Below are 115,095 nucleotides of genomic sequence, written 5' to 3'. Positions count from 1 at the left end.
CGCTATCTGCAGGCCTTGATCGCCAGCGGTTTCGCCGAGCAGAACACCGCCACCAACCATTACGGTCTCGGCCGTGAAGCGCTGCGCGTGGGCCTGGCCGCACTCAACAGTATGGACGTGCTGAAAGTCGCCGCCCTGCCGCTGGCCGAACTGCGCGACGAACTCAACGAAACCTGTTTCCTCGCGGTGTGGGGCAATCAGGGCGCAACCGTTGTGCACATCGAACCGGCGGTGCGCGCGGTGACGGTCGTGACGCAACTGGGCTCGGTGTTACCGCTGCTCAGTTCATCCACGGGGCTGGTCTTCAGCACTTACCTGCCGCATCGGGAAACCGACGAATTGCGCGAACAGGAAATCGCCAGTGGCGGCCATCCGCTGGCGGACGAAAAAGCCTATGCGGCGTTATGCGAACAGATCCGCGAACGCGGTCTGCATCATGTGCACGGTTTGCTGATGCCCGGCGTCGATGCCTTGTCGGCACCAGTGTTCAACGCCCTCGGGCAGATCGCGGCAGTGTTGACCATCGTCGGCCCGACCTCGCTGTTCCACGCCGACGAAAACGGCCCGGCGGCGCAGCGGTTGCTGGCGGCGACACGGGCCGTGAGTTGGCGGATGGGGTATCAGCCAGCGTGAATATTCAACGGCACAAACCGAGCACTCTCGCCCGCGCCACAGCGTGAGTCCTGCGCTCGACGCCCAGCTTCGCGTGAATTCGCCGGACATGCGTTTTGACCGTGTGCAACGAGATGAACAACGTGTCCGCGATTTGCTGATTGGAACTTCCCGACGCGATCAGCCCGAGAACTTGCGACTCTCTCAAACTCAATGAGCCTTCGTTATCCCCTTCATCAAAAAGTGGATCAGCGACCGTTGAGACGGGCCAGATACTGAGCGCTTGCTCATCAAACCTCTTCGACAACCGCTGCAAATTGATATGACTGGCCAACGTTCGCCCTTTATCGAAGTAATGCCGGGCTGACTCCCGATCATTGAGTATCCAGGCCACCTCGCTCATCGCCAACAGCAACTCGGCTTCAAGCACGATCATCCGGCTGGCGTGAGCCTGCTCGAGCAAAGACTGCAATCGCACCACTGGCTGTTGCGCCTGCTGCAACCGGGCCTCAGCCAGAATCAGCAAACACTCAATGCGCGGAATCAACTCCAGCGTCGCCGGCGGGGCTTGCCTTGCGTGCGGGCCGCGATAATGTCTGAGCACCCGGCTCAACGCCTCGCGAGCCAGTTCGGGTCGTCCTTGTTGCAGCCAGAATTCACTGCTGACCTGCAGCAGGACGCCGCGATAAACCGTGTCCGGAATCTGCCGCTGCTGCATCAACCGTTCAGCATCGCGCAGTCGCATGAAGGCGTAAGCGTAATCACCCTGATCGGCGGCCAGTTGCGCCTGACCGAGAAAGCCGTAAAGCACGCGCTTGTCAAAGCTGCGCAGACAGTCGTCGAGCCCTTGCTGAAAGAGTCCGGCCGCCCGGTCCTGCTGCCCCATGCTCAGTGCCAGCCGCCCGCGACGCAGGGCGATCCGCCCCAGCAGCGGCGTCGGTCGCTCGATTGACTGAACAAGCAGCTCATACAGATTGGCCAGTAGTTCTTCGGCTCGAGCCGACGCGCCACGTTGCTCCAGCAATTGGGCATGATCAAGTTCCAGCAACGCTTCGAACAACAGAGAACCCTCAGCCCGGGCCAGGCACAGTGCTTCACGATTGATCGAATGAGCCAACTCCAGATCACCGCACAGCAACGCCTGCTGAGTGCGACCCGACAGACAAAGCAGGCGTGCCGTCCAGGCCTGCGGCGGTAGATCGTTCAAGGCTTGCTCGAAGTGATCGCGTGCTTCCTCCATCCGTCCTTGCAGATGCGACAGCCAGCCTTGCTGAGCCTGCCAGCGGGCGATCAATTGCCGTTGCTGGTCAGCCGACTGTGCCGGCAAAAAGCGCGAAAGTTGCCCGATGCAATCTGCAGCCTGCGCAAATCGCCCGGCGAACAGCAACGCCGCCGTGATCAAACCGACCAATTGCGCAGAGCTCAGCAGCAGTTCTTCACCGCGTTGCTCATAAAGACGCAGCAACAGCACAACCGTCTGCTCCTCGAACAGATGCTCGAAACTGAAGTGTTGCAACAGGCTCACCGCGACCTCGTATTCCTCGGCCAGCAACGCCTGCTCGAAGGCGCATTTCCAATGCTGTCCGGCAGCAAACCACTGACAGGCCCGGCGATGCCAGGAACGTCCGGCAGGCCAGGGTTCGTCGCGCATCAAACGCGACAGCGGGGCACACACTTGCAACCACTCGGGCGAGTCTTGCCAGGGTTCAATAAAGCACCCGAGCGTTTGCAGACTGCGCATCCATTGCGCCCCGTCACCAGCACCGAACAGATGGTCGCAAAGGCCGGCATTGAACCGCGGCAAATGCGCCAGCACCCGCCAGGCCTCGGCCAGCTCCGGACTCAGACCGCTGAACAATTCGTGTTGCAGGTAGTCCAGCAAGGTGTCCATGCGTTGCTGCGGCAAGGTCTTTTGCGACCAGTCGCATTTTTGCATCAACAGCATCCGCACCCCGGCACACCAGCCGCCACTGCGCTGAAAGATACGCCCCGCCACACTGTCGGCCTGGGCGGGAGGCAAATGACGCAACACTTGTGCAATCTCGTCCCGGGTCAGTGCCAACGCCGCGCCTTCACATTCGTACAAGGCGTCATCGAGCAGCAGGCGCGGCCAATTGCAGGATGGGCGCCGGCGCGTGCCGATCCACCACGCCACGGCCGGACTGCTAATCGCCAGCATCCGGTCGAGCAATGCATCCAGCGCCGGCTCCGGGGATCGGCAGTAATCGTCGATCAGCACCCAGGTCACCGTAGACCGTCGCGCCAGTTCATACAGCAGTGACGCTTCGTCCGAGGTTGTCAGCCCCATTGCTTGCGCGAGTCGTTCGCAAAATTCGCCAGCGTTCAAGGATGCACCTGCCAGCGGCAACCAACAGACGGTGCAATTGACGGGTGCCTGCAGCAGGCATTCGGTGAGCAGCGCGGTTTTGCCGCTGCCGGCCGGCGCGCAAATCAGTTTGACCCGTGCCGTCGACTCAAGCAGTGCATCGCAAAGCCGCGGACGTGGCAGGTGATGGGAAGAAAGTCTCGGAAAAAAATCTGCTCGATCCAGACGGGGTGTCATGGCGGTCATCGGGTGCGCCTTTTTATCGTTGTGCGTTCACCCTAGCCCTCTCCCCGATGCTTGTTGACGAGTATTCAGTACGCTGATTGCTGCCCATAAAAAAGGCGACCAACCGGTCGCCTTTTGTCTCGCGAGTGTATCGCTCCCCTTACCGGACGCCCTCGGCGCGCAGGGCCGAAGGTGTGAAGTCGGCCGCCTTGGCTTCGAAGCCGAATTCGAAGCTGTGCTTCTCCTCGTTCTTCATGCCCAGGGCAATGTAGCGACCGGCGATGATGTCGTAGAGCGCTTCCAGCGTGTAGGCCTGGGCCTGGTGATCGTAGTAATACTGGGCATGCCCTTCGGCCACCCGCCACAACTGTCCGCGACCGTCGTAGTGATCGGCCAGCGCCACTTGCCAGCTGTCCTCGTCGATGTACATGTGACGCTTGGCGTAGATATGCCGCTCACTCGGCTTGACCGTGCCGATCACTTCCCAGACCCGGTGCAGTTCGTAACGGGTCAGGTCCTGATTGATGTGCCCGGCCTTGACGATGTCGTCGTACTTGAGCTTCGGCGAATCGAGTTTGTAGCTGTTGTACGGAATGTACATTTCCTTCTTGCCGATCAGCTTCCAGTCGTAACGATCCGGCGCGCCGGAGAACATGTCGAAGTTGTCCGACGTACGCAGGCCATCGGCGGCGGTACCCGGGCCGTCGTAGGCGACTTGCGGCGCACGGCGAACCCGGCGCTGACCGGCGTTGTAGATCCAGGCCAGACGCGGTTCTTTCACCTGGTCGAGGGTTTCGTGCACCAGCAATACGTTGCCGGCCAGACGTGCCGGGGCAGTCACGGACTGCTTGAAGAAGGTCAGCACGTTGGCGGCCTGCTCCGGATCCAGCTCCTTCATCAACTGCGGCACGGCGATCTCTTCCTCGAAGCGGATCGGTGTGTAGCTGCCGTTGGTCTGCGGGGTCACCTGGGTGATGATCCGGCGCAGGTTGCCACCGTGGTAACGGGTGATGTGGTTCCACAGCACCTCGACACCGTTCTTCGGAATCGGGAAGGCGTAGTAGCGATTGCCAGTGAAATTGGCCAGGCCGTTGCCGTCGTTGATCGAGGTCACGTTCAGTGCGCTGCGTTTGGCCGACTCATAGATTTCCGGCGGCACGGCGACGGTACGGTGGGTCGGGTAGACCGGAATTTTGTAGGTTTCGGGATAGCGCTTGAACATCGCCACCTGGCCTTCGGAGAGTTTGGCCTTGTACTGGTCGACGTTGGCCGCGGTGATAGTGAACAGGGGCTTTTCGCTGGCGAACGGGTCGGCGAGAAAACCTTTGCTGTCCACCGCCCCTGCGTTTTTCGGGATGCCGCCGGTCCAGGCCGGAATCGAGCCATCGGCGTTACCCGCCTTTTCGGCGCCCAGCGGCGTCAGGCTGGTGCCGAGTTTCTCGGCCTCTTGCGGCGACACCGCCGCGATCACGTTGGCGGCCAGCAGACTCAAGGCCAGGACACCGCATTGCAGAATCATCTTGCGCATTGATTTCATCCTTCTCGGGCAGATCAGAAGTTCACGCCGAAGCTCAGGGCCACGAAGTCACGGTCGGTGAGGACGTTGTAATCGCCGCCGAAAAAGTCGGTGTAACTGAGGCTCGCGGTGTAGGTGTTGCGGTAGTCGGCATCGACCCCGACGCTGATTGCCTTGGCGCCTTCGTTGAACAACCCGTTGGGGCCGTAACCGGAGACGTCGTGGGACCAGGACAGGTTGGGCTTGAGGTTGATCCCGCCGATCACGTTGGCGTAGTCGAGGATGGCCCGGGCGCGATAGCCCCATGAGGTCGAAGTGACGAAACCACCAGTGTCGCCGCCGAAACCGTACTGGCCGTACACCGAATCACGGCCGTAACGCAGCTTGCTGCGCGACTCCAGACCACCGACCCGGACCACCGCCGCCTCACCGACTACGGTCAGGCGTTCGGCACCCAACACCTGATCGAAGAAGTGCGTGAGCGTGCTCTGCAGTTGCGTCACTTCCTTGCGCCGGTAGCCTTTGTTGTCGGCCCCCGGCGACGTAGTCAGCGGCGACGCCGCGCCGCCGGCAATCGGGTTGAGCAAGGCCAGGGTCAGGTCGTTGGTGTTGACCTGCACCGGGGCGTTGGGGCGGTAGCTGAGTTCGCCGGTCCACGCAGTACCGGTGGGCAATGTGGTGGCGAAACTCGCGCCATACAGACGGATGTCTTCCGGGTATTCGAGGTAATACTGACCGCGTCCGAGCATCACGCTTTGCGCCAGCCCGGAACCGCTGCCGGGGGCCAGGCGATTGGCGGTGCTGACCATCCCCGGCAGCGCCGCCAGAGTCGACAGGCCCGCCGTGGTGGTGCCCACCGTGGGCGTACGGCTGTGGTAGTTGAGGAAATAGAGGCCATATTCGGTATCGTCACCGAGCCAGCGCAGCGCCGTACCCCACTGCCCGGAATCCCGTGCATCGCGATCACCGCCACGGGGCACGACGACGCCTTCGCGCGTGACTTCGATGGGTTGTCCGAAAGCGGCGGCCACCGGTGCCAGCGGGGCGATCGCCGGATTGGCGACGGTGTAACCATGGTTGCAACCATCCGCCGCGACGTCGACACCGAAGAAGGTGCCGCAGTTGTCGAGAACGGTCTGGTCCCACTCCAGCTGATAGAAGCCCTCGACCGAAAGTTTGTCCGTCAGGCTTTGCGAGCCGAACAGCATGTTCACCGGAATCAGGCCTTCCTTGATCTCCGCGCCGGGCCGGCGGAAGGCCGAGACGTCGATCGGGTTGATGCTGTTGATCGAGTTGCCGATGAAGGTACTTTCGCCCCAGCTCACCACCTGCTTGCCGGCACGCACGGTGCCCGGCAGATCGGCGATTGAATAGTTGTGATAGACGAACGCATCAAGAATCTGCCCGCCGGAAGACTTGGCGCCTTCCTTGCGGCCCTTGTCGCTGATGGGCTTGAACTCGCGGTCTTCGTCCTTGAGTTCGAAGTCGTACCAGTACTTGCCACGTACGAACACACCGGTGTCGCCGTACTTCAATTCAAGGTCGTGGATGCCCTTGAAGATCTTGGAAAAGGTCTCGCCCTTCTTGAAGTTCAAGCGCCCGTCATCACCGGTCGAAGACTGGCCCGTACCGCCATTGACCGTGCCGACCAGTGACTTGTCCGCATCGCGCATGCCCCAGCTCGCGCCGACCGACAGCGATGAGTCGAACGTGCCTTCGATTTCGCCGATGTTGAAATCGATCGCATGGGCCTGGGCACAGCAACCCAAGGCGACCGCAGCCGCCAGCGCCTGCGGTTTGAAGATGGCGCGCATTGTTGTTTTTGTCATGCGTCTTCCCCGGTGAGTGACAGAAGGCCCCACCCTACTGCCGCCACACGGGGACGATAAGCGCACCAAGGAGGTATTCGCGCTGTCGCCCGAAAGGATGAATCCCCGCCTGGAACGGGGCTTGCCGCGAGGCATGGGCAAGCTGGATAACCCATGATCAATTCAACGGATGATGCCCACCTCAAGACGCAGCACTGTTACATGCCCCGTAACAGTGCATGTCCGGAATCGCTATTTTTCCTTTGGCTTCAAGCCCTTATTCTGAGCGGGCTTTCAAGGCAGACCGCCACGAAGCACAAAGTCCGCGACCGAGTCGTCGGCAACCGATTTCTGATGGACCGAAGCGTTTTTCGCTCCATCGCCCTGGTGTTCACTGACGTTGATTTGTAGCTCCTTGATCCAACGTCTTACCTTGGCCGCTGCGTTTGCAGCGGCCTTTTTTATGGGCGATGGTTTATCGCGCCGAGTGAGCAATCAGTCACTCCCCCCGCCACTGTCAGATGCTTCCTGAATCCTTTTCGGAAACTTCCTTATTGAAATAACGAACAACTTCTATTCGTTATTTATCACCGAATTTTCTGCCGCACTCTTCTGTAACTGCCTACAGGACTCTCGGACCCGCGCCCGACGTTTCACCTGTAACTTCTAATGGCAGAACAACTCATCACTTTTAAACAGCGCACATTCAAAAGGATATGAATATGCAAAGGCCTCCAGCATGGGAGCTGACCGAGCCTGTCCACACGACAGCACCAGCGCCTCCCGGCTACAACCCGTTACCGGCAACGACATTCGATGTCAGCAGCAGCGGCGCCTTTCAAAGGCCGCCTGCCTTTGCGGGCAACGTACATATCGTGAAAGGCACCGCTCAAGTTCTGGATCAGGAGTTTCAGGCCAGAGCCAGTCAACTTGCACAAACCCTCGAACATGAACTTGCCGCCGCCAGACTTGAAGTTTCAACTCACCCTCTGCCGCCCGCCGAGGCAATCATTCGCGAGCTCGGTGTTCGCAATACGCTGATGGCACGCAAGACGGCCGAGTTTCATCGCCAGACCGCCTTGGGCAACACGTTTTATGGCAGCGATCCCCTGAACCGGCCGTTGAACGATTTCACCGCTCGGGCGCGAACGATGGAGCGCCCTCTCAAGCCTGATGGCATTGCCTTTCAGACCTGGTCGTTCTCATACCGGGCCGCTCACGAAGCGAGGCTGTTGTCGCAATCGTTGCAGATGCTCAACCAGCAACAAGTCAATGTGCTCAACTGGCTGGCGACCGTTCAGGCCAACGATCAAGCGCGAATCGCTGCAGAGCAACAAGCGCAGAGAGCTGCTGCCGAACTGGCGCGGATCAATGAACAAGCTCGACTTGAAGCACTGGCACAAGCTGCACGCGTAGTGGCCGAGCGAGAGCGCGTTGCCGCCGAACAACACCGTCAGCAAGCACTCGCAGAGGCGGCACGGCAGCAAAAGGAACAAGAGGAAATCCAGGCTCGTGAAGAGGCGCGCCTTGCAGCGCTGGCTGAAGCACAACGGCTTGCTGCTGAGCAGGCGCAAATCGCCGCCGACGCTGCCGCGCAACAGATTGCTGCCGAACAGGCACGTCTGCAAGCGCAAGCCGATGCTCAGCGCCGCATGGAAGAGCGCCGGCTGCTGGCTGAAAAAACACGGCAGGAAAAACAGCAGAAAGCGCTGCGAAAGGCACAGAAAAGACGCCGTAAAAAAGCGCGCAAGAACGCCAGGGAACAAGCCCGACGGCAAGCAGAAAACGCCCTGAGCGGACAATCTGCCGTCTTTGCCAATGCCGGATCGATGGCCGCATTCGGCCCGACCTTTACCGGGCCCCTCGGTGTTTTTGGCAACAACCCGGCAACCACGCTGGCACTCAGAACGTCGCTGCGAACGGCGGTGTCCCTGGCGATGGCGGCCATTTCCACAGCGGCTGCGCCAGTGATCGTCGGATTCGCCGCTTTGCTCGCCCCCTCGAAACTGGGCAACGGCGATCTTTACTCTGCCAGCGTTCCACTGTCAGACCTGGCACCCGACTTGAGCAGCGATGAGCTGTATCAGTTGGCCGCCATTGGAGGGGAAGTCGATCTGCCGGTCAGGCTCGGTTCGTCGACGATGGGCGACAAAATCGAGTTCGCTGTTGTCACCACGGATGGTCTGACTGTCCCTGCCAATGTGCCCGTCAGGGTCGCCCGTTTCGACGCTCGCACCAACACCTACGTTTCCACTGCCAGCGACGCCAACGGCCCCACGCTGACCTGGACGCCATTGGTCAATCCACTGAATCCTTCGACGGATTTACCGCAGGCCGATACGGATCTGCCGGTTTACGACGGAGCTGAAGTCGATCCTGCAGAGGGGCGGATCGATCCGTTTCCTGAACTGGATCGGTATGAGTTGGGTGGGTTTATCACGGTTTTTCCGATTGAGTCCGGGATACCGCCGCTGTATGTGGTTTTCAGCAGTCCTTATGACGGAGGCGTCGAAGATGGCGAGCACAGCGGCCGCGCATTCAACCCCAAAGAAACCGGCGGCTCAATTCTTGATTTGGCATGGACACCTGTAACTGCAACATCAGAAGGAGCAACTATCGTAAAACTGCACATATCCAGATTTCCTGAATCGGCCGCCAATAAGGTAATGATTGACCGCCTGGAAAAAATCATCAGCGGAGAGCTTGAAATAACGGACACAGACAAGCGCTTCTACACTCACGAGTTAAGGGAGCTAGAAAGATTCAGAGCCTTGGGGTATGGCGATACCGAGCGGCCTGATCCAGATTCACCTGTTTGGAACAATGTGCACACAGCAACATTGGAAGACTTCAAATTGAAGGATGACGCTTCTCTGCTCTATACACCTGAAGCGCTGGCAGCAGACGCAGAACAAGCAGAACGCGCATACCAACAGTTGTTGAAGGAGATGTGGAAATGAGCACCGTCGAACAGATCGTAAAAAACGAGTCTCTGGATGACATCGTTGCGGTATTCGCTTTGTTCAAACCAAATCCGCATCTGGACAGGATGATCAGACTCTACAACCGAGACATCATCAAAGAGTATGGCGCGCTAGAAAGCGCTTATTCCCGACTCTTCGCCGCCGGTGTATTGGCCGTTGGAGAGCACGGTCTGGCGATCAAAGGCCCGAACTGGTCACCTCCGAAATTCATGATCGAAAACAGATACTCCTGACCGGCCAATAGGCCACCAGGCTCCCGCCTGGTGGCCACTTCAAGCTACAACGAATACTTCTGCAAATTCCCCATCATTTCCTTCAGCGCCTCAATGTTGTCCTTCGGATGCGCCGCCCCTTCGAAATCACAGATCTGCTGCCAGTGCGCCGCCACCTCTTCCGGTGAGAACCCCACGCGCGGATCGAAACCGGCGCCCAGGCTGCGCTCCCAGCGCACCTTGCCCATCCAGCCGCCACCGACTTCGAACAGGCCCGAGGTTTCCTGGCATTGTTCGCTGGCCAGGTACACCACCAGCGGGCTGACCAGTTCCGGTTTGAGTTGTTCGAACACTTGCGGCGGGATCAGGCCTTCGGTCATGCGCGTGCCGCCAGTGGGGGCGATGGCGTTGACCAGGATGTTGTTCTTGCGACCTTCGATGGCCAGGGTGCGGGTCAGCCCGTAAAGACCGAGTTTGGCCATGCCGTAGTTGGACTGGCCGAAATTGCCGTAAATGCCCGAGGTCGACGCGGTGAAGATCACCCGGCCGTAGTTCTGCTCGCGCAGGTGCGGCCATGCGGCGCGGGTCACCTTGTAGGCGCCTTCGACGTGGACGCGATAGACCAGATCCCAGTCGGCGTCTTCCATTTTGTGGAAGGTCTTGTCGCGCAGGATCCCGGCGTTGTTGACCACCACGTCGACGCGGCCGAATACATCGAGGGCGTTCTGCACCAGTTTGTCGCCGTCGGTGACGGAATCATGGTTGGCCTCGGCGATGCCGCCGGCCTCGCGGATTTCCGCTACCACGCGGTCGGCGGCCGAAGCATTGGCGCCTTCGCCCTGGGTCGAGCCGCCGAGGTCGTTGACCAGCACTTTGGCGCCCTGTTTGGCGAACAGCAAAGCATGTGCGCGTCCCAGGCCACCGCCGGCTCCGGTGACGATCACGACTTTATCTTCGAAACGCACAGACTCATTCATCGAGGCAACTCCAGCAGGCCTGAGGGACAGTGTCCCTGAGTGTCAGGCACAGAGCGTGCGGTCACAACGAACACGGCTGAGGCTGAATGGTGCGCGATAAGGCTGGGGGATGATGAAACCGTGCAGAGGCGCAAAGCGCCTCCGCCCTGCGATCAGGAACACGCCACCTTGCGCGGCGGCAACACGAAGTGATCGCGAAATTCGAGGTAGTGCTTGAGCACCTGCACCGGCGCTTCGCTTTGCGGGTAATGACCGATGCCCGGCAACAGCACGGTGTCCGCGTCGGGTATCAGCTCGCGATAACGCTCGACCATGTGCGCACCGGAAATCGGATCGACTGCGCCATCGATCACCCGCAGCGGCACCTCGCCGCGCTGCATCGCCGCGACCCAACGATCACGCTGCACCCGACGCTCCGGAATATAGGTGATCAGTTTGTGCATGATTCGCGGCCCGCGATTGCACTCGATCAGGCTCCAGAAATCATCCATTTCACTTTCACTGGGCCGGGTGTCCGGGCCGAAGATCTGATGGAAACTCTTTACCAGCGCATCGCGGGTAAACGCGCGACCGATCATCCAGCCCAACGGGCTGAGCAACAGTTTTTGCGTCAGCAGCGGCCGATGGGTTTCCGGAAACAGACCACCGTTGAGGAACACGCAACTGGCGACCTCGATCAGGTCATCGTAATGCCGGGCCAACAGTTCCTGGGCAACGCTGTCGCCATAGTCGTGAGCCAGAATGTGCACTGGTTGCTCGACCTGCAGATGCGCCAGCAAGGCCTGTTGCAGATCGGCCTGCTCCAGCAGGCTGTAGGTGTGATTCAGCGGTTTGGCAGAGTCGCCGAAGCCGAGCATGTCGCAGGCAATCACCCGGTAGCGCTGGGACAGCGGCTGCCACAGGTAATGCCAGTCCCAACTGGCCGTCGGAAAACCATGGATCAGCAGCAGCGGTTCGCCCTGCCCGGCCGTCCAGTAGCGGATCGGCTGGCCACGAAAGACAAACGTCTGGCTGCGTTTGCGCCAGGCACTCAGAGGAATCTCGGCGAGAGGCATTACAGTTTATACCCCGGGTCTTGTTTATCGAGTTTGCGCAGCAGTGCCGGCCAGGCCAGTGCGCCGCCCATGCCTTGAGCACTTTTGGTGACGCCAGCGATCATCGCCTTGGCGCCTGCCAGAATCTGCGGTTCGATGGCGATCAGTTCGGCACCGCCGGTTTGCGCCATGACCTGGATGTCACAGGCACGCTGAAAGGTGAACATCATCAGGAACGTGTCGGCGATGGTGCCGCCGCAGGTCAGCAAGCCGTGGTTGTGCAGCATCAGGAAATTGTTTTCGCCGAGGTCAGCCTGCAACCGGGCCTTCTCTTCGTGATTGAGCGCCACGCCTTCATAAGCATGAAAGGCCAGGCTCGACAGCACGAACAACGATTGCTGACTGATCGGCAACACGCCCTGTTTCTGCGCCGACACCGCAACGCCGGAAGCGGTGTGGGTATGCAGCACGCAGGCCACGTCATGCCGCACTTCGTGGACGGCACTGTGAATGGTGTAACCGGCGGGGTTGATCTCGTAAGGGCTGTCCATGAGCTTGTTGCCGGCCTGATCGACCTTCACCAGACTGGACGCGGTGATCTCATGGAACATCAGGCCGAACGGGTTGATCAGGAAGTCTTCGGTGCCCGGCACCTTGGCCGAGATGTGGGTGAAAATCAGATCGTCCCAGCCATGCAGGGCGACCAGTCGATAACAGGCGGCGAGATCGACCCGGGTCTGCCACTCCGCAGCACTGACCTGGTCTTTGACATTCAAGGAAGAAGGGACGGGGGCTACGCTCACTGTATGCACCTCTGTTTTTGTTTTTTTCGGCAGGTGTCAGCAGTCTAGTCAGCCCCGGGGGATCGCGTAGTTGCATTGGCAGCCAGCTTGATGACTGAACGAGTCAGCCACGCCAGCCGCTTGGATCCATGTCAAAGCAACGACGCCAACAAAGGCGCGGCGAACAGATTGAGCAGCCCGGTGAGCACCATGACCAGCCCCGCCACCGAACCTTCTTCGCCCCCCACTTCATGGGCGCGACTGACGCCCGCACCATGAGCGCCAACGCCAAACAGGGCGCCGCGCGCCAGGGCACTGCGCAGCGGCAGCCACTTGAGCAACACCCCGCCCAGCATGGCGCCGAACACCCCGGTGAACATCACGAACACCGCCGTCAGTTCGGGCACACCGCCCAGATCCTGCGCCAGCGGCATGGCAAACGGCGTGGTGATCGAGCGCGGCACCAATGACAGCGTCACCGAACTGTCCAGCGCCAAGGCCCTGGCCAGGCCAAACGAAGTCGCGATCGACGCCGCACTGCCAGCGAGCATGCCCAGCAGCAACGCCGACCAGTGACGCACCAGCAGACGCCGCTGTTGCCAGATCGGTACGGCAAACGCGACGGTGACCGGACCGAGCACCAGCATCAGCCAATGGGTGTTGCTGGAGTATTCGGCGTAGGCGGTATGCAGCGGCACGGCGAGGGCCAGCAATAATGCGGGGACCAGAATCAGTGGCGACAGCACGTAGCGACCGGTCCGACGATACAGCCAGCGACTGAACAGGTAGGCCAGCAGCGTGAATGCCAGCCAGAACATCGGCATCAGTTCAAGCTTCATGGGACCGCCTCAGGCGCACGGCCAGCTCCACGGTGAACGCGGTCACCAGCATTACCATCAGCGTGCTGGCGGCGATTACCAACAGAATTCGCCAGCCGTCATCTCGCAGCAATGCGCCGTAATCCAGCAGGCTCATCAAGGCCGGAATGAAGAACAGCAGCATCTCGGCCATCAGCAGTCCCGCGCCCATTTGCAGCGCCGCCGGCTTGACCCAGCCGAACGCAAAAGCCAACAGCAGCAACGCCATGCCGATCACGCCGCCGGGGATCGGCCATGCCAGCCACGCAGCCAACTGGCAGCCGAGCAGATAGAGACCGAGCAGCACGGCCAGTTCGGCCAGCAGGCGAGAGAGATATTTGAATGTCGAGGCGTTCATGGGTGGGCTCCTTTCAGGGGCCTATTTTACGAACCGGACTGCCATCCCCGAAGCGAATTGTTAGACTCAAAGCCATTCCAATCTGGAATCAGGCCATGGAATTCAAACAGCTCAAAAGCTTCGTCGAAGTCATGCATCAGGGCGGTTTCACTCAGGCGGCAAAAAACCTGCACATCAGTCAGTCCGCCGTGAGCAAGCAGATCGCTCAGCTCGAACAGAGCCTCGGCACGCCGCTGCTCGAACGACTGGGCTCGCAGCTACGCCTGACCGCCGCCGGCAGCGTGGTGCTGCAACGGGCCGAAGGCATGCTGCGCCTGCGCAATGAATTGCTCAGTGAACTGGATGACCTCAGCCAACTGGCGCGCGGCGAGCTGCGTCTCGGTTTGCCCTTGCTGGGCAGCGATGCCCTGTTTGCCGGGCTGTTCGCCGAGTACCGGCGGCGTTACCCGAACATCAGCGTGCAGTTGCTCGAAGGTGGCAGCCGCAATATCGAACAGGCGGTATTGAGCGGTGAACTGGAACTGGGCGGCAGTCTGCGGCCGAAAGACCCACAGTTCGACTTCCAGCCCTTCTGCGATGAACCGCTCGATGCGCTGCTGCCGGTGGATCACCCGCTGGCGACGAAAGGTGAAATCAGTCTGGAGGAACTGGACGAGACGCCGTTCCTTTTGTATCAGCGCAGTTTCGTGCTCAACGATCGTTTGCTTCAGGCATGCCAGCAGATGGGCTTCACCCCGAAAGAAGGTGGCCGTAGCGGCCAGGCGGATTTTCTCGCGGCGCTGGTGGCCGCCGGGCAAGGCGTGGTGCTGCTGCCGAGCGTGGTGGCACGCGGTCTGGTGCGGCCAGGCGTGGTTCGCCTGACCTTGAACGCGCCGGATTACCTACGCTGGGACATCGCCTTCATCTGGCGCCGGGGCGCGTATCTGTCGAAGGCTGCACAAGCCTGGCTCGCGCTGTTGCGCGAACACGGGATCAGCCCTTGAGCGTGGCGATCAACTGCTCCAGCCAAGGCTCGGCGTCGGTTTCCGGGGTGACGCTCTCGCTGGCGTCGATGCGCAGCATGTCCTGCACTTCACGCACGCCGAGTTCGCCGAACAGCTCACGCATCTGCTCGCCGCCGCCGCAGAAAGTGTCGCCGTAACTGGCGTCGCCCAATGCGATCACCGCGCCAGGCAAGCCACGCCAGGCCGCCGGCAGCTGATCGCGGAGGGTCGAGTACAAAGGTTGCAGGTTATCCGGCAACTCGCCCATGCCCGTGGTCGAGGTCACGGCGAGCAAGGCTTCAGGGCCAAAGGCCTGGAGGTCGGCGAGGCTGGCGCGCGAGTTGTAGAAGGTTTCAAAACCGGCGGCTTTCAGCAGGCTTTGCGCGTGGCGAGCGACTTCTTCGGCAGTGCCGTACACCGAGCCGGAGAGGATGGCGACTTTCATCAATCTGATCCTGAAACTGAAAAAAAGAGCGGCGATAGTAACAGCCGGCGGCGCAATGTTGCGATTGGCTCTCGATAAGCGCTGATGGCCAGTAGACAGCGCCGATTGATCTTCTAGAATGCCTGCCACCGACACCCTTGAAAGGATTCAAAGATGATCAATGCCAGCCTGCTGCAGATGGTGATCAACGCGTCGAACGATGGAATCGTGGTGGCCGAACGGGAAGGTAAAGAGGACAACATCCTGATTTACGTGAACCCGGCTTTCGAACGCCTGACGGGTTACACCAGTGAAGAGATCCTGTATCAGGATTGCCGTTTTCTGCAGGCCGGAGACCGGGATCAGGACAACCTGCCCCTCATTCGAGAGACCCTGCGCAATAACGGCTCGTGCCGCGAAATCCTGCGCAACTATCGCAAGGACGGCACACCGTTCTGGAACGAGCTGTCGCTGTCGACGGTAAAAAACGCTGACGATGGACAGACTTACTTCGTCGGCGTGCAAAAGGACGTGACCGTTCAGGTCAAGGCGCAGCAGCGAGTGGCACAGCTGGAAGCCCAGGTCGCGGCACTCGAGGCAGAGCTGGCGGCCATCAAAGCGACGAACGGCGCAAACAAAACAGCGAACTAAGTGTCATTAACTACAATCACCAATGACTTTGTAATTATTTATTTCGAGCTAACCATGCAACGCGACGCCCTCCTGACCCAGGACGAGCTGGATTTTATCCAGACCATGCAACACAACCCGCAGCTCAATGTGCGGGATGCGACGTCGAGCCTGTTGGTCAATGGTGGTTCGCAAATCCGTGATCTGCTCACGCGCCTGGCGGCCCATGAGCAAGTCACCATCCAGGCCAACTTCGAAAACCAGCAGATGACCTTTCCGCTGCATCTGGTGGAAGACGAATTCCACGCCCTGCATTTGCGCCTGGGTGTGCCAAGCATTTATGAAGACGGGCCGATGGTTCGCCCATGGCGTCTGACCCTTGAAGAACCGGTAGCGCTGGAGAATGCCAAGGGTCAACCGGGCATGCTGTGGGTTCACGAGGTTTCGCACAAAGGCGTGTTGCTGGAAGTGCGCAACAAGACCAAGCCACCGAAGCATTTCGCCCTGTGGTTCAGCCCTTCAGGCTATGAGCGGATTTCCCTGCGCGGCACCTTCGAACGGGAAACCGAAAGTGGTTTCTACGCCTACGACTTGAGCCAGAGCGACGCCGACGAGACCGAGCGCCTGCGCCAGTTCATCCTTCAGCAACATCGCCTGACTCACCCTGCCCTGCATACCTGAGTCTCAGGTATCCAGCGTCCCCGCGAGAAACTGGTTCAGGCGCTGGCGCATGGTCGAACCTTCATTGCCCAGACAGCCCACCGATGAACCGGCCAGGCTGTCCTGTGCCAGATCCGACGCATCGCCCGCCAGCATCAACTGACAATCCAGGCTCAGGGCCAGGCGGTTCAGACGCCGGGGCAATTCGGTAGTCGGGGCGTGATTGGAAAACAGCACCAGCGCCTGCGGTTTGATTTTTTCGCAAACCAGCGTCAGCTCATCGAACGGCTGGCCGGTGGTCAACACACGAACGCCCGTGTCATTGCCACTGAGAAACAGCGCCGCCACCAGTAATTCGAGTTCGCGGCACTGCCCCGCCAGGGCGCTGACAATCACCTTGCGAGGATGCGAGCCACGCAACACGACAATGCGCTGCAGCACCCGCGCCCTCAGGAAACCATCAAGGAACAGCCACTCGCTGGTTTGCCCGAATGAATCCTGACGCTGCAACAAGCGCAGCCACAGCGGCATGAGGATGTCCTGGAACACCACAGGCAGCGTGTAGGAAGAGAAAATCTGCCCGTAGACCCGATCCAGTTCCTGGTCATCGAATGAACTGACCGCGCGCTGGACCTGATCCTGCCATTGCAGATAGTCGGCCTGCACCATGTCATTGGGAATGATGTGCGCCAGCGCCTTCATCGGCTCGGTCTTGGCCAGGATCCTGCCGACCTTGCTCACCGAGACACCACGATCAATCCAGTCGACGATGCTGCGAACGCGCTCGATATCGGTCATCGAATACAGCCGGTGCCCGCTTTCGGTGCGTGTCGGCTGGATCAAACCATAACGTCGCTCCCATGCGCGCAGCGTGACCGGGTTCACTCCGGTCAGACGCGCCACTTCACGTATGGGGAAAAGCTCCTCGCGCTCAAGCGCAACAGATGCCTGCGAAGCAGGGCGAACGTCTGTAATGACAGGCATGTGTGCGGGCACGTCCTTGTTGGCGTTGTTAGCGTAGTTGAATCCCATTCTACTCCGGATGCCCCTTGTCGGTTCAAGCTATGAAACGGGACGAAATTCTCTGGTTTCGTCACAATAATCAGGAATAATCCTTGCTTGTCGAAAAGCGCAGCCCTCTACCCCGGCGCTGCGTCAGGCGAAGTTCCTACCCGGAACGACGCAAACGTAATACGGAGATACACGATGTCTACTTCCCCCGTCACGCTGATGGTCGCGCGTCGCGTCGCCGATGGCCGCTATCAGGACCTGATCGCCTGGCTGCGCGAAGGCGAACAACTGGCCACCGACTTTCCCGGCTACCTGGGTTCCGGCGTATTGGCTCCGCCTCCCGGCGACGATGAGTTCCAGATCATTTTCCGCTTTGTCGACGAACAGACCCTGCACGCCTGGGAGCACTCGGCCTCGCGCACCGCGTGGTTGGCCCGTGGCAGTGATCTGTTTGCCCACCCGACCGAACATCGGGTCAGCGGCATCGAAGGCTGGTTCGGTGCAGCCGGTGTGCGTCCTGCGCGCTGGAAACAGGCCGTAGCGATCTGGCTGGCGTTTTTCCCGGTTTCCCTGCTGTTCAACTTCGTGCTCGGTCCGCTGCTCGGTGAAATGAGCCTGTTGCCCCGCGTGTTCATCAGCACACTGTGCCTGACGCCGTTGATGGTCTATTTCTTCATTCCACTGTCGACACGCCTGCTGGCCGGCTGGCTCAACAGTTCCCCGTCCCGTCCACTGCCTGGCGCGGCGTCCACGCAAAATCGCTGAAACCATCGCTCGCGTCGCTGTTATAGTTTTTGCTCTGACCTCGACGCGAGCCGTTCATGACCTCTTTTGCAGCTCCCATTCTCATCACTGGTGCCGGCCAGCGCGTCGGGCTGCATTGTGCGCAGCGGTTGCTGGAGGACGGTCACCGGGTCATCTTCACTTACCGCAGCGAACGTCCGGGCGTGAAGACGCTAAAGGACCTGGGCGCGATCGGCGTGTTCGCGGACTTTTCCAGTGAAAGTTCCATCCTGGCGTTCATCGCCGAACTGAAAACCCACACCGACAGCCTGCGAGCCATCGTCCACAACGCCTCCGAGTGGCTGGAGGAAAACGGGGACGACGAAGCCGAAGCCTTCACCCGCATGTTCAACATCCACATGCTGGCGCCGTACCTGATCAATCTGCATTGCGCCGACCTGCTGCGACGGTCGAACCCCGCCGATATCATCCACATCAGCGACGACGTCACCCGCAAGGGCAGCAGCAAACACATCGGCTATTGCGCCAGCAAGGCCGGGCTCGACAGTCTCACGCTGTCCTTCGCCGCGCGCTACGCCCCGTCAATCAAGGTCAACGGCATCGCGCCAGCCCTGCTATTGTTCAATCCCGACGACGACGCGGCATACCGCGCCAAGGCGCTGGCCAAGTCCGCGCTGGGCATCGAACCCGGCAGCGAAGTGATCTATCAGAGCCTGCGCTACCTGCTCGACAACCCTTATGTCACCGGCACGACCCTGACCGTCAACGGCGGGCGGCACGTCAAGTAAAACGCCCCCGCGAGGATGCTCCATGACCCGTTCCCTGCCCGAAAACTACCGCGAGATCCTGATCGGCCTCGGTGAAGATCCCGACCGTGAAGGCTTGCTCGACACACCGGTGCGGGCGGCCAAGGCCATGCAGTATCTGTGTCACGGCTATGAGCAGAGCGTCGACGAGATCGTCAATGGTGCGCTGTTTGCTTCCGACACCGACGAGATGATCATCGTCGCGGACATCGAGCTCTACTCGTTGTGCGAACATCACCTGCTGCCCTTCATCGGCAAGGCCCATGTGGCTTATATTCCGACGGGCAAGGTGCTGGGGCTGTCGAAGATCGCACGGCTGGTGGACATGTTCGCCCGCCGCCTGCAGATCCAGGAAAACCTCACCCGGCAGATCGCCGAGGCGGTCCAGCAAGTCACCGATGCCGCCGGTGTCGCGGTGGTCATCGAGGCCCGGCACATGTGCATGATGATGCGCGGTGTCGAGAAACAGAATTCGACCATGAACACCTCGGTCATGCTCGGCGCCTTCCGCGAGTCGAGCAACACCCGCCAGGAGTTCCTGCAATTGATTGGACGGAGCAAGTAAATGCCACAACTTCAACCGGGAATGGCGCGCATCCGGGTCAAGGATCTGCGCCTGCGCACCTTTATCGGGATCAACGAGGACGAAATCCTCAACAAGCAGGATGTGCTGATCAACCTGACCATCCTGTACGCCGCGCAGGAAGCGGTGCGCGACAACGACATCGACCACGCGCTGAACTACCGCACCATCACCAAGGCGATCATCGCCCACGTGGAAGGCAACCGCTTCGCGCTGCTCGAACGCCTGACCCAGGAATTGCTGGATCTGGTGATGGTCAACGAATCGGTGCTGTACGCCGAGGTCGAAGTCGACAAGCCGCACGCGTTGCGTTTTGCCGAGTCGGTGTCGATCACCCTCGCCGCCAGCCGCTGAGTGCGTCTAGCGCTTCAAGCGTCAGACTTTTATCATCCGCGCCACGATTTGACTGCACAGAGCCCATCATGACCGAGCAACAACGCCTCGAACTCGAAGCCGCCGCCTTCCGCCGGCTGGTCGCCCACCTGGACAGCCGCAAGGATGTGCAGAACATCGACCTGATGAACCTCTCCGGGTTCTGCCGCAATTGCCTGTCCAAGTGGTACAAGGCCGCCGCCGACGAGCGCCAGATCGACGTCAGCCTCGACGATGCCCGCGAAGTGGTTTACGGCATGCCGTACGCCGAGTGGAAAGCCCAATATCAGCAAGAAGCCAGCGCCGAACAACAAGCGGCGTTCGCCAAAGGAAAACCCAATGATTAGGCGCTTGCTAAGTGTTAACAACAAGCTAGTTTTATGAACTAGGAGTTGAGCTTCAGGCGCTATAGCTTAAGCCTCTGACTCTGAGGCCCTTTTCGACAAGGGCTCTCGATTCGTCAGAGTGAGGGCTGGCTGATGGAGCTTATTTGGGCTACTAAAGATTTAGTGATTGCTGGTCGTCCGTATCCCGGTTTTCCGATCCTGCTTTGGGACACGATGGAAAGCTGTGTTCCCGCCAATGATTTCCTTCGTCATTACCTACTTAGTGGGGCCATTGGCTCAGTGAAGTCCTGGCCAAGCACTGGTCGTGCTTTATATGACTACTTCAGCTTTCTGCAGGTGCATGAACTCGATTGGCACGACGTTGACGTTGGTGAAGCCAAGAGCATTGTCGCTGCCTATCGAGATTACTGCCTAGTTCAATGCAATTTGGCTCCATCAACGACGCGACAACGGATGCACTATATCTGCAAATTCTACGAATATGCACAAAGACAGAAATGGGTGTCCCGGCTGCCGTTTAGCTATGAAGAAAGAAGAGTTACGCGTAAAACTAGGTTTCTTGCACACGTAGATGCAAGTGGCGGCAAAGCCATGGCAAACGATTTGATGCCTCGCGTGCATAATTCGCTGCCAAAATTTTTGAGCAGCGACCAAATCAAGACGCTCTTGAAGTTTGCTGAAAATCCTCATCATCGAATGATGATTCGGTTTGCGCTTTGCACCGGCTTGCGTCGCGAGGAAATCGCTACCTTTCCTCTTGACTACGTCTTAGATCCAAACAAAACCCAACTCGGGCACAACATTCGGATTCATCTCGATCCCTACGATGGACATGGAATGCTTACCAAGGGCAGCAAAGCACGTGACATCTACGTCAGTCGACGCTTTCTCTCAGAGGTGTACCGTTACGTGATCCAGGCTCGCGGTGAACGGGGCTCTCTTAGCCCAACAAAGCACAAACCGCTGTTCCTCAATCAATTCGGAGAACCTTTCTCCAATGATGGAAAGGGCATAGAGCGCATCGTCAGTAATATTGGTAAAAAGGCAGGCATCAAAGTTTATCCTCACATGCTCCGCCACACTTATGCCACTCACACCTTGGTTACTCTTCAACGCAATCGTGGTGGCGTAGAACCTCTTATATTCCTGCAAAAGCAACTCGGCCACAACTCGATCCAGACAACCATTGTGTACCTGCATCTGATCAACGAATTGGCTGATAATGCGGTACTGGCTTACAACGACGAGCTGAATGACAGTCTGGAATCTGTCTAATGGGCAAGCACAAAGACTACGTCAGAATCGATCTGAGCACTCCGCAGATCGGAAAAGGCTTTGATTATCGTGGTGGTGAAGTCGTAGCTCCAGAGGCTATTCCTCCAGCAATTACCTTAGTTAAATTTGGTCGAAATACCACGACCTACCGGAGCTTCGATTTTGCTCCTTGGTACGGATTAGATATCGATCCGATCACCTATGCCTGCCAAAGACAAATTGAGCATTTCTTAGCCATTCCGAATAGTAATATCGAGGTCAGTACTGTGACTCGATACTGTACTAGTGGTTTGTGTCGCTTCTTTGATTTTCTTGCATTGCGCGCGACCGCACTCAGACGGGAACTGACCCAGGCGGACATTGACCGAGAACTGATTGACAGTTTTATCGGCCACCTCGCCGGGATGAGGGTAAGCGCTGTCTCCCAGAGGAACTACTACAACTCCGTAAAACCTGTACTTTTGGCTCTCGGCCAACTTGGGGTGATTGCCTTGGTCGATACAGGTGATACAAGTACCTTCCCACGCAACCCGTTTCCAAACAGCAACCGGAAAGTCAAAGGCGAGACCCCTCTGCCGAAAGCACAGCGTCAAGCATTCGCGCAGGCGCTAAAACAGGCAGTTATGCCGATCTGGTGTGACGACGTTCCTTTGACCAGCAAGCTGTTAACTTATGCCTTATTCATAGTCGCATTACACACGGGGCGCAACACCACCTCGCTCCTTGAGATGAAGATCGATTGTCTGCGTCCCCACCCCAAGGACAACACTGCCTTCCTAACGCTGTTAAAAAGGCGTGGGCACAATACCAGTAAAGTCATCCTGCGCAGTGAAAGCACGAATGAGCGTATTTTGGAGGTTACGCCGACTGTCAAGACAAACGTTGAACGCCTGATCCGACATGTCATCGCCCGTACCGAGCCGCTGCGTGCGGAGGCTAGCGATGACCTAAAAGCTCAAATATGGCTGTATCAGTCACGTGAACGCGGTGAAAAGAGAAGAGGTAAAATTACCGCACTTTCAAAAAATTCATTGTTAGGTCCCATTCAGGAGCTTGTGATTGAAAATAATCTGACTGACATCGATGGGCAGCCGTTAAAAATCAACATCTCACGTCTGCGTAAGACTTTCGCTAACCGCATTTTCGAGTTACTGGACGGTGACCTAGCGACCACTGCAATAGCGCTTGGTAACACGCCCACAGTAGCTGGCCGAAACTATTTATTGCCGAACGAGGATTCTAAGTGTAACTGGCGGTTCATGGGCGAGATCTTGGTTGAGGAGTTGCTGACTTGCACGATTGGCTCTACTTATAAGACTCCTATGGGCCACTGTAGTGATCCCGTGCACGGCCAATATGCCCCCAAGCGAGATGGCGCCAAGTGCATGAATTTCCTCCACTGCATTCGATGTCAACATTACGCAGTGACGGAAAATGATTTGTACAAGCTCTTCAGCTTCTACTTCCGCATATTCGAAGAGCGCAGCCGCATGGACAAACGGCGCTGGGCGCGAGAGTTTGCGCACATCCCTCGGCTAATTGACGACTACATCGTGGCAGAAGGACTTAGGCGGAGAGTTTTCAGGCTTACTGCGGTTGAAGCAGCACGCGAGCGTGCCCGCAAAAATCCACATCCCTTTTGGTCTACCGATATGGTCTCTCATTTGGAAATTTTTGTATGAGCACTAAGACCTCGATTCCAACGTCTTGGGCCTACGATAAATCGGAGCCATCAGATGTTCGCGACTTATCCGAGAACCAACGCAATGCTCTTATAGTGTGCGTGACTCAACTTGATGGACGTTGGGTCATTCTCAGTCGCTACGGCGACGACTATTGGCAGCTCTCCGATAGACCCACCAACATTCGCGACTGTCATAAACGTCTAAATTTCCTGAATGTGCCAATTGCCTTCAAAGGAATAATGAAACAGGTCATGTTCCGTTACTTACGACGCGGTCGGACCGGTCAACAACGTCCAAAAGGTGGGACGCTGAGTCAGTTTTTTAGAAATATAATGGGCTTCCTACACTATTTGGACGCGCTCTCGATCAGTCGTCTGTCATCGGTCACCCCCATCGCCTGTAAAGCTTACGCTGATAGCTGCCGGGAATACCGCCAATTCAAGCGCGAAGGCAAACCATTGTCTCAGGCTGGGCTTTATAATCGGTTTTCAGCCGTCGAAGCGCTCTACGAATTGAGTCAGTACACTCTCGATCCAATGCCCCAACATCCTTGGTACGGTAACTCTAGTCGAGGAATGGTAGGGATGACCGGAAGCGGTGCGCCTCATAAGCACGGGGCAAAGACACCGCTAATACCAGATGAAGTGTTCTGTTCTTTGTTCGAGAATGCCTACGCCCAAGTTCAAAGGGGACAGCAACTCCTCGACCTACGCGACGCTCTCACAACTGTTATTGAGGAGCAAAAGGTAAACCAGCCTAGGGACATCACTAAAGTCAAGAACCGACACCTTGCCGCCTTTGGCTGGGAGGGTGATTTGACTGCATTCAACAATGCACTTCTTAGTCTGCGCTCTGCCTGCTACATCGTGCTGGCTAGCATCTCCGGTTGTCGCAACCACGAGCTAGCTAACGTCCAATTAGGTGCACACCATCGCACGCAGGACGATGACGGTATAATCTTCCATTGGATGCGATCTAAATCGGAGAAGACCGATTCCGGTATACACGACTGGATGATCCCCGAAGCAGGAGTGAGGGCACTACGTGTGATGGAGCGATGGGCCATACCTTACCAGGCCATAATCGCCGCCGAGATCGTGGAGCGACGTAGGATTAACCCAAATGACCCTGAAATCGCCTTTGCTCAGAAACACCGCCATGCGTTGTTTCTAGGATTAAGCCCGCGGAAAGATGGCCAGGTTCGGACACTATCGGATGATTCGTGGGATCGTACGCTCAAGACGTTCTCTAAGAATGCAGGGCTTACTTGGTCGCTTTCAACCCACCAGTTCCGTCGAAAGTTTGCTAGCTACGTAGCTCACAGCAAATTCGGTGATCTACGTTACCTTCGTGAACATTTTGCGCATTGGAGCATGGATATGACCCTAGGCTATGCAATAGACGATGACTGGGGCGGGCATCTTGACTTAGAACTATGCAATGACATCCAAGCGGAGCTAGAAGACATCAAGTTCGCCACAGTTGACCGTTGGATTCGTGACGATCGTCTCGCTGGTGGTTACGGGCAATCGATAAAAGGATGGCAGCGCGATCCAGTAAACTTAGCCCTCTTCAAAGACCATAATGCAATGGTTGTTTCAATTGCGGAGAGCACAGCTATCCGCAGTAACGGTCACGCCTGGTGCACAGCCGATAGTGATGGCTGCGTAGGAAACACGCTGGAACGGACACGCTGCAGCGACTGCACCAATGCCGTGATCGGACAAGCCCATCTTGGCATCTACCGACAACTTTACAACAATCTTAAGGAGCTATTAACGTGCAGTGATATCGGCGAGACTGGCCGTATGCGCGTTATTCAGGGCTTAGAACGTTGTCGTTACGTATTTATGCAACTTGGTTGTGACCCAGAGAGTGACGCAGTATGACGATCAACCGTAAGTCCGCCGACGCCCGAGAAAAGGAATTACAACTCGCGCTCCGCCGGATTGAACGTGGCCGAGCAAAAACAGATGAAAAGAAGGTTAGCATCGCAGCAGTAGCACGTGAGGCTGGTGTTTCTGCTTCACTGATTCATAACCACTATCCGAAGATCGCCGAGGCTATCCGAGAGATTCAAGGACGATCTAGCCGCGCTCAACGCGATGAAAAGCACCAGGATCTCAGGGTTGAACGAGAGAAGAGCCGTGTTTTGCGTTTGGAAATTGAGGAGCTACGTGCCAAGGTCGCCAACCTTGCGTCTCTCAACGAAGTTTTGATAAACGAAAATCGGGTTTTAAAAGCTAAGCAGAACGACCCAAGAGTAGTCAGTCTCTCCTCGTGAGACGGGCAGACTCAGCGGCAAAAGCACGAATTCAGTGGCTCTCTAACTCGTCTCTATAATCGCTCTATAATTCCCTATAAACCCATAATCGTAAGCGATCGCCAACACAACGCCCGCATCGTTAGACTGCGCAGATCAGAAGCGCGCGCTCAACACACATTTTCAAGGGCCAAACCCTTAAGACTTACCCGAATCCATCATCTCGAGCAGCATCGGAAGTATTTCGGCGGCAGCCCCAATCAGCATGAACTCCTTCTGCTCACCCATTCCAACGTCAGCCTTGTTTACATGAATGACGGAAGCTCCAGATGCCAATGCAAGGTCGGGAATACCTGCGGCAGGCATGACAATGCCCGAAGTGCCTACTGAGATCAGAAGGTCGCAATCCTTCACTAGGTTGACCGCGGCCTTCCAAGCTTGGGGCGGTAAATCCTCTCCGTACCAGACCACTGCTGGACGCATTTTGCCGTTACAACGCTGACACCGAGGAGGTTCGATCAGAGCGCCATTATCCGGCACATCTGATTGATCTGGTGAAACCGCCGCAGGCCGATGGCAGGCGAAACACTTTGGCAACGCCAAACTGCCATGTAAATGCACCACATTTGACGACCCGGCTCGCTCATGAAGGTCATCAATATTCTGGGTAATAACAGAGACTTGGTGTTGTGAGTTAGCCAGGCGAGCTACCGCAAGATGTCCCGCATTTGGCTCCGCTTGCGCGACTCGGAGCCGCCGCCATAGATACCATCCCCATATCAGTGCTGGGTTATCTCGAAAGGCCTTGGCCGTCTCTAAGTCCCTCGGATCGTATCCTGTCCAGATTCCAGTAAGTTTTTCGCGGTACGTGGGGATACCGCTATCGGCGGAAATACCGGCGCCAGTGAAGAAGACCACGTTCTTGGCCTTCTGTAGTACGTCTACAGCTTGCTCTATGACCGTCATGGTACAAATCCTCTCCTACTGATCTGTTTTGCGCTTCAGGGAGCTGTCGTGAGCATTATTGAGCACATGGCGGTTCGTAAACGTCTAGTTCATAACCTAGCTTATGTCCTTAGGGCAATAGCTGTACTTCCACACAGACTGAGTAAGGCAAGATGAGGCGGTAGGAGACGTCGAGCCCCGTCGGAGACACATATGAATTGCTTCTACAGACTAGATTACCGTTAGCGTCAAAAGTGGTTTAGACACTAACGGGGGGCGCCATTTTGGCGGGGGGACACTTTCGGGAGAAATTTCGGTGCAGAAGAATATACGCATTCTTTTCCTTGATTTTGATGGCGTCCTACATCCTGACGCCGTGTACATGAGGCGCCAAGGGCCGACACTAAATACCGAAGGTACACTTTTCATGTGGGCGCCAATTCTTGCTGATTTACTTAACGATTTCCCTATGGTTGCGTTGGTTTTGAGCACCAGTTGGGTTCGCCATCTTGGCTATAAGCGAGCGCTTGGATATTTGCCTCCGGAACTGCAAGATCGGGTCATTGGTGCAACTTGGCACAGCTCTATGGCTAAAAATTGGATAGATGAAAACCTTTGGGATGGGAAGGCACGATACGACCAAATCTGCCGTTATGCTGCCCGCTCGCAACTTCAGCACTGGACGGCTCTTGATGATGATGCAGAAGGATGGTCAGAGGGCTCAGAACAACATCTAATTGCCTGTGCACCCGACATTGGACTCAGCTCCGCCAAGACTCAGACAGAGCTGCGGAAACGTCTGGGGGAAATATGCTCACTCCGAAGTTAGATTCGCGAACCGACTCTGCGGCTTTTAGAGCGGCAAATGTGAGATCTGCCGCGTGAAGGGCTTTCCTGTGGCGCACCTGACATCAATGAAATGTGTAATCAACCTCGGTCGCCCCCCCCACCGGTGGAGTCATTCCAGTGATGTAGGAGGTCTCATCGGATGAAGAGCTGCACAATTGCACTCCAGTTGACGACCAGCGTGAATTCCGGCCAAAAGCAATCACTGGCGACTGACCGCCAGGACGATAAGTTGGGTTGGACTGCCAACGTATTTGACCGAACATAGTTGCCTTGTATTGGACTGATGATCACAACGGCTGGAGGATTAAATGACAATGCCATTTGAACGAACCAGATCAGTCGCACAAACTCACGATTTCCTGACGGAGCTTGCATGCGACACGGAAGTGCCTGAGCGCATTAGACAAAATGCTCGATTCCTTTTGCGTCACTTTCCAACCAAGAACGAGGTTCTGCTGGCTGGGCGAATTGAAGAGGAAGCAAAAAAACTAGGCTTAGGCGCATTTAGTACAGTGTTTAGCTCTTCAACTGAGGACTGGTAGCCGCCCGTCCTAATAGGTAGTGAACGATGGGCAGATTAGGGTCGACTGCAGCCCATCGCGGCAGGCCACTATCGGCCTTGGCTGCGTAAAAACGTTTTCGATCTACAACCACGGACGAAAACAGCACAAAAATCACGTTCTTATGCTAATTTTAGGTCTGTTTACCAAGCGGGCGACGACTGATTTCACGCAGCAACACTAACTTCAAAATGACGAACGCGTTTTTAAACAGCCTGATCCAGAAGCAACCGGTCAGTACAGTCATTACCAGACAAAATCTGAGGTTTGGATCTGTTTATAAAACCCGGGCGATTCACTGTACCCAAATGAATCGACATAACCAACGCACGCCGGAAGTGCAAAGGAGTGGCGTTCAATTGTAGCAAGCATGGCAGCTCGAAAAAAAGATATCTATCGCAGGTCTAGCGCGCGAAATAGGCGTATCCGCTGCACTCATCCACAACTACTAACCGAAGATTGCCGAAGCGATCCGTGAAATACAGGGACCCTCCAGTCGCGCTTTGCGATGTGAAACACCAGGATTTGAGTGCCGAACGAGAAAGGAACCGGAAGTTACGCAAGGAAGTCGAGGAGCTTTGTGTAAAGGTCACCAGCCTCGCTTCTATTAACGAAGTGCTGATACACGAAAATCGGGATGTGAAAGCAAAAAAAAACAATCCCCGAGCGATCGACATGCACCAAAGCTGATAAGCATTCTCGTTACCCTATTCATATCGAGATGCGATGTGGCCCAGTGGTCAGCGTTGGATCGTGTTGGGCATGAACATCGGAGGGGACCTTCCTGAAGGAGGCGAAAAACTTTACTCAGCTTTTTGAAGCCGTGCTTTATTGGTGTTTGATTTTGTTTGCATTGGAAAACTAGCCAGAAGTCACCTACCATCCCTGGTGTAGGGTTCGGAGAGTAACTGTCCTCGACGCAATCGTACCTTAGTCAATAGCGAAACGTTCTGGTTCCAACCCTTTGAGTAATGTCAAGGAGGACGGAGATGGAAGTCGACAAATCACAGCCGGATGAGCTTTTGGCGCCTGGGCGGCGTCAGTTTTTTAAAGTCACACTGTCTCTTGCAGTTTTAGCACCGTTTGCAGGATATGTAACTTGGTCGGCGCTTCATACTCCCAGCCAACTACCATCATCTGGAAAGTGGCCGCGTTACTCGTTACGAAGATCCAGCGATGATTTGTTCCTTGAACTTATTGCTATTGGCTATGAAGAGCACAGATTTCTCTCGCGTCGTGTCATACAGAAGATTAAAGGTCGAACTGATTGCCGATTAGTTTTTCTGCTCCCCCCCCAGCATTACGCAGAGGGTGCAATCGAAAATTTACTTCAGCCGCCATTTGTAATCTCGGAAGATTTACTTTCTAAAATCGAACTCACTCCAAGCGCTCCTGCAGAGATAGTGCTCGTGGACAGCAGGGATTGCGTGTCACTGAAAATAGGTGAACTGCTAGATTGGTCGCGATCAGAAATGATTCTGCCAGACCTTTCTTCTGCGGCCTCAAGATACGATTTGAGCGTTTTCAGAACGTTGGGGGAGGCAACGCGGATCGAAATCCCTTGGGGGGTCGAACTAACGCCTATTAAACGCTCGAAACTGGATAACACAAAAGGAGACAGTAGCCTACGCTGGGAAACTTCTGCGCATCCGCATTTTGAAGATGGTTGGACTGAGATATGGACTGCCTCGCTTGCAGATGAAAGTACCGATCGAGCACGCACGCAGTTTGAAGTATTCAGTGTGCGAGGATTTAGGAGACTGAGTGAGTCTGGCTCAGTAATTGCGGGCGATTTTGTTGTGGAGTACACAGACAGCCTTGACGTCTCGCCACCAGACAGTAGCGGGCGCGTCACATCTCTTCGCTCAAGAGATCGTCTCGACCTCGCAACCAGCTTATCAAGGCGATTTCCCTACACTGGTAAACCTGCGCCGACATCGATCGAGTCAGCGTTGGTGCACTATCGCTCAGTAGATACGAAGACGGACACCTGTACCTTCGCTTGTTATGACAAGGGCCGAACTTTGGCCGTCACGCAATTTCATGTGAGTGCCCGAGGCGGCTGGCTTGAACTAGACAGCTCTTGGAAGGCATTCCCTGGGTGTGCATTAACTGGCTGGACGCACTCTGCCAGCCTTGGGCGTGACCAGAAGGTTGAGCTCATTGATGCTGGATATTTGTTTCCCTTCGGTACGCCAGTTGAGCTTGTTGTTTTGTCGGAGCGCGCATTTATTCTGGACGAATTTGGGAATTATGTTGCTCCGCAGTTGAAGCAAGCCTTTCTACAAGTTCCACAACCAAATCAGATTCGGCTTGGGCATTTGGAGACAGTGTTCGAATACATCTCAATTACCAGTATTAAGACCCCCCCCCTGGATTTGCCTCCTGGGGCCAAAGACAGCGGAGTGTATAGGGACTATGACTATTTCGTGCCTAAAGCTGGAGGCTTGCCTTTTGAGTTCGAACATTTAGGAACCGATTGGGCAGGAAATCAACATCGGTCTCGAATGCCAATGATTTATGTTAGCAATCGCGCACTCGGAGCAAACGGACTTATCTGGGAGCCTGGTTCAAATTGGAGTTACAAACAGAGTAACTCACCTTGTGCGGATCCGAAGGCACCAGGAACTGGAAACCAGATTCCGAAGGATGCGATGAGTGACGGTCTGCGTGTGCTCGATAAACTTTGGAATCAGGAGCCATATCGCTTCGCAAAATATGGGTCAGCCCAGATCGCACTCGCAAAACCTAACGAGGGGGGGGGGACGTCACAGCGCGTCGACTGGGTTGAGTGGGTACGTGGAGCTGTTCCAAAGTTTTCTGCGAGTGGTATTGCCGAGCAACCATTCGTACCGAGAGTGCGAACACTGAAGTTTCAATCCCCATCCCTGTCTCAACTCGGGGGCGAAGAACGCTGGTCCCTTGCGACGTTTCGCAATACTAGAACGACGGCAACCCCATTGCTTGATCCTGAACCCACATCTCCGGACCAGTTGTATAACATTAATATTCCTAATGAATTCGGCCCGCAGAATCTGCCCTATCTCTACATCCTTGAGACCCGCGAACTTGTCACAGAGCCCGGTCCAGTGCCAGAGGAAAATCCTGTAGCCAAAGCTAGCCGGATTTGTCGCCTCTATTATGGATTAAGTGGCACCAATCAAATGCCTTTAGCCTTATTCGAGAACATAAACAACGAGATCCGTTTCGGTATGAACTCGTCATCTGAGTCTACTGGTGGCATGTCTGTTCCTGATACTCATATCAGTACAGTGACTCAAAGCTCAGGGCCAATTGGCGATGCATCCTTTAACCTCGGCCGATGGAAAGGCTATACGACAGAAAAAAAATCTGCATTCATCGCAATGGGGCGCCGACTGGACTATGCCGCTTATCGAGCTGTTTATCGTCGGCAGATCGACCTAGAGCCCTTTGACAAGAGTAATAGTCTTTCAGAGATTACCGATGCTAGTAATTCGGCGGACACTCTCATGGGCTTTCCTCCACAGGTGGAACAACTCTCTCCGTTAATGTATCGACCAAATTCGAATCCCCCATATGTCCAACTTGGGGAGATGTTTGGCGCAGATGCGCAAATTCTCCCAGGATTAACATTTGCAGACCTATTTCGAAACATTATTGTCACCGATGGTGAAACTAACGCTGATGGTGTACGTATCGCCACAGAGCCCAACACTTCAGTTCCAATGCAGTGGTCCTTTAGGGTCGTCGGTATTGACGACCTTATGCGTGCATTAGGTACCGCGCCGGGACAGGTTAATCTCAAAGATCTTATCGAAGCTGCAAAGTCTGGTCAGGATGAAGAACTCTCAATTCCAGTAAAATTTGGAATTGAGGCGGGTTTAAACTGGACAAACCGAGCATTCGAGCCAGTGGACTTGGGGGCAGTGAAATTCACGCCAAAGGGAGATACCGTTCTTGAGTTGAATGCACTGGCTTCCATGGATTCCGGCTTCGATGGCTTGCCGCTAGATTTTTCGAACTTCAAGTTAAATCCAGCACGAGCAACCCTAACATCGCATGCACAGATGACGAACTTCACCGTAGAGGTGTTTGGTGCGATCGAGTTGGATTTTCGTAGCGTGTCATTCGAGATGGGCTCCGATGGACAAAAGAGTTTCAATACTGATATTGCCGACGTACGACTTATTGGGCCGCTAGCTTTCGTTAATCAGCTGTCGAAAGCGTTTGGTGGTCTGGGAGGCGGCTATGGGATTGATATTGATATTTCTCCAGCCAATGTGCGAATTGGGCAGACACTGCGATTTCCTAAGGAAGAAGGTCAGCCACTTTTTATTGGACCGGCGCAAGTTACAAATCTGACGCTCACTTGGGGGGTGAAGATTCCCCTCTCGGGAAGAGATGTACTTAGTGCAAGTTTTGCTCTTAGCTCACGTGAAAATCCGTTAACTATTTTTGTACCTCCCTGGTATGGAGGGCGTGCCTACATGTATCTGGAAGTCACAACTGGTGGCATTCGGTTACTGGAATTCTCCATGGAATATGGGGCATTGATTCCGGTTACGTGGGGCGGCATTGCCAAGGGAGAGGCTGGTGTAATGGCAGGTATTTTCTATTCTGTTCAGCGAACCGCAGTCGGTGGGAGCGTGACTTTGAGGGCCTTCGTTAAGGCATTTGCCAATCTGTCTGTTGCCGGACTGATTCATTTTTCGGGATTGATATATATCGCCTTGGAAGACTCAGGTGGCAAGTCACTCAAAGGTACCTGCACAGTTACAGTATCGATTAAGATCGGATTCATTCGCTACTCCTATTCGTTCACAGCTGAGAGAGAGGAAAAACAAGGCGGCACATCTAGCGAAAATATACTCCTACAATTTGATGCTACTGACGCACCTAATGAAATGCTTTCACCGGCCGCCTTCGCTCCCTTCCCTGAAGAAATGTCCGTTGAACGTATCAATGCATTCCACCGGATCGTAAGTGCTTATGTATAGGAGTTCTGTTCATGAAAGCTAGTTATTCAGTGATCTGCCTTCCGCTGGGATCGATTTCCGAAAAGGATGCTGGCGGAGAGCGTAAATCTTTTCCTGTTCGGCTAATTTCAAAACTTGTTCTCCCTCAGTCCTCAAAACTTTCCGATGATTTCCTTAACTTAGTTATAGACCAGCATCCTTTGCTTTCCAGGCCGGAAGATTCTCCCATACAAGGTGTTATTTGGAGGTATGAAGATTGGAGGATGAAGCCGATTGACCAGCGTGAAGTAGTTGCACACGTTGCGCTTAAAAAAAGGACTTTGCCCGACTCAAACAGTCAGAGGCAGGCACTCAAGGAGCTCATTGGATTAGGGAACGTCGAAGCTTCTGCGAGTTCGCTTTCCCATTCGTCTTACTTCGACAGCCTGGAAGCGGACCATTTCGTAGATGTAAACCGTACCGTGGACGGGCTCCATAATTTAATGCTAGGACTTTTTGGCTTTGCATCGAAACAAATAGGCTTTCAGCCGGAGTTTATAACGGATGGGGTTCTGCCTGAGTCTAAAGCATTGCTGAAATGGTTAGAAACACTCGACTTAGCGTCGGTCAAATGGCTTAACAGTTGTGTGCAGACCTCTGTTATCGAACTGCTCCGTGGCGATTCTTTTGATGATATAGTGTCGTTTATCAAGACTGCTGTCCCGTTCGAATTGGAAAAGAAAAACGATATTATACGGGCTCTACAGAAAATCGATCGTAGACAATTAGCGTCCGTGGCCATATCAGGGATATCTACTGGTGCCCAAGCTTCCACCGATGATCTGAATCTCGCACTTCAATCATGTTTAAAAAATGAACATCTCAGTAGAGCATGTGGAGCCGTAACAACATGGGACGTCACCGCAGACTCTTCGGTACCAGAGTTGGTGCCCCTTGTTCTTCAGCTCCAGTCGACTGATTTTTTTAGTGGCGACGCGATCACGATTGAACTCCTTTTACCAACGGCGTTTATCATAGATACTCATGTACACCCAATAGCATACGCTGATACTAACCGCCAGGGCCCAATTACTGGGGGCTATGCTCTACTGAACAAAATGCAAGCTGACACGCTCGAACCGAGATATTTAGCTTGCTCGGTTAATGCCGAACACCTTATTACAAAGCAAGTTCTGGTGCAGAGCACGAATAGCCTAGGAGCAACTGAAGGCTTTGCAGACCGAATGCCGTACGACGTATTTAGGGGGGTAGATACTCGTCCGCCCGATCAATTAAAGTTAGACCAATACGGGTTCTCTGCCTCAGAAACCTCTGGTGTGACTTTCTCCGCACCAGAAGATGACCTTGTTACTCCTGTAGATTTAAAAGCGGAATCGCCAGAAGACAGGGTAAAAAAACTGCCATGTCTGTTTCTAGAGGATCTGTGGATTGGATACCGACTCGATTTACGAAGCGATGACAATAGAGCTTTCACCAGCACTCATCAACTGCGCCAGCGCGTAAATCTGGCTGGTGGAGTGATATGGGAGGAGAACACCGAAGATTTTATTGATCGTGAACAGCCGGACGATCCTAAGGTTGGATACTCGAGCACTGAATTGACTGTTTACAATGGGTTCAGTAAAGGGCAGGCGCGCGATTATCTACTTACCATGGGGACAGCCCCAGAAAAACTCCAAATCGCCAAGAATAAATTCTTTGAAACCATGCCAATCGGATATGGCGCGACAGAGCCTCTCCAGTTTGGCAAGATCTATGAATATCGACTCCGAACAGTTTTTATAGGGGGTTGTAGTCTCCGTACGAACGAGGTCGATGATCGGTTTCTTGGTTCTTTGTATCAACAAAAATTTCCATTCTTTCGTACCGCGTCCCTCAAGGCCGGGGAGATTTTTAGCTGGGATGAAGACGCATCAAAAACCGGCGAGCAGGTAGATACGATTTATGTGAGTTCCGATCACTCTAAGGCCGAGTTCACTATTCTTCCAACGCCCATCGATGTCGAGATGGCGCGCTTCCATGGTGTGCTTTTTCGTAATAGTGATGAGCCAAAACGGTATCGTGGACGGAGGATTATTCGCGACATAGGGAAGGCGTTCACCACGAATCCCACCGATATCGACTACTTTTGTGACCCAGACGTCTACGGTGTTGTTATCCGCGTAAAATTACTCAATGGTGCGGAGACATTGCAGCCAACAGACAACATCGTAGTTGATGGTTCAAGCTGTGATCTAGTACCGCATATAATGCTACCAGCCGTGTCGGAGTATTATGGGGAGCCGGGCGCTTGGGAACAGTTTCGCCCGATTGTTGTTACGGTAGTAGCGATTCAGAATTCGCCACCAACGCTTAAACAAAAGGGGTTCTTTCGAGGCTGTCGTCACGTCGAGTTAGCTCTCCCCCCTGCCTTTCACGCCGAAATATCATTGCTCCCTATATTTCCGCAAAACCTTTTACGTCAGAATGCAAGTATGTTTCCTTCAAGTGGACGATACCTTGCCAGTTCAGTGTCTCCACAATTACTCGTCCCGACTCTGGCCGAACGAAAACTAAAAGCGATTCATGCTGTGCCGCAATCGAGGTTGCAGCCGGTACTACTACCGATGAGTGTTGGATCTCAGCTGATAACAGATCGTAAGACGCCGAGTTTGGCACGTAAATCGTTAGATCGTCCTGACATTGCCCTTATCTCAGGACGCATTGTTGTAGATGCACCCTCGACAAAGGAAGTCTGGCTTGAAGCCACATGGACAGATATTGTTGATTCAACATCGCTTAAAAACGCATACAGTCTTCAACCAGGAAACGCATCGACGGATCGCCACAATGTAATTTTTCGCCAATTTGAACCTCCTAGGCCGAGCTCAAGAGCATTGCTAAACTTAATAAAAGATACTTTTTCAAAAACCATTTTCACTGAGCAGTTCTCGTTGCAGTGTAGTGAATCACATGTATTTCTTGGTGAAGAACATACGACCTCAAAAGTAACTAAAATAGACGAATTAAGATTACCTGATTGTCGTCGGCGCGTGATCGATATTGTGGCTACCGCCGCTTGCCGTTTTGGAAATGAAGTTGCGGATCTAGAGAGATTACCCGCGACCAGCTCGCATCCACGCTCATTTGATGTGCCGAGTGCCGTATACATGACTCCTCCTCAAGTCGCCTACGTAGTTCCACTAAAACGGGAGTACAAAGATTTCAAAGGTCGTGGAAATCGCGCGGATTTTGCATTGAGGGTATACCTACGTGGACCGATGTTTCTCTCGGGGCCGGGCGAACGAATAGCGATTGCCTGCGCCGCGGATCTCTCACATACCATTGGAGCTGCATTTGAAACGCCTAAGCATGTGAGTCAGTGGGGGGAAGATCCAATCGAACGAGCTAAACTGATACAGACCAAACGTCTGCCAAGGGCAAGTGACTTCGTGCTGAACCAATCAAGTTCAAAGGTTGAGTCGCACTTTGATCCAAAGCTATATCCTTCAAATATTGTTGGCGGTAGTGCCGCCGTAATCTACCGTGATGGAGTGCGACTACCTCAAAAAAATTCTGATAGTACTTATGTTTCGCTCGCAGCCTATGCTGTACGTTTTAATCCGCGCAAAAAATTATGGTTTTTCGATGTTTCCATTGCCGGCGAGTTCTTTGGATGGTGTGGTTTAGCACTCTACAGGTATCAACCTCATGCTGTAGAAGGTCTAGAGTTATCTACTACAGCAAACTGGATATACGCCTCACTCCTATATGAGGAACCTGTGGCATGGGTCGATCAGCGAAATCAGCGACAAATAACTGTTGGCCCTGTCTACGACAAAACAGTATCATTTGAGCTGGATATGCTGCAATACTTAGATGGAGTAAGTTTAAACTTAGAGTCAGCACCTAACACCCGAGTAGCCCTTAAAGAACGTCGAGTTGGCAATGCGCGCTATTTTCATGGCGTAGCATTGGCTGATAGCCCGGATCTAAGTCTAGTCAGAATCAAGTTTGGGCATGCCATCCAATCCCGTCCCTTGAACAACACCTGACAAGGGGAATTTATCGTGAAAACATATTCGATAGTTATCAGAGTTTTGGCGACCATACTTGTTTTTTTCCAATGTTCGATACTCCATGCTGCTTGTTTCTCTCCTTTGGCTAACCCAAAGTCTAGCGATCCAAACGATTGGCAAGATTTGCTGAGTTTCTCACCAACAACGACCAATCCTGAAGTTATAGAAATTCAGCAACTGAAGTCGGGAAGTAGCGACAATGTCAACCTTGACTACTACAGCTACACATTTCGTCGCCATCCGAGTAAAACAATTCAAGATGTATTTCTCTACATGCGCAAAAAATTTCCAATGTATGCAAAGGGAGGTCGAGTAGATTCAGGGCAGTACTTCCTGCCATACAGAAAGTCGGCAGGACCTGATGAAACTCAAAAAACAAACGAGAAAGTTTGGCTTTCATCTAATCCGAATGGCGCTCTAATGAGTTTTGTTTTGGCGACACTTCAGCCTGTACTAACTCTGCATGCAACTTTAGGTACTCTTAAGCCGGTGCTTGAGCAGGGAGATGTTCTCGTAACTTGCGCTAGTGATTTAGATTTCATCTTCACCACAGTTAGGACAATTAAAGATGATTGGCACCCTGTAAGCGGCAATCGAGGGTTTGGGCTTCGGGATAATGGTAATGGTACTTGGACTTTTTTTACTAAGGCAACCGATAGGGCTGCACCTTATATAGGTGTGACGCTAGATAAAGCAGTTGTTAGGGCGTTTAATTTGGCGAACCCGTTTTCAAAAAATGCCCCAGACGCGGATGACCATATTTTCCAACTGGGCCACGAATTTTGGTTACGCTTTTTCGAAACAATGATTGACGACCTCGGAAAGCAAAATATGGAGTTGATCGAGTCAACCGTTAATAGTCGCCGTTACCCCTATAAATAGAATGATCGCAACTGAAATCGAGCATTTGCTGTCTATTTGCAGAAGTATCTTTGATTTTTTGCACGAGGTTAGCTGTTGCATACGGGGAACCATACAGATCCAGGATGGAATGAAACAAAAAAAACTTCCCAAGCAGATGACAACAGATATCTGACTTAATGATAAATACGTAAATACACAAGAAACAATATCGCGCTTCTAATGCCTGAGTCCTGGGCGTTATAGTATGAGCGGTATATTAGCTTCTTCGCTTCGCACTGAAAACTTCGCGATAACATCGTATATCATGGATCTGCTGTTTCGTCAGTTTTTGTAGATAAAAAAGGCTTTTCTGTATCTCGGCGTGAAAAGCCTTTTGATAAAACGGATATTCAGTTATTTCGGTTTTTGGTGTAATGGACCCTGGGGATCTGCTTCATCTTGCATCGATCGGTTGAATCCACAGTTATTCGCGGCCCTGGGTCGCAGGCAACAATCGGCCAATAGCTGCCTGTCGTCACAAGCCGAAATCGCCCCATAGCGGCCGTTTGCGGAGAGTGGCTCACAGTCATAAGGAGTCTATCCGGCAGAAGCGACCGGGGATTTTCATTCTTCTGTATCAGCTGTCTTAACTCGCGCTTGAGCTTCTCCTAGCGTGTTACTCGCGATTCGCTCTTGGACGATATCCGCAGCCTGCGTGTCTGACTGTTCAGCGACTTGTTCGGAAATTATCGATTCATCGATCGAGGACTCAACGGGCACAACACGGGCTAACAACGCCTCCTCGTCTTCGATGCTGTAAAGCGGTGCTCTGCGCAGATAGACAATCTGGGCGTTTAGGGGGCTTGACTGTTGCGGATGCTGAGCGTCGTCTTTGGCGCATATCAGTGAACACTTGATGAGCTCGAAGTGTGTATCCGTAAGCCCGTACTCACTCAACGACGAGAATCCTTTAAGGCTATGGTCTAGAAAATCACTGGGGCAGTCCGGATGCCGAAACAGAGGTTCAACCAAATGCATGATCAACTCCAGCATCATGGCAAAGGTGCACCTGCCGGACACATGCATCTGCTTGATGAAGCCGATGATAGTGAAGCTCGCCGATCGGAATTCCACGGTTGGTGCCGCGAGGTATGCCCGTAGGCTTTGGATGCCTGCGTTCGAGAAAGCCAAGCCTTGATCCATCATCCCTACTAGATCCGGGATGCCCACTGAGATGAAGCCGCGATGTGCGATGATCATTTTGATCAGTGTGCACGAGTATTCCACACGTCTCAGGGCACCGCTGTCAGCCATGCCTTTGAGTAGCATCTGGGGCGAGGCAGAATGCACATCCAGCACCGAGGCGAGTTGGCGTAGACGTGCATCCAGAGAGAGTAGGCCGGCCGCATACTCCTTGCATAGCATGAGAGTCGCATGCGCCTCCCTATCAAGTATGTCCCGAAGTCGCTGCAACTCGGGTGCGGGTTGAAGGGGGCCATATGCAGGTACAACGGTGCAAAAGCTGGCAATCGCGATGTCGATACTATTAAGGAATGCTTGCTCACGAGCATGCGTCTGCGCAGTTTCTTCATGAAACCCCAACTGCCCCTCGTGCGCGAAGATCGTGCCACTCTTGCGCAGTGTGGCTGATGATTCGATCTTCATGTCGAGTGCCTGTCGAGTGGCGGTGCTGACGTAAACCTTGGACAGATGACTGAGCACATCCAAAAGCCCGAACATGGCCAGCTCGGTAAGCATGGCCAGATCAACAACCCAGTTCGATGCGTGTAGCGGGCATGGGAGGATGTCATGAGCGGTGCCTGCCACCGTGGAGACTTCCAGGAAGGGGCCATCCAAGGGCCAGTCACGAACAAGATCAATAATATCTCGCCCCAATTGGCTGGCGACCAAATTGAGCGTGAGTGGATTCTGCTCATAAAGCCTAAGCAGGTCGGCGACCCTGGATTGATGTCGGTCGAGTTGCTGCAGAAAAACCGAAAAATCCATCTCGCCATTGGCGTTTGTCGGGATCGTCATCGCAACGAGGGACTTGCTGGGTACAACGGAGTCTCTGACAAGCTTATGTGACAGTTCCAGCAGCCGTTGATGAAGGGACATGATGTGCTTAATCTCCAGCACTTGGGTGCCCATCAGATTGTCGAAGGAAACTGTTTCTGACACACGCAGCCCCATCATTCTTGTAGCGAACTGCGAATCAGGTGCAATGAACTCAGCACCTGAGGAGGGGGGAGTCGCATCCGCAAAGTCGATGCTCACACGCTGAAGGTTGCCTTTTTCGTCGGCTAGTTCGATCGATGCTCCTGGCTCTACTGCCGCCGGTACCTGATGAACCTTTTCCATGACCTGCGTCGCTTCTTGCGACAAGGTCAACATCACCTGTATGTGAGTGGCGGCCAGCTCAACGTCGCCGAGATTGTTTCGTACAATGCACGCGATCCGGTTCAAGCCTTTCTCAACTTGACCATGACGCATTTCGATACTGGCCAATAACAACAGGTCTTTTGGGGCTCCCGCCAGATCGTGTGGCATGTCCGAGACGAGCGTATCCAGATCGAGTACGCCCTCACACGCCGCAACACGAATCAGCGTCAGCCAGGCGTTCGCGTTTTTACGGTTTTCGCAGACTGTCCTCTCTACGAGCTCCCGCATGCGCGCCCAGTCGCCGACACTGTTAAAGAGGAACAACGCCTGCTCTTGCGCTTGGGGTGAATCGCGCCAAGTTGCGGGCATCGATTCGAGGAGTTTTAGGGCTTGCGCCTGCCGGCCTGTCAGGATGTAACAGTGAAGCAAATCAATATGCAGAGGTGTAAACGCATCCGCTGGCAGCAGCTTTTCAAAAAGACCAATCGCATTTTCGTAGCGGTGGGCGCGCAGCATTGCTCGCGCTCCCAGTGCCAGCTCCTGCGGATCCGTGCATGCAGGGGCAAGTTCTGCAATGCGATCTACATAACGATTTTGCAGCGATTCATCGTCTTTATACGCCTGGGCCGCAAAGCACAAATCGATGACCGACGTACTGCGCGGTGTTATGCCGGCGTCCGACAGCTCCGAGCGAAGGGCTGTCGCATCGTCGTGCAGTAACATCTCCCAGTGAATGTGTCGAAGCATGACCGCTATGCGCGGTGCAACGTCCGACTCTTTCCGCCGCGCCACCTCATCGCGAGCGAGCTGCAGCAGATCTGGACGTGATTGTGCCATGCACGCTTGTCCGAACCTGAGTAGGGTCTCATCGGGTAATGTGTCGATCGCAAACTGGAAGCGGTCGGTCACGTCTGCCCAGCGATCGAGGTCGCACATCGCTTCGACTTCAACCCTTGTAATGACATCAGTGAAATGAATGTCCTTCATTTTTGCTTGCTGGATAAGCTCGATAGCTTCTGAGGGGCGCTGAAGCAGTAGCATTCCATAAGCCAGGTGAGCGATGACATCACTCACGACTTTAGGACTTTGAGACGACCAGATCGTGTTATCGCGGTCGTCGAAGCGAGACATCGCGTCTGATAAGACCTCAGCATGGCTGGGCAGCAGCGATCGGCAGTTCACTCGAACTTCATCCACCGTCGCGAGGCGAATGGCGTAGCGCAGATAAGACTCAAGGATGAAGAACGAGCAATCGGGTTTGTCCAGCGCTATGCGAATGACTCGTACAGCGGCGTCATCGTCGCCCCGCTCGCCGAGCGACGAAGCGACCAACTGCCAGGCAGCGGCTTTTTCTGCGAAAATGCTAGGTATTTCATTTTCATTCAATCGCTCGCCAACGAGCAATCGAGCGTTGGTTGCTACAGCCCAGACGGTATAGGACTCAGGAAACCTTTCCAGCATCGCGCGACCAATTTCCACTGCTGCCTGGCCCTCATTTCGCAGCATTCGAGCGCGCACCGCAGCCGCCGCAATTCGATCATCCGAATCGTAGAGGTTGGCAGCCTTATCGAAATCGTTTGCAGCAGCCTCATCGTTGCCTAGGTGCCACAGCGAAAGGCCACGCAGTAGATACCATCTGGCCTTCTGATGGGCGTCAAAATCATCCAAATCACTTTCAAGAAGATTGAGTTGCCCAAGGCTGTCCTTATACCGGTGCTCTCTCTGTCCTTCGGTGATTCGATCGAGTTGTCGTGAGATGAACGAATTGTCAGAAGCCGCGCTACCGGAGGGGAGGTCGTCCGTCACGAAAACGTCCTGGACGACTGCGCCGTTGCTTCGGTTAGGCTTCAGGATTTCTGCTATTTGGCTCTGGACTTCAGGGCTTAAAGGTAGGGCGGAGGTCAGCCTGCCGGTCGCACCATCCAGCCCCGCGCCTTGACCGGCATGAAAGCCATTCCAGATTAAACGAGTGAGTTGAAACTCCAAGACTAGCGCCCCTAGATGGCGCTCTGCAGTGTCTTCGCAAATTTGCCCAGCCGAGCTGTTCAGCTCAGCGCACACGGCCTGTAGCGTGGCCCACACATCGCTACTCTGACGGGAAAAAATTCGCTGACTTATAAGCTGTTTCTGGTTGTCGACCTCAATGCTGCGGTCAGAGTCCAGGTCATGTGGCATGAACTTAAGATGGAGCACAAAAGGGTACAGCTCTACCTTGTCCACCTCTGAGCCCTTTTGAAGCTCCACTGCGTGCTTGATCGCCGCGTAGGCTTTGCGGTTGCTCTCGTTGCTGAAGCTTTCCGCATGGACGCGCACGTGCCAATCTTCAGCGGAGCTGGAAACCATCGCATGACGCACGACTTCTACGGCACCCTGCATTGAGGTGATGCTAGCGGCGTAATAGACGATGAGCAGTTCGTCCAGGTTGCGTTGAAAATTAGGTTTGGAAAAATCCAACCAGGCGAGCCCGACCGCCTCATTGAAGATTTTATTGTTAGTGGGCTTTAGTGATCGCTTCATCTGCAAGCATTGCTTGGCAATTTGCCCGGTAAGGGGATGGCGCAGGAAAATGATCAGATCGTCCGTATCGTGATCGAAGACTCGACCCTGGAACAGCAAGCGGGTGATTAAGAATCCATCACGAGCACCGGGACACTGTAATCCCAGGCACATGGCGAGAAGGCGGACAGCTTGAACGCGGCGCTCGAATGAGCCGCCGCGATCACCTGTGGAGACAGGGCTTGCTACATTTTTCCGTCCGCGTTTTACAGTCGGGCTTTTCTGGGGTGGAGCCACCCGAGCGGACTTTTTCCTTGGAGCCTTTGCCATACTAGGTTCGCAATCCTGAATTACAGCGGCATTTTAGCGGGGAGACGCGTGCTATGCGAAGCCTGAAATTGGCGTTTCTTGCCCATGTGTGGAGTACGCGAAAGCCGCCAAAAACCTGAAGGATTCTTTCTGAGCGGTGAGCCTTGAACCTTCGATAAACGCGGTTTTTAGTGCCCGTTCTGCGCGTAACTTCTGCGCGGATTTATCGCGTGGGTGCTGTCGCCTTTTTCGCTACATCGATTTTGTACAGCACGAACGCCTCCACAGCGTAGATGATCCAGTAAACCGGTGCTGCCGTCAGACTGACCAAGAATAGCAGCCAAAAGCGGACTTTCTGCCAAGAGATTATTCCGATCAGTTATGTTTACTTGGTACGACTAAACGCCGGCATACTCACTATCGCTTGCGCTCGAATCTCCCGAGACTCAATGTTTTTACTGTTTCAAATTTGGAGATCGACATTATCGATTTTTTTGGCTCCAAGAAAAAAGAAATCACCAGCATGGCCAACGAAGCGGGTACTTTGATCCACCAAGGCGGCCTCTATCATGAGTTTGATCGAATGACGATGTCATGGTCAGCTGATGTAGCTTTTTGAAGCGTTCAAGCTCTCATCATCACGCGCAACAGAGCTCAGCGAGCGCTCTCAGGGAGTTCGTTTTCCTCTCCATAATAGCCAGCTCCCGTTGCACGCTCACTCTTCCAATACTGAATAAGCTCGTCGATGCTTTCAACATTATGAGATTCAATCTCCCAAAAATCGGATTGCCGCCAATCATCAAACGTTTGCTCTTGAAGTGTGATCGCGACCCTCTGATAGGCCATGTGAGGATCAATCAACTCCTCATGCCCCCGGTCTCCATTCAGCCAATCGTTAGGGCTGTACCCACTGGGCAAATTGCAAAAGCGCCACCAGCCGCGGTATGTCTCGATAGTTCTGCGAACGCAATCGGACCGAAAATCCGCCTCATTTTTTTCTAACCAAATGCCCCTTTCAATCATGGCATCGCGATATGCATCGCGATCCAGGAAAAACATTTCGTGCAGTTGCGGATTAAGTTTCGCCCAATCATAAAACTCGCAGTCGATGCCTGACCGTCCCCAACGCAAAACCGTGCGAATCACCGCAGCCTTGGAAGGGCCGAACACCCATTCATACTCGCGTAGAAAGATCGGCTCATCGGTGTTTTTTCCTTCACAGGCGAAGGGAAATTTTTCCCGATGCTTACTCCAAAACTCATCCAGCTCATCAAGCGTTCTCAATCGGACAAAACACGTTCCGTCTCCAAGCAACGTCCGCTGCGTCAGCTCGATGTGGACGGGCAGCCTTGATGATTTCGTTTTCATAAACGTATCAATCTCGCAACAGCGGTAACAGACAACGCCCATTGAATAAAAAATCAGAGTGATTCGCGAAATTATACTGCGCACAGTATAGAACAAAACTGCATTGACCGGCCTTATCGTTCCTTTTGCGAGAAGTACTCATGCGATTGGAACTCAAGCGGGCCATAGGTACCTCCATTAAGTCATATCGACTGAAAAGGGACATTCCCCAAGAAAGCTTAGGTCCAAGCCAGCCCTACATAAGCAACCTCGAAGCAGGAAGAGGCAGCGCTTCAATAGACAAAATCGAGCAGATGGCGGATGTTCTCGGGGTTCATCCAATGAGCATAATCGTCGCTGGCTACCTCACCTCAAGCGAGGATGCCAACAAGGACCATTTGCTCGAAAGGATTCGAATTGAGCTAGCCGAAATAGGTCTCTAACTGATCTCAGCTATCTGCAGCCGCTGAAAAAATGATCAGGTGTCCTCGCCTACAGAATCGCCGATTTCGGTCGGGCATCTCTGCGATGTTCTGATAAAGGCCATCGTAATAGCCTTGGTCGACTCAGCGACAGTAGTGGTAAAGACCTTGAACTTACTTGCTGGGGCATGACCGAAACGAGCCGAAAAAAGTTAAAAAGAGTTAGGATTTATAACTTTCTGATTTTGCTTAGGAAAAATTATGGTAACTGTTAATAAGGCACCGGAACTCATGAGTGATCTGAACACCCTGCGCGCCAGCCTCAAGAGCGGCGAACACGTTTTTGCCGACACCCTGGCGTTCGTCGCCGCCGGTTACGACTACCAGCCACAGGCGTTCAACAACGGAGGCGTGGAAAACGCGGCCGGGCAGAATGAAGGTTCGTGCAAGACGCTGGGTCTGGCGCTGCTGGAAGGCTTGAGCGATGAAGAAGCGCTGCTGGCGTTCGGCGAACACTACCGTTCGGTCGTGGCGACGCCTGAAGGCAGCGATCACGGCAATATCCGTGCGCTGATCCAGCACGGTCTGGCGGGCGTGAAGTTCGAAGCGCAGCCGCTGACGCGCCGTTGATTCCGAGCGAATCGCGAGCATGAAAAAACCGGCCAATTGGCCGGTTTTTTTATGTCTGCAATCTTAGAACGAAGCGTTTTGCAGATCGTCCAGGTAACGCTCGGTGTCCAGTGCCGCCATGCAGCCGGCGCCGGCCGAGGTGATGGCCTGACGGTAAACGTGGTCGGCCACGTCGCCGGCAGCAAAGATGCCTTCGACGCTGGTCGCGGTGGCGTTGCCTTCACGGCCGCCCTGAACGACCAGGTAGCCGTCTTTCAATTCCAACTGACCTTCGAACAGCGAGGTGTTCGGAGTGTGACCGATCGCGATGAACACGCCGTCGACCTTGATTTCGTCGAAGCTGCCGTCGTTGTTCTTCAGACGTGCACCGGTCACGCCCATGTTGTCGCCCAGCACTTCGTCCAGGGTCGCATTCAGTTTCAGCTCGATCTTGCCTTCGGCCACACGGGCGTTGAGCTTGTCGATCAGGATCTTCTCGGCGCGGAAGGTTTCGCGACGGTGGATCAGGGTGACCTTGCTGGCGATGTTGGCCAGGTACAGGGCTTCTTCGACAGCGGTGTTGCCGCCACCGACCACGGCCACCGGCTTGTTGCGATAGAAGAAACCGTCGCAGGTCGCGCAGGCCGAAACGCCTTTGCCCATGAACGCTTCTTCCGACGGCAGGCCCAGGTAACGAGCGCTGGCGCCGGTGGCGATGATCAGGGCGTCGCAGGTGTAGGTGCCGCTGTCGCCAGTCAGGCTGTACGGTTTGGAAGCGAAGTCCACCGCGTTGATGTGATCGAACACGATCTCGGTTTCAAAACGCTCGGCGTGCTCACGCATGCGCTCCATCAGCACCGGACCGGTCAGACCGTGGACGTCGCCCGGCCAGTTGTCGACTTCGGTGGTGGTGGTCAGTTGACCGCCAGCCTGCATGCCGGTGATCAGCAGCGGCTTGAGGTTGGCACGGGCAGCGTAGACAGCAGCGCTGTAACCGGCAGGGCCGGAACCGAGGATGATCACTCGCGAATGACGGACTTCAGACATGAACCTGTCTCCTGTTGACCGGCCAATACATCAGGCGCGGACGCCGGACTGCCGGCGAGAATAAAAAAGGACTGTGGATAACCTTGGGGAAGGCATGAGCTCGACAGTCCTGTAAAAAGTTGGGTGCAGCGTATCGAGGGGGGCAAGATTAAGGAAATACGGTTTAACAATCCAGCTCATAGGTGGTCTCTATGCCGACACACTGACGAGATGGACGTCTTTGTTACAGTGAATGTCGATCCCGCTGCCGCGCTTTCACAGGTTATGCAAAGTCGGTAAGGTCGGCGCGATTTCCCTTGCTCGGAGCACCTTATGCCCGCCCCTGTTCTCTCAGGCCCGCAATACCTGCGTGAAGGCCTGAAACTGGTCTTGAGCCCTGGCCTGCGCCTTTTTGTGCTGCTGCCGCTGGCCATCAACCTGGTGCTGTTCGTCGGATTGATCTATTTCGCCGGCCACCAGTTCAGCCTGTGGGTCGATACCCTGATGCCGTCGCTCCCCGACTGGCTGAGCTTTCTGAGCTACATCCTGTGGCCGCTGTTCGTGGTGCTGGTGGCATTGATGGTGTTTTTCACCTTCACCATGCTGGCCAACGTGATCGCGGCGCCGTTCAACGGCTTCCTCGCGGAAAAAGTCGAAGTCGTGGTACGCGGCACCGACGACTTCCCGGCCTTCAGTTGGGGCGAACTGATTGCGATGATTCCGCGCACCCTGGCCCGGGAAATGCGCAAGCTCGGCTACTTCCTGCCCCGGGCGATCGGCCTGTTCATCCTCTCGTTCATCCCGGTGGTAAACATCGTCGCCGCACCGCTGTGGCTGCTGTTCGGCGTGTGGATGATGGCGATCCAGTACATCGACTACCCGGCGGACAACCACAAGCTGGGCTGGAACGAGATGCTGGCCTGGCTTCGGCAGAAGCGCTGGCAGAGCATGAGCTTCGGCGGGATCGTTTACCTGGCGTTGCTGATTCCAGTGGTGAACATCCTGATGATGCCGGCCGCCGTGGCCGGGGCTACGCTGTTCTGGGTGCGTGAGCGCGGTGCCGAAAACCTCGTGACGCAACGCTGAAGTCGCGTTCACAAATCCATCATCCGAACGTCACAACCACGACATGGCCTCAGCCGACACTGAGGTCATGACGACAGCTCTACACATCACTCTGATCAGCGAAACCTTCCCACCGGAAATCAACGGGGTGGCCAATACCCTTGGCCGCTTGTGCGACGGTTTGCGCGCGCGCGGGCATCGGGTGGAACTGGTGCGGCCGCGTCAGGGTGACGATCCGCAGCGTAGTGAAGACGATGCGCTGCTGTTGTGCCGGGGCTGGCCGCTGCCGGGTTATCCGGGGTTGCAGTGGGGTCAGTCGTCGATGCACAAGTTACTGCGCCGCTGGACACGCCAGCGCCCGGATGTGCTGTACATCGCCACCGAAGGCCCGCTCGGGTTGTCGGCACTGCGAGCCGCGCGCCGCCTGGGCATCGCCGTAGTCAGCGGCTTCCACACCAATTTCCAGCAGTACACCAACCAGTACGGCCTCGGCCTGCTGACACGATTGCTGACCCACTATCTGCGCTGGTTCCACAATCGTTCGGCGCTGACCCTGGTGCCGAGCGTCAGCCAGCGCCTGGAACTGGAACGACGACATTTCGATCGTCTCGCGCTGCTGTCCCGAGGGGTCGACAGTCAGTTGTTCCACCCGACCAAACGCCTGAACGCCCTGCGTGAGCAATGGGGACTGAGCGAGCAGGACATCGCGGTGATTCACGTAGGACGCCTGGCGCCAGAAAAGAATCTCGGCCTGCTCAAGCGCTGCTTCGACAAGCTCGCCAGCGCTTATCCACAACGCAACCTGAAACTCATCATCGTCGGTGACGGACCACAACGGGTGGCCCTGGAAAAAGAATTGCCCGAGGCGATTTTCTGCGGCTCACAACGCGGCGAAGCGCTGGCAGCGCACTATGCGTCTGGCGATCTGTTCCTGTTTCCGAGCATGACCGAGACGTTCGGCAACGTCGTGCTGGAGGCGCTGGCTTCGGGTCTTGGCGTGGTGGCGTACGATCAGGCGGCGGCTGCGCAGCATATCCGCCACGGCTACAACGGCGTGCTGGCGATGCCGGGGGATGAAGAGGCGTTTTGCGATGCAGCGCAATGGCTGCTGGAAGAGGATGAAACCCTGCGTTGCGTCCGATTGAATGCCCGCCAGCATGCGAGTCGCCAGGGCTGGGCGGCCATCATCGAGCAGTTTGAAAACCATTTGCAGGGAGCCTGCCGCGACCTGCGCGACAAGCCCCCCACTGCAATCAAACCAGCGTCATCAACGCCTCACGGCTGAACGGCAGAATGTCCTGCTCGCGGCCTTCGCGCACTTTCTGCGCCCAGTCCGGGTCCACCAGCAGCGCACGACCTACCGCCACCAGATCGAACTCGTCGTTGTTCAGGCGCTCCAGCAGTTTTTCCAGACTGGCCGGTTGCGCGACCTTGTCGGTGTTGACCATGAACTGCAGGAACTCGCCATCGAGGCCGACACTGCCGACAGTGATGGTCGGTTTGCCGGTCAGTTTGCGCGTCCAGCCGGCCAGGTTCAGTTCGGAACCGTCGAATTCCGGCTCCCAGAAACGGCGCGTCGAGCAGTGGAAAATATCCACGCCAGCGTCGGACAACGGCTTGAGGAACTCGCCCAGCGCCTCCGGGGTTTGCACCAGACGTGCGGTGTAGTCCTGCTGCTTCCATTGCGAGAAGCGGAAGATGATCGGGAAGCCTTCACCCACGGCAGCGCGCACGGCCTGGATCAGCTCGATGGCGAAACGCGAACGGTTGGCCAGGCTGCCACCGTATTCGTCGGTACGCTGGTTGCTGCCTTCCCAGAAGAACTGGTCGATCAGGTAACCGTGGGCGCCGTGGATTTCCACGCCGTCCATGCCGATGCTCTGGGCATCTTTGGCGGCCTGGGCGAAGGCTGCGATCACGTCCTGGATATCCTGCTTGGTCATGCCGTGCACCACGACCTGACCGTCCTTGAGTTTCTCCGTCGGGCCGTAGCCCGGCACGCTGGCATCCGGCTCGGTGCCGATGCGACGAACGCTGCCGACGTGCCACAGTTGCGGGACGATCTTGCCGCCCTCGGCGTGCACCGCGTCGACAACTTTCTTCCAGCCGGCCAGTGCCGCTTCGCCGAAGAACTGCGGCACATTCGGGTAACCGTTGGAGGCTTGGTGGCCGACGGTGGTGCCCTCGGTGATGATCAGACCGACACCGGCCGCCGCACGACGACGGTAATACTCAATCACTTTGGAATTGGGTACGCCACCCGGAGAGAACGAACGGGTCATCGGCGCCATGACCACACGGGTCGGCAGTTCGAGGGCACCGAGCTGGAACGGTTTGAACAAGGCTTGAACAGGCATGGGAGGCTCCACGAAAAGGTCATCGACGGGCAGGTGATTCATATGACGGCGATAATATGCGGAGTTTCAACCAGCCGAAAGCATTATTGATCTGAATGATTAAGGGTCAAAAGACAGGCAAAAAAAATCGCAGCTCGATGGCTGCGATTTTCGCGTTTCAGCTCAGGGCTTTTTCAATCGCCGTAATCACCGAAGGATCATCCGGCGCCGTGCGCGGCGAGAAGCGGGCCAGTACACGACCGTCCTTGCCGAGCAGGAATTTCTCGAAATTCCAGGTGATGTCACCGGGAAATTCGGCACCCTCGCCCGCCAGCAGGCGGTACAGCTGATGGCGATCGTGACCGTTGACTTCGAGCTTTTTCGACAACGGAAAACTCACGCCATAGTTGAGGCTGCAGAATTCCTGAATCTCCTGCTCGCTGCCCGGTTCCTGACCGGCAAACTGGTTGCACGGCAGGCCCAGCACACTGAAGCCTTTGCCTTTGTATTGCTGATAGAGGTTTTCCAGCGCCGCGTACTGTGGGGTCAAGCCGCATTTGGAGGCGACGTTGACCACCAGCACGACTTGGCCCTTGAAGGGTGCCAGCGGTAGCTCCTGACCATCCAGGGCTGTCAACTTAAGGTCGTGAAAAGCACTCATGACGAACTCCAGATTCCCGTTTTCTACTCGAAACAGCCACTTGGCGAGGCCACCAAGGACAGCCGCGGACTAAAAAGGCGCCCTCGGGCGCCTCTCCAGTTCTCTGAGCTTAGCGCAGAAAATCAGTGGTGATGGCCACCTTCGCCATGGACGTGACCATGAGCGATTTCTTCCTGGCTGGCGTCACGGATGGCAACGACCTTCACTTTGAAGTTCAGGCGCTGACCGGCCAGCGGGTGGTTGCCGTCGACGGTGACGTCGTCGCCGTCCAGGTCACGAATGGTGACGATCTGCATCTGGCCGTCCGGCGCCGAAGCGTGGAACTGCATGCCGACTTCCAGCTCGTCAACGCCTTCGAACATGCTGCGGCTCAGGGTGCTGACCAGTTCGGCAGCGTATTCGCCGTAGGCATCTTCCGGCTCGACTGCAACTTGCAGGTCGTCACCGACGGTTTTACCTTCCAGGGCTTTTTCCAGGCCCGGGATGATGTTGCCTGCGCCATGCAGGTAAACCAGCGGAGCGCCGCCGGCGGAGCTGTCGATGACCTCACCAGCGTCATTGGTCAGGGTATAGTCGATGGAGACAGCCTTATTGGCGGCAATCAGCATGGGGCGAGACCTTTTGCATAAGAATATAGAAAGGCCAAGTTTAGCGAAGCAATCGCTCGAAAGCGAACACAACCCTGACAAACGGGATTCGACGATCACAGGCTTCCATCAGGACGAGGACGGTCACTGGGTGGCCGAACTTTCCTGCGGCCACACCCAGCACTTGCGACACCAGCCGCCGTGGCAGTCACGGGCATGGGTGCTGGATGCAACGCAACGTATTGAAAAAATAGGCCAACCCTTTGCTTGCGGTTGGTGCGCTCAAGGCTCGGTTAGCGCTAACCTTGACGCCTGAAAAACCGGTGGAAGGCCAGCCATAGGCCAACGCCCTTGCCATGCACCCTTAGAGAATCCGCATGCAAACTTTTTTTATCGCGCCCACCGATTTTGGTGTGGGTCTGACCTCCATCAGCCTCGGGCTGGTGCGTACGCTGGAACGGGCCGGGCTGAAAGTCGGCTTTTTCAAACCGATTGCCCAGCCGCATCCGGGCGACACCGGCCCTGAGCGCTCCACCGAGCTGGTGGCCCGCACCCACGGCCTGAAACCGCCGCAGCCACTGGGCCTGGCCCACGTCGAGCGGATGCTCGGCGACGGTCAGCTCGACGAGCTGCTTGAAGAAATCATCGCTCTCTACCAGCAGGCAGCCATCGGCAAAGACGTGCTGGTCGTCGAAGGCATGGTGCCGACCCGCAGCGCCAGCTATGCCGCACGGGTCAACCTGCACCTGGCCAAGAGCCTGGACGCCGAGGTGATTCTGGTTTCGGCGCCGGAAAACGAAGTGCTGACCGAACTCTCCGGCCGCGTCGAGTTGCAGGCGCAACTGTTCGGCGGCCCGAAAGACCCGAAAGTCCTCGGCGTGATCCTCAACAAGGTCAAGACCGACGAAAGCATGGACGCCTTCGCCGCGCGTCTGAAAGAGCATTCGCCGTTGCTGCGCAGTGGTGATTTCCGCCTGCTCGGCTGCATTCCGTTCCAGCCCGAACTCAATGCCCCGCGCACCCGCGACGTCGCCGACCTGATGGGCGCCCAGGTGCTCAACGCCGGCGACTACGAAACCCGGCGCATGACCAAGACCATCATTTGCGCGCGCACCATGCGCAACACCGTGGACCTGCTCAAGCCCGGCGTATTGGTAGTGACCCCCGGCGATCGCGACGACATCATCCTCGCCGTCAGCCTCGCGGCCATCAACGGCGTACCGCTGGCCGGCCTGCTGCTGACCAGCGACACCCTGCCGGACCCGCGCATCATGGACCTGTGCCGTGGCGCGTTGCAGGCTGGCTTGCCGGTGTTGTCGGTGAGCACCGGTTCCTACGACACCGCCAACCTGCTCAACGGCCTGAACAAGGAAATCCCCGTCGACGACCGCGAGCGCGCGGAGATCATCACCGATTTCGTCGCCAGTCATCTTGATGCCAACTGGCTGCACCAGCGCTGCGGCACGCCGCGAGAAATGCGCCTGTCACCGGCGGTGTTCCGCTATCAATTGATTCAACGCGCACAGGCCGCCAACAAGCGCATCGTGCTGCCCGAAGGCAGCGAGCCGTTCACCGTGCAAGCGGCGGCGATCTGTCAGGAACGCGGGATTGCCCGCTGTGTGTTGCTGGCCAAACCGGCAGACGTCGAAGCCGTGGCCCGGGCCCAGGGCATCGTGCTGCCGCCGGGGCTGGAAATTCTCGATCCGGACCTGATCCGCGAGCGCTACGTCGAACCGATGGTCGCCCTGCGCAAGAGCAAAAGCCTCAACGCGCCGATGGCCGAGCAGCAACTGGAAGACACGGTGGTGATCGGCACCATGATGCTGGCGCTGGATGAAGTCGACGGACTGGTCTCCGGCATCATCAACACCACCGCCAACACCATCCGCCCGGCCTTGCAACTGATCAAGACGGCGCCGGGCTGCACGCTGGTGTCGTCGGTATTCTTCATGCTGTTCCCCGAAGAAGTGCTGGTCTACGGCGACTGCGTGATGAACCCGCACCCGAGCGCCAGCGAACTGGCCGAGATCGCCCTGCAAAGCGCCGACTCGGCCGCCGCGTTCGGCATCACGCCACGGGTGGCGATGATCAGCTACTCCAGCGGCGAATCGGCCACTGGCGAGGACGTCGAGAAAGTCCGCGAAGCCACCCTGCTCGCCCACGAACAACAGCACTCGCTGCTGATCGACGGGCCGTTGCAGTACGACGCCGCCGCCAACGAAACCGTGGCCCGGCAACTGGCGCCGAACAGCCAGGTCGCCGGTCGCGCCACGGTGTTCGTGTTTCCCGACCTGAACACCGGCAACACCACGCACAAAGCCGTGCAACGCAGCGCCGATTGCGTCAGCCTCGGCCCGATGCTGCAAGGCCTGCGCAAACCGGTGAACGATCTGCCGCGCGGCGCGCAGGTCGACGACATCGTCTACACCATCGCCCTGACCGCGATTCAAGCTGCCAACCGACCTCTGGATATCTGACCCGATGCTGGCCTTTCTCCCTGCCCCCCTGCGCGGCGTGATCGCCGCGCTGCTGTTGGCGTTGAACACGATCCTGCTGTGCTCGTTCCTGTTTCTCGTGGCGCTGATCAAAGTGCTGCCGTTCGACCTCGCACGCCGTGCCTCGCGCTGGCTGATGAGCCACACCCACGAAGCCTGGATCAGCAACAACAAAGGCTGGATGAACCTGGTCCGCCGCACCCGCTGGCACCTCAGCGGCCTGCAAGGCCTGGACTACCAGCATTCGTACCTGATCACCAGTAACCACCAGAGCTGGGTCGACATCCTGGTGCTGCAATACGTGCTCAACCGACGCATCCAGCCGCTGAAGTTCTTCCTCAAGCAGGAACTGATCTGGGTGCCGGTGATCGGTCTGGCGTGGTGGACGCTGGGCTTTCCGTTCATGAAACGCTACTCGAAAGCGTACCTGGAAAAGCACCCGGAAAAGAAAGGCAAAGACCTGGAAACCACCCGCAAGACCTGCGCGAAATTTCGCGACAACCCGGTGGGCATCTTCAACTTCGTCGAAGGCACACGGTTCACCGAAGGCAAGCACGCGCAGCAACAGTCACCGTTCAAATACCTGCTCAAACCCAAGGCCGGCGGCATTGCCTTCGTGCTGGATGCGATGGGCGAACAGCTGGAATCCATCGTCAACGTGACCATCCACTACCCGGGCGGGCGTCCAGGCTTCTGGGACCTGCTGTGCGGCAACGTGCGGGATGTAGTGGTGCACTTTGAAGAACTGAAAATCCCTGCGCAGTTCATCGGCAAGAACTACGACCAGGACGGCGAATATCGCCTGCAGTTTCAAGGCTGGATCAACCAGCTCTGGCAGGACAAAGATGCGCTGCTGGAGCAGATGCACCTCGAGTATCCGAACCAACGCTGATCCCCCTGAGGGAGCCCCCGACAGAATCAGGCCGGCTTCCGCCCCTCACCACTCAACACAATGAGCGTTAGCTCGAGTACCGCTTTTGACGTGCCGGCCCCTTCGGCAGGCTGAGTGGAGGGATTCATCCGGGGATGGGCGCGCAGCGCCGTTTGGCGAAGCCAAACACATCGAGAGGAGGTGCAGCGAAGCAAACCGTAGGCGATGCCCCCGGATGAATCCCGGAACGAAGGAACCCCGAGCCCCAGCGAGGGGCCGAACGCAGGGGCCAAGCCTTTTGCTTACTTTTTGGCGTTTGAAAAAGTGAGCCGCCGTAAGGGCGGAACCGCCAGCCGCAACACCCGCAGAAACGGATATTCACAAAAAACACCCAGAGCCTGGCCGGCCCAAAGGCCGCCTCCGCCAGCAGGCCAACACCCATAGGCCTGCCAACCACAAAAGAAAAGCCCGCCGATGATCACTCATCGGCGGGCTTCTTATTGGCAGCTAACGCTTAAATCGCGCCACGCTTACGCAACAGATCCAACACCTGCTTCACACTTTCATCCAGCGACAACGACTGAGTATCGATCACCAGATCAGCATCCAACGGCACGTCATACGGGAAAGACTCACCCGGAATATTATCGCCACCCGCAGCGTACAACCCTTGCGGATCACGCTCTGCGCAAACAGTCGGCGAAGCCTGGACATAGACCGTCAGCAAACGCTCCTTGCCGATCAGATCTTTCGCTTGTTCACGACCTTCAGCACTCGGCGCCACAAACGCAGCAAGCGTCAGCAGACCGGCTTCGTTGAACTGACGCGCCACGTGAGCGGCACGACGCCAGTTCTCGGTACGACCGGCGCGATCTTGCGGCAGACCCTTGTTGAGGTCATGACGCAGGTTCTGGCCGTCGAGTACAAACACCGCACGACCGAGGTCGAACAGTTTGCGCTCGACCGCGTACGCCAAAGTGCTCTTGCCCGCGCCGGACAGGCCGCTGAACAGCACGGTCGCCGGTTGCTGACCGAAACGCTGAGCGCGCTCTTCGGTCGCTACATGGGCCAGCTTGCCGTGGTGCGTAGCCGTGCCATGAGTCACCGGCTGTGCGACGATCATGCCGGCGCCGACGGTGCCGTTGGTCAAACGGTCAATGATGATGAACGCGCCGGTGGTGCGGTTGCTGTCGTAACCGTCGAGGGCGATCGGCGCATCGAGCGCGATCCTGACCTTGCCGATTTCGTTGAGCTGCAACGCGCTCGCCGGGCCTTCTTCGAGGGTGTTGACGTCGACCTTGTTGACGATGCTGGCGATGGAGCCCGGCACGTAACTGGTGGCGCGCTTGATGTCGTATTTCTTGCCCGGCAGCATCGGCTCTTCAGCCATCCACACCAGCATCGCTTCGAAGCTGTCGGTCACCGGCGGTACGTTGTCGGCGTGTACCAGCAGGTCGCCACGGGAGATGTCGATCTCGTCTTCCATGGTCAGCGTCACGGCCTGGCCAGGACCTGCGTGTTCCAGTTCACCTTCGAAGGTGACGATGGATTTCACGCGGCTGCTCTTGCCTGACGGCAGGACCACGACTTCGTCGCCCTTCTTGACGATGCCGCTGGCCAGGGTGCCGGCGAAACCGCGGAAGTTCAGGTTCGGACGGTTGACGTACTGCACCGGGAAACGCAGATCGGTGAAGTTGCGGTCGCCCGCCACTTCCACGGTCTCGAGGATTTCCATCAACGACTGGCCGGTATACCACGGCGAGCGCTCGGACTTGTTCACCACGTTGTCGCCCTTCAGAGCGGACATCGGCACGAAGTGCATGCTCGTCGGCTTCATCTTCAAGCCTTCGGCGAACTTCAGGTAGTCGGCCTTGATCGACTCGAACACGCCCTGATCGAAGCCTTTGAGGTCCATCTTGTTGATGGCGACAACGATGTGCTTGATGCCCAGCAACGAGGCGATGAAGCTGTGGCGACGGGTCTGGGTCTGCACGCCGTAACGGGCGTCGACCAGGATGATCGCCAGGTCACAGGTGGATGCACCGGTGGCCATGTTGCGGGTGTACTGCTCATGGCCGGGGGTGTCGGCGATGATGAATTTGCGCTTGGCGGTGGAGAAATAGCGGTACGCGACATCGATGGTGATGCCCTGCTCGCGCTCGGCCTGCAGGCCGTCGACCAGCAACGCCAGGTCGATGTCGTCACCGGTGGTGCCGACTTTCTTCGAATCGCGGGTGATGGCTTCGAGGTGATCTTCATAGATCATCTTCGAGTCGTGCAGCAGGCGCCCGATCAGGGTGCTCTTGCCGTCGTCGACGTTACCGCAGGTCAAAAAGCGCAGCAGCTCTTTACGTTCGTGCTGGCCCAGGTAGGCGAGGATGTCCTCGCTGATCAAATCAGACTGGTGAGACATGACAACCCCTTAGAAATAACCCTGACGTTTTTTATCTTCCATCGAGCCTGCGCCATCGTGGTCGATGACCCGGCCCTGGCGCTCGGAAGTTCGCGTCAGGAGCATTTCCTGAATGATGTCCGTCAGGCTTTCGGCCTCGGACTCCACCGCGCCCGTCAACGGGTAGCAGCCAAGGGTACGGAAACGCACTTTCTTTTTGACGATGCGCGCCTTGTCCTCATCGGACAGGTGTTCGAGGATGCGCTCGTCATCGATCATGATCAGCGTGCCATTCTTCTCGATCACTTCGCGCTCGGCGGCGAAGTACAGCGGAACGATCGGGATGCCTTCGAGATAGATGTACTGCCAGATGTCCAGCTCGGTCCAGTTCGACAGCGGGAACACACGAATGGATTCGCCCTTGTTGACCTTGCCGTTGTAGACGTTCCACAGCTCCGGACGCTGGTTCTTCGGGTCCCAGCGGTGTTTGCTGTCGCGGAACGAGTAGACGCGCTCCTTGGCGCGGGACTTCTCTTCATCGCGACGGGCTCCGCCGAAGGCGGCGTCGAAACCATGCTTGTCGAGTGCCTGCTTCAGGCCCTCGGTCTTCATGATGTCGGTGTGTTTGGCGCTGCCGTGGGTGAACGGGTTGATGCCCTGCGCAACGCCATCCGGGTTGACGTGGGTGATCAGGTCCAGGCCAAGCTCTTCGACCATCTTGTCGCGGAACTTGTACATCTCCTGGAATTTCCACTGCGTGTCGACGTGCATCACCGGAAACGGCAGTTTGCCCGGGAAGAACGCCTTGCGTGCCAGATGCAGCATCACGGCGGAGTCTTTACCGATGGAGTACAGCATCACCGGGTTGTCGAACTCGGCGGCCACCTCGCGGATGATGTGGATGCTTTCCGCCTCCAGCTGTTTCAGATGCGTCAGTTTGTCGACCATGGCTACTCACGAAAGCTTTCTTATGAACGGCCAGCGGGCCGTGTTCGAGCGGGGAATCCTAGCACAGCGACCCCTTCTAATCAGGACGCCAACTAGATCGAAAGGGCATATGAATATGCCCGCTCGTTCGGGTGCTTTTCAGGGAAAAGTCAGATCGGATTCGGGCAGTCGATGAAGATGTGTTCCAGGGCAAACCGCTTCGCCAGATAGTCACCCAGCGCCTGCACGCCGTAGCGTTCGGTGGCGTGGTGGCCGGCGGCGATGAAGCTGATGTCGTTTTCCCGGGCGCTGTGGAACGTCTGCTCGGAGGCTTCACCGCTGAGGAACAGATCGACGCCGGCAGCGATGGCGTTGTCGATGTAGCCCTGACCGCCGCCGGTGCACCAGCCGACCCGACGGATCATCGCATTGCCCTCGACCAGCAGCGGCTCACGACCCATGCGTTCCTGTACACGACGGGCGAAGTCGCGGGCGGTCACCGGCTCGTCCAGCGAGCCGACCAGGCCGACGATCTTCAGGTTGTCCGGATCCAGCGGCCCTTCGACCGTAATGTCGAGCTGCCGGGCCAGTTGCACGTTATTGCCGACGTCCGGGTGCAGATCCAGCGGCAGGTGATACGCCAGCAGACTGATGTCGTGTTTGAGCAAGGTTTTCAGGCGCCGCTGCTTCATGCCGGTGACGCACGGGTTCTCACCCTTCCAGAAGTAACCATGATGCACCAGCACCAGATCAGCCTCGGCTTCGAGGGCGGCATCGAGCAGCGCCTGGCTGGCCGTGACGCCGCTGACGATGCGCATCACTTGCGGGCGGCCCTCGACCTGCAGGCCGTTGGGGCAATAATCGGCAATTTTCGCACTGCCGAGGTAACGGTCGGCTTCTTCGACCAGGGTGCTCAGGGCGACGGCCATGAAAGACTCCTAAATATCCCGTTCAGAGGCACGCGCGGCCTCGTATAATGCGCGACATTATGGGCGGTCTGACCCCGCCTGCAACTTTTCCAGGACGTGCTTAATGCTCAAGGCGCTGCGTTTTTTCGGCTGGCCGCTGTTGGCCGGCGTGCTTATCGCTCTGTTGATTATTCAGCGTTACCCGCAGTGGGTCGGGCTTCCGAGCCTCGACGTCAACCTGCACCAGGCCCCGCAGACCACCAGCACGCAGCAGGGGCCGGTGTCCTATGCCGACGCCGTGGTCATCGCCGCGCCGTCGGTGGTCAACCTCTACACCACCAAAGTCATCAACAAGCCGAGCCATCCGCTGTTCGAAGACCCGCAGTTCCGTCGTTTCTTCGGGGACAACTCGCCGAAGCAGAAACGCATGGAGTCGAGCCTCGGTTCCGGCGTGATCATGAGCCCGGAAGGCTACATCCTGACCAACAACCACGTCACCACCGGCGCCGACCAGATTGTCGTGGCGCTCAAGGACGGTCGTGAAACCCTGGCCCGCGTGATCGGCAGCGACCCGGAAACCGACCTCGCCGTCTTGAAGATCGACCTGAAAACCCTGCCGTCGATCACCGTTGGCCGTTCCGACAACATCCGCATCGGCGACGTCGCACTGGCCATCGGCAACCCGTTCGGGGTCGGCCAGACCGTGACCATGGGCATCATCAGTGCCACCGGCCGTAACCAGCTCGGCCTGAACAACTACGAAGACTTCATCCAGACCGACGCAGCGATCAACCCGGGCAACTCCGGTGGCGCACTGGTGGATGCCAACGGCAACCTCACCGGGATCAACACCGCGATTTTCTCCAAGTCAGGCGGTTCCCAGGGCATCGGTTTTGCGATCCCGGTGAAACTGGCGATGGAAGTGATGAAGTCGATCATCGAGCACGGTCAGGTGATTCGTGGCTGGCTGGGCATTGAAGTGCAACCACTGACTCAGGAACTGGCGGAGTCGTTCGGTCTGTCGGGGCGTCCGGGGATTGTGGTGGCGGGGATTTTCCGCGACGGCCCGGCACAGAAGGCCGGCCTGCAACTGGGTGACGTGATTCTGAGCATTGATGGCGAGCCTGCGGGCGATGGCCGCAAGTCGATGAACCAGGTGGCGCGGATCAAGCCGACCGACAAGGTCACGATTCAGGTGATGCGCAATGGCAAGGAGTTGAAGCTGACCGCTGAAATTGGTCTGCGTCCGCCACCCGCGCCGGTGCAGGAAAAAGAAGAGTAAGACTTTGTTCGCGCCAATGGCGCGAATAACAGACATTCTCAACAGTCATGTTATATTGTTTCAATTAATGCATTGGAACAACATAACATGTCGTCTCGAAAAAAGGCCTCCCTCCTCGGCCTGACCCTTGGGCTGCTGGGCGATCCCGCGTTTGCCGATGAACCGCAAACGCTCGAACTCGACGCCATCAGCGTCACTTCTGACTACGAATCCCCTACCGGGCCGGTCAAGGGCTATCGCGCCACCCGCTCGTCCAGCGCCACCAAAACCGATACCGCGATCCGCGATATCCCGCAGGCCATCAGTGTGGTGCCCGCCAACGTGCTCAAGGATCTGGGCAGCACCAGCGTCGAACGTGCGCTGGATTTCGCCGGTGGCGTGTCGAAGCAAAACAACTTCGGTGGCCTGACGCTTTACGAATACAGCGTGCGCGGCTTCACCACCTCCGAATTTTACCAGGACGGTTTCAGCGCCAACCGTGGTTACCCGAGCACACCGGACACCGCCAACATCGAGCGCATCGAAGTGCTCAAGGGACCGGCCGCCAGCCTGTACGGCCGAGGCGATCCGGGTGGCACGGTGAACATCGTCACCAAAAAACCGCAGCCCGAGGCCTTCACCACCCTGCAAACCAGCGCCGGCAGTCGGGATCGCTACCGCACGGCACTGGACGTCAACACACCACTCGATGAGCAGGGTAACGTTCTGTCGCGAATCAACCTCGCGGTCGAGGACAACAACAGTTTTCGCGACCACGTCGACAGCAAACGCGTCTTCGTCGCCCCCTCCTTCAGCTGGCAACTGAGCCCGGGCACCAGTCTGCTGGTGGAGAGCGAATTCGTGCGCCATAGCTCGACCTTCGACCGCGGCATCGTTGCGCCAAACAATAAATGGAGCGGTGTTTCGCGCTCAACGTTCCTCGGCGAGCCCAACGACGGCAACATCGACAACCACAACAACAAGCTGCAAACCACGCTTGAACACCACCTCAACGATGCCTGGAAACTGCGCCTGGCCAGCCATTACAAGGAAGGCAAACTCTGGGGTTTCGCCTCCGAAAACCGCCCGCTGAACGCCGATGACCACACCGTCAACCGCCGCTATCGCGAACGCGATACCAACTGGCATGACAGCATCACCCAACTGGAACTGCGCGGCCTGTTCGACCTCGGCAGCTGGCAACACGAACTCCTGATCGGCAGCGAATACGAGAACTTCCGCAAGAACGAACGCGTCACCACCATCGCCGGCGGCCCTTACGCCATCGATATCTATAACCCTGTGTACGGCCAGCCCAAGCCCGACAGTGCACGCTCCGGCACAGACTTCTTCGAACACGTCGAAAGCCATGCGCTGAACCTGCAGGATCAAATCGTCTTCAACGAAAAACTACGCGGGATGCTCGGTGTGCGATTCGAGCACTTTGAGCAAAACATCGATGACCACAGCCGCAACACCACCAGCCGCCAGACCCACGACGCGCTCACTCAACGTGCAGGCCTGCTCTATCAACTGACCCCAGACACCGGCCTGTTCGCCAACGCCTCGACCTCATTCAAACCGAACAACGGCCTCGATGCGGCTGGCAAACCCTTCGATCCGGAAGAAGGCGTGGGTTACGAAATCGGCATCAAGAACGAGCTGTTCGACGAACGTTTAAGCAGCACCCTCGCCTTCTTCCATATCGACAAGGAAAACGTCCTCGCCCTCGACCCGGACACCGACACCAGCCGCGCCATGGGCAAGGCCCGCAGTCGGGGTTTCGACCTGCAAGTCACCGGGCAAGTGACCGACGCCGTCAGAGTGATCGGCGCCTTCGCCTGGATTGACGCCGAAGTCACCAAGGGTGATGCCGCGATTCCTGCCGGTAGCCGCATCCTCGGGGTGGCCAAACGCAGCGGCAGTCTGTTGGGGGTTTACGAGTTTCAGGACGGCCGCTTGCGCGGCTCGGATTTCGGCGCGGCGTTCACCTACGTCGGTGACCGCTCGGGTGAGTCCGGCAGCGATTTCGAACTGCCGGCCTATCACACCATCGACCTGCTGGCCCATTACAAGGCCAGCGACAACATCACCGTCGGCCTGAACCTGAACAACCTGTTCGACGAAAAGTACTACGAGCGCTCGTACAGCAATTACTGGGTCAACCCCGGCGAGCCGCGCAATTTCACGATCAGCCTGACACTTAACCTGTAAAAGGACGTCACCATGCAATACGGCAAATCCCTGCTGCTCATCGCCGCGCTGTTCGCCACTCACGCTTCGGCCCATGGTTTATGGACCGAACAACGGCGCGGCAATATCGAAGTCGTCTACGGCCACGGTGCCGAAGACAATGCGTTCAAACCGCAGAAAGTCAGCGGGGCATGGGCCTTTGACGTGGGCGGCAAGATGATTCCCGTCAGTGTGCAGCACCTTGCAGATCACGCCCGCCTGCAACCGTTGAAACCGCCAGCGGTGTTGGCCGTGGCGCTGAACAACGGCATGTGGTCGCAAACCGCCGACAAGAAATGGATCAACGAGGGGCGCAGCAAAGTCCCGGGAGCCATCGAGTCGACCGAGACCCTCAAGTACAGCCTGGCGATTTATCAGTCGGGAGCGAAGCTTCCCAAACTGGATCAGATCAAATTGTTGATTTTGCCGGAGGTCGATCCACTGACCGTAGGGCCGGGGAAATCATTGCCGGTGCGGGTGTTGCTGGATGGCAAACCGGCAGCGGGCGTGAAGTTGATCGGTGACTACCGCAGCGCACCGAATACTTTGAGCTCCGAAACCGACAAGGACGGTCGCGCACAGGTACTGGTGCGTAATGAGGGATTGAATGTGATTGCGGCGCAGGTGGAAGTGCCGGTGAAGGGCAGTGCAGAGGTGAGCAGTCGGGGGTTGTTCAGTTCGTTGACGTTCCTGGGCGAACCGCATCACGAATGAATCAACGCTGATCCCTGCGGGACGGAACCCACAGGGATCAGCGTCGTTTCAGAGCTCGCCGAGACCGTCGATCAACGCCTGATTCTGCTCCGGCGTACCGATCGAGATCCGCAGGAACTGGGCAATCCGTTCCTGCTTGAAGTGGCGCACGATCACACCCTGCTCTCGCAGCTTGGCCGCCAGCCCTGCCGCATCGTGTTGTGGATGCCGGGCGAAGATGAAGTTTGCCGCTGACGGCAGCACTTCAAAGCCTTTGGCCTGTAACTGAGCAACCACCCACTCACGACTCTCGATGACCAGCGCGCAGGTCTTGTCGAAGTATTCGCGATCCTCGAACGCTGCTGCCGCACCGACGTTCGCCATGCGATCGATCGGGTAGGAGTTGAAGCTGTTCTTGATCCGCTCCAGCGCCTCGATCAGGTCCGGATGCCCGACCGCCAGACCGACCCGCAGACCCGCCAGCGAACGGGACTTGGACAAGGTCTGAGTCACCAGCAGGTTCGGATAACGGTCCACCAGACTGATCGCGGTTTCGCCGCCGAAGTCGATGTAGGCCTCATCGACCACCACCACTGAATCCGGGCTGGCCTTGAGGATCTGCTCGACCGCTTCCAGTGCCAGCAGGCAACCGGTCGGCGCGTTCGGGTTGGGGAAGATGATCCCGCCGTTCGGTTTGGCGTAATCGGCCGGGTTGATCCGGAACTGCGCGTCCAGCGGCACTGCATCGAACTGGATGCCGTAAAGGCCGCAGTAGACCGGATAGAAGCTGTAGCTGATATCCGGGAACAGGATCGGCTGATCGTGTTGCAGCAGGCCGTGGAAGATGTGCGCCAGCACTTCGTCCGAACCGTTGCCGAGGAACACCTGATTGCTCTGCACGCCGTAGTATTTGGCGACGGCGTTTTTCAGCAGATCGCTGTTCGGATCCGGGTACAGGCGCAGGTTGTCGTTGAGTTCGGTCTGCATCGCCGCCAGGGCTTTTGGCGACGGGCCGTACGGGTTTTCGTTGGTGTTGAGTTTGACCAGACGGGTCAGCTTCGGCTGCTCGCCCGGCACATATGGCACCAGATCCTTGACGAACGGGCTCCAGAATTTACTCATGTTCAGTTCCCCTTCACTTCGTCTTTGATGCGGTACTCGGCGCTGCGAGCGTGGGCGCTCAGCGATTCGCCACGGGCCAGGATCGATGCGGTCTTGCCCAGTTCGGAAGCACCGGCCTCGGAGCAAAAGATGATCGACGAGCGCTTCTGGAAGTCGTACACACCCAGCGGCGAGGAGAAACGCGCGGTGCCGGACGTCGGCAATACGTGGTTCGGACCTGCGCAGTAGTCGCCCAGCGCTTCGGAGGTGTGGCGGCCCATGAAGATCGCGCCGGCGTGGCGAATCTGCGGCAGCCAGGCCTGCGGATCAGCGACCGACAGTTCAAGGTGTTCCGGGGCGATGCGGTTGGCAACTTCGATGGCCTGGGCCATGTCGCGCACGTGGATCAGTGCACCGCGACCATTGATCGAAGTTTCGATGATGGTGGCGCGATCCATGGTCGGCAGCAGTTTGTCGATGCTGGCGGCCACTTTGTCGAGGAACTCGGCGTCCGGGCTGACCAGAATCGCCTGGGCGTCTTCGTCGTGCTCGGCCTGGGAGAACAGGTCCATGGCGATCCAGTCCGGATCGGTCTGGCCGTCGCACACCACGAGGATTTCCGACGGGCCGGCGATCATGTCGATGCCGACCTGACCGAATACGTGACGCTTGGCGGTGGCCACATAGATGTTGCCCGGGCCGACGACCTTGTCCACCTGCGGCACGCTTTCAGTACCGTAGGCCAGCGCCGCAACGGCCTGGGCGCCGCCGATGGTGAACACCCGGTCGACACCGGCGATGCACGCCGCCGCCAGCACCAGCTCGTTGACCTCGCCACGCGGGGTCGGCACCACCATGACCACTTCGGTCACGCCGGCAACCTTGGCCGGAATCGCGTTCATCAATACCGACGACGGATACGACGCCTTGCCGCCCGGCACGTACAGACCGGCGCGATCCAGTGGCGTGACTTTCTGGCCCAGCACCGTGCCGTCGGCTTCGGTGTAGCTCCAGGAATCCTGCTTCTGTTTTTCGTGATAGCTGCGAACGCGGGCGGCGGCTTTTTCCAGCGCTTCGCGTTGCGGTGCGGTGATGCGAGTCAGGGCCAGTTCCAGGCGCTCGCGCGGCAGGATCAAGTCCGCCATCGAGGCGACTTCGAGGCCGTCGAACTTCTGGGTGAACTCGACCAGCGCCGCGTCACCGCGCTCGCGCACAGCCTTGATGATGTCCAGCACCCGCTGATTGACCGAGTCGTCAGACACACTTTCCCAGCTCAGCAGATGATCCAGATGATGCGCGAAATCCGGGTCAGCAGCGTTGAGTCGGCGAATTGCAGTCGGTGCGGTCATAGCGAGAGCCTCATAGGAATGGCAAAAACTCAGGCGCCCTAACTTAGCAGTCGTTTCCGCTTGGGCACCTGAGATTCTGGCTATGAGGCGGATAGACGGGCGCGACTCAAGGTCGCGCAGGTACATCAGCCGCGGTGTCGAGACTCCACTGCCTTGCGCAGGGTGTCGATCAACGCCTGGATTCGGGCGTGTTGCATTTTCATCGAAGCTTTATTGACCACCAGACGCGAGCTGATCGTGGCGATCAGTTCCTGGGGTTCCAGACCGTTGGCACGCAGAGTGTTGCCGGTATCGACCACGTCGATGATCTTGTCGGCCAGACCGATCAGCGGTGCCAGCTCCATCGAGCCATACAGCTTGATGATGTCGACCTGACGGCCCTGTTCGGCGTAGTAACGCTTGGCAACGTTGACGAACTTGGTCGCAACACGCAGACGGCCCTTGGGCTCGACAGCACCGATCTTGCCGGCGGTCATCAGCTTGCACTGGGCGATCTGCAGGTCCAGCGGCTCGTACAGGCCTTGTCCGGTGTATTCCATCAGCACGTCTTTACCGGCAACGCCGAGGTCGGCCGCGCCATGCTCGACATAGGTCGGCACGTCGGTGGCACGCACGATCAACAGGCGTACGTCTTCCTGAGTCGTGGGAATGATCAGCTTGCGGCTCTTGTCCGGATTCTCGGTCGGCACGATGCCCGCTTCGGCGAGAAGCGGCAGGGTGTCGTCAAGGATGCGGCCCTTGGACAGTGCGATGGTCAACATGGGAAACGTCAGTCCTTATCAAGGTACTCATGTCCGGTCGCAATCGGCGCCGGACATACATCGAGGGCGTTACCACCCCCGATCAAAACGAATTCAACGGACACTTCCCTGTGTCCAGATGCAGCGACTAGCCCGGAACGCGACGGATCTTGGCGCCCAGCATCTGCAGTTTTTCCTCGATGCACTCGTAACCACGGTCGATGTGGTAGATGCGGTCGATCAGGGTATCGCCTTCGGCCATCAGGGCCGAGATCACCAGGCTGGCAGAAGCCCGCAGGTCGGTTGCCATCACTGGCGCGCCCTTGAGGATTTCAGTGCCGGTCACGATGGCCGTGTTGCCTTCGACCTGGATCTTGGCGCCCATGCGGTGCAGCTCGTACACGTGCATGAAACGGTTTTCGAAGATCGTCTCGATCACGGCACCAGTGCCTTCGGCAATGGCGTTGAGCGAGATGAACTGCGCCTGCATGTCGGTCGGGAACGCCGGGTACGGCGCAGTGCGCACGTTGACCGCTTTCGGGCGCTTGCCGTGCATGTTCAGCTCGATCCAGTCTTCACCGGTGGTGACTTCTGCACCGGCTTCGCGAAGTTTTTCCAGAACGGCTTCGAGAATGGTCGGATCGGTGTCCTTGACCTTCACGCGGCCACCGGTAACCGCGGCGGCCACCAGGTAGGTACCGGTTTCGATACGGTCAGGCATGACCTTGTAGAAGGCCGAACCCAGACGCTCGACGCCATCGATGGTGATGGTGTCGGTGCCAGCGCCGGAAACCTTGGCGCCCATGGCGTTCAGGAAGTTCGCCAGGTCGACCACTTCAGGCTCGCGGGCGGCGTTCTGCAGCACGCTGCGGCCCTTGGCCAGAGCAGCGGCCATCATGATGTTCTCGGTACCGGTCACACTGACGGTATCGAAGAAGAAGTGTGCACCGCGCAGGCCGCCTTCAGGGGCCTTGGCCTTGATGTAGCCGCCTTCGACGTCGATGATCGCACCCATGGCTTCCAGGCCACGGATGTGCAGATCGACCGGACGCGAACCAATCGCGCAACCGCCAGGCAAAGCCACTTCGGCTTCACCGAAACGGGCAACCATCGGGCCCAGCACCAGGATCGACGCACGCATGGTTTTCACCAGTTCGTACGGGGCGATCAGGGTCTTGATGGTGCGCGGGTCGATTTCGACGCTGAGCTTCTCGTCGATCACAGGCTCGATGCCCATGCGACCGAACAGCTCGATCATGGTGGTGATGTCGTGCAGGTGCGGCAGGTTGCCGACGGTGACCGGGCCATCGCACAGCAAGGTGGCAGCCAGGATCGGCAGGGCGGAGTTCTTCGCCCCGGAAATGCGGATCTCGCCATCAAGACGAGCGCCACCGGTAATAATCAATTTATCCATAACAATCTCGACGCCCTAGGGCTCAGGTGCGCTCGGCCCAGGCCGCGCTGCTGAAAAATTTCATAGTGACCGCGTGGATGCTGCCATCGGCGATCCATGGGTTCAAATGGGCATAGATGCTTTGCTGACGCTTGACCGGGCTCAACGCCGCCAGTTCATCGCTAATCACGTTCAGCTGAAAGTTGCAGCCTTCGCCTTCAACTTCCACCCGGGTTCCGGGCAGATTTGCTTCAAGGAAGCTCTTCACTTCTACGGCCTGCATGCTCAACCTCAATCGGCGCCCTGTGCGCACGGGTCGGACATCATACAAAAAAGCCCCGCGCCTGCGAACCCCGCTGCGCAGGACTCTGACGGGGGGCTTCTTTACAGATGCGGGTTCAGGGTTGCGCCAACAGCTCGGTCAGCTCGCTGACCTGAGCAATTTCACGCATGTCTTCGGGCATCCCGCGGATGCTGACGGCCTTGCCGGCGGCTTTCGCATCACGAATGAAGCACAGCAGCAACGACAGGCCGACGCTGCTGGACTTTTCCACTGCCGAGCAATCGATCACCAATGCCGGGGCATTGCACGATTTGATCAGCGCCCGGCCCTGCTCCCGAAGGCCGGGACCGGTGCGGTAATCCAGCACACCAGTGAGTTGCAGCTCACTGGCGGCGTCCAGACGAATGGCCGACTCGGTCATTGGGCAGGCTTTCCGTTCTGTTCAGCCGACTGCTTGGCCTTGGCCACTTCCCCGGCCCAACCGTTGATGGTCTTGTCCAGGTCGTTGCCGTTGCGCTGCATTGCATCGGCGAACTGATCGCGGAACAGCTTGCCGATGTTGATGCCGTTGATGATCACGTTGCGCAGTTTCCACTCGCCATTGATCTTCTCGAGCGTGTACGACACCGGGTAGATCGCGCCGTTGCTGCCCTTGACGGTCATGCCGACGCTGGTGCGATCGCCCGACTCGTCCTTGGCCGGATCAACAGTGATGCCCTGGTTGTTGTATTCGAGCAAGGCGTTGCCATAGAACTGGAACAGGCCTTTCTTGAAGTTTTCCTCGAAAGTCTTCATCTGCGCCGGTGTTGCCTTGCGCGAATACTTGACCGTCATGATGCTCTTGGAAATGCCCTCGGCATCCACGACCGGTCCGACGATGCTGTTCAGCGCCGCGTAGAAGTCGTTCGGGTCCTGCTTGTACTTCTCTTTATTGGCGGCCAGATCGGCCAACATCCGTTTGGTGGTGTCCTGAACCAGGTCGTGCGCCGAAGGCGCCGCCACGGCGTTAGCCACCAGCGGCAGTGCCGCCAGCAACACCAACAGGCCACGTCGCAAGGTAGAGATCATTCAAAAGCTCCTCATTTGGCGTCTTTGCTAACGGTATTGAGCAGGAATTTACCGATCAGGTCTTCCAGTACCAGTGACGACTGCGTGTCGTGGATGGTTCCACCATCCTTGAGGCGGGTTTCTTCCCCGCCCACGCTGATACCGATGTACTTCTCGCCCAACAGGCCAGCGGTGAGGATAGACGCTGTGGAGTCAGTCGGCAGGTTGTCGACCTTCTTGTCCACCAGCAACGTTACCCGACCGGTGAAACTGTCGCGGTCCAGATCGATCGCCGTGACCTTGCCGATGGTCACACCGGCCATGGTCACTTTGGCTCTGACCGTCAAACCGGCGATATTGTCGAAGTACGCGTAAAGTTTATAGCTGTCGGTGGTGGACGTCGGAGACAGGCCACTGACCCGCAGGGCCAGCAGCAACAAGGCCAGGATCCCTGCCAGCAGGAACAGGCCGACACCGATTTCCAGGGTGCGGTTTTGCATCAGAAATCTCCAAACATCAAAGCGGTCAGAATAAAGTCCAGGCCGAGCACTGCCAGTGAGGCAAACACTACGGTCTTGGTGGTGGCACGACTGATCCCCTCGGAAGTGGGCTCACAGTCATAGCCTTGGAATACGGCGATCCAGGTCACGACAAAGGCGAAAACGATACTTTTGATCACGCCATTGAGCACATCGCTGGAGAAGTTCACGCTGTTCTGCATGTTCGCCCAGTAGGAGCCTTCATAGACGCCCAGCCAGTCGACCGCGACCCAGGAACCGCCCCAGATGCCGACCACGCTGAAGATCATCGCCAGCACCGGCAGGGAAATGAAACCGGCCCACAGACGCGGGGCAATGATGTACTTGAGCGGGTCCACACCGATCATTTCCAGGCTGGACAACTGCTCGGTGGACTTCATGTTGCCGATTTCCGCCGTCAGCGCCGAACCGGCACGACCGGCGAACAGCAGCGCCGTCACCACCGGACCCAGTTCACGCAGCAGGGTCAAGGCAACCATCTGCCCCACCGCCTGCTCCGAACCATAGCTCGACAGAATACTGAAGCCTTGCAGCGCCAGCACCATGCCGATGAAGATCCCGGACACCACGATGATCACCAGCGACATCACGCCGACTGAGTGCAATTGCTTGACCAGCAAGCCGAAACCACCGCTGATGCCGCCCCGGCCCAGCAGGGCATGGAACAGGAACAGGGTCGCCCGACCGAATACCGCGACAGCGTCGATGGCTGACTCGCCGAATCGACGCACGCGTTCTATTAATGAAATTCTGCGCATCAGCGCTTCCCCAGAAGATCTGCGCGGTAATCCGTCGCTGGAAAGTGATACGGAACCGGGCCATCGGGGTTGCCGGTCATGAACTGACGGATACGCGGCTCGTCCGAGTTCATCAACTCGTCCGGCGTACCCTGCCCCAGCACCTGGCCATCACCTACGACATAGATGTAGTCGGCGATGCTCGCGGTTTCCGCCAGATCGTGGGAAACCACGATGCTGGTAATCCCCAGCGCGTCGTTGAGCAGACGGATCAGGCGCACCAGAACGCCCATGGCGATCGGGTCCTGGCCGACGAACGGTTCGTCGTACATGAGAATCTGCGGATCCAGCGCAATCGCCCGGGCCAGCGCCACACGACGTTTCATGCCGCCGGACAGCTCGTCGGGCATCAATTCGATGGCGCCGCGCAGGCCGACTGCCTGCAATTTGAGCAGAACGATGTCGCGGATCATCTCGTCCGGCAATTCGGTGTGAACGCGCAGGGGAAAGGCGACGTTCTCGAACACGTCGAGATCGGTGAACAGCGCGCCGCTCTGAAACAGCACACCCATGTGCTTGCGTGCATCGAACAGATCGCTGCGCGACAGCTTCGGCAGGTTCTGGCCGTTGACCCAGACCTCACCCTGCGAAGGCCGCAACTGGGCGCCCATCAAGCGCAACAGCGTGGTCTTGCCACACCCGGAAGGCCCCATGATGCCGGTGACCTTGCCGCGCGGGATGCGGATATCGACGTTATTGAAAATGCTCCGCGCACCGCGCTTGAAGGAGACTCCCTTCAGCTCGACCGCGTAGGCGTTATCGGCACTCATCTAAACTCCTTGCGATGCAGCCTCTCACTCGGACGCCTGGCTTTCTGGAGAAAGCCCCTACATCCCGGGCAGGCCGAACTGGCGGCGAACTATATCACTGCAAAGGGCAAGCGCCCAAGGCCTCTCCCCGGCCGCGTTCAGCGATATGACAGGCCCAGGGCTTCTATTAGAGGGTTTTGGTAACGCGGAATGACAAAGCACGACGAACTTGCGTGAGGCTTTTCAACATAACCGCTATAATCGCCGCCTTTTCATCGGGCTATACGATTTCTGACATGAGCCAAACCAGCGACCTGATTCAATCGGCACAACGCACCATCCGCCTCGAAGTGGAAGCCGTACAAGGCTTGTTGCCCCATATCGACGCCGATTTCGTACGCGCTTGCGAGATGATTCTGGCCAGCAAGGGCCGTGTCGTCGTGGTCGGCATGGGCAAGTCCGGGCACATCGGCAACAAGATTGCCGCGACCCTGGCCAGCACCGGCACCCCGGCATTTTTCGTGCACCCGGCCGAAGCCAGCCATGGCGACATGGGCATGATCACCCGTGACGACGTGATCCTGGCCCTGTCGAACTCCGGCTCCACCAACGAAATCGTCACCCTGCTGCCGCTGATCAAGCGCCTGGGCATCCAGCTGATCAGCGTGACCGGCAACCCGCAATCGCCTCTGGCAAAAGCGGCCGAGGTCAATCTCAACGTTCACGTCGAGCACGAAGCCTGCCCGCTGAACCTGGCACCGACCTCCTCGACCACCGCCGCACTGGTCATGGGCGATGCCCTGGCCGTGGCGCTGCTGGAAGCCCGCGGCTTCACCGCCGAAGATTTCGCCTTTTCCCACCCGGGTGGCGCACTGGGCCGACGCCTGCTGCTGAAAGTGGAAAACGTCATGCACGCCGGCCAGGAGTTGCCGCAGGTACAACGCGGCACGCTGCTCAAGGACGCACTGATGGAAATGACCCGCAAGGGTCTGGGCATGACCGTGATTCTTGAAGCCGACGGCAAGCTTGCCGGGATCTTCACTGACGGCGACTTGCGCCGTACGCTGGATCGAAGCATTGATATACGCAGCGCCACCATCGACCAGGTGATGACCGTGCACGGCAAGACCGCCCGCGCCGAAATGCTCGCCGCCGAGGCCCTGAAAATCATGGAAGACCATCGAATCAACGCGCTTGTCGTCGTGGATGAGGACGATCGCCCGATCGGCGCCTTCAACCTCTCCGACCTGCTGCGCGCAGGAGTGATGTAAATGAGCACCGATCTGCTGCAACGCGGCAAAGCCATCAAACTGGCGGTTTTCGACGTCGACGGCGTCCTCACCGACGGGCGCCTGTACTTCCTTGAAGACGGCAGCGAGTTCAAGACCTTCAATACGCTCGACGGCCAGGGCATCAAGATGTTGATGAACGCCGGCGTGCAAACGGCCATCATCAGCGGTCGCAAGACCCCGGTGGTCGAACGCCGGGCGAAAAACCTGGGCATTCCGCACCTGTTTCAGGGTCGTGAAGACAAACTCGTCGTCCTCGACGGCCTTCTCGAGCAACTGGGCCTAAGCTATGAACAGGTCGCCTATCTCGGCGACGATCTGCCCGACCTGCCAGTGATTCGCCGGGTAGGGCTGGGGATGGCGGTGGCCAACGCTGCCGCTTTTGTGCGCGAGCACGCCCATGGCGTCACTCAGGCCCGTGGTGGCGAGGGTGCCGCCCGTGAATTCTGCGAACTGATCCTGCGCGCCCAGGGCAGCCTCGATGCCGCCAATAACGCGTATTTGTGAGTCAAACCATGTTTAGCAAAAAGTTTCGCAACATACTGCTGTTCGGTTGCATCGCGGCCATTTTCGGCGCGGTCGGCTACTGGAACATCAGCCCGGAACGCTTCCTCGACAAGCCTCCTGTCTCGGCAGAAGAGAGCCCGATCGACTGGTATGCGACCAACACCCACACCTTGCAATACCTGGAAGACGGCAAGGTGCAGTACGAAATGACTTCCGACAAGGCCGAGCACGTCAAGGCGACCGACATTACACTGGTCACCAAGCCCGACCTGAACATGTATCGCGGCACCGACTTTCCGTGGCACGTGACCAGCGAGCGCGGTGAAGTGAATTCCGGTGGCACCGAGGTCGAGCTGATCGACTCGGTTCGCGTCAAGCGCACCGATGAAAAGAACCGCGACACCCTGATCACCTCCACTCGCATGACAGTGTTCCCGCAGCAACAATATGCGCAGACCCAGCAACCCGTTAGAATCGACGGCGCTGGCGGTGTATCGACCGGCGTGGGAATGAAAGCGTATTTGAAGGAAAGCAGGATACACCTGCTATCGAACGTAAGAGGACAGTATGAGGCTCGTTAAAACCCTCCCTATTTTGCTCAGTCTGGGCGCAGCACTGGGAAGCGTGAGCGCCTGGGCTCTGCCGAACGATCAAGAGCAGCCAATCCGCATTCAGGCCGACGATGCCCAGCTGGACGACAAGAATGGCGTTGCCACCTATAAAGGTGACGTGATCATCACTCAGGGTTCGATGATCGTCAAAGGCAACACCGTGACCATCACCCGCACCCCGACCGGTGATATCGACGTCGTGACCTCGGTGGGCAACCTTGCCTACTTCGAGCAGTTGCAGACGGCTGGCGACACCAAACCTGTACAGGGCTGGGGCGTGACCATCCAGTACCACGCCGCGCAAAACCGCGTTGTGCTGATCGACAAGGCGAAAGTCGTCGACAAGGACAACAACACCACTCAGGGCGAGAAAATCGTCTATGACACGGTGAAAAAGCTGGCCAGCGCGGGTCGTGCCACCGGCAACAAGGTCACCGAAGCGCGTCCGCGCATTGACATGGTGATCCAGCCGAAGAAGAAAACCGACGAGAAATCCCAGTAATGGCAACTCTGAAAGCTCAGCACCTGGCCAAGGCCTATAAAAGCCGCCAGGTCGTGCGCGATGTCAGCCTGTCGATCGACAGCGGTCAGATCGTCGGACTGCTCGGCCCCAACGGCGCCGGCAAGACCACCTGCTTCTACATGATCGTCGGCCTGGTGCAGGCCGATCAGGGTCGCGTGCTGATCGACGACCTGGATGTCAGCCACCAGCCGATGCACGGTCGCGCCAAGGCCGGTATCGGCTATCTGCCGCAGGAAGCGTCGATCTTTCGCAAACTGTCGGTGGCCGACAACATCATGGCCATCCTCGAGACCCGTCAGGAGCTCGACAAGGCCGGTCGTCGCAAGGAGCTGGAAAGCCTGCTGCAGGAGTTCCACATCAGCCACATCCGCGACAACCTCGGCATGAGCCTGTCCGGTGGCGAGCGTCGCCGGGTGGAAATCGCCCGCGCACTGGCCACCGCACCGAAGTTCATCCTGCTCGACGAACCGTTCGCCGGTGTCGACCCGATCTCCGTGGGTGACATCAAGCAGATCATTCACCACCTCAAGGCCAAGGGCATCGGTGTGTTGATCACCGACCACAACGTCCGCGAGACGCTGGATATCTGTGAAACGGCCTACATCGTCAATGACGGCCAACTGATCGCCGAAGGCGACTCCGCGACCATCCTCGCCAACGATCTGGTGAAGGAAGTGTATCTGGGTCACGAGTTCCGCCTGTAAGCGCGACAGCATTCGACCAGCCGTCCGGGTGCTGTAACGTTGAAGCGCACTTTTATACGCTTTTATTGTTACAGCGCTCTAGGCAAACACGACAGTTTCAGGCATATAATTTGCTTAAGTTTGGCGCTTCGGCGCCCTGTAGTGGATGGCGCATAGCGCCGGCGAATAAGGTGTTAAGCCCCTGCCATGAAACCATCGCTAGTCTTGAGAATGGGCCAGCAGCTGACGATGACACCGCAGCTGCAACAGGCCATCCGCCTGCTCCAATTGTCGACCCTGGATCTGCAACAGGAAATCCAGGAGGCTCTGGAATCCAATCCGATGCTCGAACGCCAGGAAGACGGCGACGACTTCGACAACTCCGATCCCATGGCCGACAACGCCGAACAGAAGCCCAACACCGAGATCCAGGAACCCTCCTATCAGGAGACCGCACCGACGGTCGACAATCTAGAGGATGGCGAATGGAACGAGCGAATCCCCAACGAACTCCCCGTCGACACCGCCTGGGAAGACGTCTACCAGACCAGCGCCAGCAGCCTGCCGAGCAGCGATGACGACGAGTGGGACTTCACCACCCGTACCTCCGCCGGCGAGAGCCTGCAAAGCCACCTGCTGTGGCAGTTGAACCTGGCGCCGATGTCTGACACCGATCGCCTGATCGCCGTCACCCTGATCGACTGCATCAACAATCAGGGCTACCTCGACGAAACCCTCGAAGAAATTCTCGACGCCTTCGATCCGGAGCTCGACATCGAGCTGGACGAGATCGAAGCCGTCCTGCACCGCATCCAGCAATTCGAACCTGCCGGCATTGGCGCACGCAACCTGGGCGAATGCCTGCTGCTGCAATTGCGCCAGCTGTCGGCCAAGACCCCTTGGCTGGCGGAAGCCAAGCGTCTGGTCACCGATTACATCGACCTGCTCGGCAGCCGCGACTACAGCCAGCTGATGCGCCGCATGAAGCTCAAGGAAGATGAATTGCGCCAGGTCATCGAACTGGTGCAGAGCCTCAACCCGCGCCCCGGTTCGCAGATCGAGTCCACCGAAGCCGAGTACGTGGTGCCTGACGTCATCGTACGCAAGGACAACGAGCGCTGGCTGGTCGAACTGAACCAGGAATCGGTGCCGCGCCTGCGGGTCAACGCCCAGTACGCCGGTTTCGTGCGCCGCGCCGACACCAGCGCCGACAACACCTTCATGCGCAATCAGTTGCAGGAAGCCCGCTGGTTCATCAAGAGCCTGCAGAGCCGCAACGAAACCCTGATGAAAGTGGCCACCCAGATCGTCGAGCATCAGCGCGGCTTTCTTGAATACGGCGACGAAGCCATGAAGCCTCTCGTGCTGCATGACATCGCCGAAGCGGTGGGCATGCACGAGTCGACGATTTCCCGGGTGACCACGCAAAAATTCATGCATACCCCCCGGGGCATTTATGAACTGAAATACTTTTTCTCCAGCCACGTCAGCACCTCCGAAGGCGGCGAATGCTCGTCCACGGCGATCCGCGCGATCATCAAGAAACTGGTTGCCGCGGAAAATCAGAAAAAGCCGTTGAGTGACAGCAAGATCGCTGGTTTACTGGAGGCACAAGGCATTCAGGTGGCTCGCCGCACCGTCGCCAAGTACCGCGAATCCCTCGGGATCGCGCCTTCGAGCGAACGCAAGCGGTTGATGTAAGCCACGTTACAGCGTTCCAGTGGCAGGCTCTTCGGCCTGCCGCTTTATGCACTGGCAACGAAGGAGAAGCTGTATGCAAGTCAACATCAGTGGACACCAACTGGAAGTTACCCAACCTCTCCGTGAGTACGTTGAGCAAAAGCTCAAGAGGCTTGAGGGGCATTTCGACAAGATCACCAACGTGCAAGTCACGATGTGCGTCGAGAAGCTGAAGCAGAAAATCGAAGCCACGCTGCATATTCCCGGTAACGAGGTCGTCGCAAACGCGGAACATACCGATATGTACGCAGCGATCGACGCGCTGACCGACAAGCTTGATAAACAACTCAAAAAGCATAAGGAAAAGACCCAGAGCCTGCTTCAGGGCGCTACCGGTCGATAACCCCCACCCCCATGATCCGACTTGAAAGCATCCTGACCCCCGGCCGTTCCCTCGTGAACGTGCCGGGCGGCAGCAAAAAGAAAGCCCTCGAACAAATTGCCAACCTGATCGCCCGGGAAGTACCGGATCTGGAGATGCAAGATGTCTTCGAGGCACTGATTGCCCGTGAAAAACTCGGCTCGACCGGTTTTGGCAACGGCATCGCCATTCCCCATTGCCGCCTCAAGGGTTGCGAATCCCCCATCAGCGCCTTGATGCACCTTGAAGCACCCATCGATTTCGACGCCATCGATGGTGCACCGGTCGACCTGCTGTTCGTGCTGCTGGTCCCGGAAGCCGCCACCGATGCGCACCTGGAACTGCTGCGCCAGATCGCCAGCATGCTCGACCGCAAGGACGTACGCGAAAAATTGCGTCGCGCCACCACCAACGAAGCCTTGTATCAGGTTGTCCTGGACGAGCAAAACGGGCACTAAACATGCGCTTGATCATCGTCAGTGGCCGCTCCGGCTCGGGCAAAAGTACCGCTCTGGATGTCCTCGAGGACAACGGCTACTACTGCATCGACAATTTGCCTGCCGGCCTGCTCCCGGAACTGGCGGAGCGCGCACTGATTCATACGGAACTGTCTCAGCCACTGGTCGCGGTATCGATCGATGCGCGCAATCTGCCCAGTCATCTCTCGCGCTTTCCGGAGTTGCTTGAAGAGGTCCGCAGCCGGCACATCCAGTGCGACGTCCTGTATCTGGACGCCGATGAAGAAACCCTGCTCAAGCGCTTTTCGGAAACCCGTCGTCGCCACCCGCTGAGCAGCGCCAATCGTTCGCTGGCGGAAGCCATCAACGATGAAACGGCCCTGCTGGGCCCGATCGCCGATCTGGCCGACCTGAAGGTCAACACCACCAATCTGAACCTGTACCAGTTGCGCGACACCATCAAGCTGCGGCTGCTGAACCAGCCGGAGCCGGGCACGGCGTTTCTGGTGGAGTCGTTCGGTTTCAAACGCGGCATGCCGGTGGATGCGGATCTGGTGTTCGATGTACGCTGCCTGCCCAACCCGTACTGGAAACCGGAATTACGCGCGCAATCGGGGCTCGATGAGCCGGTGGCCGAATACCTGGCGGCACAGCCGGAAGTCGAAGAGATGTTCCAGGACATCTATGCGTATCTGTTCAAATGGCTGCCGCGCTTCGCTGCAAGCAATCGCGCCTACGTCACCATTGCCATTGGCTGCACCGGCGGACATCACCGTTCCGTCTACCTGACCGAACGCCTGGGTCAGGCCCTGCAGAAAACCCTGAAGAACGTCCAGGTTCGCCACCGCGACCTCAGCTAAAGGATTCACACCGCGATGCCTGCTCTGGAAATCGAAATCATCAACAAGCTGGGCCTGCATGCCCGGGCGTCGGCAAAGTTCGTTGGCGTGGCGGGGCAGTATCCCGACTGCACGATCAGAGTGGGTCGCACCCCGGAAACTACGGTAGATGGCAAAAGCATCATGGCGATGATGATGCTCGCTGCCGGCAAGGGCACCAAAATCTTCCTGAGCACCGAGGGGCATCAGGAACAGGAAGCCCTGGATGCCTTGGTGGCACTGATCAACAACTACTTCGACGAAGGCGGTTGAAAGCCTTTGGTGGCGAGGGAGCAAGCTTCCCTCCCCCCTCTCATCCCAACGCCGTGTCCATCACCATCATCAGACAGAACCCGATCAACAATCCCAGGCTCGCCAGTTTGTCGTGACCATTGCGTCGCGACTCCGGGATTACTTCGTGGGTCACCACCAGCAACATCGCCCCGGCCGCCAGCGCCAATCCGAGGGGCAACAACAATTCAGCCAGACTGACCAGCCACGCACACAGCAGTGCAAACACCGGTTCGACCAGCCCCGATGCCGCCCCGATCAGAAACGCCTTGACCCGCGACATCCCTGCTCCGGCCAGCACCAGCGCAATCACCAACCCTTCCGGCACATCCTGCAAGGCGATGCCCATCGCCAGGCTGTCAGCGTCCGGCATGCCGCCGCCCGCGGAGACACCGACGGCCATGCCTTCCGGGATGTTATGGGCAATGATGGCAAACACGAACAGCCAGATCCGAGGGGGAATCACTGGATGTTCGACGGTGCCAATGAGCATTTCCGGTGAAGCGCCGGACACCTTGCGGTCCACCAGATACAGACCGAAAGCACCGAGCATGATGCCGAAACAGATCAGACCACTGGCACCCCAAGGGCTCAGGCCAAGGCTTTCTGCGGCGGCAATCCCCGGCACGATCAGCGAAAACGCGGTCGCCGCCAGCATCACGCCGGCACCAAACCCCAGCAGCGTGTCGCCCAATGCCTGAGGCATGTTGCGGATCACCAGCACCGGAACCGCCCCGAGTGCCGTGCCAAGCGCGCAGATTGCACCGCCCTGCAATGCCCGGGACAGTTTCGGCTCAAGGTTCAGCCATTCGAGTCCGTGAGCCACCAGCAAGGTCATGCCCGCCAACAGCAGCAGCGATCCGAATGCGTAACGAAACATACGCCCACTTCCGATCGCCAGTGTTTCAGTGCCCATAGTCAGCCTTGGATTGTTTTTATAGGAGACTTAAACCAGTGCAGCCTGATAACGCACAGCGACTTCAGGCCAATTGATCACGTTGTAGAACGCGCTGATGTATTCCGGGCGACGGTTCTGATAACGCAGGTAGTAGGCGTGTTCCCACACATCGAGTCCGAGAATCGGCGTATTGCCGCCCATCAGCGGGCTGTCCTGATTGCCGCTGCTTTCCACCACCAGTTTTTTGTCCGGGGTCACGCTCAGCCAGGCCCAGCCGCTGCCGAAACGGGTCAGCGCGGCTTTGGTGAAAGCATCCTTGAAGCTGTCGAGGCCGCCCAGTTGCTCATCGATCGCCCTGGCCAGCGCGCCGTCCGGCTTGCCGCCACCGCCTGGCACCATCACTTCCCAGAACAGCGAATGGTTGGCGTGACCGCCGCCTTGATTGATTACCGCCGCGCGCAGTTTTTCAGGCAGTTGCTGGACGCTGGCCACCAGTTTTTCCACCGGCCATTCGGCGTACTCCGTGCCCTCGACCGCGGCGTTCAGGTTGTTGATATAGGTCTGGTGATGCTTGGTGTAGTGGATCTCCATGGTCTGCGCATCGATGTGCGGTTCCAGTGCGTCGTAGGCGTAAGGCAAGGCTGGCAGGGTAAAAGCCATTTCAGTGGACTCCATGGTGATGTTGGGCAGGCACGCGACGCGCATTGCCGGTATCCGGGTGCAGCAGACGCTGGGTGCGCGGGTATTCGCCGTGTTCGCTGATGAAATTGAGCAGTTCGACATAGGTCTTGCTGCTCTGGCGCAATGCCGCCTCACGCAGGGCCGGGCGCAGGCGCTCGTTCTGCATGGTCTGCAACAGGCGCTGGTGGATCGCGCAGAGGTATTCGGCGCTCTCCTCCGGCTGGTTCAGGCGCAGATGCAGGTCGGCCAGGTTGTGATGGGAGATGACGCAGGCCGCCACCGCTTCGTCGGCATCGGCCCAGCGCTCGAACAGCACTTGAGCCAGGGCCAGCGCTTGCAGATAGGCCTCGCGGGCGTCGATCAGCTCGCCCAGCATGAAGCAGCGATTGGCCCGTTCGATCGTGCGTTTCCAGTGCTCCATGATGAGTCTCCAAAGCGGTTGCGGTGTTTACACGCCGCCGGCGGTGAGTTTCTCGGGATTGAGCAACTCTTCCAGTTGGCTGCGCGACAGGTCGGTGTGCTCCAGCGCGACATCAATCACCGGACGGCCCTGTTTGTAGGCCTGCTTGGCGATTTCGGCGGCTTTCTGGTAACCGATGATCGGGTTGAGTGCGGTGACCAGAATCGGGTTGCGCGACAGCGCTTCCTTGAGGCGCGACTCGTTGACCTTGAAGCTGGCAATCGCCTTGTCACCCAGCAGACGGCTGGAGTTGGCCAGCAACTCGATGCTGCTCAACAGGTTCTGGGCGATGATCGGCAGCATCACGTTCAGTTCGAAATTGCCCGACTGACCGGCGATGGTGATTACCGAGTCATTGCCGATCACTTGCGCGGCGACCATGGCGGTGGCTTCCGGAATCACCGGATTGACCTTGCCCGGCATGATCGATGACCCCGGCTGCAGGCCTTCCAGCTCGATTTCACCGAGACCGGCGAGCGGGCCAGAGTTCATCCAGCGCAGGTCGTTGGCGATTTTCATCAGCGATACGGCGGTGGCCTTGAGCTGACCCGACACGGCCACGGCAGTGTCCTGCGAACCAATCAGCGCGAACAGATCCTTGCCCGGGGTGAATTGCACGTTGGTCAATTGACTCAACTGGCGGCTGAATCGCGCGGCGAATTCCGGATGCGCATTGATCCCGGTGCCGACCGCCGTGCCACCCTGAGCTAGGGATTGCAGGCTTGGCAGCAAGTCCTGCAGGTGACCGATGTTGGCCTTGAGCTGCTGCGCCCAGCCATTGAGCACCTGACTCATGCGCACCGGCATGGCGTCCATCAGGTGGGTGCGACCGGTTTTGACGTGGTGGTGGACTTGTTCAGACTTGCGTTCGATCACTTGCACCAGGTGCAGCAGCGCCGGCAGCAGTTGTTCATGCAGGGCCAGCGCGGCGCTGACGTGGATGGTGGTCGGGATGATGTCGTTGCTGCTCTGCCCGCAGTTGACGTGATCGTTGGCGTTCACCGGCTCGTCGAGCAGGCGGCTGGCCAGGGTGGCGATCACTTCGTTGGCGTTCATGTTGGAACTGGTGCCGGAACCGGTCTGGAAGATATCCACCGGAAAATGCTGCATGAAGTCGCCTTCAAGCAGACCCTGGGCCGCGTCGCTGATGGCTTTGCCTTGTGCTGCGCTGATCTGGTTGAGTTCGACGTTGGCCCGGGCAGCAGCGGCCTTGGCCAGGATCAGGGCGCGAATGAACTGGGTCGGCATCGGCTTGCCGCTGATCGGGAAATTGTCCACTGCGCGCTGGGTTTGCGCGCCGTAGAGAGCGTCCACCGGCACCTGCAGTTCGCCCATGCTGTCGCGCTCAATACGTGTCTTGGTCATCTGAAAATCCTTGCACCAGTTCAATAAGAGGAATGGAGGGTTGCAACTCGCAAGTGGCGAGCTGCCAGGTGTAGCTTTGCCAGCGTTTGAGCCGGCATTTGCACAGGGACAGGCGCTCCATTTCACGCAAGGGGCGCCAGGCCTGATCAAGACAGAGGCTGCGCCAGTGCCACGGCAATGCGATGTCGGACGCCGTGTCGAGCAGCAGACGGAAAGAAGTTTCAGCGACAGTCCAGGGCGAGGTCGCCGTGCAGCAGGCCAGATACCGGCCTTCGGCCAGGTAGTGTTCGATCAGACGCGGTTCGTCGGGATCCATGGCGCAACGGATCTGGCGACTCATCCAGCGCCAGCTTTCGAGGTACGGCTGCTCGTGCAAGGCAGAACTCATGATCCTGGGCTCATCCGATAATGAGATTTATTATTAGATGATAATGAGAACCAAAACAAGAGCAGCTTTTTAGCTGGCCTGATCGGCCCGAAAGATTTGCGGACACAAAAAAAGGCGCGCCACCCAATCGGATGGCGCGCCTTTTGTGTACGTGCCTGGGGCTTAACTGCCCGCGACGGTCATCTTCTCGATCAATACCGAACCGGTGCAAATGTTGCTGCGCAGCTCCAGATCGTTACCCACTGCGACGATCTGCTTGAACATGTCGCGCATGTTGCCGGCGATGGTCACTTCCTGCACCGCGAACTGGATTTCACCGTTCTCGACCCAGAAACCCGCCGCACCACGCGAGTAATCGCCGGTGACCATGTTCAGGCCATGGCCCATCAGCTCGGTGACCAGCAACCCACGGCCCATACGTCGCAACAGTGCTGCCTGGTCTTCATCGCCATGGGTGACGAACAGGTTGTGCACACCGCCTGCGTTGGCGGTGCTTGGCATGCCGAGCTTTCGACCGGAATAGGTGCCGAGGATGTACGACACCAGTTCGCCTTTTTCGACGAACGGTTTGGCATAGGTCGCCAGACCGTCACCGTCGTACGACGCACTGCCCATGGCGCGCATCAGGTGCGGGCGCTCGTCGATGGTCAGCCACTCCGGAAACAGCTTCTGCCCCAGCGTCCCTTCAAGGAAGGACGATTTGCGATACAGGCTGCCGCCGGAAATCGCCGACAGGAAACTGCCAAACAACCCGCCCGCCAGCTCGGCGGAAAACAGCACCGGCACTTCGCAAGTCGGTACCGGGCGTGCGCCCAGTCGGCTCGCCGCTCGCTGTGCAGCGCGCTGGCCGATGCTCACCGGGTCGGCCAGCAAACTGCCCTGGCGGTTCACGTCGTACCAGTAATCACGCTGCATCTGGCCATCGGCCTCGGCGATCATCACGCAGCTCAGGCTGTGTCGAGTCGAGGCGTAACCACCGATGAAACCGTGGCTGTTGCCATACACGCGGCAACCCTGATGAGTGCTGAGGGTGGTGCCATCGGCATTCTTGATCCGCGCATCGGTGTCGAACGCAGCGGCTTCACAGAGCAGCGCCTTCTCGATGGCTTGTTCCGGGGTGATGTCCCATTGGTGGAACAGGTCGAAATCCTGAATATCCCTGGCCATCAGCGCGGCATCGGCCAGCCCCGAAGCTTCGTCTTCGGAGGTGTGCTTGGCAATCGCCAGCGCCGCAGCGACGGTCTCGCGAATCGCATCCGGCCCGGTGGCGGACGTGCTGGCCGAGCCCTTGCGCTGGCCGACATACAAGGTAATGCCAAAGCCCTGATCGCGGTTGAACTCGACCGTTTCGACTTCACGTTGACGCACCGACGTCGACAGGCCCTGCTCCAGCGATACCGCTACTTCGCAGGCACTGGCACCCTGGCGCTTGGCTTCGGCGATGATCTGCTCGACCTGTTCCTGCAGTGCCGGCAATGCCTGTGGGCCGACGCTTTCAACTGCACTCATGCTCATCTCCACTCAAATTCTGCTTTCGGCTGGGGCCTTCGAGCGACCGGGCCGGACAAGCGGCCCCCGACTGGTTATCATGGCGGCGTTTCTTTGCGGACTGCCACCATGGTTGATTCTTACGACGACTCCCTCGATACGGGAGAAAAAAGCAAATCCCAGGTCAAACGCGAGCTGCATGCTCTGGTTGACCTTGGCGAGCGCCTTACAACGCTCAAGCCCGACTTGCAGGCGAAACTGCCATTGACCGACGCCTTGCGCCGGGCCCTGGCCGATGCGCCCAAGCACACCGCGAACATCGCGCGTAAACGGCACTTGCAGTTCATCGGCAAACTGATGCGCGATCAGGACACTGACGCCATTCTCACCTTGCTCGATCAACTCGATGCCTCTACCCGTCAGTACAACGAGCGTTTCCACAACCTCGAACGCTGGCGTGACCGCCTGATCGGCGGTGACGATGCCGTGCTGGAGAAATTCGTCGTCGAGTACCCGGACGCCGACCGCCAGCAACTGCGTTCCCTGATCCGTCAGGCCCAGCATGAGGTTGCGCAAAACAAACCTCCTGCCTCGAGCCGCAAGATCTTCAAGTACATCCGTGAGCTGGACGAGACTCAACGCGGTCTGCGTTGATATTCGCCACCGGGTGGCCGCACTGCGCGCCACCCGAAGCTCCATCCTTTCTTATGCGCCCGTGCCACCCACGGTGATCGCATCGATCTTCAGCGTCGGCTGACCCACGCCCACCGGCACCGATTGCCCATCCTTGCCACACGTCCCCACACCGCTGTCCAGCGCCAGATCGTTACCGACCATCGACACCCGGCTCATCGCTTCCGGACCGTTGCCAATCAACGTCGCACCTTTGACCGGCGCGGTGATCTTGCCGTCCTCGATCAGGTAAGCCTCGCTGGTGGAGAACACGAACTTGCCGCTGGTGATGTCGACCTGACCGCCACCAAGGTTGGCGCAGTAGATACCCTTCTTCACCGACGCGATGATTTCCGCCGGATCGCTCTGGCCGCCGAGCATGTAAGTGTTGGTCATCCGCGGCATCGGCAAGTGCGCGTAGGATTCGCGGCGACCGTTGCCGGTGCGGGCCACGCCCATCAGGCGCGCATTGAGCTTGTCCTGCATGTAGCCCTTGAGCACGCCGTTTTCGATCAGCGTGGTGCACTCGGTCGGCGTACCTTCATCATCGACGCTCAGGGAACCGCGACGACCGGCCAACGTGCCGTCATCGACGATGGTGCAGAGCTTGGAAGCAACCATCTCGCCCATACGCCCGCTGTAGGCAGAACTGCCCTTTCGGTTGAAATCGCCTTCCAGACCGTGGCCGACCGCTTCGTGAAGCAGCACGCCGGACCAACCCGAACCCAGAACAACCGGCAAGGTGCCGGCCGGTGCCGGAATCGCTTCCAGATTCACCAGCGCCTGACGCAACGCTTCACGGGCATAACCCATGGCGCGGTCTTCGGCGAGGAAATAACGGTAGTCGGTACGCCCGCCGCCGCCATGGCCGCCCCGTTCGCGACGACCGTTCTGCTCGACGATCACACTGACGTTGAATCGCACCAAAGGACGCACGTCGGCAGCCAGGCCACCGTCGGTCGAGGCCACGAGAATCCGCTCCCAGACCCCGGCCATGCTCACGCTGACCTGCTGGATACGCGGATCGAGGGCGCGGGTGGCAACATCGATGCGTTTGAGCAGTTCAACTTTTTCGGCGCGGCTCAGCACTTCCAGCGGGTTGTCCGGCGCATACAACTGGGCGACGTCCTGCGTGCTGAACGCCTGCACGGTGCCGTTCTGCCCGGCACGGGAAATCGAACGGGCCGCACGGGCCGCCGCGCCAAGCGCTTCGAGGGTGATCGCGTTGCTGTAGGCAAAACCGGTTTTTTCGCCGGACTGCGCACGCACACCAACACCCTGATCGAGGTTGAAACTGCCTTCCTTGACGATGCCGTCTTCCAGCGACCAGGACTCGGAAATCTGCCCCTGGAAATACAGGTCGGCCGCATCGATGCCTGGACCCGCCAGATCACCGAGCACGCCTTGCAGGCTCTCGATCGTCACGCCGCCAGGCGCCAACAGGTGATCACTGACTGAGGACAACAACTCGCTCATAGGTTTTACGCCTTAAATTCGTGTTCTGAAGCAGGTCGCTGTGCGCCCTGCGAAAAAAACCGCCGATGACCCGTCACCGGCATTCGCGCCCGGATGGACGCCTGTTCGTCACTGTCGCGCTCGGCCAGCAACACGGCTTCGCCTTGTTCCTGCTGCGCCAGCACGCGGCCCCACGGATCGATAATCGCCCCGTGGCCAAAGGTTTCCCGAGGCCCCGGATGCGTCCCGCCCTGGGCCGCTGCCAGCACGTAGCACTGGGTTTCAATCGCCCGCGCACGGATCAACACGTCCCAGTGCGCCGCACCGGTCACCGCGGTGAAGGCCGACGGCGCGGTAATCAATTCAGCCCCAGCAGCCCGCAATTCGCTGTACAGCTCCGGGAAGCGCAGGTCGTAACACACCGTCAGGCCGATTCGGCCGACCGGCGTGTCCGCAACCACCACGCCACTGCCATAAGCATAGTCATCGGATTCACGGTAACGGCCGCGATTGTCCGCAACATCCACATCAAACAGATGCAACTTGTCATAGCGAGCAACGATTTCGCCCTGATCGTCCACCAACAACGAGCAGGCATGGGACTTCGCCTCGGGTTGCCCCACAGGCGGCAACGGCAAGGTGCCGGCCACTATCCATAACTTGAGGTCGCGAGCGGTCTGTTTCAACCACGGCAGGATCGGGCCTTCGCCAAGTGCTTCGGCACGGCCGATATCAGCGATGTCGCGACGCCCCATGGCCGCGAAGTTTTCCGGCAGCACCGCCAGCTTCGCGCCAGCGTTGGCCGCTTGTTCGAGCAAACGTCGGGCATCGCGCAGATTGGCCAGCACGTCGCTCTGGCTGACCATTTGAATCACCGCTAAAGACATGGCGAACTCCGCAAGAGGTAGGCAGCCATGCTACTCCATCGGTTTGCGGCCTGGCTGATCAAAAAGGCTTGTCGAAGGTGATTTTCGGCTCTTTCCACGGGCCTTTGACGGTGTATTTGACGCTGGCGAACCGCGCTACGCGATCACCGATCAGTTTGTCGATCAGGAACAGCGCCCCGCCGACCGCCGGTGCACCGACGATCAACGCGGCAATCGGCAGGTTGTTGGTCACCGGCAAGGTCACCAGCAACCGGGCATCGACCTGATCGCCGACCAGATCCAGCGTGCCGTTGAGTTCAAGGTTGCTCGATGGCCCGGTCAGTTTGATCGGCTCCTGCGTCACGTAGACACCGTTGTTCGCCACCAGCAATCCCTTGACCCGGTCATAACTCAAACCTTTGCCGAACAGGTCAGAGAAGTCGAGGCGCAGACGCCGGCCGATGGAATTGAAGTTGAGCAGACCGAACACCCGCAGCGCCTGGGCACCGCCCTCTACTTCGACGAACTGCCCCTTGTTCAGCGACGCATCGAGCGTGCCGGAGAAGCGCTTGGTCGCCAGCCACGCCGGCGAACCCGGCCAGCGGCCGTCGACATCCATGTGGAACTCTTCGCTGGTCACGCTCGGCGCAAAGCCCCAGCCCTTGAGCACGTCGGCGAGATTCTTGCCGCCAATCCGGCCCTTGTACCAACTGCTGGTGGCACCGGGCGTCCCCTCCCAGCCACCGCTGCCCTGCAACAGAATGCCCTTGAGGCCCAGATCGAGATTGTTCAGGGCGATACCCTTGGCGGTCGGACGGACTTTCAGCGACCAGCCACCAACCAGGTCCTGGCCCTGGAACAGCTGATTGATGGTGATGTCCAGCGCCGGGATCTTGGTTGGATCGACTGAGGCCAGTGGGTCAGGGGCGTTATCGTCGGCCTGCACCGTCGGGTCCGGTGCCGGCAAACGCACGTATTGAAGGTTCACCACAACCGGTGCGGATTTGGCGTCGGGAATGCCGACCGTGCCTTTGGCCTGCTGACTGTCGAGGGCCAGCGCCCAGGCGCCGGGCTTGCGATCCAGTTGCACCGCCGCCTGATCCAGCGTGGTGCCGAAGGCGGTGAGTTTGCCGATCTTGAAATCAGCGCTGCTGAGCAGTTGCTTGGCGCTGCCGCCGGGATCCTGACCGGCGTACTTGTCCACCAGATCCTGCCAGGGTTTGACGTCCAGCTCGGACAACACACCGCGTATCCGCAGGCCTTTGTTGCCCGGCAACACGGCCTCACCGGTACCGAGGAACAGCTCGCCACGGCCATCGGCGAAATTGCTCGGTGGCGCGGCGAAGGTGAAGTTGGCCAGTTGATCGTAATTGACCCAGTAACGCCGCTCCTGACCTTGCAGCGTCATGCGGAACACCGTGTCACGCCCGACATCGGCGGTCATGCCGAACGGCGCGGGCAGATTCACCGCCACACCCTTCAGGTTGGAGCTGACCATCAATTGGCTGTCAGCACCGTCCAGGTTCACTTGCAATTGATAGGGAATCGTCCCGGACACCGGCAACGGCTGAGTCACGCCGAGCCAGTCGGTGAGTTTCTTGACTTCGACCTGCCCCGACGCCGCTACCCGGGTCTTGAGCTTGCCGGGGCCGCCATCGGCGAAGATCTGCGCGGTGACCGGTTTGTCGAAGGCCCGGGCACTGATGTTCTGCCCGCTCAGACCCTTGGCGCTGTCGAAGCGGAAGTCACCCTTGAGCTGGCTCAACTCCAGTTTCGGCTCAGCCAGTTTCAGTCGCGCATTGGCAGTCTTGAAGTCCACGAGGATCTTCGGCTGATCGCCCTTGGCCAACGGCACATCCAGTTTGAGTTTGCCTTGCAGGTCGCCCTCGCCTTCCCAGCCGGCGAAGGTGTCGGCGGTGCCGATCGGCGCCTCCTGGAGAATTTTCAAGCCGTCGCCCAGTCCACCGGCAAACCCGCCGTCGAGGTACATATGGCTGTGCTCGCCGCTCGGTACATGGGGGATATTGACGAAGACGTCGTTGACCTGAGTGTCGAGCAACTGGCCTTTGCTGGCGACGATCCGCACACCGCTGTCCTCGATGAACACATCACCGCTGACCTTGCTCACGTGCGGCCAGCCAGGCTGGAATGCCAGCTCGGCATCGTGCACCTTGAAAAACAGGCTGATGCTGCGATCCGCATCTGCGGCGCCTTTGTTCAGGGAACCCTGATACTGGAAGAACCCTTGATCCACCGCGCCTTTGAGAATCGCGGTACGCAGCCATTCGTCCAGAGACGGGCTCAGTACCTCGGGCAAGTACTTGGCGGTGTAGCGACCGTCGCCGTCCACCAGCCCGACCCGCAGGTCCATGTAGTCTTCCTGGGTGTGGTCGAAATGCAGGCGGATCAGGAAGTCGCCGGCAATCTTGCCTTCCTCGCCGAGCACCTTCAGGTACGGTGCGATCAGCGTGAAACCTTCGCTATCGAGCTTCCAGGTCAATCGGGCATTGGCCTGGATGTATTGCCATGGCTTGGCAAAAATCGGATCGAGGTGCAGGACAAAGTCTTTGCTGTCCATGCGCAACTCACCGCCGCCGAGGTTGCCGGTCAGGCTGCCGCTGACATTCCGCGCGGCCGGCGCGCCGTGATAGGCGTCGAAGCCGACCTGATCGAGGTTGGCGGCGAAACTGAATTTGTTGTCGTCGGTGGCGTTGGGCCGGAAATCCAGCAGCACATTGCGCAAGCCACCGGTCACTTTCAGATGCTCGACCACGGTGGCAAAGCCTTGCGGCAGAGGGCCCAATGCATTGAGCAACGGAGTGATCGGCGTCAGATCGAGGCGATCGGCCTGCAGATGCCAGAGCTCATCGACCTTGTCGGTGGCGGCGGTCTGCTTGACCTGAACACGGGACTCCCAGCGGGTCTCGCCAAAATTCATCGCCAGCGAATCGAGGGTGACGGTCGCGCCCTCGGCACTGCGCTGGAAGTAACCGTTGAGCGCCAGATTGTTGATCTGGATCGGCTTGCGCTCGGCGTAGGCACCGGTCAATTGCGGAGCGTTGAGGCGAATGGCGGCGCTTTGCAACGCGCCCTCGCTCCAGTTGACCCACAACTCGCCGCCGGCCTTGATCTCGGAGAAATTCCACTGCTGGGTCAGGCGCTCGGGCAGCCATTTCGCCCAGTCGCTTTGCGGCAGGCTGACGTAGCCCTCGACCGCGCTGTCCTGCAACTGGCTGGCACGAATCCGCGTACGCAGGCTCAGTGCAACGGGTTGCCCGTCGGGCAAGGTCAGTCGCGCGTCGAGGCGCTGACGATTGAGACCGGTCTTGAGATTGAGGCCGACGTAAGTAAACGTCAGCGGCGCCTGGTCCCGCGGCTGCAAGGTCACCTGGCTGTCGAGCACCGACAATTGCTGGACCACTTGCATACGGTTGAACAGTTGCTCGGGATCCATGGGCTGATCCTGCTGCACCGGTAATCCTTCGAGCGCCCATTGGCCGTCTTCACCTTCCTTGAGGCTGATCTTCAGGCCGTTGAGTTCAAGATGCGCGATACGCACTTCACGAGCCAGCAGACTGGCCCACAGATCCGGCACGGCACGCACCCGATCCAGGCGCAGCGCATTGGCGCCGTCGCCGACCATCACGTCGTGGGCCAGCAGGATCGGCGCAAATCCGCTCCAGTTGCCTTCCAGCTCACCGATCTGCAACGGCATGCCCAAGGCTGCGCTGGCCTTGTCTTCGATGTCGGTACGGTATTCGGCCACCAGTGGCGTGAGTTCCCGGCCGAGGCTGACGTACAACGCCATCAACACCAGAACCAACGCGCACAGGCCCAGACCCCAACGGGTCAGCGCGGCCAGAATGCGTGTCAGACGTTCCATGTCAGTTGGCTCCCATGGCAAAAATACTGCAAAAAGCTGAGGCCAGCCGTTTCAGGAAATAGGTGACGCAGGGGATCAGAGCAGCACCACGTCATATTGTTCCTGGGAATACATGGTTTCCACCTGGAAGCGTATGGTGCGCCCGATAAACCCTTCAAGCTCGGCGACGTTACCGGACTCTTCATCGAGCAGCCGGTCGACGACTTTCTGGTTCGCCAGCACACGATAACCCTCGGCCTGATAGGCCCGGGCCTCGCGCAGGATCTCCCGGAAAATCTCGTAGCAAATGGTTTCCGGCGTCTTCAGCTTGCCCCGCCCCTGACAACTGCTGCAAGGCTCGCACAGCACTTGCTCCAGACTTTCGCGGGTACGCTTGCGAGTCATCTGCACCAGACCCAGCTCGGTGATACCGATGATGTTGGTCTTGGCGTGATCGCGCTCCAGCTGTTTTTCCAGGGTACGCAGTACCTGGCGCTGGTGCTCTTCATCTTCCATGTCGATGAAGTCGATGATGATGATCCCGCCCAGATTGCGCAGACGCATCTGCCGGGCAATCGCGGTGGCCGCTTCGAGGTTGGTCTTGAAGATGGTCTCTTCGAGGTTGCGATGCCCGACGAACGCACCAGTGTTGACGTCGATGGTGGTCATGGCTTCAGCCGGATCCACCACCAGATAACCGCCGGACTTCAGCGGCACCTTGCGTTCAAGGGCTTTCTGGATTTCGTCTTCGACGCCGTACAGGTCGAAAATCGGCCGTTCACCCGGATAGTGTTCCAGACGATCGGCAATTTCCGGCATCAGTTCGGCGACGAACTGCGTGGTTTTCTGAAAGGTTTCCCGGGAGTCGATGCGGATCTTCTCGATCTTCGGGCTGACCAGATCACGCAAGGTGCGCAATGCCAGACCGAGGTCTTCATAGATCACGCTCGGCGCGCCGATGGTCTTGATCTGTTCGCTGATCTGATCCCACAGGCGTCGCAGGTAGCGGATGTCCATCAGGATTTCATCGGCCCCGGCACCTTCGGCGGCGGTGCGCAGAATAAAACCACCGGCCTCCTTGATGCCTTCTTTGGCCACACAATCGCTGACCACCTGTTTCAGGCGTTCGCGCTCGGCTTCATCTTCGATTTTCAGGGAAATGCCGACGTGGGCGGTGCGCGGCATGTACACCAGATAGCGCGACGGGATCGACAGTTGCGTGGTCAACCGCGCGCCCTTGGAACCGATCGGATCCTTGGTGACTTGCACCACCAGGCTCTGACCTTCATGCACCAGGGCACTGATGCTTTCCACTGCCGGGCCTTCGCGCAGGGAGATTTCCGAGGCGTGAATGAACGCCGCACGGTCCAGGCCGATGTCGACGAATGCCGCCTGCATGCCCGGCAATACCCGCACTACCTTGCCTTTATAGATGTTGCCGACGATCCCGCGTTTTTGCGTGCGCTCGACATGCACTTCTTGCAGCACACCGTTTTCGACCACCGCCACGCGCGATTCCATCGGCGTGATGTTGATCAGAATCTCTTCACTCATGGCAGGGTCTCGTTCAGGCATGTTCACGATAATGGCCGCATCTTGTTCCGTTCGACGCTTACTGCGCACTCAGGTTTTGCCAACAGGGTATGCCGAAATGGCCGAGCAGTTCTGCGCTTTCGCACACCGGCAATCCCACGACAGCCGAATAGCTGCCGTTGAGACCGGCGACAAACACCGCGCCAAGCCCCTGAATACCGTAACCGCCGGCCTTGTCCCGAGGTTCGCCGCTGGCCCAGTAGGCGGCGGCTTCTTCGCGACTGATCGCCCGAAACCGTACCAGACTGCATACCACTTGCGACTCGCAGCGCTCACCATCGAGCACGGCGATGGCGGTCAGGACTTCGTGCTCCTTGCCGGACAACATCATCAGCATGGCGCATGCATCGGCTTCGTCCACCGGTTTGCCGAGAATTTTGCCGTCCAGCACCACGGCAGTGTCGGCGCCCAGCACGCAAAATGGCGTGTCGCAGACGACAGAGCGCCGCCCGGCCTCGGCCTTGCCGCGCGCCAGGCGCTCGACATAGGCCGTTGGGGATTCATTGGCTAAAGGGGTTTCATCGATGTCCGCACTGATGGCGGTGAACGGAACGCCGATCTGCGTGAGCAGCTCACGCCGACGCGGCGATCCAGAGGCGAGGTAAAGCGACTTCATCCAAACATCTCCCTGTTGAGTGCCCTGCCTCATGGCACCGGTACGGGCCCATGCCTGACCGAATCAGTTGATTTTGTAGCGTCGGCGCAATCCACGCAAAGCGAAGCTGACCCACGGCCAGAGCAAGGCGCTGACCAGTGCCGGCAGCACCAGCGCCAGAGTCGGCTGGCGATTGCCGGTCAGGGCACTAAGCCACAATTGCACAAGCTGCGCGAGACCGAAGATCACCAGGATCACCAGGCACTGCTGCCACATCGGGAACATCCGCAGGCGTTGCTGCAACGACAGCACCAGGAACGTGATCAGCGTCAGGATCAACGCGTTCTGTCCCAGCAGCGTGCCGTACAGCACGTCTTCAGCAAGCCCGAGGCAAAATGCGGTGACCATGCCGACCTTCTGCGGCAGGGCCAAGGCCCAGAATGCCAGGAGCAGGGCCAGCCAGAGCGGGCGCAGGATTTCCATGAATTGCGGCAGCGGCGACACGCTGAGCAGCATGCCGATCAGAAACGTCAGCCAGACGATCCAGCCGTTTCGGGAGGCTTTGACACCGACCATTATTCTCGTCCCCCAGTGGTAGCCGGCGCAGTGACAGGCGGTTTGGCGGCCGGCCGTGCGCTGGCAGGCTGAGCGGCTGGCGGCTTGCTGGCTGCCGGCGTCGCTGCGGGTGGTTTGGCCGGCGTCGCTGGCGGTTTGCTCGCGGCGGGTTTGGCTGGCGTAGCAGCAGCGGGTGCAGCAGGTGTGCTGGCCGCAGCAGGTGCTTGAGCCTGAGCCGGTGTATTCACCGTTTTCGGCACAGTGGCTGGAATGATCGGGCCACCACCAAACGCATCAAGGTTTTCCTGAGCCTGCGCCGCATCGTTGGCACGCTCTTCAGCCGTACGGTTGTCGCTGAACACCAGCAACAGGTAGCGGCTGCGGTTCAGCGCAGCCGTCGGTACGGCGCGGACAATGGCGAATGGCTGGCCGGAATCGTGGATCACTTCCTTGACCGTCGCCACTGGGTAGCCGGCCGGGAAGCGCTGGCCCAGGCCGGAGCTGACCAGCAGATCGCCTTCCTTGACATCGGCCGTATCGGCCACATGGCGCAGTTCCAGACGCTCAGGGTTACCGGTGCCGCTGGCAATCGCCCGCAGACCGTTACGGTTCACCTGCACAGGAATGCTGTGGGTCGAGTCGGTCAGCAGCAAGACACGGGAGGTGTACGGCATCAGTTCGACCACCTGCCCCATCAGGCCGCGTGCATCAAGCACCGGCTGACCGAGCACCACGCCGTCGCGCTCACCTTTATTGATGATGATGCGATGGGTGAAGGGATTCGGGTCCATGCCGATCAGCTCGGCCACTTCGACCTTCTCGTTGACCAGCGCGGAGGAATTGAGCAACTCGCGCAGACGGACGTTCTGCTCGGTGAGAGCGGCAAGCTTTTGCATGCGGCCCTGCAACAGCAGGTTCTCGGTCTTGAGTTTTTCGTTTTCGGCGACCAGCTCGGTGCGGCTGCCGAACTGACTGGCGACACCTTCCCACAGCCTGCCGGGCAGGTCGGTGATCCAGTAAGCATCCATCAGCACCAGCGACATCTGGCTGCGGGCAGGCTTGAGCAGGCTGAAACGGGCATCGACCACCATCAGCGCGACCGACAGCACGGCCAGCACCAACAAGCGCACGCCCAGTGAGGGGCCCTTGGCGAAAAGCGGTTTAATAGGCCGCTCCTCCCAGGCAAATGTTCTGTTTATTCATACGGCATCAAACCGGCCTGGATGAAGACTGACAGAAGATAAACGCCAACAGGCAGCACTGCAAAGTGCTGCCTGCGCGCTCACCCATGTAATGCAATCCGCGACTTATTCGCTGGAGAGCAGGTCCATGGTGTGCTTGTCCATCATTTCCAATGCACGGCCACCGCCGCGAGCAACACAGGTCAGCGGGTCTTCGGCAACGATCACCGGCAGACCGGTTTCCTGGGCCAGCAACTTGTCGAGGTCACGCAGCAGCGCGCCACCACCGGTCAGCACCAGGCCACGCTCGGCGATGTCGGAAGCCAGTTCCGGCGGCGATTGCTCCAGGGCGCTTTTCACGGCCTGAACGATAGTTGCCAGGGACTCTTGCAGAGCTTCCAGCACTTCATTGGAGTTCAGGGTGAATGCGCGTGGAACGCCTTCGGCCAGGTTGCGACCGCGAACGTCGACTTCGCGAACTTCGCCGCCCGGGTAGGCCGTACCGATTTCCTGCTTGATGCGCTCGGCGGTGGATTCGCCGATCAGGCTGCCGTAGTTGCGACGCACGTAAGTGATGATCGCTTCGTCGAAGCGGTCGCCGCCAACGCGGACGGATTCGGCGTAGACCACACCGTTCAGGGAGATCAGCGCGATTTCGGTAGTACCACCACCAATATCCACGACCATCGAGCCGCGTGCTTCTTCAACCGGCAGGCCGGCACCGATCGCAGCAGCCATCGGCTCTTCGATCAGGAACACTTCACGCGCACCGGCACCAAGGGCCGATTCACGGATGGCACGACGCTCAACCTGGGTGGACTTGCATGGAACGCAGATCAGCACACGAGGGCTAGGCTGCAGGAAGCTGTTTTCGTGAACCTTGTTGATAAAGTATTGCAGCATCTTTTCGCAGACGCTGAAGTCGGCAATGACGCCGTCCTTCATCGGACGAATGGCAGCAATGTTGCCCGGCGTACGGCCGAGCATGCGCTTGGCCTCGGTGCCGACAGCAACGACACTTTTCTGGTTACCGTGTGTCCGAATGGCCACAACCGATGGCTCATTCAGGACGATACCGCGCTCGCGCACGTAAATAAGGGTGTTGGCAGTGCCCAGGTCAATGGAAAGATCGCTGGAAAACATGCCACGCAGTTTCTTGAACATGGGAAAGGGACCCTAGGCAACGCGTGGGTAAAAAAGTGCGGCAAACTCTAACAACGACAGGGATTTTGGGCAAGGCGCCAATATGTTAAATTGGCCGCTTTTCTGTGCACCAAGCCCCACAATCGCGGCCTTATGACCGTAGAAGTGCGGTAGTGTTCCGACAATCTAACACACGGACGCCGTCCGTCCTGTTTTCCACTGGAGAAACCCGATGGCGCTAGAACGCTCCGACGTGGAAAAAATCGCTCATCTGGCCAGCCTTGGCCTTAATGATGCCGATCTTCCACAAATCACTTCGGCCCTCAACAGCATTCTCGGGCTGGTCGACGAAATGCAGGCGGTCAATACCGATGGTATCGAGCCGCTGGCCCACCCGCTGGAAGCCAGTCAGCGCCTGCGCGCCGACGTCGTGACCGAGACGAATAACCGCGAGGCCTATCAGTCCATCGCACCAGCGGTCGAAAACGGCCTGTATCTGGTTCCGAAAGTCATCGACTAAAGGGAAAGAGCCTGCAATGCATCAAATGACTCTGGCCGAGATCGCCCGCGGTCTCGCCGATAAAAAGTTTTCTTCCGAAGAGCTGACCAAAGTCCTGCTGGCGCGCATTACCCAGCTCGACCCGCAGCTCAACAGTTTCATCAGCCTCACCGAAGAGCTGGCCCTCGAGCAGGCGAAAGCCGCCGACGTGCGCCGGGCCAACGGTGAGAGCGGCGCCCTGCTCGGTGCGCCGATCGCCCACAAAGACCTGTTCTGCACCCAAGGCATCCGCACCAGCTGCGGCTCGAAGATGCTCGACAACTTCAAGGCTCCGTACGACGCCACCGTGGTTGCCAAACTGGCCGCCGCCGGCACCGTGACGCTGGGCAAGACCAACATGGACGAATTCGCCATGGGTTCGGCCAACGAGTCGAGTTGGTACGGCGCGGTGAAAAACCCGTGGAACCTGGAACACGTACCGGGCGGTTCGTCCGGTGGTTCGGCGGCGGCCGTTGCTGCTCGTCTGTTGCCGGCGGCTACCGCGACCGACACTGGCGGCTCGATCCGTCAGCCGGCCGCGTTCACCAACCTCACCGGCCTGAAACCGACCTACGGTCGTGTTTCGCGCTGGGGCATGATCGCTTACGCCTCCAGCCTCGATCAGGGTGGCCCGTTGGCTCGCACCGCCGAAGACTGCGCGATTTTGTTGCAAGGCATGGCTGGCTTCGATCCGAACGACTCCACCAGCATCGATGAACCGGTGCCGGACTACGCCGCCGGTCTGAATGGCTCGCTGCAAGGCCTGCGCATCGGCGTGCCGAAGGAATACTTCGGTGCCGGTCTCGACCCGCGTATCGCCGAGCTGATCCAGAACAGCATCAAAGAGCTGCAGAAGCTCGGTGCCGTGATCAAGGAAATCAGCCTGCCGAACATGCAACACGCGATTCCTGCGTACTACGTGATCGCCCCGGCGGAAGCCTCTTCCAACCTGTCGCGTTTCGACGGCGTGCGCTTCGGCCACCGCTGTGCAGACCCGAAGAACCTGGAAGACCTGTACAAACGCTCCCGTGGCGAAGGCTTTGGTGCCGAAGTGCAACGCCGGATCATGGTCGGTGCCTACGCGCTGTCCGCCGGTTACTACGACGCCTACTACCTGAAAGCGCAGAAGATCCGTCGCCTGGTGAAGAACGACTTCATGACGGCCTTTAATGAAGTCGACATCATCCTCGGCCCGACCACGCCAAACCCGGCCTGGAAACTCGGCGCCAAGAACAGCGACCCGGTCGCTGCCTACCTGGAAGACGTCTACACCATCACCGCCAACCTCGCGGGCCTGCCGGGCCTGTCGATGCCGGCCGGTTTCGTCGACGGCCTGCCGGTCGGCGTGCAGCTGCTCGCTCCGTATTTCCAGGAAGGTCGCCTGTTGAACGTTGCCCACCAGTATCAGTTGAACACTGACTGGCACACCCGCACCCCAACCGGCTTCTGAGGAGACACACATGCAATGGGAAGTCGTGATCGGGCTGGAGATTCACACCCAGCTCACCACCCGGTCGAAAATCTTTTCCGGTAGTTCCACCACATTCGGTTCCGAGCCGAACACCCAGGCCAGCCTGATCGACCTGGGCATGCCCGGCGTGCTGCCGGTGCTCAACCAGGAAGCGGTGCGCATGGCGGTGATGTTCGGTCTGGCGATTGACGCCGAGATCGGTCAGCACAACGTGTTCGCCCGCAAGAACTACTTCTACCCGGACCTGCCGAAGGGCTACCAGATCAGCCAGATGGAATTGCCGATCGTCGGCAAGGGCCACCTGGACATCGCCCTGGAAGACGGCACCGTCAAACGCGTCGGCATCACTCGCGCGCACCTGGAAGAAGACGCCGGCAAGAGCCTGCACGAAGAATTCAGCGGTGCCACCGGCATCGACCTGAACCGTGCCGGCACACCGCTGCTGGAAATCGTTTCCGAACCTGACATGCGCAGTGCCAAGGAAGCCGTGGCCTACGTCAAGGCGATCCACGCGCTGGTGCGCTACCTGGGCATCTGCGACGGCAACATGGCCGAAGGCTCGCTGCGCTGCGACTGCAACGTGTCGATCCGTCCGAAAGGCCAGGTTGAATTCGGCACGCGCTGCGAGATCAAGAACGTCAACTCGTTCCGTTTCATCGAGAAGGCGATCAACTCCGAGATCCAGCGTCAGATCGACCTGATCGAAGACGGCGGCAAAGTGATCCAGCAGACCCGTCTGTATGATCCGAACAAGGACGAAACCCGTCCGATGCGCAGCAAGGAGGAAGCCAACGACTACCGTTACTTCCCCGATCCGGACCTGCTGCCGGTGGTCATCGAGGACTCGTTCCTCAACAACGTGCGCGGCACCCTGCCGGAACTGCCACCGCAAAAACGCGAGCGCTTCCAGAGTGCGTTCGGTCTGTCGGCCTACGACGCCAACGTGCTGGCCACCAGCCGTGAGCAGGCGGACTACTTCGAGAAGGTCGCAAGCATCGGCGGCGACGCCAAACTGGCGGCGAACTGGGTGATGGTCGAGTTGGGCAGCCTGCTCAACAAGCAGAATCTGGACATCGAGGATTCGCCGGTTTCGGCCGAGCAACTGGGCGGCATGCTGCAGCGCATCAAGGACAACACCATCTCCGGCAAGATCGCCAAGGTGGTGTTCGAAGCGATGGCCAACGGTGAAGGCAGCGCGGACGAGATCATCGAGAAGCGCGGCCTGAAGCAGGTTACCGACACTGGCGCGATTTCGGCAGTGCTGGACGAAATGCTCGCGGCCAACGCCGAGCAGGTCGAGCAATACCGTGCGGCAGACGAAGCCAAGCGCGGCAAGATGTTCGGCTTCTTCGTCGGTCAGGCCATGAAAGCCTCCAAAGGCAAGGCCAACCCGCAGCAAGTGAACGAACTGCTGAAAAGCAAGCTCGAAGGCTGATGAAAATGGGGCCAGTTCCAACGCCTGGCTCCATTCCCTGTGGGAGCCGGCAGGCTGGCTCCCACATCTGTTTTCGGGAAACCTTTGAATGAAGCGTCTATTCATCAGCTGCGCCCTGCTCTCTCTGCTGGCCGGTTGCGCCAGCACCGATGTCATCGACCCGCACGGTTACGACCAGACCGGCGTCGCCTCCTATTACGGAGCCAAACACCACGGTAAACGCACCGCCAGCGGCGAAGCGTTCAACCAGAACTCCCTGACCGCCGCCCATCGCCAGTTGCCCTTCGGCACCCGGGTGAAGGTCACCAACCTGAAAAACGACAAATCCTGCGTGGTGCGCATCAATGACCGCGGGCCGCACACCCGTGGGCGCATCATTGATGTTTCACGCGAAGCCGCCGAACGTCTCGGCATGATTGGCAGCGGCACGGCACGGGTTCGCGTGCAGGCCCTCGACAACTGATGGAGCCCCCCCCCATTTTCGGACTGACCGATTTACCGCTGATCAACGTGATCGAACTGCTCTGTGGGCTGTTCCTGCTGATCGCCGGTGCCGAACTGATGGTGCGCGCAGCCGTGCGTCTGGCTGCGCGCCTGCATGTGCGGCCGCTGATCATCGGCCTGACCATCGTCGCCCTCGGCAGCAGCGCCCCGCAAATGGCGGTCAGCCTGCAAGCGACCCTGACGCACAACCCCGACATCGCCGTCGGCAGCGTGATCGGCAGCAGCATTTTCAACATCCTCGTGACCCTCGGCCTGTCGGCGTTGATCATTCCGCTGCGGGTTTCGCGGCAACTGGTGCGCCTGGACATCCCGCTGATGATCGGCGCCAGCCTGCTGGTGTTCGTACTGGCCTGGAATGAAGAGATCGGCCGTTTCGACGGTGTTCTGCTGCTGAGCGCGTTGGGGCTGTATCTCGGCTTGCTGCTGCGCCAGTCGCGCCACTCGGCCCGGCCGCATTCCGATCATCCTCAGACTCAGCCGGCTCCCTGGTTCACCAGCCTGCTGATGATCGTCGCCGGTCTGGCCATGCTGGTGTTCGCCGGGCATTTGCTGCTGGGTGCAGCGGTCGCGGTGGCTACCGATCTCGGGTTCTCCGAGCGAGTCATCGGCCTGACCGTGGTCGCGGTCGGCACCTCGCTGCCGGAACTCGCCACTTCGTTGATCGCCGCGTTGCGCGGTCAGCGGGACATTGCCGTAGGCAACGTGATCGGCGCCAACCTGTTCAACCTGCTCGGGGTCCTCGGCATCACCGCGCTGATCGCACCAACACCACTCTCAGTGTCGCCGAATGCACTGGATTTCGACCTGCCGGTGATGCTCGGCGTCGCCGCGCTGTGCCTGCCGGTGTTCTATTCCGGCTACCGCGTGACCCGGGCCGAAGGCTTGTTGCTGCTCGGTTTGTACCTGGCGTACGGGCTGCACGTGGTGTCCTTCACCACCGGCATGCCGCTGGCCGGCAAGCTCGAACGGTTGATGCTGTTTTATGTCCTGCCGACGCTGCTGACGTTTCTGTTTATCACGTCGGTGCGCGCCTGGCGCCGCCAACACCACAAGAGGGATGTGCCATGACCGAATCGAAGAAATCCGGGGTCGAAATCCGCCGCCAGGTAATGGGCGATGCATTTGTCGACCGCGCGCTGGGCAACGCCACTGAATTCACCCAACCGTTGCAGGATTTCGTCAACGAACACGCCTGGGGCGGCGTGTGGAATCGCGAAGGTTTGCCGCTGAAAACCCGCAGCCTGATCACCCTCGCCGCGCTGACCGCGTTGAAGTGCCCGCAGGAGTTGAAGGGTCACGTGCGCGGTGCGTTGAACAATGGCTGCACGGTCGATGAGATCCGTGAAGCGCTGCTGCATTGCGCGGTGTATGCCGGCGTGCCGGCGGCGATCGATGCGTTTCGTGCGGCGCAGGAAGTGATCGACAGTTACCAGAAGCCTGAGTAACCGCCAGTTCTCAGATCCACCCGCCCCACTGCAAGAAGAAGATCCCGACGTTGGTGGTGATCGCCGCCATCAACGTGGTCAACACGATGATCGCCGCCGCCAGTTCATGATTGCCCTGGGCTGCACGGGCCATGACAAAACTCGCGGCCGCCGTCGGGCTGCCGAAGTACAGAAACAGAATCCCCAGCTCCGCCCCACGAAAGCCCCACAGCCACGCCCCCAACGTCGCGAGCACCGGCAGGCCGATCATCTTCACCAGACTGGAACTCAGCGCCAGGCTGCCGCTCTTGCGCAACGCCGCCAGCGACAGTGTGCCGCCAATGCAGATCAGCGCCAGCGGCAGCGTGGTTTGCGCCAGGTACTGACCCGACGTTTCCAGCCATCCCGGCAATCCGATCTTGAACCAGGCAAATGGCGCCGCCGCGATCACGCTGATGATCAGCGGATTGCTGATGACGCTTTTGCAGATACTCCACGGATCGGACTTGATCACCGGGCTGTAGACCGCCAGCACAATGGTCGACAGCGTGTTGTAGAAGAGGATCACCAGCGCCGCGAGAATCGCCCCGAGGGAAATCCCGTAGTCGCCATACATGCTCGCCGCCAGCGCCAGACCGATCACCCCGTTGTTGCCGCGAAACGCACCTTGGGTGTAGATACCGCGATCCTCACGCGGGCAGCGGAAAATCGCCCAGCCCCAGGCCAGGGCAAAACTGGCCAGCGTGGCGAGGGCAAAGTAGATCAGCAGCGCCGGTTGCAGCGCGGCGTGCAGGTCGGCATGCAGGATGCCGAGAAACAACAGCGCCGGCATGGTGACGTTGAACACCAGCGACGACGCCGTGTGGATGAAGTTGTCGTTGATCCAGTCGATGCGCTTGAGCAACACCCCCAGAAACAGCATGGCAAACACCGGCGCGGTGATGTTCAGGGTTTCGAGGAAGATTGCCAGCATGCCGGGGAGCCTTGGAGGTGAGCGTCGTTAGGGGGCTAATGATAAGCCACTTTCACCCCGATCGTTCCCACGCAGCGCGTGGGAACGATCAACCATCAAGTAATCGGCGCCGGATTGAACAACGTAATGTCGTTATGCAGTTTGTGCTTTTCAGCCCACGTCTGCTGCTTGCCGCTCGCCACATCCAGATAGTAGTGGAACAACTCCCAACCCAACTCCTCGATGGTCGCGCGCCCAGTGGCAATGCGCCCGGCATCAATATCAATCAGGTCAGGCCAACGCTGCGCCAGCTCCGTACGGGTCGAAACCTTCACCACCGGCGCCATGGCCAGGCCATAAGGCGTACCTCGCCCGGTGGTGAACACATGCAGGTTCATCCCCGCCGCCAGTTGCAAAGTGCCGCAGACAAAATCACTTGCCGGTGTCGCGCAGAAGATCAAACCTTTCTGCTTGAAGCGATCCCCAGGGCCGAGCACGCCGTTGATCGCACTGCTGCCGGATTTGACGATCGACCCCAGCGACTTCTCGACAATGTTCGACAACCCGCCCTTCTTGTTACCCGGCGTGGTGTTGGCGCTGCGATCCGCTTCGCCCTTGGCCAGGTAACGGTCGTACCAGTCCATCTCGCGCACCAGTTCCTCGGCAACGGTTTTGCTCTGGGCCCGAGAGGTCAGCAGGTAGATCGCGTCGCGTACTTCGGTGACTTCGGAAAACATCACCGTCGCCCCCGCCCGCAGCAGCAAGTCCGAGGCATAACCGAGCGCCGGGTTGGCGGTGATGCCGGAAAACGCATCGCTGCCGCCGCACTGCATGCCGAGGATCAGCTCGGACGCCGGCACGGTTTCCCGGCGGCGCTGGTCGAGTTTCTTCAGGCGAACTTCGGCCAGTTCCATGATCTGCTCGATCATTTCGGTGAAGCCGTGACTGGAATCCTGCAAGCGATACAGCCACGGCTCGCTCAGGTCCACCGACGCGTCGTCCTCGTGCATCACCTGCCCGGCCTGCAATTTCTCGCAGCCCAGACTGATCACCAGCGCCTCGCCCCCCAGGTTCGGGTTGCGCGCCAGATTGCGCACGGTACGGATCGGGATGTAGGCATCGGTGGCCGTGATGGCCACGCCGCAACCGTAACTGTGGGTCAGCGCCACCACGTCATCGACGTGCGGGTACTTCGGCAACAGTTCATCCTTGATCCGCTTCACCGCGTGATCCAGCACCCCGGTGACGCATTGCACGGTGGTGGTGATCCCGAGGATGTTGCGGGTGCCGACGGTGCCGTCGGCATTGCGATAACCCTCGAAGGTGTAACCCTCCAGCGGTGCCTGCGCGGCCGGCACTTCGGTGGACAGCGGCAGGCTGTCCAGCGGTGGCGCGGTCGGCATGCGCAGTTGATCTTCCTTGACCCAACTGCCACGGGGAATCGGCTGCAACGCATAGCCGATGATCTGGCCGTAGCGAATCACCTGACCGCCCTCGGGAATGTCCTCGAGGGTGACCTTGTGGCTCTGCGGCACGAAATCCACCGTCACCAGGCCATCGGCGAATGCGGTGCCGGCCGGAACGCCCTGGTCGTTGACCACGACCACTACGTTGTCCCGCTCGTGCAGGCGGATGTAGCGCGGCGAGTCGGAATGTTCAATCAACTGCATGACGCCGCTCCTCAGGAATGCGCTTGAGACAATTTACCGGTGGCTTCGGAACCGCCATTGGCTGGCGGCTCTTTGAGAACCACACGTTTGATCGGGCCGACGATCACCAAGTAGCTGAACACCGCCACCAGTGCGTTGGCACCGACAAACACCAGCGCCCACTTGAACGAGCCGGTGGAGCTGATGATGTAGCCGATGACGATCGGCGTGGTGATCGAGGCGATGTTGCCGAAGGTGTTGAACAGGCCACCGCTCAGACCGGCGATCTGTTTCGGCGAGGTGTCGGAGACCACCGCCCAGCCCAGCGCGCCCACGCCTTTGCCGAAGAAGGCCAGGGCCATGAAACCGACCACCATCCATTCCACTTCAACATAGTTGCACGCGACGATGCTGCTGGAGACCAGCAGGCCGGCGATGATCGGCGCCTTGCGAGCGAAGGTCAGCGAATGGCCCTTGCGCAGCAGGTAATCGGAAATCACCCCGCCAAGGACGCCGCCGATAAAGCCGCAGATCGCCGGCAACGAAGCGATGAAACCGGCCTTCAGAATAGTCATGCCGCGTTCCTGTACCAGGTACACCGGGAACCAGGTCAGGAAGAAATAGGTGATGCCGTTGATGCAGTACTGGCCCAGGTAAACACCAAGCATCATGCGGTTGGTCAGCAACTGACGGATGTAGTCCCATTTCGGGCCGTCAGCCTTTTTGCCTTGTTTCTGGTCCATGTCGACCATGCCGCCGTTGTCGGCGATGAACTTCACTTCCGCTTCGTTGGCCATCGGGTGCTGGCGCGGGCTGTGGATAACCTTCAGCCAGATCAGCGAGAACAGGATGCCGAACACGCCCATGACAATGAACACGTGTTCCCAGCCGAAGGCATAGACGATCCAGCCCATCAGCGGCGCGAACAGCACGGTGGCGAAGTACTGCGCCGAATTGAAAATTGCCGAAGCGGTGCCGCGTTCAGCAGTCGGGAACCAGGCCGCGACGATACGGGCGTTGCCGGGGAACGATGGCGCCTCGGCCAGGCCCACCAGAAAGCGCAGCATGAACAGCGCGACGATGGCCGTGGACATGCCGAACTCACCGACGAAGCCTTGCAGCACGGTGAACAGCGACCAGGTGAAGATGCTCAGGGCATAGACTTTTTTCGAGCCGAAGCGATCAAGCAGCCAGCCACCGGGAATTTGCCCGGCCACGTAGGCCCAACCGAATGCAGAGAAGATGTAGCCGAGGGTGACCGCGTCGATGCCGAGGTCTTTTTGCAAACTGGAACCGGCGATCGCGATGGTGGCGCGGTCGGCGTAGTTGATCGTGGTCACCAGGAACAGCATGAGCAGAATCAAATAGCGGACGTGAGTCGGCTTGGACGATTGCATGTAGATGTACTCCCACTGATTATTTTTATGCGGGTAAAACATTCTTTGGTCTTGTGCCGCGCAGGGCCTTGGCAATAACCCTGCGCGGGTGCAGCGACTTACGAACCGATGTAGGCGGTTTTCACCACGGTGTAGAACTCTTGCGCATAGCGGCCTTGCTCACGTGAGCCATAGGATGAACCCTTACGGCCCCCGAACGGAACGTGGTAATCGACACCGGCGGTCGGCAGGTTGACCATCACCATCCCGGCCTGGGAATGACGCTTGAAGTGGTTGGCGTACTTCAGCGACGTGGTGGCGATACCCGCCGACAGACCGAATTCGGTGTCGTTGGCCATGGCCAGCGCGGCGTCGTAGTCGGCGACGCGGACGATGTTGGCCACCGGGCCGAAGATTTCTTCGCGGCTGATGCGCATCGACGCTTCGCTATCGGCAAATAGGGTCGGCGCGAGGAAGTAGCCCTCGGTGTCACAGGTCACCAGACCGCCACCGCTGACCACGCGCGCGCCTTCGGACTGGCCGATGTCGATGTATTTCAGGTCCTGCTCAAGCTGCGCCTGGGAGACCACCGGACCAATGTCGGTGCCGGCCTTCAACGCGTGACCGACCTTGATCGACTTCATGCGCTCGGCCATGGCTTCAACGAACTTGTCGTGAATCCCGGCAGTGACAATCAAGCGGCTAGACGCCGTGCAACGCTGGCCGGTGGAGTAGAACGCGCTCTGCACCGACAACTCGACAGCCTGCTTAAGGTCGGCGTCGTCGAGAATGATCTGCGGGTTCTTGCCGCCCATCTCCAGCTGAACCTTGGCCTGGCGCGACACGCAGCTGACCGCGATCTGACGACCGACGCCGACAGAGCCGGTGAAGCTGATGCCGTCGACTTTCGGGCTGTTGACCAGCGCTTCACCCACTACGCGTCCGCTGCCCATCACCAGGTTGAACACGCCAGCCGGGAAGCCTGCGCGGGAGATGATTTCGGCCAGCGCCCAGGCGCAACCCGGCACCAGATCCGCAGGCTTCAACACCACGCAGTTGCCGTAGGCCAAGGCCGGGGCGATTTTCCACGACGGGATGGCAATCGGGAAATTCCACGGGGTGATCAGGCCGACCACGCCGAGGGCTTCGCGGGTGACTTCGACGTTGACGCCCGGGCGCACCGACGACACGTAATCGCCAGACAGACGCAGGCATTCACCGGCGAAGAACTTGAAGATGTTGCCGGCGCGGGTCACTTCGCCAACGGCTTCCGGCAGGGTCTTGCCCTCCTCCCGGGCCAGCAGGGTGCCGAGTTCTTCGCGACGGGCGAGGATTTCAGTACCGACCTTGTCCAGCGAGTCGTGGCGAGCCTGAATGCCTGAGGTCGACCACGCCGGGAACGCAGCACGAGCGGCGTCGATGGCGGCGTTGACCTGAGCCAGATCGGCCTTGGCGTAGTCGCCGATGGTGTCGCTCAGCTCGGACGGGTTGATGTTGACCGAGTAATCGTTACCGGCGATCCACTCACCGTTGATGTAGTTGTCATAGCGCTTGGTCACGAATCATTCTCCTGACGCAAAAGGCCGCTGATTGCTCAGCGGCCTTGATTAGAGGGTTGGGTTACTGCGCACCTTGCTTGTCGATCAGCGCGGCGAGCATTTCGTACTCTTCGCGGGTCAGGTCGGTCAGCGGCGCCCGCACCGGGCCTGCGTCATAGCCGGCGATCTTGGCGCCTGCCTTGACGATGCTCACGGCGTAACCAGCCTTGCGGTTGCGGATGTCCAGGTACGGCAGGAAGAAGTCGTCGATGATTTTGCCAACGGTGGCGTGATCTTCGCGGGCAATCGCGTGGTAGAAATCCATCGCGGTTTTCGGGATGAAGTTGAACACCGCCGACGAGTAGACCGGCACGCCCAGGGCCTTGTAGGCAGCGGCGTAGACTTCAGCGGTCGGCAGACCACCGAGGTAGCTGAAGCGATCGCCCAGGCGACGACGGATCGACACCATCAGCTCGATATCACCCAGACCGTCCTTGTAACCGATCAGGTTCGGGCAGCGCTCGGCCAGACGTTCCAGCAGCGGCGCGGTCAGGCGGCAGACGTTGCGGTTGTAAACCACCACACCGATGTTCACCGATTTGCACACCGCTTCAACATGGGCGGCAACGCCGTCCTGGCTGGCTTCAGTCAGGTAATGCGGCAGCAGCAACAGACCTTTGGCGCCCAGACGTTCGGCTTCCTGAGCGTATTCGATGGCCTGGCGGGTCGAACCACCGACACCGGCGAGGATCGGCACGCTGCTGGCGCAGGTGTCGACGGCAGTCTTGATGATTTCCGAGTATTCGCTGGCAGCCAGGGAGAAGAACTCACCAGTGCCACCGGCGGCGAACAGGGCCGAAGCACCGTACGGGGCCAGCCATTCCAGGCGTTTGATATAGCCCGCGCGGTTGAAATCGCCCTGGGCATTGAAATCGGTAACCGGGAACGACAGCAGGCCGGCGGAGAGGATGGACTTCAGTTCTTGTGGATTCATTATTCGAACACCCTGGTAGCAACGTTTTTTTGTGAGTGGACCGTTCAGCCTTCGCCGAAGTTGTAGGTCATCGTACAACTTAAAAGATAACCGTCAACTGCATTTCATCGCTGGAGGGCATTTTTTGTCGGACAGGATTTCTTTTTGACGTAGGCGTTTTCTCGACTAGGCTCGAATTAACTGTATATGCATACAGCTAAATAAGAATCCACCGACGACATATCAAGGAGAAAGAAATGTCCGGTCTACAAACAAAATGCCTTGAAAAACCCACACCGGTCATCGCCCGTTTCGATGATCTTTTTACCCCCGGCGGCATCGCCTTCACTGCTGAAAATCCGCACCTGTTGCTGCACATTGCCGACTCGCACAGCGATGTCGAACCCGCCCCTGCCCTGCCCGGCAAGGCCATGAAAGCTCGGCCGCCGCTGCGCTTCGAAGGTGCGGAACACACGGCTATCGGCGACAACACCCTGCTGCGCTTCGTTGAAAACGCCGAGCCGGTGCTCGCGCAAAACGTGCCCTTGCATCTGCCGAACGGACTGGCGCTGACCTATGGCCAGGTGCTGGCGCTGGGCGGTGATTTCTACGGAGTCGTCGACCGGCCGATCAACGAAGGCGCCACCCCGGCGGATCGTCTGCTGCGCTTCACGGCAGCTTTCGACACCCTCGCCGCCGTGCCGGCTTCCAAGGCCGAAGCGCCACAGATTCTCGCGATCATGCAAAAAGAGATCGACGCCGTTAAACAGGCGATCAAGGACGGCAAACCACCCCACGAAGCCTACGACGCACTGGGAGATACGTTGTCGGAAGAGTGGAACAAGATCACCGGCGGCGGCAGTTTCGTCTCGGCGCTGTTCCCGCTCGGTCGCTACCTGAAACTGGCGGCGAACAATGCCGACCACTTCGGCGAATGGGCCCGCCAAGCCTACATCGCCGGGCACACCGCCGCCCTGCAAACTGCCGCTGCCGCCCACGCCAGTCAGGACGAGCTGCAACTGGAACGGGCCTACGCGATGAACGCGTTCGCCGATCACTACCTCACTGACCTGTTCTCCTCCGGGCATTTGCGAGTGCCCCGCAAGGCCATGGCCGCCGCAGTGACGCCGAGCGATCTGGGCTCTCTGATCACCCGGTTCATGCACGACGAAGACAGCAAATTCGGCCTCAAGGTACGCAACGCCCGGGGCGAGCAATGGCGGGCATTCGGCGACAAACGTTACTTCGAAGCCGCCGACACCGACAATCGCAATCAGGTGAGTCACGCGGTGCGGGATTCGGCGGACGAAGTGTATGCCGCCTATTCCAGCGGCAATGTGCCGACCACCTTCAACGCGCTGCAACGGTTGCCGGACCTGACTTTCGTGATGAGTCTGACGAACAATTTCTCGCCACTGTTCCGCCTTCAGGGCAACAAAGTCCTGCGGCGCAAGGACGTGAACAACCTCAACGACACCGCCACCGTCGATGACTGGTGGGGCTGGAGCACTTACCTGCTGCTCAAGGACTATCACCCAACCGGCAACACGAATTAAGGAGCGATTCGATGACGATCAAATTGAAAGTGGAACTGGCTTCCGGCCAATCGTTGAAAGGTGCGCCGCTGCAATTGCTGCACGACGGCATCGCCATCGCCCGGGCGTCGGTGGACGCCCAGGGTCAGGCGACGTTCGACGTCAGGCCCGGCCCGGGCAAACTGGCGGTCAGGGTGGATCGCTCGATTCTGCCCCGGAGCTGAAATGCCCGGACAAGATTGCCCCGGCGCGCCTCACCGATTCGCCGGGTAAAGTGCGACGACTGCCGCGAAGGATCGCGGCAGATCTTTCAAGGAGAACGAAGCATGACGTTTGCCGCTGCACACCTTCCGCAATTTCCCGATCACGCCAGCGACTCGATCATCCTGCGGCTGTCGACTCTGGATGACGACCTGATCGTTCAGGTACCCGATGGCCAGAACACACCGCCGAACTGGGATGTGTACCCGATCCTCGGCGATGATCCGGAAGAGCCTGAATGGCTGGGTCTGTCGGAGCCGACCGGCGTCTGGGATGACGCACTCGACGACATGGTCGGCCTGACCGGGATCGAACTGAGCATCCCCAGATTCGAGCTGGAAAAGTACCTGAACAGCACCGTTGAGCTTCGCTACAAGTTCGCCGATGAGTCCAGCCTGGAACCGTGTTCGGAGCCGCTGAGGCTCTACGTCGAAGCCTGATTCCTCAACCCTGCGCCTGCGCTTCTTCATGCGCCTGACGCAGCCGTTCGCGGCTGTTGGTCAGGTGCAGGCGCATGGCCGCGCGGGCGGCATCGGAATCCTGACGGGCGATGGCCTCGTAGATTTCCTCGTGCTCACGGCTCAGGCGATTCATGTAGTGCTGCTGATCGTCATGGGCCAGGCGCGCGGAGTTCAGCCGCGTGCGCGGAATGATGCTGGTGCCCAGGTGGGTCATGATGTCGGTGAAATAGCGGTTGCCGGTGGACAGCGCGATTTGCAGGTGGAACTGGAAGTCCGACGCCACTGCATCGCTGGCATGGGCGACGCTTTCGTTCAATGCATCGAGGGCGGCACGCATGGCGGCCAGTTGTTCGGTGCTGCGACGTTGTGCGGCGAGACCGGCCGATTCGACCTCCAGGCTGATACGGAATTCGAGAATCGCCAGCACGTCACGCAGGGTGACCACGGTCGCCGGGTCGATCCGGAAACCGCTCGGGCTCGGTGTGTCGAGCACGAAGGTACCGATACCGTGACGGGTTTCGACCTGCCCTGCAGCCTGCAGTCGGGAAATCGCCTCGCGCACCACAGTACGGCTGACACCATTGGCTTCCATGATCGCCGACTCGGTGGGCAACTTGTCGCCACGCTTGAGCAGACCGTCGCGGATCTGCTCGGTCAGCACCGTCACCAGTTCCTGTGCCAGGCTGCGGCGCTTGCGAGGGAGGCGCGGGGTGTCGATCGGGTTTTCCATGGTCTGCGTTTATCTCGAAAATTCGGCTAGAGGGGCATCATAGCCCAAGGGAGTTGTACGATCACCGTCCTCTGTGGGAGCAGGCTCCCACAGATTCAGTACACATCAAGCCGTGACGGTCTGCTCGACCAAATGCCCGCTGTCGATCCGCACATGCCGTGGATGGAAGCGCTTGAGGCTGCTGCGATGGCCGACACTGACGATGCTCAGGCCCGGCAACTGATCGATCAGCGCCTGATACAGCGTGGCCTCGTCTTCTTCGTCCATCGCCGACGTCGCTTCGTCCATGTACAGCCAGTGCGGTGCGTAGAGCAGCGCTCGGGCGAAGGCCAGTCGTTGCTGCTCACCCGGCGAGAGCATGCGCTGCCAGTGATTGGCTTCGTCCAGTCGTGCCACCAGATGCGGCAGACGGCAGGTCTCCAGCACTTGTGCATAACGCTCTGGCGAGTAGGTGTCACCCGGTTGTGGATAACTCAAGGCTTCACGCAGGGTGCCGATCGGCAGATACGGTTTTTGCGGCAGGAACAGATAACGCGATGCCGGCAGACGGATGCTGCCGTGGCCGGCCGGCCACAAATGCCCCATCGCCCGCAGCAGTGTCGACTTGCCGCTGCCGGAGCGGCCGCTGATCATCACCCGGTCGCCCGCCTCCACAGTCATGTCGGCGCTGGTCAGCAGGTGACGGCCGTCAGCCAGGTCCAGCCCAAGGTTGTGTACCTTCAGTTCATCACCGTGATTCTGTACATCGATGGCCGGTGCCCGGTCTTCGTTGTCGCTCATGGCCTGACGGAAGCTCAGCAGACGATCGGAGGTGGCCTTCCATGCCGCCAGCGACGTATAGGCGTCGATGAACCAGCTGAAATTCTCCTGCACGTTGCCGAATGCCGAGTTGATCTGCATCAGCTCACCCAGTTCGATCTTGCCGGACAGGTAACGGGGTGCCGCGACGATGAAGGGGAAAATGATTGCGATCTGGCCGTAACCCGAGGTGAAGAACGTCAGGCGCTTGGACACGCGCATGATGTCCCAGAAGTTTTGCCAGACCAGCCCGAAGCGACTGCTCAAGCGACGGTTTTCATTCGGCTCACCGTTGTACAGCGCAATGCTCTCGGCGTTCTCGCGAACCCGTACCATGGAAAAACGCAGGTCGGCTTCGAAGCGTTGTTGTTGGTTGTTCAGGCCGATCAAGCGACGGCCGATCAGGTGCGTCAACCAACTGCCAACCCCTGCATACAGCAGCGCACACCAGAACATGTAGCCGGGAATCTCGATGCCGAACACTTCGATACTGCCGGACACGCCCCACAGAATGATCGAGAACGACACCAGACTGACCACGGTGCGGATCAATCCCAGTCCCAGGCCAAGCGTAGTGGTGGTAAAGGTGTTGAGGTCTTCGGAAATACGTTGGTCAGGGTTATCGGTGTAGCCGCCCTGCTCCAGCTGGTAGTAATTCTTGTGCCCGAGCCAGCGCTTGAAATGGTTTTCGGTGAGCCACGCCCGCCAGCGGATGGTCAGCATCTGCGTCAGGTACTGGCGATACACCGAGCCGAGAATCGCCACGGCCGCAATGCCGCAGAAATACAGGATCAACTGCCAGAACGCCGCCTCGTCCTTCTTTTGCAGGGCGTTGTAGAAATCCTTGTACCAACTGTTGAGCCACACCGAGATGCCGACGCTGAACAGCGACAGCGCGATCACGGCGATCAGCAACGTCCAGGCCTTGCCCTTCTCTTCACTGCGCCAGTACGGCGTGGTCATGGCCCACACCTTGCGAAAAAACTGCCCGCGCACAGCATCGTTGACCGCGGAATATTCAGCGTTCTGATTCATGGATAAGGCTCGATAAAGAAAAGAACAGACACGCACCGATCATAGTTGATCGGTGCGCTTTATCGCGAGGGCTGGCGATGGCCGTTCAGCGCAGGTTCAGCGACGAACCGGGCGCTTCTGCAGTTTGCGCTGCAGGGTGCGGCGGTGCATGCCCAGGGCGCGGGCAGTGGCGGAGATGTTGCCTTCGTGTTCGGTCAGCACGCGCTGGATGTGCTCCCATTGCAGGCGATCCACCGACATCGGGTTTTCCGGCACCAGGCTGTCGAGGTCGGCGTGCTCGGACAGAAGCGCCGCCAGCACGTCGTCGGCGTCGGCCGGTTTGCACAGGTAATTGCAGGCGCCGCGCTTGATCGCTTCGACCGCCGTGGCAATGCTCGAGTAACCGGTGAGGATCACCACGCGCATTTCCGGGTCCAGCTCCAGCAGCTTCGGCAGCAGGACCAGACCGGAGTCGCCGTCCATTTTCAGGTCCAGCGCGGCATAGTCCGGCAGATCGGCCTGGGCGATGGTCAGGCCTTCCTCGGCGGAACCGGCGGTGCTGACGCGGAAACCACGGCGAGCCATGGCGCGGGCCATCACCCGGGTGAAGGTCGCGTCGTCATCGACCAACAGCAAATGCGGCAGTTCTTCGCCTTCGACTTGGATTTCGTCACTCATGTTGCTCTCCTCGGGCGCCGTGGGGCAGGCGCAGCTCGGTGAGCGTGCCGCCTTCCTCATGACTATAGAGTTTCACTGAGCCGCCGGCGCGTGTCACGCTGGCCTTGCTCAAAAACAGGCCCAGGCCGAAACCTTTGCCCTTGGTGGTAAAAAACGGTTTGCCTATCTGCTCGGCGATGGCCAGCGGGACACCGGCGCCATGATCGCGGATGCTGATGGTCAGGTCTTCAGCGGTCCAGTCCAGCGTCACCTGAAGGTTTTCCGGGCAGGCATCGGCGGCGTTGTTCAGCAGATTCAACAGGGCCTGGGTCAGATCCGGCGGCGGTGCTACACGCGGCAACGTGCCCTGGCCCAGGCGCTGGAAGCGGTAACTGGCCTCGGGACGCATCAGGTGCCAGCGGTTGAGCGCCTCGTCGAGCCATTCGGTGACGTCCTGCATCTCCACCGCCATCCGGCGATTGGCTTCGGCGGCGCGCACCAGTTGCTGCAGGGTCTCCTTGCAGAGTTTCACCTGATCCTTCAGCACCTTCAGGTCTTCCTGAAGCATCGGGTCGTGATGATCCTGCTGCATTTCGTTGAGCAACACGCTCATGGTCGCCAGCGGCGTGCCCAGTTCATGGGCGGCGCCAGCGGCCTGAGTCGCCACGGCCAGCAATTGCTGATCGCGCAGCCCTTCTTCACGGCGGATCGCCCGTAATTCTTCCTGCCGGCGCAGCTCTTCGGCCATCCGCGCGGCGAAGAAGGTGATCACCGCTGCCGCCAGCGCGAAGCTCAGCCACATGCCGTAGATCTGCAGGTTCTCCCGGGCCACTGGCAGGGTTTCCAGCGGATAGAAATGCGTCAGCATCAGCGTGTACAAGGCCAGCGCAATGCCGGACAGCACCACCGAATAACGCCACGGCAGCGTCACCGCGGCAATGGTCAGCGGCACCAGATAATACGAAACGAACGGGTTGGTCGAACCACCGGAGAAATACAGCAAGGCACTGTGGATAAACAGATCGCAGGCCAGTTGCAGCGCATATTCGAGCTCGGTAACCGGCCACGAGGTGCGCAGGCGCACGGCGGTGAACACACAGAGCAGAATCGAACAGCCGAGGGTCATCACCAGTTGCACCCACGGCAACGGCAACAAATCCAGCCAGTAGGCCAGGCCCACGGAACCGGCCTGCGCGGCGAGCACCAGCGTGCGGATGAAAGTCAGCCGCCAGAGGTTCTGGCGAGTGGCGGAAGTCAGTTGTACGGGGGCGAGCATGAGCTCTCCTGATGAGCGCTCCAGGCGGATCGCACGGAGTATAACCAAGCCGCGCGCCCGAGAGGCGAAAGTGCGGCAAACGACCACATGGCAAAAAGCTTCGCGGCGGCTATAAGGCCCATCTGTATAGAAGTTGTAACTGGGCGAACCGGATCATAAAAGCTACAGTCTGATGGTTTCACGCAGGCCCCCGAACCATCACCTGCGCCCTCATCAAGGAGCTTTCATGCACACATTTCGCCGCAGCGCCGCCCTTCTCGCCCTGACCGTCGGCAGCGTCGCCAGCCTTCCGGCCCTGGCCGCCGATGAGCTGCACTACAACCAGATTTCCCTGCGCGCCGAAGTCAGCCAGGAAGTGGCCCGCGACCTGATGATCGTGACCCTCTACACCGAAGAGCAAAACACTGACCCGGCCAAACTCGCCGCCGACGTCAGCACCACCATGAACAAGGCCCTGGCCCAGGCCAAGCAAGTCAAAGACATCACCCTGCGCCAGGGCAGCCGCAACAGCTACCCGATCTACGACACCAAGGGCCAGAAAATCACCGGCTGGCGCGAGCGCGCCGAACTGCGCCTGGAAAGCGCCGACTTCGCCGCCCTGTCCAAACTCACCGGCGAACTGCTGACCGACCTGAAAATGGGCGGCATGGACTTCGCCATCGCCGACCCGACCCGCAAGGCCAGCGAAGACAAACTGCTGAAAGAAGCCGTCACCGCCTTCAAGGCCCGCGCCCAACTGGCGACCGACGCCCTGGGCGGCAAGGGCTACAAAATCGTCAACCTGAACCTCAACAGCAACGGCTTCCCACAACCGTACATGCGCGCCCCGATGATGATGAAAGCCGCCGGCATGGACGCAGCACCGGTCACACCTGAAGTCGAAGCCGGCACCAGCCAGGTCAGCCTGACGGCCGATGGCTCGATTGAAGTGCTGATGCAGTGATTGAATGACGGCTGAATGAAAAACCGGCGATCAGTGATGATCGCCGGTTTTTTTATGCATCGGATTTGGGTTGCCGCCATCGCTGGCAAAACGGATCGCCGCTGCAGTCCCAAAAGTTTTGATAGACGCCCCCTGCGGCGCAGCCGCCCCACTCAACAGGATGAGCGTTAGCTCGGCTGCAGCTCTTGATCTTTTGGCGACGTCGGAAGGCTGAGTGGAGGGATTTATCCGGGGGTGGGAGCGCAGCGACCGTTTGGCGAAGCCAAACACATCGAGAGGAGGTGCAGCGAAGCAAACCGTAGGCGATGCCCCC

At 58.4% G+C, this 115,095-nt stretch carries 105 protein-coding genes (1 of these 105 only partly in view); 51 read left to right on the top strand and 54 right to left on the bottom strand.

Annotated features, from left to right (window positions below; all coding sequences use genetic code 11):
- Positions 1-633: the 3' portion of an IclR family transcriptional regulator gene (locus tag AC1RME_RS26170; RefSeq protein WP_096819072.1), read on the top strand. It extends 150 nt beyond the left edge of the window; only the last 633 of its 783 coding nucleotides appear in the window; its start codon lies off the left edge, out of view; the stop codon is at positions 631-633.
- Between the two features lie 4 nt (positions 634-637).
- On the opposite strand, the gene AC1RME_RS26165 is transcribed toward AC1RME_RS26170, so the two are convergent.
- From AC1RME_RS26165 to AC1RME_RS26155, 3 genes are all read right to left on the bottom strand, one after another.
- A complete protein-coding gene (locus AC1RME_RS26165; RefSeq protein WP_096819071.1) occupies positions 638-3,184 on the bottom strand; it encodes a LuxR C-terminal-related transcriptional regulator in 2,547 nt (848 codons plus the stop codon).
- A 139-nt stretch (positions 3,185-3,323) separates the two neighbouring features.
- Entirely contained in the window at positions 3,324-4,691 is a 1,368-nt protein-coding gene (locus tag AC1RME_RS26160) for a DUF1329 domain-containing protein (protein WP_096819069.1), read from the bottom strand.
- Positions 4,692-4,714: 23 nt separating this feature from the next.
- Positions 4,715-6,508 carry a DUF1302 domain-containing protein gene (locus AC1RME_RS26155; RefSeq protein ID WP_096819067.1) on the bottom strand — a complete coding sequence of 598 codons (1,794 nt, stop codon included), beginning with the start codon at positions 6,506-6,508 and terminating at the stop codon, positions 4,715-4,717.
- 695 nt (positions 6,509-7,203) lie between these two features.
- Here AC1RME_RS26155 and AC1RME_RS26150 point away from each other — a divergent pair.
- Together AC1RME_RS26150 and AC1RME_RS26145 are read left to right on the top strand one after the other, a co-directional pair.
- Positions 7,204-9,447: an S-type pyocin domain-containing protein gene (locus tag AC1RME_RS26150; protein ID WP_493091964.1), complete on the top strand. Its 2,244-nt coding sequence runs from the start codon at positions 7,204-7,206 to the stop codon at positions 9,445-9,447.
- Entirely contained in the window at positions 9,444-9,704 is a 261-nt protein-coding gene (locus AC1RME_RS26145) for a hypothetical protein (protein WP_096819062.1), read from the top strand. The genes AC1RME_RS26150 and AC1RME_RS26145 overlap by 4 nt, the downstream gene beginning before the upstream one ends.
- 44 nt (positions 9,705-9,748) lie before the next feature.
- On the opposite strand, the gene AC1RME_RS26140 is transcribed toward AC1RME_RS26145, so the two are convergent.
- From AC1RME_RS26140 to AC1RME_RS26120, 5 genes are all read right to left on the bottom strand, one after another.
- Complete coding sequence (locus tag AC1RME_RS26140) at positions 9,749-10,660, bottom strand: SDR family oxidoreductase (protein ID WP_096819060.1); 912 nt, start codon at positions 10,658-10,660, stop codon at positions 9,749-9,751.
- Between the two features lie 152 nt (positions 10,661-10,812).
- Positions 10,813-11,715 carry an alpha/beta fold hydrolase gene (locus tag AC1RME_RS26135; RefSeq protein WP_493072686.1) on the bottom strand — a complete coding sequence of 301 codons (903 nt, stop codon included), beginning with the start codon at positions 11,713-11,715 and terminating at the stop codon, positions 10,813-10,815.
- Positions 11,715-12,497 (bottom strand): class II aldolase/adducin family protein, encoded by a 783-nt coding sequence (locus AC1RME_RS26130; protein ID WP_085729651.1) that lies wholly within the window; start codon positions 12,495-12,497, stop codon positions 11,715-11,717. The genes AC1RME_RS26135 and AC1RME_RS26130 overlap by 1 nt, the downstream gene beginning before the upstream one ends.
- A gap of 131 nt (positions 12,498-12,628) precedes the next feature.
- The gene (locus AC1RME_RS26125; protein WP_096819057.1) at positions 12,629-13,315 is read right to left on the bottom strand and encodes an LrgB family protein; all 687 of its coding nucleotides are present in this window, start codon (positions 13,313-13,315) and stop codon (positions 12,629-12,631) included.
- Positions 13,305-13,691: a CidA/LrgA family protein gene (locus tag AC1RME_RS26120; protein WP_096819054.1), complete on the bottom strand. Its 387-nt coding sequence runs from the start codon at positions 13,689-13,691 to the stop codon at positions 13,305-13,307. The genes AC1RME_RS26125 and AC1RME_RS26120 overlap by 11 nt, the downstream gene beginning before the upstream one ends.
- Positions 13,692-13,786: 95 nt before the next feature.
- Here AC1RME_RS26120 and AC1RME_RS26115 point away from each other — a divergent pair, with 95 nt between their 5' ends.
- Entirely contained in the window at positions 13,787-14,674 is an 888-nt protein-coding gene (locus tag AC1RME_RS26115) for a LysR family transcriptional regulator (RefSeq protein WP_096819052.1), read from the top strand.
- Here AC1RME_RS26115 and AC1RME_RS26110 read toward each other — a convergent pair.
- Positions 14,664-15,119 carry a flavodoxin gene (locus tag AC1RME_RS26110; RefSeq protein ID WP_096819050.1) on the bottom strand — a complete coding sequence of 152 codons (456 nt, stop codon included), beginning with the start codon at positions 15,117-15,119 and terminating at the stop codon, positions 14,664-14,666. The genes AC1RME_RS26115 and AC1RME_RS26110 overlap by 11 nt on opposite strands.
- Positions 15,120-15,272: 153 nt before the next feature.
- Between AC1RME_RS26110 and AC1RME_RS26105 the strand changes: the two genes are divergently transcribed.
- Together AC1RME_RS26105 and AC1RME_RS26100 are read left to right on the top strand one after the other, a co-directional pair.
- Positions 15,273-15,749 (top strand): PAS domain-containing protein, encoded by a 477-nt coding sequence (locus tag AC1RME_RS26105; protein WP_096819048.1) that lies wholly within the window; start codon positions 15,273-15,275, stop codon positions 15,747-15,749.
- A 54-nt stretch (positions 15,750-15,803) separates the two neighbouring features.
- Entirely contained in the window at positions 15,804-16,409 is a 606-nt protein-coding gene (locus AC1RME_RS26100) for a hypothetical protein (RefSeq protein WP_096819046.1), read from the top strand.
- A 3-nt stretch (positions 16,410-16,412) separates the two neighbouring features.
- On the opposite strand, the gene AC1RME_RS26095 is transcribed toward AC1RME_RS26100, so the two are convergent.
- Positions 16,413-17,372: a MerR family transcriptional regulator gene (locus AC1RME_RS26095; RefSeq protein WP_096819327.1), complete on the bottom strand. Its 960-nt coding sequence runs from the start codon at positions 17,370-17,372 to the stop codon at positions 16,413-16,415.
- A gap of 222 nt (positions 17,373-17,594) precedes the next feature.
- On the opposite strand from AC1RME_RS26095, the gene AC1RME_RS26090 reads away from it, so the two are divergent.
- The 9 genes from AC1RME_RS26090 (at position 17,595) to AC1RME_RS26050 (ending at position 25,495) form a co-directional block, all read left to right on the top strand.
- Positions 17,595-18,164 (top strand): antibiotic biosynthesis monooxygenase, encoded by a 570-nt coding sequence (locus AC1RME_RS26090; RefSeq protein WP_096819044.1) that lies wholly within the window; start codon positions 17,595-17,597, stop codon positions 18,162-18,164.
- Positions 18,165-18,220: 56 nt separating this feature from the next.
- Positions 18,221-18,931, top strand: a complete 711-nt coding sequence (gene folM / locus AC1RME_RS26085; RefSeq protein WP_096819042.1) for a dihydromonapterin reductase — start codon at positions 18,221-18,223, stop codon at positions 18,929-18,931.
- A gap of 22 nt (positions 18,932-18,953) precedes the next feature.
- On the top strand, positions 18,954-19,514 hold the full coding sequence (gene folE, locus AC1RME_RS26080; RefSeq protein WP_096819040.1) for a GTP cyclohydrolase I FolE: 561 nt from the start codon (positions 18,954-18,956) through the stop codon (positions 19,512-19,514).
- Entirely contained in the window at positions 19,515-19,886 is a 372-nt protein-coding gene (gene folX / locus AC1RME_RS26075) for a dihydroneopterin triphosphate 2'-epimerase (RefSeq protein ID WP_096819038.1), read from the top strand.
- 68 nt (positions 19,887-19,954) lie between these two features.
- Positions 19,955-20,251, top strand: coding sequence for a DUF1244 domain-containing protein (locus AC1RME_RS26070; RefSeq protein WP_096819035.1), 297 nt, complete (start codon positions 19,955-19,957; stop codon positions 20,249-20,251).
- Positions 20,252-20,383: 132 nt separating this feature from the next.
- Complete coding sequence (locus tag AC1RME_RS26065) at positions 20,384-21,526, top strand: tyrosine-type recombinase/integrase (RefSeq protein WP_096819033.1); 1,143 nt, start codon at positions 20,384-20,386, stop codon at positions 21,524-21,526.
- The gene (locus AC1RME_RS26060) at positions 21,526-23,208 is read left to right on the top strand and encodes a site-specific integrase (protein WP_096819031.1); all 1,683 of its coding nucleotides are present in this window, start codon (positions 21,526-21,528) and stop codon (positions 23,206-23,208) included. The genes AC1RME_RS26065 and AC1RME_RS26060 overlap by 1 nt, the downstream gene beginning before the upstream one ends.
- Positions 23,205-25,100, top strand: a complete 1,896-nt coding sequence (locus tag AC1RME_RS26055; protein ID WP_096819029.1) for a site-specific integrase — start codon at positions 23,205-23,207, stop codon at positions 25,098-25,100. Before AC1RME_RS26060 ends, AC1RME_RS26055 begins: the two co-directional genes overlap by 4 nt.
- On the top strand, positions 25,097-25,495 hold the full coding sequence (locus tag AC1RME_RS26050) for a TetR family transcriptional regulator (protein WP_096819027.1): 399 nt from the start codon (positions 25,097-25,099) through the stop codon (positions 25,493-25,495). The genes AC1RME_RS26055 and AC1RME_RS26050 overlap by 4 nt, the downstream gene beginning before the upstream one ends.
- A gap of 177 nt (positions 25,496-25,672) precedes the next feature.
- Here the strand turns inward: AC1RME_RS26050 and AC1RME_RS26045 are convergent, their stop codons facing one another.
- The gene (locus AC1RME_RS26045; RefSeq protein ID WP_096819026.1) at positions 25,673-26,440 is read right to left on the bottom strand and encodes an SIR2 family NAD-dependent protein deacylase; all 768 of its coding nucleotides are present in this window, start codon (positions 26,438-26,440) and stop codon (positions 25,673-25,675) included.
- 295 nt (positions 26,441-26,735) lie between these two features.
- Between AC1RME_RS26045 and AC1RME_RS26040 the strand changes: the two genes are divergently transcribed.
- The 5 genes from AC1RME_RS26040 to AC1RME_RS26020 all read left to right on the top strand — a co-directional run bounded on the left by AC1RME_RS26040 (position 26,736) and on the right by AC1RME_RS26020 (position 37,726).
- Entirely contained in the window at positions 26,736-27,248 is a 513-nt protein-coding gene (locus AC1RME_RS26040; RefSeq protein ID WP_096819023.1) for an HAD domain-containing protein, read from the top strand.
- A gap of 328 nt (positions 27,249-27,576) precedes the next feature.
- Positions 27,577-27,810 (top strand): BPSL0761 family protein, encoded by a 234-nt coding sequence (locus AC1RME_RS26035; protein WP_096819022.1) that lies wholly within the window; start codon positions 27,577-27,579, stop codon positions 27,808-27,810.
- 1,007 nt (positions 27,811-28,817) lie between these two features.
- A complete protein-coding gene (locus tag AC1RME_RS26030) occupies positions 28,818-32,807 on the top strand; it encodes a hypothetical protein (protein WP_141401761.1) in 3,990 nt (1,329 codons plus the stop codon).
- An 11-nt stretch (positions 32,808-32,818) separates the two neighbouring features.
- A complete protein-coding gene (locus tag AC1RME_RS26025; RefSeq protein ID WP_141401760.1) occupies positions 32,819-36,820 on the top strand; it encodes a hypothetical protein in 4,002 nt (1,333 codons plus the stop codon).
- Between the two features lie 15 nt (positions 36,821-36,835).
- Positions 36,836-37,726, top strand: a complete 891-nt coding sequence (locus AC1RME_RS26020; protein WP_141401759.1) for a hypothetical protein — start codon at positions 36,836-36,838, stop codon at positions 37,724-37,726.
- 585 nt (positions 37,727-38,311) lie between these two features.
- Here the strand turns inward: AC1RME_RS26020 and AC1RME_RS26015 are convergent.
- Together AC1RME_RS26015 and AC1RME_RS26010 are read right to left on the bottom strand one after the other, a co-directional pair.
- On the bottom strand, positions 38,312-42,895 hold the full coding sequence (locus AC1RME_RS26015; protein WP_255261901.1) for a PIN domain-containing protein: 4,584 nt from the start codon (positions 42,893-42,895) through the stop codon (positions 38,312-38,314).
- Positions 42,896-43,528: 633 nt separating this feature from the next.
- A complete protein-coding gene (locus tag AC1RME_RS26010; RefSeq protein WP_096819016.1) occupies positions 43,529-44,242 on the bottom strand; it encodes a hypothetical protein in 714 nt (237 codons plus the stop codon).
- 140 nt (positions 44,243-44,382) lie between these two features.
- Here AC1RME_RS26010 and AC1RME_RS26005 point away from each other — a divergent pair, with 140 nt between their 5' ends.
- Positions 44,383-44,664, top strand: coding sequence for a helix-turn-helix domain-containing protein (locus AC1RME_RS26005; protein ID WP_096819014.1), 282 nt, complete (start codon positions 44,383-44,385; stop codon positions 44,662-44,664).
- 270 nt (positions 44,665-44,934) lie between these two features.
- The gene (locus AC1RME_RS26000; protein WP_096819012.1) at positions 44,935-45,273 is read left to right on the top strand and encodes a HopJ type III effector protein; all 339 of its coding nucleotides are present in this window, start codon (positions 44,935-44,937) and stop codon (positions 45,271-45,273) included.
- 63 nt (positions 45,274-45,336) lie between these two features.
- Here AC1RME_RS26000 and trxB read toward each other — a convergent pair whose 3' ends face one another.
- On the bottom strand, positions 45,337-46,299 hold the full coding sequence (trxB, locus tag AC1RME_RS25995) for a thioredoxin-disulfide reductase (RefSeq protein WP_085711762.1): 963 nt from the start codon (positions 46,297-46,299) through the stop codon (positions 45,337-45,339).
- 312 nt (positions 46,300-46,611) lie between these two features.
- Between trxB and cysZ the strand changes: the two genes are divergently transcribed.
- On the top strand, positions 46,612-47,364 hold the full coding sequence (gene cysZ, locus AC1RME_RS25990) for a sulfate transporter CysZ (RefSeq protein ID WP_096819010.1): 753 nt from the start codon (positions 46,612-46,614) through the stop codon (positions 47,362-47,364).
- 43 nt (positions 47,365-47,407) lie between these two features.
- A complete protein-coding gene (locus AC1RME_RS25985) occupies positions 47,408-48,628 on the top strand; it encodes a glycosyltransferase family 4 protein (RefSeq protein ID WP_096819008.1) in 1,221 nt (406 codons plus the stop codon).
- Here AC1RME_RS25985 and AC1RME_RS25980 read toward each other — a convergent pair.
- The 3 genes from AC1RME_RS25980 to AC1RME_RS25970 form a co-directional block, all read right to left on the bottom strand.
- Complete coding sequence (locus AC1RME_RS25980) at positions 48,597-49,700, bottom strand: NADH:flavin oxidoreductase (protein ID WP_085711765.1); 1,104 nt, start codon at positions 49,698-49,700, stop codon at positions 48,597-48,599. The two genes, AC1RME_RS25985 and AC1RME_RS25980, sit on opposite strands and share 32 nt — an antisense overlap.
- A 157-nt stretch (positions 49,701-49,857) precedes the next feature.
- Positions 49,858-50,340 carry a glutathione peroxidase gene (locus AC1RME_RS25975; RefSeq protein WP_007959082.1) on the bottom strand — a complete coding sequence of 161 codons (483 nt, stop codon included), beginning with the start codon at positions 50,338-50,340 and terminating at the stop codon, positions 49,858-49,860.
- A gap of 122 nt (positions 50,341-50,462) precedes the next feature.
- The gene (locus AC1RME_RS25970; protein WP_096819004.1) at positions 50,463-50,948 is read right to left on the bottom strand and encodes an FKBP-type peptidyl-prolyl cis-trans isomerase; all 486 of its coding nucleotides are present in this window, start codon (positions 50,946-50,948) and stop codon (positions 50,463-50,465) included.
- Between AC1RME_RS25970 and AC1RME_RS25965 the strand changes: the two genes are divergently transcribed.
- The 3 genes from AC1RME_RS25965 to yihG all read left to right on the top strand — a co-directional run bounded on the left by AC1RME_RS25965 (position 50,917) and on the right by yihG (position 54,314).
- Complete coding sequence (locus AC1RME_RS25965) at positions 50,917-51,243, top strand: DUF3565 domain-containing protein (protein ID WP_096819002.1); 327 nt, start codon at positions 50,917-50,919, stop codon at positions 51,241-51,243. The two genes, AC1RME_RS25970 and AC1RME_RS25965, sit on opposite strands and share 32 nt — an antisense overlap.
- A gap of 61 nt (positions 51,244-51,304) precedes the next feature.
- A complete protein-coding gene (gene pta, locus AC1RME_RS25960; protein WP_096819000.1) occupies positions 51,305-53,404 on the top strand; it encodes a phosphate acetyltransferase in 2,100 nt (699 codons plus the stop codon).
- A 4-nt stretch (positions 53,405-53,408) separates the two neighbouring features.
- Complete coding sequence (gene yihG / locus AC1RME_RS25955; protein WP_096818998.1) at positions 53,409-54,314, top strand: 1-acylglycerol-3-phosphate O-acyltransferase, YihG family; 906 nt, start codon at positions 53,409-53,411, stop codon at positions 54,312-54,314.
- Between the two features lie 493 nt (positions 54,315-54,807).
- Here the strand turns inward: yihG and cysN are convergent, their stop codons facing one another.
- From cysN to AC1RME_RS25940, 3 genes are all read right to left on the bottom strand, one after another.
- The gene (gene cysN, locus AC1RME_RS25950) at positions 54,808-56,706 is read right to left on the bottom strand and encodes a sulfate adenylyltransferase subunit CysN (RefSeq protein WP_096818996.1); all 1,899 of its coding nucleotides are present in this window, start codon (positions 56,704-56,706) and stop codon (positions 54,808-54,810) included.
- 9 nt (positions 56,707-56,715) lie between these two features.
- A complete protein-coding gene (gene cysD / locus AC1RME_RS25945) occupies positions 56,716-57,633 on the bottom strand; it encodes a sulfate adenylyltransferase subunit CysD (protein ID WP_096818994.1) in 918 nt (305 codons plus the stop codon).
- A 149-nt stretch (positions 57,634-57,782) separates the two neighbouring features.
- Entirely contained in the window at positions 57,783-58,541 is a 759-nt protein-coding gene (locus AC1RME_RS25940) for a Nif3-like dinuclear metal center hexameric protein (protein WP_096818991.1), read from the bottom strand.
- A 103-nt stretch (positions 58,542-58,644) separates the two neighbouring features.
- Here AC1RME_RS25940 and algW point away from each other — a divergent pair, with 103 nt between their 5' ends.
- From algW to AC1RME_RS25925, 3 genes are all read left to right on the top strand, one after another.
- Positions 58,645-59,802, top strand: a complete 1,158-nt coding sequence (gene algW / locus AC1RME_RS25935) for a Do family serine endopeptidase AlgW (protein WP_096818989.1) — start codon at positions 58,645-58,647, stop codon at positions 59,800-59,802.
- Positions 59,803-59,889: 87 nt separating this feature from the next.
- Positions 59,890-61,995, top strand: a complete 2,106-nt coding sequence (locus AC1RME_RS25930) for a TonB-dependent siderophore receptor (protein ID WP_493091962.1) — start codon at positions 59,890-59,892, stop codon at positions 61,993-61,995.
- Between the two features lie 12 nt (positions 61,996-62,007).
- Complete coding sequence (locus AC1RME_RS25925) at positions 62,008-62,727, top strand: DUF4198 domain-containing protein (protein WP_096818985.1); 720 nt, start codon at positions 62,008-62,010, stop codon at positions 62,725-62,727.
- A 48-nt stretch (positions 62,728-62,775) separates the two neighbouring features.
- Here the strand turns inward: AC1RME_RS25925 and hisC are convergent, their stop codons facing one another.
- From hisC to AC1RME_RS25875, 10 genes are all read right to left on the bottom strand, one after another.
- Entirely contained in the window at positions 62,776-63,828 is a 1,053-nt protein-coding gene (gene hisC / locus AC1RME_RS25920) for a histidinol-phosphate transaminase (RefSeq protein WP_096818983.1), read from the bottom strand.
- A 2-nt stretch (positions 63,829-63,830) separates the two neighbouring features.
- Entirely contained in the window at positions 63,831-65,156 is a 1,326-nt protein-coding gene (gene hisD, locus AC1RME_RS25915) for a histidinol dehydrogenase (RefSeq protein ID WP_096818982.1), read from the bottom strand.
- 125 nt (positions 65,157-65,281) lie between these two features.
- Positions 65,282-65,917 (bottom strand): ATP phosphoribosyltransferase, encoded by a 636-nt coding sequence (gene hisG / locus AC1RME_RS25910; RefSeq protein ID WP_096818980.1) that lies wholly within the window; start codon positions 65,915-65,917, stop codon positions 65,282-65,284.
- Between the two features lie 127 nt (positions 65,918-66,044).
- Complete coding sequence (murA, locus tag AC1RME_RS25905) at positions 66,045-67,310, bottom strand: UDP-N-acetylglucosamine 1-carboxyvinyltransferase (RefSeq protein ID WP_085729622.1); 1,266 nt, start codon at positions 67,308-67,310, stop codon at positions 66,045-66,047.
- A 22-nt stretch (positions 67,311-67,332) separates the two neighbouring features.
- Positions 67,333-67,572: a BolA family protein gene (locus AC1RME_RS25900; RefSeq protein ID WP_096818978.1), complete on the bottom strand. Its 240-nt coding sequence runs from the start codon at positions 67,570-67,572 to the stop codon at positions 67,333-67,335.
- Between the two features lie 115 nt (positions 67,573-67,687).
- A complete protein-coding gene (locus tag AC1RME_RS25895) occupies positions 67,688-67,993 on the bottom strand; it encodes an STAS domain-containing protein (protein ID WP_096818976.1) in 306 nt (101 codons plus the stop codon).
- Positions 67,990-68,640 carry an MlaC/ttg2D family ABC transporter substrate-binding protein gene (locus AC1RME_RS25890; RefSeq protein ID WP_096818974.1) on the bottom strand — a complete coding sequence of 217 codons (651 nt, stop codon included), beginning with the start codon at positions 68,638-68,640 and terminating at the stop codon, positions 67,990-67,992. Before AC1RME_RS25890 ends, AC1RME_RS25895 begins: the two co-directional genes overlap by 4 nt.
- An 11-nt stretch (positions 68,641-68,651) precedes the next feature.
- Complete coding sequence (gene mlaD, locus AC1RME_RS25885) at positions 68,652-69,119, bottom strand: outer membrane lipid asymmetry maintenance protein MlaD (RefSeq protein ID WP_096818971.1); 468 nt, start codon at positions 69,117-69,119, stop codon at positions 68,652-68,654.
- Positions 69,119-69,916 (bottom strand): lipid asymmetry maintenance ABC transporter permease subunit MlaE, encoded by a 798-nt coding sequence (gene mlaE, locus AC1RME_RS25880; RefSeq protein ID WP_096818969.1) that lies wholly within the window; start codon positions 69,914-69,916, stop codon positions 69,119-69,121. The genes mlaD and mlaE overlap by 1 nt, the downstream gene beginning before the upstream one ends.
- On the bottom strand, positions 69,916-70,725 hold the full coding sequence (locus AC1RME_RS25875; RefSeq protein ID WP_096818967.1) for an ATP-binding cassette domain-containing protein: 810 nt from the start codon (positions 70,723-70,725) through the stop codon (positions 69,916-69,918). The genes mlaE and AC1RME_RS25875 overlap by 1 nt, the downstream gene beginning before the upstream one ends.
- 275 nt (positions 70,726-71,000) lie before the next feature.
- Here AC1RME_RS25875 and AC1RME_RS25870 point away from each other — a divergent pair, with 275 nt between their 5' ends.
- The 10 genes from AC1RME_RS25870 to AC1RME_RS25825 all read left to right on the top strand — a co-directional run bounded on the left by AC1RME_RS25870 (position 71,001) and on the right by AC1RME_RS25825 (position 78,027).
- On the top strand, positions 71,001-71,975 hold the full coding sequence (locus AC1RME_RS25870; protein WP_085729618.1) for a KpsF/GutQ family sugar-phosphate isomerase: 975 nt from the start codon (positions 71,001-71,003) through the stop codon (positions 71,973-71,975).
- Complete coding sequence (locus tag AC1RME_RS25865) at positions 71,976-72,500, top strand: KdsC family phosphatase (protein ID WP_011332476.1); 525 nt, start codon at positions 71,976-71,978, stop codon at positions 72,498-72,500.
- A gap of 8 nt (positions 72,501-72,508) precedes the next feature.
- Positions 72,509-73,081: an LPS export ABC transporter periplasmic protein LptC gene (gene lptC, locus AC1RME_RS25860; protein ID WP_085711782.1), complete on the top strand. Its 573-nt coding sequence runs from the start codon at positions 72,509-72,511 to the stop codon at positions 73,079-73,081.
- Positions 73,068-73,613, top strand: a complete 546-nt coding sequence (gene lptA, locus AC1RME_RS25855) for a lipopolysaccharide transport periplasmic protein LptA (protein ID WP_096818965.1) — start codon at positions 73,068-73,070, stop codon at positions 73,611-73,613. Before lptC ends, lptA begins: the two co-directional genes overlap by 14 nt.
- Positions 73,613-74,338 (top strand): LPS export ABC transporter ATP-binding protein, encoded by a 726-nt coding sequence (gene lptB / locus AC1RME_RS25850; protein WP_007953572.1) that lies wholly within the window; start codon positions 73,613-73,615, stop codon positions 74,336-74,338. The genes lptA and lptB overlap by 1 nt, the downstream gene beginning before the upstream one ends.
- Before the next feature lie 186 nt (positions 74,339-74,524).
- Positions 74,525-76,018 carry an RNA polymerase factor sigma-54 gene (locus AC1RME_RS25845; RefSeq protein ID WP_011332472.1) on the top strand — a complete coding sequence of 498 codons (1,494 nt, stop codon included), beginning with the start codon at positions 74,525-74,527 and terminating at the stop codon, positions 76,016-76,018.
- Between the two features lie 73 nt (positions 76,019-76,091).
- Positions 76,092-76,400: a ribosome hibernation-promoting factor, HPF/YfiA family gene (hpf, locus tag AC1RME_RS25840; protein WP_007953578.1), complete on the top strand. Its 309-nt coding sequence runs from the start codon at positions 76,092-76,094 to the stop codon at positions 76,398-76,400.
- Between the two features lie 11 nt (positions 76,401-76,411).
- Positions 76,412-76,876: a PTS IIA-like nitrogen regulatory protein PtsN gene (ptsN, locus tag AC1RME_RS25835; RefSeq protein ID WP_096818963.1), complete on the top strand. Its 465-nt coding sequence runs from the start codon at positions 76,412-76,414 to the stop codon at positions 76,874-76,876.
- A gap of 2 nt (positions 76,877-76,878) precedes the next feature.
- Positions 76,879-77,736, top strand: coding sequence for an RNase adapter RapZ (rapZ, locus tag AC1RME_RS25830; protein WP_096818961.1), 858 nt, complete (start codon positions 76,879-76,881; stop codon positions 77,734-77,736).
- A gap of 15 nt (positions 77,737-77,751) precedes the next feature.
- Positions 77,752-78,027 (top strand): HPr family phosphocarrier protein, encoded by a 276-nt coding sequence (locus AC1RME_RS25825; RefSeq protein ID WP_096818959.1) that lies wholly within the window; start codon positions 77,752-77,754, stop codon positions 78,025-78,027.
- Positions 78,028-78,067: 40 nt separating this feature from the next.
- Here AC1RME_RS25825 and AC1RME_RS25820 read toward each other — a convergent pair whose 3' ends face one another.
- The 6 genes from AC1RME_RS25820 to pmbA form a co-directional block, all read right to left on the bottom strand.
- Positions 78,068-78,961 carry a ZIP family metal transporter gene (locus AC1RME_RS25820; protein WP_493072678.1) on the bottom strand — a complete coding sequence of 298 codons (894 nt, stop codon included), beginning with the start codon at positions 78,959-78,961 and terminating at the stop codon, positions 78,068-78,070.
- Positions 78,962-78,991: 30 nt separating this feature from the next.
- Positions 78,992-79,603, bottom strand: a complete 612-nt coding sequence (locus AC1RME_RS25815; protein WP_493072747.1) for a superoxide dismutase — start codon at positions 79,601-79,603, stop codon at positions 78,992-78,994.
- A gap of 1 nt (position 79,604) precedes the next feature.
- Entirely contained in the window at positions 79,605-80,045 is a 441-nt protein-coding gene (locus AC1RME_RS25810; protein WP_096818952.1) for a DUF2753 family protein, read from the bottom strand.
- A gap of 27 nt (positions 80,046-80,072) precedes the next feature.
- A complete protein-coding gene (locus AC1RME_RS25805) occupies positions 80,073-81,449 on the bottom strand; it encodes a class II fumarate hydratase (RefSeq protein WP_096818950.1) in 1,377 nt (458 codons plus the stop codon).
- Complete coding sequence (locus AC1RME_RS25800; RefSeq protein WP_493072676.1) at positions 81,430-81,837, bottom strand: FagA protein; 408 nt, start codon at positions 81,835-81,837, stop codon at positions 81,430-81,432. The genes AC1RME_RS25805 and AC1RME_RS25800 overlap by 20 nt, the downstream gene beginning before the upstream one ends.
- Positions 81,838-81,999: 162 nt before the next feature.
- Positions 82,000-83,346 (bottom strand): metalloprotease PmbA, encoded by a 1,347-nt coding sequence (gene pmbA, locus AC1RME_RS25795; protein WP_493091960.1) that lies wholly within the window; start codon positions 83,344-83,346, stop codon positions 82,000-82,002.
- 108 nt (positions 83,347-83,454) lie between these two features.
- Here pmbA and yjgA point away from each other — a divergent pair, with 108 nt between their 5' ends.
- Positions 83,455-83,979 carry a ribosome biogenesis factor YjgA gene (gene yjgA / locus AC1RME_RS25790; RefSeq protein ID WP_096818946.1) on the top strand — a complete coding sequence of 175 codons (525 nt, stop codon included), beginning with the start codon at positions 83,455-83,457 and terminating at the stop codon, positions 83,977-83,979.
- Positions 83,980-84,030: 51 nt separating this feature from the next.
- Here yjgA and tldD read toward each other — a convergent pair whose 3' ends face one another.
- From tldD to mreB, 8 genes are all read right to left on the bottom strand, one after another.
- Entirely contained in the window at positions 84,031-85,473 is a 1,443-nt protein-coding gene (gene tldD, locus AC1RME_RS25785) for a metalloprotease TldD (protein ID WP_085711794.1), read from the bottom strand.
- Positions 85,474-85,478: 5 nt separating this feature from the next.
- Positions 85,479-86,339 (bottom strand): carbon-nitrogen hydrolase family protein, encoded by an 861-nt coding sequence (locus AC1RME_RS25780; protein WP_493091959.1) that lies wholly within the window; start codon positions 86,337-86,339, stop codon positions 85,479-85,481.
- Positions 86,340-86,397: 58 nt separating this feature from the next.
- Complete coding sequence (locus AC1RME_RS25775; RefSeq protein ID WP_493091957.1) at positions 86,398-90,201, bottom strand: YhdP family protein; 3,804 nt, start codon at positions 90,199-90,201, stop codon at positions 86,398-86,400.
- A 75-nt stretch (positions 90,202-90,276) separates the two neighbouring features.
- Positions 90,277-91,734, bottom strand: coding sequence for a ribonuclease G (rng, locus tag AC1RME_RS25770; protein ID WP_096818937.1), 1,458 nt, complete (start codon positions 91,732-91,734; stop codon positions 90,277-90,279).
- A 58-nt stretch (positions 91,735-91,792) separates the two neighbouring features.
- Entirely contained in the window at positions 91,793-92,389 is a 597-nt protein-coding gene (locus AC1RME_RS25765) for a Maf family protein (protein WP_493091955.1), read from the bottom strand.
- A 63-nt stretch (positions 92,390-92,452) separates the two neighbouring features.
- Positions 92,453-92,944, bottom strand: a complete 492-nt coding sequence (mreD, locus tag AC1RME_RS25760; RefSeq protein WP_085711798.1) for a rod shape-determining protein MreD — start codon at positions 92,942-92,944, stop codon at positions 92,453-92,455.
- On the bottom strand, positions 92,944-94,089 hold the full coding sequence (gene mreC / locus AC1RME_RS25755) for a rod shape-determining protein MreC (protein ID WP_096818934.1): 1,146 nt from the start codon (positions 94,087-94,089) through the stop codon (positions 92,944-92,946). Before mreC ends, mreD begins: the two co-directional genes overlap by 1 nt.
- A gap of 141 nt (positions 94,090-94,230) precedes the next feature.
- On the bottom strand, positions 94,231-95,268 hold the full coding sequence (mreB, locus tag AC1RME_RS25750; RefSeq protein WP_002555108.1) for a rod shape-determining protein MreB: 1,038 nt from the start codon (positions 95,266-95,268) through the stop codon (positions 94,231-94,233).
- Between the two features lie 211 nt (positions 95,269-95,479).
- On the opposite strand from mreB, the gene gatC reads away from it, so the two are divergent.
- The 6 genes from gatC (at position 95,480) to AC1RME_RS25720 (ending at position 100,640) form a co-directional block, all read left to right on the top strand.
- On the top strand, positions 95,480-95,767 hold the full coding sequence (gene gatC, locus AC1RME_RS25745; protein ID WP_096818932.1) for an Asp-tRNA(Asn)/Glu-tRNA(Gln) amidotransferase subunit GatC: 288 nt from the start codon (positions 95,480-95,482) through the stop codon (positions 95,765-95,767).
- Positions 95,768-95,783: 16 nt separating this feature from the next.
- Positions 95,784-97,235, top strand: a complete 1,452-nt coding sequence (gatA, locus tag AC1RME_RS25740; RefSeq protein WP_096818931.1) for an Asp-tRNA(Asn)/Glu-tRNA(Gln) amidotransferase subunit GatA — start codon at positions 95,784-95,786, stop codon at positions 97,233-97,235.
- Positions 97,236-97,245: 10 nt separating this feature from the next.
- On the top strand, positions 97,246-98,691 hold the full coding sequence (gatB, locus tag AC1RME_RS25735) for an Asp-tRNA(Asn)/Glu-tRNA(Gln) amidotransferase subunit GatB (RefSeq protein WP_096818929.1): 1,446 nt from the start codon (positions 97,246-97,248) through the stop codon (positions 98,689-98,691).
- Positions 98,692-98,779: 88 nt separating this feature from the next.
- A complete protein-coding gene (locus AC1RME_RS25730; RefSeq protein ID WP_192559780.1) occupies positions 98,780-99,154 on the top strand; it encodes a septal ring lytic transglycosylase RlpA family protein in 375 nt (124 codons plus the stop codon).
- A 47-nt stretch (positions 99,155-99,201) separates the two neighbouring features.
- Positions 99,202-100,263 (top strand): calcium/sodium antiporter, encoded by a 1,062-nt coding sequence (locus AC1RME_RS25725; protein ID WP_096818926.1) that lies wholly within the window; start codon positions 99,202-99,204, stop codon positions 100,261-100,263.
- Positions 100,260-100,640, top strand: coding sequence for a carboxymuconolactone decarboxylase family protein (locus AC1RME_RS25720; RefSeq protein WP_085685699.1), 381 nt, complete (start codon positions 100,260-100,262; stop codon positions 100,638-100,640). The genes AC1RME_RS25725 and AC1RME_RS25720 overlap by 4 nt, the downstream gene beginning before the upstream one ends.
- Before the next feature lie 10 nt (positions 100,641-100,650).
- Here the strand turns inward: AC1RME_RS25720 and AC1RME_RS25715 are convergent, their stop codons facing one another.
- The 5 genes from AC1RME_RS25715 to kdgD form a co-directional block, all read right to left on the bottom strand.
- Positions 100,651-101,592, bottom strand: a complete 942-nt coding sequence (locus AC1RME_RS25715; RefSeq protein WP_096818922.1) for an AEC family transporter — start codon at positions 101,590-101,592, stop codon at positions 100,651-100,653.
- Positions 101,593-101,687: 95 nt separating this feature from the next.
- Positions 101,688-103,241, bottom strand: a complete 1,554-nt coding sequence (garD, locus tag AC1RME_RS25710; RefSeq protein WP_493091954.1) for a galactarate dehydratase — start codon at positions 103,239-103,241, stop codon at positions 101,688-101,690.
- An 11-nt stretch (positions 103,242-103,252) separates the two neighbouring features.
- On the bottom strand, positions 103,253-104,617 hold the full coding sequence (locus AC1RME_RS25705) for an MFS transporter (RefSeq protein ID WP_096819325.1): 1,365 nt from the start codon (positions 104,615-104,617) through the stop codon (positions 103,253-103,255).
- Between the two features lie 98 nt (positions 104,618-104,715).
- Positions 104,716-106,155 (bottom strand): aldehyde dehydrogenase family protein, encoded by a 1,440-nt coding sequence (locus tag AC1RME_RS25700; RefSeq protein WP_096818919.1) that lies wholly within the window; start codon positions 106,153-106,155, stop codon positions 104,716-104,718.
- Between the two features lie 61 nt (positions 106,156-106,216).
- A complete protein-coding gene (gene kdgD / locus AC1RME_RS25695) occupies positions 106,217-107,128 on the bottom strand; it encodes a 5-dehydro-4-deoxyglucarate dehydratase (protein ID WP_007953624.1) in 912 nt (303 codons plus the stop codon).
- Positions 107,129-107,364: 236 nt separating this feature from the next.
- Here kdgD and AC1RME_RS25690 point away from each other — a divergent pair, with 236 nt between their 5' ends.
- From AC1RME_RS25690 to AC1RME_RS25680, 3 genes are all read left to right on the top strand, one after another.
- Entirely contained in the window at positions 107,365-108,663 is a 1,299-nt protein-coding gene (locus AC1RME_RS25690; protein ID WP_096818917.1) for a phospholipase, read from the top strand.
- A gap of 11 nt (positions 108,664-108,674) precedes the next feature.
- Positions 108,675-108,866, top strand: a complete 192-nt coding sequence (locus AC1RME_RS25685; protein WP_096818915.1) for a hypothetical protein — start codon at positions 108,675-108,677, stop codon at positions 108,864-108,866.
- A gap of 102 nt (positions 108,867-108,968) precedes the next feature.
- Positions 108,969-109,343, top strand: a complete 375-nt coding sequence (locus AC1RME_RS25680; RefSeq protein WP_096818914.1) for a hypothetical protein — start codon at positions 108,969-108,971, stop codon at positions 109,341-109,343.
- 4 nt (positions 109,344-109,347) lie between these two features.
- On the opposite strand, the gene AC1RME_RS25675 is transcribed toward AC1RME_RS25680, so the two are convergent.
- The 4 genes from AC1RME_RS25675 to AC1RME_RS25660 form a co-directional block, all read right to left on the bottom strand.
- On the bottom strand, positions 109,348-110,094 hold the full coding sequence (locus tag AC1RME_RS25675; protein WP_096818913.1) for a FadR/GntR family transcriptional regulator: 747 nt from the start codon (positions 110,092-110,094) through the stop codon (positions 109,348-109,350).
- A gap of 105 nt (positions 110,095-110,199) precedes the next feature.
- Positions 110,200-111,927, bottom strand: a complete 1,728-nt coding sequence (locus tag AC1RME_RS25670) for an ABC transporter ATP-binding protein/permease (RefSeq protein WP_096818911.1) — start codon at positions 111,925-111,927, stop codon at positions 110,200-110,202.
- Positions 111,928-112,023: 96 nt separating this feature from the next.
- Complete coding sequence (locus AC1RME_RS25665) at positions 112,024-112,584, bottom strand: response regulator transcription factor (protein ID WP_003221630.1); 561 nt, start codon at positions 112,582-112,584, stop codon at positions 112,024-112,026.
- Complete coding sequence (locus AC1RME_RS25660) at positions 112,577-113,839, bottom strand: ATP-binding protein (RefSeq protein WP_096818909.1); 1,263 nt, start codon at positions 113,837-113,839, stop codon at positions 112,577-112,579. Before AC1RME_RS25660 ends, AC1RME_RS25665 begins: the two co-directional genes overlap by 8 nt.
- A gap of 226 nt (positions 113,840-114,065) precedes the next feature.
- Between AC1RME_RS25660 and AC1RME_RS25655 the strand changes: the two genes are divergently transcribed.
- On the top strand, positions 114,066-114,782 hold the full coding sequence (locus tag AC1RME_RS25655) for an SIMPL domain-containing protein (protein WP_096818907.1): 717 nt from the start codon (positions 114,066-114,068) through the stop codon (positions 114,780-114,782).
- 30 nt (positions 114,783-114,812) lie between these two features.
- Here the strand turns inward: AC1RME_RS25655 and AC1RME_RS25650 are convergent.
- A partial coding sequence (locus AC1RME_RS25650) for a hypothetical protein (RefSeq protein WP_493091953.1) occupies positions 114,813-115,095 on the bottom strand: 283 nt, incomplete at its 5' end.

This window comes from Pseudomonas sp. GW822-FHT03F08, assembly GCF_058801265.1.
This window is presented reverse-complemented; position numbering and strand designations above follow the sequence as displayed.

Excerpts from the sequence above, each read along its gene's own strand:
- AC1RME_RS26165 (WP_096819071.1), bottom strand. The coding sequence starts at position 3,184 with ATGACCGCCATGACACCCCGTCTGGATCGAGCAGATTTTTTTCCGAGA.
- AC1RME_RS26160 (WP_096819069.1), bottom strand. The coding sequence starts at position 4,691 with ATGCGCAAGATGATTCTGCAATGCGGTGTCCTGGCCTTGAGTCTGCTG.
- AC1RME_RS26155 (WP_096819067.1), bottom strand. The coding sequence starts at position 6,508 with ATGACAAAAACAACAATGCGCGCCATCTTCAAACCGCAGGCGCTGGCG.
- AC1RME_RS26150 (WP_493091964.1), top strand. The coding sequence starts at position 7,204 with ATGAATATGCAAAGGCCTCCAGCATGGGAGCTGACCGAGCCTGTCCAC.
- AC1RME_RS26145 (WP_096819062.1), top strand. The coding sequence starts at position 9,444 with ATGAGCACCGTCGAACAGATCGTAAAAAACGAGTCTCTGGATGACATC.
- AC1RME_RS26140 (WP_096819060.1), bottom strand. The coding sequence starts at position 10,660 with ATGAATGAGTCTGTGCGTTTCGAAGATAAAGTCGTGATCGTCACCGGA.
- AC1RME_RS26135 (WP_493072686.1), bottom strand. The coding sequence starts at position 11,715 with ATGCCTCTCGCCGAGATTCCTCTGAGTGCCTGGCGCAAACGCAGCCAG.
- AC1RME_RS26125 (WP_096819057.1), bottom strand. The coding sequence starts at position 13,315 with ATGAAGCTTGAACTGATGCCGATGTTCTGGCTGGCATTCACGCTGCTG.
- AC1RME_RS26120 (WP_096819054.1), bottom strand. The coding sequence starts at position 13,691 with ATGAACGCCTCGACATTCAAATATCTCTCTCGCCTGCTGGCCGAACTG.
- AC1RME_RS26115 (WP_096819052.1), top strand. The coding sequence starts at position 13,787 with ATGGAATTCAAACAGCTCAAAAGCTTCGTCGAAGTCATGCATCAGGGC.
- AC1RME_RS26110 (WP_096819050.1), bottom strand. The coding sequence starts at position 15,119 with ATGAAAGTCGCCATCCTCTCCGGCTCGGTGTACGGCACTGCCGAAGAA.
- AC1RME_RS26105 (WP_096819048.1), top strand. The coding sequence starts at position 15,273 with ATGATCAATGCCAGCCTGCTGCAGATGGTGATCAACGCGTCGAACGAT.
- AC1RME_RS26100 (WP_096819046.1), top strand. The coding sequence starts at position 15,804 with ATGCAACGCGACGCCCTCCTGACCCAGGACGAGCTGGATTTTATCCAG.
- AC1RME_RS26095 (WP_096819327.1), bottom strand. The coding sequence starts at position 17,372 with ATGCCTGTCATTACAGACGTTCGCCCTGCTTCGCAGGCATCTGTTGCG.
- AC1RME_RS26090 (WP_096819044.1), top strand. The coding sequence starts at position 17,595 with ATGTCTACTTCCCCCGTCACGCTGATGGTCGCGCGTCGCGTCGCCGAT.
- folM (WP_096819042.1), top strand. The coding sequence starts at position 18,221 with ATGACCTCTTTTGCAGCTCCCATTCTCATCACTGGTGCCGGCCAGCGC.
- folE (WP_096819040.1), top strand. The coding sequence starts at position 18,954 with ATGACCCGTTCCCTGCCCGAAAACTACCGCGAGATCCTGATCGGCCTC.
- folX (WP_096819038.1), top strand. The coding sequence starts at position 19,515 with ATGCCACAACTTCAACCGGGAATGGCGCGCATCCGGGTCAAGGATCTG.
- AC1RME_RS26070 (WP_096819035.1), top strand. The coding sequence starts at position 19,955 with ATGACCGAGCAACAACGCCTCGAACTCGAAGCCGCCGCCTTCCGCCGG.
- AC1RME_RS26065 (WP_096819033.1), top strand. The coding sequence starts at position 20,384 with ATGGAGCTTATTTGGGCTACTAAAGATTTAGTGATTGCTGGTCGTCCG.
- AC1RME_RS26060 (WP_096819031.1), top strand. The coding sequence starts at position 21,526 with ATGGGCAAGCACAAAGACTACGTCAGAATCGATCTGAGCACTCCGCAG.
- AC1RME_RS26055 (WP_096819029.1), top strand. The coding sequence starts at position 23,205 with ATGAGCACTAAGACCTCGATTCCAACGTCTTGGGCCTACGATAAATCG.
- AC1RME_RS26050 (WP_096819027.1), top strand. The coding sequence starts at position 25,097 with ATGACGATCAACCGTAAGTCCGCCGACGCCCGAGAAAAGGAATTACAA.
- AC1RME_RS26045 (WP_096819026.1), bottom strand. The coding sequence starts at position 26,440 with ATGACGGTCATAGAGCAAGCTGTAGACGTACTACAGAAGGCCAAGAAC.
- AC1RME_RS26035 (WP_096819022.1), top strand. The coding sequence starts at position 27,577 with ATGACAATGCCATTTGAACGAACCAGATCAGTCGCACAAACTCACGAT.
- AC1RME_RS26030 (WP_141401761.1), top strand. The coding sequence starts at position 28,818 with ATGGAAGTCGACAAATCACAGCCGGATGAGCTTTTGGCGCCTGGGCGG.
- AC1RME_RS26025 (WP_141401760.1), top strand. The coding sequence starts at position 32,819 with ATGAAAGCTAGTTATTCAGTGATCTGCCTTCCGCTGGGATCGATTTCC.
- AC1RME_RS26015 (WP_255261901.1), bottom strand. The coding sequence starts at position 42,895 with ATGGCAAAGGCTCCAAGGAAAAAGTCCGCTCGGGTGGCTCCACCCCAG.
- AC1RME_RS26010 (WP_096819016.1), bottom strand. The coding sequence starts at position 44,242 with ATGAAAACGAAATCATCAAGGCTGCCCGTCCACATCGAGCTGACGCAG.
- AC1RME_RS26005 (WP_096819014.1), top strand. The coding sequence starts at position 44,383 with ATGCGATTGGAACTCAAGCGGGCCATAGGTACCTCCATTAAGTCATAT.
- AC1RME_RS26000 (WP_096819012.1), top strand. The coding sequence starts at position 44,935 with ATGAGTGATCTGAACACCCTGCGCGCCAGCCTCAAGAGCGGCGAACAC.
- trxB (WP_085711762.1), bottom strand. The coding sequence starts at position 46,299 with ATGTCTGAAGTCCGTCATTCGCGAGTGATCATCCTCGGTTCCGGCCCT.
- cysZ (WP_096819010.1), top strand. The coding sequence starts at position 46,612 with ATGCCCGCCCCTGTTCTCTCAGGCCCGCAATACCTGCGTGAAGGCCTG.
- AC1RME_RS25985 (WP_096819008.1), top strand. The coding sequence starts at position 47,408 with ATGGCCTCAGCCGACACTGAGGTCATGACGACAGCTCTACACATCACT.
- AC1RME_RS25980 (WP_085711765.1), bottom strand. The coding sequence starts at position 49,700 with ATGCCTGTTCAAGCCTTGTTCAAACCGTTCCAGCTCGGTGCCCTCGAA.
- AC1RME_RS25975 (WP_007959082.1), bottom strand. The coding sequence starts at position 50,340 with ATGAGTGCTTTTCACGACCTTAAGTTGACAGCCCTGGATGGTCAGGAG.
- AC1RME_RS25965 (WP_096819002.1), top strand. The coding sequence starts at position 50,917 with ATGGAGACAGCCTTATTGGCGGCAATCAGCATGGGGCGAGACCTTTTG.
- AC1RME_RS25970 (WP_096819004.1), bottom strand. The coding sequence starts at position 50,948 with ATGCTGATTGCCGCCAATAAGGCTGTCTCCATCGACTATACCCTGACC.
- pta (WP_096819000.1), top strand. The coding sequence starts at position 51,305 with ATGCAAACTTTTTTTATCGCGCCCACCGATTTTGGTGTGGGTCTGACC.
- yihG (WP_096818998.1), top strand. The coding sequence starts at position 53,409 with ATGCTGGCCTTTCTCCCTGCCCCCCTGCGCGGCGTGATCGCCGCGCTG.
- cysN (WP_096818996.1), bottom strand. The coding sequence starts at position 56,706 with ATGTCTCACCAGTCTGATTTGATCAGCGAGGACATCCTCGCCTACCTG.
- cysD (WP_096818994.1), bottom strand. The coding sequence starts at position 57,633 with ATGGTCGACAAACTGACGCATCTGAAACAGCTGGAGGCGGAAAGCATC.
- AC1RME_RS25940 (WP_096818991.1), bottom strand. The coding sequence starts at position 58,541 with ATGGCCGTCGCCCTGAGCACCCTGGTCGAAGAAGCCGACCGTTACCTC.
- algW (WP_096818989.1), top strand. The coding sequence starts at position 58,645 with ATGCTCAAGGCGCTGCGTTTTTTCGGCTGGCCGCTGTTGGCCGGCGTG.
- AC1RME_RS25930 (WP_493091962.1), top strand. The coding sequence starts at position 59,890 with ATGTCGTCTCGAAAAAAGGCCTCCCTCCTCGGCCTGACCCTTGGGCTG.
- AC1RME_RS25925 (WP_096818985.1), top strand. The coding sequence starts at position 62,008 with ATGCAATACGGCAAATCCCTGCTGCTCATCGCCGCGCTGTTCGCCACT.
- hisC (WP_096818983.1), bottom strand. The coding sequence starts at position 63,828 with ATGAGTAAATTCTGGAGCCCGTTCGTCAAGGATCTGGTGCCATATGTG.
- hisD (WP_096818982.1), bottom strand. The coding sequence starts at position 65,156 with ATGACCGCACCGACTGCAATTCGCCGACTCAACGCTGCTGACCCGGAT.
- hisG (WP_096818980.1), bottom strand. The coding sequence starts at position 65,917 with ATGTTGACCATCGCACTGTCCAAGGGCCGCATCCTTGACGACACCCTG.
- murA (WP_085729622.1), bottom strand. The coding sequence starts at position 67,310 with ATGGATAAATTGATTATTACCGGTGGCGCTCGTCTTGATGGCGAGATC.
- AC1RME_RS25900 (WP_096818978.1), bottom strand. The coding sequence starts at position 67,572 with ATGCAGGCCGTAGAAGTGAAGAGCTTCCTTGAAGCAAATCTGCCCGGA.
- AC1RME_RS25895 (WP_096818976.1), bottom strand. The coding sequence starts at position 67,993 with ATGACCGAGTCGGCCATTCGTCTGGACGCCGCCAGTGAGCTGCAACTC.
- AC1RME_RS25890 (WP_096818974.1), bottom strand. The coding sequence starts at position 68,640 with ATGATCTCTACCTTGCGACGTGGCCTGTTGGTGTTGCTGGCGGCACTG.
- mlaD (WP_096818971.1), bottom strand. The coding sequence starts at position 69,119 with ATGCAAAACCGCACCCTGGAAATCGGTGTCGGCCTGTTCCTGCTGGCA.
- mlaE (WP_096818969.1), bottom strand. The coding sequence starts at position 69,916 with ATGCGCAGAATTTCATTAATAGAACGCGTGCGTCGATTCGGCGAGTCA.
- AC1RME_RS25875 (WP_096818967.1), bottom strand. The coding sequence starts at position 70,725 with ATGAGTGCCGATAACGCCTACGCGGTCGAGCTGAAGGGAGTCTCCTTC.
- AC1RME_RS25870 (WP_085729618.1), top strand. The coding sequence starts at position 71,001 with ATGAGCCAAACCAGCGACCTGATTCAATCGGCACAACGCACCATCCGC.
- AC1RME_RS25865 (WP_011332476.1), top strand. The coding sequence starts at position 71,976 with ATGAGCACCGATCTGCTGCAACGCGGCAAAGCCATCAAACTGGCGGTT.
- lptC (WP_085711782.1), top strand. The coding sequence starts at position 72,509 with ATGTTTAGCAAAAAGTTTCGCAACATACTGCTGTTCGGTTGCATCGCG.
- lptA (WP_096818965.1), top strand. The coding sequence starts at position 73,068 with ATGAGGCTCGTTAAAACCCTCCCTATTTTGCTCAGTCTGGGCGCAGCA.
- lptB (WP_007953572.1), top strand. The coding sequence starts at position 73,613 with ATGGCAACTCTGAAAGCTCAGCACCTGGCCAAGGCCTATAAAAGCCGC.
- AC1RME_RS25845 (WP_011332472.1), top strand. The coding sequence starts at position 74,525 with ATGAAACCATCGCTAGTCTTGAGAATGGGCCAGCAGCTGACGATGACA.
- hpf (WP_007953578.1), top strand. The coding sequence starts at position 76,092 with ATGCAAGTCAACATCAGTGGACACCAACTGGAAGTTACCCAACCTCTC.
- ptsN (WP_096818963.1), top strand. The coding sequence starts at position 76,412 with ATGATCCGACTTGAAAGCATCCTGACCCCCGGCCGTTCCCTCGTGAAC.
- rapZ (WP_096818961.1), top strand. The coding sequence starts at position 76,879 with ATGCGCTTGATCATCGTCAGTGGCCGCTCCGGCTCGGGCAAAAGTACC.
- AC1RME_RS25825 (WP_096818959.1), top strand. The coding sequence starts at position 77,752 with ATGCCTGCTCTGGAAATCGAAATCATCAACAAGCTGGGCCTGCATGCC.
- AC1RME_RS25820 (WP_493072678.1), bottom strand. The coding sequence starts at position 78,961 with ATGGGCACTGAAACACTGGCGATCGGAAGTGGGCGTATGTTTCGTTAC.
- AC1RME_RS25815 (WP_493072747.1), bottom strand. The coding sequence starts at position 79,603 with ATGGCTTTTACCCTGCCAGCCTTGCCTTACGCCTACGACGCACTGGAA.
- AC1RME_RS25810 (WP_096818952.1), bottom strand. The coding sequence starts at position 80,045 with ATGGAGCACTGGAAACGCACGATCGAACGGGCCAATCGCTGCTTCATG.
- AC1RME_RS25805 (WP_096818950.1), bottom strand. The coding sequence starts at position 81,449 with ATGACCAAGACACGTATTGAGCGCGACAGCATGGGCGAACTGCAGGTG.
- AC1RME_RS25800 (WP_493072676.1), bottom strand. The coding sequence starts at position 81,837 with ATGAGTTCTGCCTTGCACGAGCAGCCGTACCTCGAAAGCTGGCGCTGG.
- pmbA (WP_493091960.1), bottom strand. The coding sequence starts at position 83,346 with ATGAGTGCAGTTGAAAGCGTCGGCCCACAGGCATTGCCGGCACTGCAG.
- yjgA (WP_096818946.1), top strand. The coding sequence starts at position 83,455 with ATGGTTGATTCTTACGACGACTCCCTCGATACGGGAGAAAAAAGCAAA.
- tldD (WP_085711794.1), bottom strand. The coding sequence starts at position 85,473 with ATGAGCGAGTTGTTGTCCTCAGTCAGTGATCACCTGTTGGCGCCTGGC.
- AC1RME_RS25780 (WP_493091959.1), bottom strand. The coding sequence starts at position 86,339 with ATGTCTTTAGCGGTGATTCAAATGGTCAGCCAGAGCGACGTGCTGGCC.
- AC1RME_RS25775 (WP_493091957.1), bottom strand. The coding sequence starts at position 90,201 with ATGGAACGTCTGACACGCATTCTGGCCGCGCTGACCCGTTGGGGTCTG.
- rng (WP_096818937.1), bottom strand. The coding sequence starts at position 91,734 with ATGAGTGAAGAGATTCTGATCAACATCACGCCGATGGAATCGCGCGTG.
- AC1RME_RS25765 (WP_493091955.1), bottom strand. The coding sequence starts at position 92,389 with ATGAAGTCGCTTTACCTCGCCTCTGGATCGCCGCGTCGGCGTGAGCTG.
- mreD (WP_085711798.1), bottom strand. The coding sequence starts at position 92,944 with ATGGTCGGTGTCAAAGCCTCCCGAAACGGCTGGATCGTCTGGCTGACG.
- mreB (WP_002555108.1), bottom strand. The coding sequence starts at position 95,268 with ATGTTCAAGAAACTGCGTGGCATGTTTTCCAGCGATCTTTCCATTGAC.
- gatC (WP_096818932.1), top strand. The coding sequence starts at position 95,480 with ATGGCGCTAGAACGCTCCGACGTGGAAAAAATCGCTCATCTGGCCAGC.
- gatA (WP_096818931.1), top strand. The coding sequence starts at position 95,784 with ATGCATCAAATGACTCTGGCCGAGATCGCCCGCGGTCTCGCCGATAAA.
- gatB (WP_096818929.1), top strand. The coding sequence starts at position 97,246 with ATGCAATGGGAAGTCGTGATCGGGCTGGAGATTCACACCCAGCTCACC.
- AC1RME_RS25730 (WP_192559780.1), top strand. The coding sequence starts at position 98,780 with ATGAAGCGTCTATTCATCAGCTGCGCCCTGCTCTCTCTGCTGGCCGGT.
- AC1RME_RS25720 (WP_085685699.1), top strand. The coding sequence starts at position 100,260 with ATGACCGAATCGAAGAAATCCGGGGTCGAAATCCGCCGCCAGGTAATG.
- AC1RME_RS25715 (WP_096818922.1), bottom strand. The coding sequence starts at position 101,592 with ATGCTGGCAATCTTCCTCGAAACCCTGAACATCACCGCGCCGGTGTTT.
- garD (WP_493091954.1), bottom strand. The coding sequence starts at position 103,241 with ATGCAGTTGATTGAACATTCCGACTCGCCGCGCTACATCCGCCTGCAC.
- AC1RME_RS25705 (WP_096819325.1), bottom strand. The coding sequence starts at position 104,617 with ATGCAATCGTCCAAGCCGACTCACGTCCGCTATTTGATTCTGCTCATG.
- kdgD (WP_007953624.1), bottom strand. The coding sequence starts at position 107,128 with ATGAATCCACAAGAACTGAAGTCCATCCTCTCCGCCGGCCTGCTGTCG.
- AC1RME_RS25690 (WP_096818917.1), top strand. The coding sequence starts at position 107,365 with ATGTCCGGTCTACAAACAAAATGCCTTGAAAAACCCACACCGGTCATC.
- AC1RME_RS25685 (WP_096818915.1), top strand. The coding sequence starts at position 108,675 with ATGACGATCAAATTGAAAGTGGAACTGGCTTCCGGCCAATCGTTGAAA.
- AC1RME_RS25680 (WP_096818914.1), top strand. The coding sequence starts at position 108,969 with ATGACGTTTGCCGCTGCACACCTTCCGCAATTTCCCGATCACGCCAGC.
- AC1RME_RS25675 (WP_096818913.1), bottom strand. The coding sequence starts at position 110,094 with ATGGAAAACCCGATCGACACCCCGCGCCTCCCTCGCAAGCGCCGCAGC.
- AC1RME_RS25670 (WP_096818911.1), bottom strand. The coding sequence starts at position 111,927 with ATGAATCAGAACGCTGAATATTCCGCGGTCAACGATGCTGTGCGCGGG.
- AC1RME_RS25665 (WP_003221630.1), bottom strand. The coding sequence starts at position 112,584 with ATGAGTGACGAAATCCAAGTCGAAGGCGAAGAACTGCCGCATTTGCTG.
- AC1RME_RS25660 (WP_096818909.1), bottom strand. The coding sequence starts at position 113,839 with ATGCTCGCCCCCGTACAACTGACTTCCGCCACTCGCCAGAACCTCTGG.
- AC1RME_RS25655 (WP_096818907.1), top strand. The coding sequence starts at position 114,066 with ATGCACACATTTCGCCGCAGCGCCGCCCTTCTCGCCCTGACCGTCGGC.